Consider the following 114,129-nt stretch of genomic DNA (forward strand, 5'->3'; position numbering starts at 1 on the left):
GGTACGCACCGTGATCGAGCATGTACTCGTGCGCGATCCGGTCGATCTCGTCTGTCGTGACACCCGGCGCCACAGCGGCTCCGGCCGCGACCAGTGCGTCAGCAGCGATGGTGCAGGACTCACGCATGGCCTCGATCACCTCGGCGGGCTGCACCCACGCCTCGCCGTTGGCCTCGTTCACCGTGTCGCGCCAGGCGTATTCGGGGCGCGGGATCGTCTCGGGGACGGTCCGGATAGGGGTGGGTTCACCGGGAACGAGTGGCGGACGTGTCGACGGGGTCATACTGCCCAGGATAGGCGTCGTGACGACTCGTGGGTCGACTGCCTCTCCCCCCGCGCGGGGTTCACCAGATGACGAAGCAGGCCGACCCTATGACGACCATCAGCGCGAACAGCACCAGCGAGAGAGCCTCGCCCTTGGTGCTCCCGAACGGTTGGTCCTCGGTGTCCACGGGTGCGGTTCCGGTCTCCGGTGCACCCTCGGCCCCGGGTTCCGTGCCGGGGTTCTGCGTCGAATCCATGCTCACACGCCCATCTGTCGGAGTTCGGCCACCATGGCCACGGCGAGTACCGCGAACACGATCGCCATGAAACCGGTGTACATCCAGCGACGCGGATGGTCCGCGACCCAGAACCGACGGATACTGATCACCCCGTTGACCACGGCGACGACACACAGGGCGAATCCGATCGGCGCCGCCACCCAGCCCGCGAGGCTGAGCAGCGGGATCAGGATCGGGATCGCCAGGTAGGTGATCAGACACCTCACCGCAGAGACCAGCACGGACACCCTGAACGCGCGGTGCGCGCCGGCATCGGCGGACCTGTCGAGCCCGTCCACCCTCAGCAGGGTGCGCATCAGCCGATCTGGGGCGGCGTCGGAACGGAATGTCCGTGGGGCCGGAACTCCGGGGCCTGAAAGTACGGCATCGCCCTGCGACATCGTGGCGTCAGGGGCGACCGAGGATGTCATGGCGGAACCAGCACCTTCCGACGGGGAAACCGGATAATGACGGCTTCACTCTCCCACACGGTCACGACCGGTCCTAAGTCGCGGGTCGCCTGTCGGGGGTGGAGCACGGACGGAGCTCGACGAACAAAGAGCTAGGAACGGAGAGCCAGGAACGGACCGCCACGAGCAGAGATCTACATGAGGATCGTCGCGTAGTCCACGGCGTCGACCAGACCGACGCGTCGGTACGCAGCGCGGGCCGGGGTATTGGATCCGTTGACGACCAGCGACGGCGTGAGGCCCCTGTCCTGGAGAACTGCACACACGGCTGCGGTCCCACCGGCCCCCAGGCCGGTGCCTCTGAGATCTGGCCGCACCCAGATGCCCTGGATCTGGGCGATTTCATGCGTGATCGCCGCGACATCGGCCTTGAAGAACACCGCATCGTCCTCACGCGCCACGAACGTCCGACCCCGTGCCACCGACCGCGCCACCCGGCGGCGAAAGGGCACGCCTGCCCCGACGGCGAAGGGATCCGCGTGGAGTTCCTCGGCATACATTGACGCGGCAGCCGCGAGGACCATGTCGAATTCCTGCAGCGAAGCGGGGCGGACCCCGTCCAGAACCGCGGACCGGTCCACCGGCCGATCGAGGACCATGAGGAACTGGCCGCACCGGCGCTCACGGGCGGGACCCCACCGGCGTTCCAGAGCCGGCCACACGCCGTTCACCAGATCTCGTCGACCGTGGACGGACATCGGGCCGAATCCCGCGCCTGCGACCGCCGCGCCCAGCATCTCGAGGTCGTCGCGCTCTCCTCTGATGGGGAGCACAGAATTGCCCACGAACACCAGCGATCGATCAGGGCCGCCCCGCGTGAAGAACCGACCGTCCGCACCCCCGCCGACGCCCGACTGGAGGAGCTTCTCCGAGGCGGGTGCGGCGACCAGCCGGTCCGCCCCGAGCGCACGCGATACCGCGGCGGTCTCACCGGGGCCGACCTCCCGGCAGCCGCCGAGCCCGGAAGGCGGGGCCACCGTATCGGTCACGGCCTAACGCGTGACCTTGACCTGGGGCCCCTGCCCCTCGACGGCCTCGCCGATCGGCTCGCCCATCTCCTCGGCGATGCGCATGGCCTCCTCGATTAGGGTCTCGACGATCTGGGACTCGGGAACGGTCTTGATGACCTCGCCCTTGACGAAGATCTGTCCCTTCCCGTTACCCGACGCGACGCCGAGATCAGCCTCCCGGGCCTCACCCGGACCGTTGACGACGCAGCCCATCACCGCGACTCGGAGCGGAACACTCATCCCGTCCAGTCCCGCGGTGACCTCTTCCGCCAGCTTGTACACGTCGACCTGGGCACGGCCACACGACGGGCACGAGACGATCTCGAGCTTGCGGGGCCGGAGATTGAGCGACTGCAGGATCTGCGTGCCGACCTTGATCTCCTCAGCCGGAGGCGCCGACAGGGACACCCGGATGGTGTCGCCGATGCCCTCGGACAGCAGCGCACCGAACGCCACCGACGACTTGATGGTCCCCTGGAACGCCGGACCGGCCTCGGTCACACCGAGGTGCAGCGGGTAGTCGCTCTGGTCGGCGAGCTGACGATACGCCTCGACCATGACGACCGGGTCGTTGTGCTTCACCGAGATCTTGATGTCGCCGAAGCCGTGCTCCTCGAACAGGCCGGCCTCCCACATCGCCGATTCCACTAGGGCCTCGGGGGTGGCCTTGCCGTACTTGGCCAACAGGCGCGGATCCAGCGAGCCGGCGTTGACGCCGATGCGGATGGGGATCCCCGCGTCCCCGGCCGCTTTGGCGACCTCCTTGACGCGACCGTCGAACTCCTTGATGTTGCCCGGGTTGACGCGCACCGCGGCGCACCCGGCATCGATCGCCGCGAAGATGTACTTGGGCTGGAAGTGGATGTCCGCGATGACCGGGATCGGCGACTTCGCCGCGATCGCCGACAGCGCGTCCGCATCCTCCTGCCGAGGGCAGGCCACACGCACGATGTCGCAACCACCCGCGGTGAGCTCGGCGATCTGCTGGAGCGTCGAGTTGATGTCGTGCGTCTTGGTGGTGGTCATGGACTGGACCGAGATCGGATGATCGCTGCCCACACCGACCGGCCCCACGAAGAGCTGGCGGGTCTTCCGGCGCTCTGCCAGAGCTGACAGCGGAGCCTCGGGCATTCCCAGACCGATGGGGATGGAGGAGGAGTCGTTCACGTCAAGGGCCTTCCGTAGGGTCTGCGAGCCGGGTGCTGGCGAGTCCCGCCCGCCATTATCCGGGTAATTGACATGGTGTGCGAGTAGGTGTCGACGATCTCACCCGGTCAACAGGATCGGATTGACGAAATCGGCGGTGATGACGATCGCGGAGACGCCGATCAGCAGCACGAACACCGTCATGGTGAGCGGAGCGAGCTTCTCGTAGTCCGCCGGACCACCGGGTGCCAGACCGCGTAGCCTCCGCAGGGCGTCTCGGATCTTCTCGTAGAACACCACAGCGATGTGACCGCCGTCGAACGGGGTCAGGGGAACCAGGTTGAACGCGCCGAGGAACAGGTTGAGTCCGGCGAGGAAGAGCAGGAACAACCACCACGCACCCTGCTCGGCGGCCTGACCGCCGATATAGCTCGCCCCCACCACGGAGACCGGGGAGTCATCTGCCCGATCCGCACCGAAGATCGACGCCGCGACCGCCGGGATCTTGCTCGGGAACGCGATCAGCCCCTCGATGGTCGCCTCGACCATGTCGCCGGTGAAGACCAGAGTCGCGGGAACCGCGCTCCACACGTCATAGGTGTGCACCCGTTGATACGCGGGATCGTCGAGGATCTCCTGCGGGATCCCGGCATCGGAGAGTCGGACACCGAGGGCACCGCGGGACTGCCCGTCGACGGTCGACGAGCCGAGCGTCGTCGTCGTCGACACCTCTTCTCCCCCGCGATCCACGACCACCGGGACGGTCTCGCCCGGGCGCTCCGACACCACGTCGGACAGTCCCGCCCAACTCGTCACCGTGACGCCGTCCACCGACGTGATCCGGTCGCCGGGTTCGATACCCGCCGCGCCGGCCGGTCCCTCCCCCGGACCACATTCCGGCTCACCCGCGGTACCGGTCGCACACGTGTCGCCGACGACCGCCGCCACCCGGTCCGTCGGGATCGGCTGGACGTCCTGGTTCACCAACCCCCACCCGAGCGCCACCGAATAGAACAGGGCGATCGCCAGCACGATGTTCATCGCCGGACCCGCCAGCAGCACCGCGACGCGCTTCCACCAGGCCTGGCGCCACATCGCCCGGGGCTCGTCCTCGGCCGACAGCTCGTCGTACGCGGTCATCCCCGCGATATCGCAGAACCCGCCCAGCGGAACGGCCTTGAGCCCGTACTCGATCCCGCCGCGATGCGTGGACCACACCGTCGGACCGAAGCCCACGAAGAACCGGCGGACCTTCATCCCCGACATCTGGGCGACCTTCATGTGGCCGTACTCGTGCAGGACGATCGACAGCATGATCCCGACCGCGAACAGGATGATCCCCACGATCAGCACGGCTCAGCCCTCCAGACGGGAGACGATGCCCGCCGCATGACGCCGCGCCCACGACTCCGCCGAGAGCACATCATCCAGATCCCGCGGATCAGCGGACCACTCACCTGCCGCCCCCACGGTCTCGGCGACCACGTCGACGATCTCGGTGAACCGGATCCGACCGTCCAGGAACGCCGGCGCGGCCTCCTCGTTTGCCGCGTTGAACACGGCCGTGCGCAGCCCACCCGCCCGACCCGCCTCGCGGGCCACCGAGATGGCCGGGAACGTCTCCTCGTCCACCGGCTCGAACGTCCAGGTGTGGGCCTGCGAGAAATCCAAGGGCGTCGACGCACCCGGGATCCGGGACGGCCACCCGAGGGCGAGCGCGATCGGGAGCTTCATCGACGGGGGCGAGGCCTTGGCCACCGTCGCACCGTCGACGAACGTGACGGCCGAATGCACCACCGACTGCGGGTGAACGGTTACGTCGATGCGGTCATACGGCACGCCGAACAGCAGGTGTGCCTCGATCAACTCCAATGACTTGTTGACCAACGTGGCCGAGTTGAGAGTGATCATCCGACCCATCGCCCACGTCGGGTGCTTGAGGGCGTCCGCCGCGGTGACATCGGCCAGATCGGCACGCACCCGCCCACGGAACGGCCCGCCCGATGCGGTGAGCACGAGCGACGCGACCTCATCGGCCGTTCCCGCCCGCAGACACTGCGCCATGGCCGAGTGCTCCGAATCGACGGGGATCAACTGACCGTCGGCCGCCGCCCCGGTCACGAGAGCACCGCCGGCGACCAGAGATTCCTTGTTCGCGAGCGCCAGCCGCGCGCCCGTGGCCAGAGCGGCGAGCGTCGGCGCCAGTCCGATCGACCCGTCGATGCCGTTCAGGACGACATCCGCCTCGACCTCGGTCACCAGTCGCGTCGCGGCCTCCGGACCCTCCAGAACCGTGAGGTCGGGGAACGACGAGCGGATCTGCTCGGCCGCCCTGGGATCGGCGACGGCGACGACCCGCACCCCGGTCTCCCGGATCTGCTCCGCGAGCGCCTTCGCCCGGCCCCCGCCAGCCGCCAGACCCACCACCCGGAAGCGATCGGGGCCCGACTCCGAGGTCACCTCGAGAGCCTGGGTGCCGATCGAGCCGGTACTTCCGAGAACGAGAACACGCGTGGTCACCCTGCCATTGTCCACACCGACAGGGCACTTCACCGCATCGACCGACCCCCGGGTGGACCAACACGGGCGGGTTACCCGTTCTCCGCCGGAGGCCGTGTGACAAACTGATGAGGATGTCGGCGGCCCGCGGGGCTGCCAGCGAGCCGTGAGGAGAACCGGGGAGCATGAGCGCGGACGGGCACACCACCAAGGAAATCGTCGTGGACGGGATCAGTTCCCTCGACGAGCCGTCGATCGAGTGGGGATGGCACCAGCACAGCGTCAAGGTCGGCGCGGCCGTGGGCGGGTTCTTCGTCCTGTTCCTGCTCGCGATGCTGATCGGCAATCACGTGGGCAACGTCGAGAACATCTGGCTCGTCGCCATCGCGCTGTTGCTCGTGACCTGGATGGTCCGCTCGCTGCGCCCCCGCAAGCCCGCATCGGACAAGGTCCTCGAGCTCCCCTCGGACCACTACTCCGTGGCCGGGAACGTCGCCACCGGAACGGTCGCCTCCCGCACGGCATGACCCCGGTCAGCTCCTGACCACGTCAGAAAAGGACCGCCCCGCTACCTAGCTGGGCGGTCCTTTTCTACTGTCTGTTCAGGAGCGATACGAGACGACTCCCCTGACGTGGCGTCACTCCTCGGCGGCCAACTGACCACACGCCGCCGCGATCTCCTGGCCGCGGGTGTCGCGGACCGTGCACGAGACCCCGGCTGCACGGACGGCCTCGACGAAGGCATCCTGCTGGGACTTCGGGCTCGCGTCCCACTTGCTCCCCGGCGTCGGGTTGAGCGGGATCAGGTTGACGTGCGCCATCCGGCCGAGTCGCTGAGCGAGCAACCTGCCGAGCATCTCTCCACGCCAGGTCTGGTCGTTCACATCGCGGATCAGTGCGTACTCGATCGAGACGCGCCGCCCCGTCGCATCGGCATAGTGGCGCGCGGCGTCCATCACCTCGGTCACCGGCCACCTGTTGTTGACCGGCACCAGCGAGTCCCGCAGTTCGTCGTCAGGGGTATGGAGGGAGACGGCGAGGGTGACCTGGAGGCCCTCCTCCGCGAGGCGGTGGATGGCCGGGACGACACCGACCGTCGACACCGTCACCGAACGCTGGGCGAGCCCGAACCCGTTGGGTGGCGGTGACACTATCCCCCGTACTGCGGCGAGGACCCTCTTGTAGTTGGCCAGCGGCTCTCCCATTCCCATGAAGACGACGTTCGACAGCCTTCCGGGGCCACCGGGGATCTCACCGTCGCGCATCGCCCTGGCGGCCACCCGCACCTGCTCGAGGATCTCCGCGGTGGAGAGATTCCGCTGCAGGCCACCCTGCCCTGTCGCACAGAACGGACACGCCATTCCGCAGCCCGCCTGGCTGGAGATGCACACGGTCGCGCGGTCCGTGTAGCGCATGAGCACGCTCTCCACGAGCGAACCGTCGTGAAGCTTCCACAGCGTCTTCCGCGTGGTCCCCTCGTCCGTCGTGATGTGCTTGAGCGACGACGCGAGCGACGGGAAGAGCTCCTCCCCGACCCTGTCGCGCAGATCGGCGGGGAGATCGCTCATCTCCCCGGGATCCGCCTCGAGCCGCCCGAAATACTGATTGGCCATCTGCTTGCCGCGGAATGCCGGAACCTCCAGCTCGGCCATCGCGTCCGCGCGGCCCTGCGCATCGAGGTCCGCGAAGTGACGTGGAGGCAGCCCGCGGCGGGGTGCCTCGAAGACGAGGGGAAGTGGTTCAGCCATGATGCGGCCATTGTGTCAGAACTGAGGCCGGACGACACACCGAGTGAGACCGCACACTGACGCGGTGGGCGCTTACAGTTCATACATGACCACGCGATCCCATGAGACCGGCGACGCCGACCGTACCGAGTCCACGCCCGAGACGGCGCTCGCCCTCACCGACGATTCGTCCCCCCACGCGGCAACCCCCGCGAGGGTGGATCCGGCCGAGCACCGGCCGGGCAGAAACGGCTCCGTGCCCGACAGCTCCGCCGGCCGGCTCGGTTCGGCGTGGATCGGCCTGGTGCTCGGTTCGCTCGTGACGATTCTGCTGCTCATCTTCATCGCGCAGAACACCGTGTCGACCGAGGTGCAGTTCCTCGGCCTCGAGTTCGCTCTGCCGCTGGGCGTCCTGATCCTGTTCGCCGCCATCGCCGGTGCGCTGATCATGGCCTTGTTCGCGGGGTTCCGCATCCTGCAGCTGCGCATGCGCGCCCGCAAGGCCCGGAAGTCCTCTCACTAGAAGAACGACCTGTAGTCGACGGGGTCGGGTTCTGTCGAACCCGGCCCCGTCGACCAATCCCGTGTGTCGCGCGCCCCGCGATCAGGTCGGGACGACGAACGTGAAGATGATCCAGACGACGACGGCACTGGGCAGCACCGAATCGAGACGGTCCATGAACCCACCGTGGCCCGGGAGAAGTGTCCCCATGTCCTTGATGCCGAGGTCACGCTTGACCTGAGATTCGACGAGATCACCCAGCGTGGCCGTGAACACCGTCAGGATCCCCAGCAGGATGCCCTTCCAGATGTCGTCGTGGAACAGCAGCGACACGACCAGTGCCCCGCCGACAATCGCGAACAGCAGGGACCCGGCGAATCCTTCCCAAGACTTCTTGGGACTGATCGCGGGAACCATCGGGTGCTTGCCGAACAGCACGCCGGCAACGTACCCACCGATGTCCGAGCACACCACCAGGACGATGAGCGCCACCACGCGTTGCGCCCCGAAATCCCCGTCCGACAGCATGGCGCCGAGAGACCCTGGTACAGCGATCCACACCAGCATGAACAACGACACCGACACGTCGCGGAGGTAGTTCTTCGGCGCCACCGTCAGGCCGTGCATCACCAACCGCCAGACGAGGACCACCACGCTCGTCGCGGCGAACGCCGCGAACGCGCCCTTCGCACCGAGGGCGAATCCCGCCCATACGGTAGCTTGGCCGCCGACGAACAGTGGGATCAACGGCAGTGTGAACCGGGCCTGCCGCAGGCGCTTGAACACTTCCCAGGTACCGATGGCCACAGCGGCCGCGGCGACGAGGTACCAGTACCGCGGCTCGAAAGCGATGCTCGCGACCACGAGCGCGCCCAGGCCGATTCCGACCGGAATCGCCCGGGTCAGGTCACGGCCGGCGCGAGAAGGGGGCGCCGCGGCCGCGGCGGTGGGCCCCGGCGGACCGGAGGGGGCCTTGTCCACGGCGTACTCCTTGGCTATGAATCTTGTCAGGTCAGTAATGATCGGCGCGATGGGAGGAGGACGAAAGGAGGATCAGACCTCCATCAATTCGGCTTCCTTACCCTTTACCATCTCATCCACCTCGGCGACGTAGCGCTGCGTGACCTTGTCGAGTTCCTTCTCCGCGGCGTTGACCTCGTCCTCACCGGCCTCGCCGTCCTTCTGGATGCGCTTGAGCTCGTCCATCGCCTTACGGCGGACGCCACGCACCGAGATCCGGCCGTCCTCGGCCTTGCCCTTCGCCTGCTTCACCAGGTCGCGACGCCGCTCCTCGGTGAGCTGGGGGACGGTCACCCGGAGGACCTGTCCGTCGTTCGTCGGGTTGACTCCCAGGTCAGAGTTACGGATCGCGTTCTCGATCGGCCCCATCTGCGACATCTCGTACGGCTTGATGATGAGCATGCGCGGCTCGGGAACCGTGATGGTGGCCATCTGGGTGATCGGAGTCATCGTGCCGTAGTACTCGCACGAGACCCGGCTGAACATCCCCGGATTCGCCCGGCCGGTGCGGATGGCTGCGAGCTCGTCGCGGACGTGCTCGATCGCCTTCTCCATCTTCTCCTCGGCCTCGAGCAGGGTGTCGTCGATCATCTTCGTCTCTTTTCGTCTCGTGTGTGCGGGTCTCGGTCCGTGACCTGATCGGTCAGGCGCCGCTGCTCACCAGGGTCCCGATCTGCTCCCCCGCGACCGCGCGGGCGATGTTGCCCTCGGTGAGCATGTTGAAGACCAGGATGGGCATATTGTTGTCCATGCAGAGGCTGAATGCCGTGGCGTCCGCGACCTTGAGGTCCTTCTCGAGGCACTCCCGGTGCTCGATGGTGGTGAACAGCGCCGCATCCGGGTTCGACCGCGGGTCGTCGGAGTACACCCCGTCCACGGCCTTGGCCATGAGGAGGACTTCCGCTCCGATCTCCAGCGCACGCTGCGCGGCCGTGGTGTCGGTGGAGAAGTACGGCATGCCCATACCGGCACCGAAGATCACCACGCGCCCCTTCTCGAGGTGCCGTTCGGCACGCAGGGGGATGTACGGCTCGGCGACCTGTCCCATGTGGATGGCGGTCTGCACGCGGGTGGAGATCCCCTCCTGCTCGAGAAAGTCCTGGAGCGCCAGGCAGTTCATCACCGTTCCGAGCATGCCCATGTAGTCGCTACGGGCCCGGTCCAGTCCACGCTGCTGGAGCTGAGCTCCGCGGAAGAAGTTGCCACCGCCGATCACAATGGCGATCTGGGCCCCGGTACGCGACACCTCGGCTATCTGGCGCGCGACGGACTGCACCACGTCGGGGTCGATACCGACCCCTCCGCCGCCGAACATCTCGCCGCCCAGCTTGAGCATCACACGCTTGTACCCGTGCCGCGGGTCCGTCATCGTTCTCCTCGTCCCGGGCGGTTCCGCCCGTGTCGCGCAGTGTCGCTCCTGACTCACCGATCGTCGAGGAGCTGTGTGGCTCGTGGTGGAGCCGGATTCATTCTGCCCTATACGCACCTCCGCCACACCGCAGCCCGCCGAGCGCGGGCACACCCGCCCGCACACGACAGCGGCGGCGGCCCCCGTCACCGGGGACCGCCGCCGCGTACCGACCGCCTCGAGCGGTTAGTTCAGGAGTCAGGCCTGGCCGACCTCGAAGCGCAGGAAGGACGACACCTTCGCGCCGGCCTCCTCCAGCACCGCACCGACGGTCTTCTTGCTGTCGGTGACGGACGCCTGGTCGAGAAGGACGACGTCCTTGTAGTAGCCGTTGAGGCGGCCCTCGATGATCTTGGGCAGAGCCTGCTCGGGCTTGCCCTCCTCGCGGGCGGTGGCCTCGGCGATCTCGCGCTCCTTGGCGACGACGTCGGCGGGGACCGCGTCACGGGTGACGTACTGGGCCTTGAGCGCGGCGATCTGCATCGCGGCCGCGCGAGCGGCGCTCTCCGCGACGTCGCCCTCGCCCGTGTAGGCGACCATCACGCCGACGGCCGGCGGGAGGTCCGAGGAACGCTTGTGGAGGTAGACGGCGACGGGGCCGTCGAGCTTGCCCACGCGGCGGAGAACGAGCTTCTCGCCCGACTTGGCCGAGAACGCGACGACCGCATCGGCGACCGAGGTGCCGTCGAGGTCGGCAGCATTGAGGGCGTCCAGGTCGGAGATGCCCTGAGCGGCGGCAACGGCGACGATCTTGTCCGCGAGCTCGATGAACTCGGCGCTCTTGGCCACGAAGTCGGTCTCGGAGTTGAGCTCGATCATCACGCCGTCCTTGACGGCGACGAGGCCCTCCGCAGTGGTGCGCTCAGCGCGCTTGCCCACGTCCTTGGCGCCCTTGATGCGCAGGAACTCGACGGCCTTGTCGAAGTCGCCGTCGTTCTCCTCGAGAGCCTTCTTGCAGTCCATCATCCCGGAGCCGGTGAGCTCACGCAGACGCTTGACGTCGGCAGCGGTGTAGTTCGCCATTGTGGGGCGACCCTCCTTTTAGGGGTTCGATGTGTCGTGGAATGTGTGCACGTCGGTCGTCGGGCGCGTTCGTCACCACACTAGACGGCCTCGCGTCGTTGGTGACAAGCCCGGCGATCTGACAGCTCGGGCCCGGCCCCCGGTCGACCCCGGTACGGGGTCATGGGCGGCCGGGCCCGACATGTTCTCGAGCTGGTGGTACCGATCAGGCCTCGGTCGAGGGAGCCTCGGTGGCCTCCGCGGCGGGAGCCTCGGCGGTCTCGGCAGCGGCGGTCTCGCCGGTCACCTGGTCGAGCTGCTCGGTCTCCCACTCGGCGAGCGGCTCGGCGGCCTCTCCGGTGGCCTTGCCGGCCTGGCTGCGGGCCTTGAGGCCCTCGGCCACGGCGGAGGCGATGACGCGGGTCAGCACGGCGACCGAGCGGATCGCGTCGTCGTTCGCCGGGATCGGGTAGTCGACGACATCCGGATCACAGTTGGTGTCGAGGATCGCGACGACCGGGATGTTGAGCTTGCGCGCCTCGCCGACGGCGATGTGCTCCTTGTTGGTGTCGACGACCCACACGACGGAAGGAACCTTGGTCATGTCACGCATACCGCCGAGCGTGCGCTCGAGCTTGTTCTTCTCACGCGTGAGCATGAGGATTTCCTTCTTGGTGCGACCCTCGAAGCCACCGGTCTGCTCCATCGACTCGAGCTCCTTGAGTCGCAGGAGCCGCTGGTGCACGGTCTGGAAGTTGGTGAGCATGCCGCCCAGCCAGCGCTGGTTGACGTACGGCATCCCGACCTTGGCGGCCTCTTCGGCGATGGCCTCCTGGGCCTGCTTCTTGGTGCCGACGAACAGGACGGTGCCGCCGTGGGCGACGGTCTCCTTGACGAACTCGTACGCCTGGTCGATGTACGTCAGGGACTGCTGCAGGTCGATGATGTAGATGCCGTTGCGGTCGGTGAAGATGAACCGACGCATCTTCGGGTTCCAGCGACGGGTCTGGTGGCCGAAGTGGGCACCTGCGTCGAGCAGCTGCTTCATGGAGATGACTGCCATGATGGGTTGAGGGCTCGTCCGGCTTGGAAGCAGCCGGACCGCGAGGCCCTCGTCCTCGCTTTCTGATGTGCGTATCGGGTTATGCCCTTGGATCAGATCGGTTGACCTGAGGGCCCTGGTGTCAGCGCCGGACCTCACCCCTCCACAGGGAAGGGCACCTACTGGTCCGCCGTCCGGGTGGTCCGTGAGCCCGGGTCTCCCCGTGCATCCCGGGTCCGGATACCCCTCCCTTGAGGGAAGAGCAGGACACGCGAAGTCGATCGACGGACAGTCGACCGCATCGGGAATCATAACCTGTCGACCGCCTACCGCCAAGACGGTGTCGCCGCCCGCGAGCAATCGGCCTGTGGATTGTCGTCCGGGCATTCCACAGCTGTCTCGGGGCCCTCGCAATCGGGGTTCCGATCACGTGGACTGCAGCCATGTCGTCAACCAGTTCTGCAGGGCACGGCCAACGAAGTCGGAAGGCCATGGCCCCCTCCCCCGCTGCCGTCCCGCTCGTTCTCATCGCACTCGTGATGTCCATCGCGAGCCCGCAGTTTCCGGTGGCGAGCGGCAGCCCGAACGTCTCCCGGCCTCTCATGGTCTCGCCCGTGCCCGGCCCTGTGCGCGTGATGACGCCGTTCGATCTGCCGGAGCAGCGGTGGAGGCCGGGGCACCGGGGTGTGGATCTCGCCGCGACACCTCTCGTCGAGGTCCGGGCACCCGGCGACGGGACCACCGTGTTCGCGGGTGTGATCGCGGGGCGACCCGTACTGTCGATCGATCACGGGGCCGGGCTACGCACCACGTACGAACCCGTCAGTGCGATCGTGCGCGAGGGCCAGACGGTTCGAGGCGGCGAGGTGATCGGGCACCTGGTGGCGGGCCACCCGGGGTGCCCCGTGGAGGCGTGCCTGCACTGGGGCGCACGGGTGGACGCGGGAGGACCTTCCGGTGGCGACGACGACTACGTCGACCCGCTGTCTCTCCTCGTGGACACCGAACTCCCGATCACTCTCAAGCCGACTCGTCCCGGGGACGGACAGCTCTGAGCGCGGGCAGCAGGACCACGGTGTCAGGCCCGGGGATGGGCTCCGCGATAGGCGGCGCGGAGTCGGTCCGCGGAGACGTGTGTGTAGATCTGGGTGGTGGCCGGCGTCGTATGCCCCAGCAGTTCCTGGACGTGCCGGAGGTCCGCACCTCCCTCGAGCAGGTGCGTGGCCGAACTGTGGCGCAGGGCGTGCGGCGACAGCCGGGGTGAGCCGGGCGTGGCGGCGGTGATCTCATTGACCACCCGTCGGGCCGTCCGCGGGTCGAGTCGGCCGCCGCGCGCTCCGAGCAGTAGCGCTGGCCCGGAGGATGCGGTCGCCAGCGCCGGTCGGGCACTGCCGAGCCACGAGTTCAGCACCTTGTCCGCGGGGGGGCCGTAGGGGACGGCGCGTTCTCGGTTGCCCTTGCCGATCACCCGCAGCAGGCGCCGCTCCCGGTCGACATCGTCCACGTCGAGCCCGCACAGTTCCGAGACCCGGATCCCGCACGCGTACAGCAGTTCGACCACCAGCTGGTCGCGGGTCGCGATCGGATCGCCGCCCTCGGCTCCCAGCTCGGTGGTTCGGATGACCTCGGTCGCCTGCTCCGCGTGGAGAACCTCCGGAAGATGCCTGTGTGGTCGCGGTGCCTCGAGCCGTGCCGCGACATCGACCGGGAGGAGTCCGGCTCGCACCGCCCAGCTGCTGAAGGAGCGGACAGCCGCGACCCGGCGGGCCACGGTCGACCGGGCGGCACCTGCCTGGACCTGCTCGGCCAACCAGCCCCGGAGCGCGGGGAGCGTGAACGCCGAGGCGAGGTCACCGGCTTCAGCAGGCCCTTCCGGCGCTTCCGCGAGCCGACCGAGCAATAGGGCGACGTCCGAGCGGTATGCCCTCACCGTCGCCTCCGAACGCGACCGGCCGGTGCGGAGATGATCGGAGTAGTCGTCCAGGACGGGGTCGAGCGCAGCCGGAACCGCACGCGAAGGCTGTCCCGTTCTTCCCGTACGTCCCGCGTTTCCCGCTCGTCCCATGAGTACCCATCATCATCGGCTCGCGCGGTCCACGCAAGGCCCCCTCGTCCCTGACGACCTCGGGTTCAGTCCACCGGAAGACTCATCTGCACCCCTCCAGTGCCGGACCGTCGCCACCCCTGCGGTCCGCGGATGACCACTCCGGTCGACATGAGCCGGCCCAGTACCGCCCGTGCGGTGTTCGGCGGGATCCCCGCCGATGCGGCGACCTCGCCCGGTGCGAGTCCACCTCTCGTCGGCAGCGCCTCGAGGACCCTGCGGGTGATGTCATCGAGCCCGTCCCACGAGGAGGCGTCTCCCCTGATCGGGTCCGCCGTCTCGCCCATGCCGCCGGCGAGCTCGACCACCTCCGCGGCACGGCCGACGAGAACAGCCCCACGATCCCGGATGAGCAGATGGCTTCCCACCGATGCGACCGACGTGACCGGCCCGGGTACCGCCCCGACAGGTCGGTCGAGCGCGGCAGCCCACGCCGCTGTGCTCAGGGCTCCACTCCTCGCCGCCGCTTCGACGACGACAGTCGCAGAGCCCAACGCGGCGATGATCCGGTTGCGATCGAGGAACCGGTATCTGGTGACGCCCGTCCCCGGAGGCTGTTCGGAGATCACCGCACCTGTCCGGGCGACCTCGCGCAGTAGCCCATCGTTACCTCGCGGATAGAGCCGATCGACACCTCCGGCCAGCACCGCGATCGTCGTGCCGCCCACTCCCAGGACCGCGCGGTGCGCTGCGGCGTCGATACCGAACGCGCCTCCCGAGACCACGGTGAAGTCCTCTACGGCCACACCCGCACTGAGGTCGGCGGTCACCGCCCGTCCGTAGGCGGTCGGTGCGCGGGTCCCGACCACGGCCACGGCACGGGACAACGCCCGTTCGGGTTCGACCGGCCCACGCCACCACAACCCGAGTGGCCTGAGTGCGGTCGGCACTCCGCCGGAGGTGTCCCGTCGGCGTCCCCTCGGACGGTCCAGCGGTAGGAGTGCCCAGTCCGGCCAGCCGGGGTCGCCCGGCACCAGAAGCCGGGCGTCGACCTCGTGGGCAGCGTCCATCAGCTGATCGCCGTCGACCTGGAGGTGCCGGGCCTCGGTCTGGTCGATCAACGCATCCCCGACCTGCCGTCGCCGGATCCGGTCCGTCGCCTCGACCGGGCCTACGGCGTCGACGAGGTCCCACAGTTGCGCTGTCGGGCGCTCGGTCACAGCGCTGAGATAGGCGTACGCCGACCGCTGCTCGGGTGTGACCGGCTGCGGTCCGACGACCTGATCCGGGTACCGCCCGGTCATCACTGGTCTCCTCGTAGGACCATCGCCTCGGCGACGTGGGATTCGTCCGGAGCGTTCGCCCCGTCGAGGTCGGCGACTGTCCACGCGAGTCGCAGGCACCGGTCGACTCCCCGCGCCGAGAGGACGCCGTGGGCCAGTGCGCGGTCCAGTGGTCGAAGCGCACGTCTGTCCAGCGCCTTCAGCGATCTGAGGACCCGGCCGGGAACGCCTGCGTTGGATGCCGCGCCGTTCGCCTCCGGGCACGAGGCCCACCGGTGGGCGGCCGCAGCCCTCGCCGTCGTCACCCGGTCCCGCACCGACCTCGTGTCCTCGGCCTCACCGACCGACAACAGACCCGTGCCGACGGGGAGGGTCCGCGCGGAGATGTCGATCCGGTCGCGCAGCGGTCCCGACAATGCCCTGCCATACCGCCGTCGCGCGTCCGGGGTGCATGTACAGGAATCCGGCCGTGCGGCCCCGCACGGGCAGTCATTCGCCGCCAACACGAGTTGGAACCTGGCGGGGAACACGAAGACGCCCTCGCTGCGGGCGATGCGCACCTCCCCCTCCTCCAGCGGGGTCCGCAGACTGTCCAGAGTGGTCGCGGACATCTCGGCGCACTCGTCGAGGAACAAGACGCCCCGGTGAGCCAGAGACACCGCTCCCGGGCGAGGCGACGCCGGACCCCCGCCGACCAGCGCCACGGACGAGGCCCCGGGATGCGGGGCGACGAACGGTGGTCGACGCAGCAACGGATCGCCGGGCGGCAGCGCGCCCATGATCGAGTGGATGGCGGTCGCCTCCAGTGCCGCCTGCTCCCCGAGATCCGGCAGGAGGCCGGGCAGGCGGCGGGCGAGCATGGTCTTGCCCGTACCGGGGGCTCCGCGCAGAAGGAGAGCATGGTCGCCAGCTGCGGCAACTTCTACGGCTCGACGGCAATCGTCCTGACCGATGACCTCTCCGAGATCGGTCAGGTCATCCCCATCAGCTCGGTCCACCTCGGGTGCACGGCAGATCAGGTCACCGGAACCCCGACTCCACAGTGCAAGGCGGGCCAACGAATCCACCCCGGCGGAGTCGATACCGTGGACGAGCCGCGCCTCGGCGAGGTTCGCCTCCGGAACGATGGCGCGATCCAGCCCGGCGGCACGGGCCGCGAGAACCGCAGGCAGGACGCCGCGCACGGGCCTGACCCGTCCGTCCAGGGCGAGTTCACCGAGCAGGAGCGTGCCGTCGAACGCCATGGCCGGGAGTTCTCCCGACGCGGTGAGCACCCCCACCGCGAGCGCGAGGTCCAGACCGGAACCCCGCTTCGGCACCGCGGCGGGCGACAGCGAGAGCACGACTTTCCCGGGAGGCCAGGCCAGCCCGGAGTTGCTCACCGCCGCACGGACCCGATGTCTGGCCTGGAGTACCGCGTTGTCCCCGAGCCCGACAATGCTGACCCCGGGAAGGCCGCGCCCCACGTCGGCCTCGACCTCGACCAGCTGCCCTCCGACTCCCTGGAGGGTCACGGCCCACGTCCGTCCGAGCGCCACCGTCAGATCACGTCCTCGAGCAGTTCGAGACGCGGATACCCCGCATCCGACAGGTCCACACCCACCACGTCGAAGCAGACCTGACGCCATCCGCCGGGGTTGGCGGCGAGCCAGTGACGTGCGGCTACACGGAGTCGCCGCAGCTTTTCCTCGGTGACCGCCTCCGCCGGCGAACCGAATCCGGACCCGGTGCGGGTCTTGACCTCCACGAACCTCACCCGCCCGGAACTGTCGAGCACCACGAGGTCGAGCTCTGCTTCGCGGCACCGCCAGTTCCTGGCGAGGACACGTGCGCCCCTGGCCGTCAGCAACTGCTCGGCGAGGCGCTCGCCCTCCCGTCCGAGCGCAACCCGTTGATCGGTCCTGCCACGGTCGTCACCCGCAGGCCACTTGTCCGCCACCATCCCCAGCCCCTCCCCTCGTGCCCCGGCCACTCCGGGTCCACCGGAGGACACACTGCCGGACGGGAGGGGCCCGACCTGCCGGAGAGCAGGTCGGGCCCGGGCCGCCTGTGGAGCGGTGGACGAGCTGGGGAATTCTCCCCTAGGGGATTACTCCGGTAGCCGGAGCTCGGGCTTGTCCAGCTCCTCGATGTTGACGTCCTTGAAGGTCAGGACACGGACGTACTTCACGAAACGTGCAGGTCGGTACATGTCCCACACCCAGGCGTCAGACATTCGAACGTCGAAGTACACCTCGCCGTCGGCCGATCTCGGGATGAGCTCGACGGCGTTGGCGAGATAGAAACGGCGCTCAGTCTCGACGACATAGGTGAACTGCCCGACGATGTCGCGGTACTCGCGATAAAGCGAGAGCTCCATCTCGGTCTCGTAGTTCTCCAGATCCTCGGCGCTCATCTCGTGCTCCTCGAATGCGCCTGCGCGGCGCGACGGACGTTGGCGTACGACATGCGATGAATGTCGCTGGGACCGAGTTCCTCGATCGCCCTGGCGTGACGTGCGGTGCCGTAACCCTTGTGGGAGGCGAATCCGTACCCCGGATACCGCTCGTCGAGGTCCACCATAATGCGATCGCGTGTCACCTTCGCGAGGACACTCGCGGCGGCGATGGATGCGACCACGGCATCGCCTCCGATCACCGACGTGGACTGGCAGCCCAGTCCGTCGACACTGAACCCGTCGGTCAGTACGAATCCTGGGGCGTTGTCGAGTCCGGCCACCGCGCGCCGCATCCCCTCGAGATTGCAGCGGTGGATTCCACGCTCGTCGATGCGCCCGGCGTCGATCAGCACGACCGACGTCGCGACCGCCCGCTTCATCACCACGTCGAAGAGTCGCTCACGAGTGCTGGCGCTCAACCGCTTGGAGTCGTCGAGGTCGGCGAGATCGGGATGGAGTCTGTCCCCGAGGACGCACGCGGCCACCACGAGTGGGCCGGCGCAGCACCCCCGTCCCGCCTCGTCGACACCCGCGACAGGACCTAGACCCCGCCTGGACAGCGCCGCTTCCAGTGCCAACCTGCCTGCCCGCCGGCTCACCCGGACCCGGCCTGGCAGCATGGGCCCGGCGTGCCCCGTGCTCAACCGACGCTGATGTCCGGGGAGTCGACGGTGCCGATCCGACTGAACGGGAGAATGACCGCCTGCACCTTGCCGATGACGTTCTCCTCCGGAATAGTGCCCTGGAACTCATCACCCATGTGGAAACGCGAATCCGCGGAGTTGTTGCGGTTGTCCCCCATCACCCAATAGTTTCCCTCGGGCACGGTGACCGGTCCGAACGCACAGTTCAGTGGATTGCGCACGACGGTGGGTTCCTCGTTGACATACGGCTCGTCGAGCGGTTGACCGTCGACGAGAAGCCTGCCGTCCGGAGCACAACCGCCGACAGTCTGCCCGCCCACGGCGATGATCCGCTTCACGAGATCGTTCTCGTCCGGTGGGACGATGCCGATCACGCCACCGATGTTCTGCAGAGTGCGGATGACGGGATTGTCGGACCGGATGGACTGGTACCCCTCGTTCCACGAGTCCGGACCCTTGAACACCACCACGTCCCCGGGCTCGGGATCGCCCAGACGGTAGCTGATCTTGTCGACGAAGATGCGGTCCCCCGTGCACCCCGCACAACCGTGGAGTGTGGGTTCCATCGACTCGGACGGGATCTGGTAGACGCGCCCGACGAAGGTCTGGAAGACGAAGACCAGGACCAGGGCGATCACCACGAGCATGGGGATCTCGATGTACCAGGGCTGGCCCTTCTTCTCGGCCTTCCCGACGCCGCGAGCCGGGACCCCGTCGTGGGGCCCCGGCTCGGTGGAGGAATGCCCGGGCATATCGGTGTTGCTCACCCGGACGAGCGTAGTCGATCCCGGTCCGTCATCGACGACCGGTCACGAGACGCCTCATACGATCAGCGCTTCTCCTTGATCTTCGCGGCCTTGCCACGGAGATCACGCAGGTAGTACAGCTTGGCGCGACGGACGTCACCGCGGACCAGGACGTCGATCTTGTCGATGTTCGGCGAGTGGACCGGGAAGGTGCGCTCGACGCCGACACCGAAGGAGACCTTGCGGACGGTGAAGGTCTCGCGGACGCCACCACCCTGGCGACGGATCACGACACCCTTGAAGACCTGGATACGCTCCTTGGAGCCCTCGATGACCTTGACGTGGACGTCGAGGGTGTCACCGGCCCGGAACTCGGGGATGTCGTCCCGCAGGGACTTGTTGTCGATGAAGTCGAGAGTGTTCATTGAAGTTCCTCATATGTGGGAAGAAGGACAGAGGACCCTGGCGCCCGCAGATGCGGATCGGCCGGTTCGTGCCCCGGATCAGCGCGACCGTGTACGGGCGCCTGGGACGCCCGGAAGGTCAACCCCGCTAGTGTGCCACCCCGCACACATCCACCTCAAATCACGGTCCCGATTCCCAGAGATCCATGACCGGCATGCCCTGTGAGCATCGACGGTCCGAGCGCCCCTGGTGACCTGATCGTCATGGCGGGGACTGTCGGCCCCGGCGCCGCGTGCGGCATTGTCAGCGCGGTCACGGCTGTCAGCACGATCAGCGCTGCGGCGCTACCCACCCGGCGTCAGCGAGAGTCGCCAGGTCGTGTGCGTCCAGTTCGACGTCCGCGAGCAACTCGGGCCGCCGGGCCAGAGTCCGTCTGAGCGATTCGTCGCGGCGCCACCGATCGATCTTCGCGTGGTTGCCGGATTTGAGGACCTCGGGAACCGCGCGATCCCGCCACACCTCGGGACGGGTGTAGGAGGGCCCCTCCAGCAGGCCGTCGGAGAAGGAGTCCTCCTCGTGACTGCGCCTGTTCCCTAGTACACCGGGCAGGAGCCGAACGACAGCTTCGGCTATGACGAGCACGGCGACCTCGCCGCCGATGAGTACGTAGTCACCGATGCTGACCTCTTCGACGTCCATGCGTTCCGAGGCCTCGTCCACGACGCGCTGGTCGATCCCCTCGTAGCGGCCACAGGCGAACAGGAGGTGTCGGCGTCGCGCATAGCGGTGGGCGTCGGCCTGGGTGAACGGCCGTCCGGCCGGGGTCGGGACGATCAGCAACGGCCGGTCGTCGACGTCGGCCTCCGGGGTTGGCGTCGTGGTCTCGACGCCCGCGGGTACGAGCTCGTCGAGAGCCTCACCCCAGACCGTGGGCCGCATGACCATCCCGGGCCCTCCGCCGAAGGGCGTGTCGTCGACGGAACGATGGACGTCGTGCGTCCACTCGCGGAGATCGTGGATCCCGATGTCCACGATGCCCCGATCCACCGCACGACCGAGGAGCGCGAGGTTCAGCGGAGCGAGGTACTCGGGAAAGACGGTGACCACATCGAGGCGGAGGCGCGGATCTGGGCCCGTGTCGTTCGCGGGCTCGGTCACGAGGCACCCAGGTCGAGGAGTCCCTCCGGAGGGTCGATCACGCAGTACCCGGCGTCGAGATCGACGGTGGGGACCATCTCGGTCACGAACGGCACGAGCGCGTCGCCACCGACTGCCAGTGTGATGGCGAGGAGTTCTCCTCCGGGCGTGTGGACGATCTCGGCCACCTCGCCAAGTTCCTCGCCGGCGGTGTCCCGCACCCGCAGGCCCACGAGCTGGTGATCGTGGAACTCGTCGGGGTCGTCGGGATCGGTCAGCGATTCCGAGTCGACGAGGAGGATCATGCCGCGGAGTCCGTCGGCCGCGTCGCGGTCCGCGATTCCGGCGAGACGCACGAGAAGCCGCCCGGAATGATTCCGGGCGGCTTCTATCGTGACTTCGCGGTCCGTAGCGGTGCGTCCACGGCCGGTGCGACCCACCAGGACGGTGCCGGGTGCGAACCGCTCTTCAGGAGAGTCGGTCCGTACCTCGACGACGAGCTCGCCGCGGATACCGTGTGACTTGACCACACGTCCGACGACGAGCTCCATGGTGATTTCCTACCTTCGGATACCGGTGTCGGTGCGGCGTCAGCGGTCGGTGTCGACCACGTCGACGCGGATACCGGGTCCTCCGACGGCGGTGACAACGGTCCGGATGGCCGAGGCGGTGCGTCCACCACGGCCGATCACGCGACCGAGATCGGTCGGTGCGACCGTCACCCTGACCACGGTGCCGCGCCGCCCACCACTCGCCCGCACGGACACGGCGTCGGGTTCCGACACGATGCCCCGGACGAGATGGTCGACGGCGTCGACAACCATGTCGTTCATCGAACTCAGGCCTCGGCGGACTCGGCCTCGGCGGCCTCGCCCTCGGTGGACTCAGAAGCCGCGGCGGCCTCCTCGGCAGCCTTGGCCTCCTCGGCCTTCTTGGCCTTCTCCGCCTTGCGCTTGGAGGTGATGGCCTCGGCGGACGGGGCGCCCTGGGCCTCCTCGAGCGCCTTGTTGAACAGGTCCAGCTTGGACGGCTTGGGCTCGGCGACCTTGAGGGTACCCTCGGCGCCCTCGATGCCCTTGAACTTCTGCCAGTCGCCGGTGATCTTGAGGAGCTGCTCGACGGCCTCGGTCGGCTGCGCGCCGACACCCAGCCAGTACTGCGCACGGTCGGAGTCGATCTGGATGAAGCTCGGCTCCTCCTTCGGACGGTAGAGACCAATGGTCTCGATCGAACGACCGTCGCGGCGGGTGCGGGCATCGGCCACGACGACCCGGTACTGCGGGTTGCGGATCTTACCGAGGCGGGTGAGCTTGATCTTGACGGCCATGGTGGCGTCTCACTTTCTGTTGCAGGTCACGTGGTGATTCAGCGACACCCGCACCATTTGCGGGGCCCGGTTTCACCTTCCGGGTGACCGCCGTTCGGCACGGACCCGACGCGTTCACGTACGGGTCCACCGGTGACGGCGTCCAGCGCACCAGTCTAGACAGTTCCCGGCATCGGACACCAATCCCGCGCCGGAGCGTCCGACTGTCGGGGGTCAGCGCTTCGGGAACTTCAGGTCGTTGAGATCCAGTCCTTCCAGACCGGGCGGGAGCTGGTCGAGTCCCGCCGGCATCTGCGACAGGTCCGGCATCCCGGCGGGCATCCCCGGCGGCATCCCGGGCATTCCACCGGGCATCATGCCGCGGTTCTTGGGCGGGGTCGGCCCCCGTCCACCCTTCTTGCCCTTCTTGCCCTTGCGCTGGTTCTTACGGTTGCCACCGGGCATGCCCATCTGGCCGGCCATCCGGCTCATCATCTTGCGCGCCTCGAAGAAGCGGTCCACGAGCTGGTTGACGTCCGTGACGGTGACGCCAGAGCCCTTGGCGATGCGCTGGCGACGCGAACCGTTGATGATCTTCGGGTTGGACCGCTCCTCCGGGGTCATGCCGCGAATGATGGCCTGGATCCGGTCGAGGTACTTCTCGTCGATGTCACCGACGGCGGCCTTCATCTCCTTGCCGCCGGGCAGCATCCCGAGGAGGTTCCCGATGGGCCCCATCTTGCGGATCATGAGCATCTGGTCGAGGAAGTCTTCGAGAGTGAGCTCGCCGGAGCCGATCCTGGCAGCGGTCTTCTCGGCCTCCTTGGCGTCGAAGACGGTCTCGGCCTGCTCGATCAGGGAGAGCACGTCACCCATGCCGAGGATGCGGCTGGACATGCGCTCCGGGTGGAAGACGTCGAAGTCCTCGAGCTTCTCACCGTCGGAGGCGAACATGATCGGCGTGCCGGTCAGCTCGCGCACGCTGAGCGCGGCGCCACCGCGGGCGTCGCCGTCGAGCTTGGTCAGGACGACACCGGTGAACCCGACGCCCTCGCGGAACGCCTCGGCGGTCACCACGGCGTCCTGACCGATCATGGCGTCGAGGACGAAGAAGGTCTCGTGCGGATCGACGGCGTCGCGAATCCCGCGGGCCTGCGCCATCATCTCCTCGTCGATGCCGAGGCGACCGGCGGTGTCGACGATCACCACGTCGTGCATCTTGGCGCGGGCGTGCGCGAGGCCCCGCTGGGCGACCATGACGGGCTCGGCGACGCCGATCGCCTCCCCGTCCCCGCCGACGGAAGTGCCGGGGTGGGGCGCGAACACCTGGACGCCGGCGCGCTCGCCGACGATCTGGAGCTGGTCGACGGCGCCGGGGCGCTGGAGGTCACAGGCGACGAGCAGCGGTGTGTGGCCCTGGCCCTTGAGCCAGTGCGCGAGCTTGCCGGCGAGCGTCGTCTTACCGGCACCCTGGAGGCCGGCGAGCATGATCACGGTCGGCGGCTGCTTGGCGAACTCGATGCGCCGCGCCTCGCCGCCGAGGATGGCGGTGAGCTCCGCGTCGACGATCTTGACGACCTGCTGCGCCGGGTTGAGCGCCTCGGAGACCTCGGCGCCCTTGGCACGCTCCTTAACACGCGCGATGAAGGTGCGCACGACCGGCAGGGCGACGTCGGCATCGAGTAGCGCCAGTCGGATCTCGCGCGCCGTCGCGTCGATGTCGGCGTCGCTCAGTCGGCCTTTCCCGCGCAGGTCCTTGAGCGCACCTGTGAGGCGATCGGACAAGGAATCGAACACGGCAACAGCTCCCTGGTTCGCGGCACGGGGTCGTCGTGGCCCCGGTGTCGTCGGCGACGACTCCCCACAGGGTATCGGGATACGCCGCCCCGGCACACGGTCAGGTCGCCGCCGCGGGAGGTGTCCGGGTGAGCGCGGCGGCGACGGCCTCGGCCGTGGCGGGCGCCGCCCCGGCCCCGGAGAGGGCGAAGACGTCCTCGACGAGCGCCCCGCGGGTGCGTACCCGCGCCCAGTCGATCCGCGCGTCCGCCTCCAGTATCGCGGAGATGCTGCGGGCGAGCAGAGCCGGACCGTCGTGTGTGCGGACCTCGAGGATCACCCCGGGAGCGTCGGTCCGTGGGCTGACCGTCGCCGCGACGCGTCCGGGCGCGTGCGCGGTGCGGCGTCGGACTGCTCGACCGAGTGCAGCGCGCATCGGCGCGGGGAGTCCGGAGTCAACCGCGCGACGGAGGTCCTGGGCGAGCAGCCGCGGGTCGACGGGATCACCGAACCCGGTGGAGACGGTCAACGCCGCGCGCATGCCGCCGGGAGGACGGAGGTCGATCCGGGCGTCGATCACATCCAGTCCGTGGAAGGCCAGGACCTGCGCGGTGACCTCGAGTGTCCGGCCGCCTCCGGGGACAACGAGGTCGAGGTGGTGCCGCGCGCCGGTGGCGAACGGGGTGAGGACGACGACGACGTCGGGCCGCCCGTGCGGCCGGCGAACGTCGACCACCGGTGCGTCGTAGGCGCTCGGCCGGCTGGCCTGCAACTCCCGGCAGGCGGCCGCCAGGTCTGCGTGAGCCGAGGCCCGTCCCGGAGTCCACACGGATGGTCCGGTGGCCTTCGAGTCCGCCTCGGTGAGCGCGGCCAGGACGTCCAGCGCCACCAGGTCCGAGTCCAGCGCCTCGGCGAGTGAAGCGGCCGTGGCCGGATCGCGGGGATCCTTACCTACGGACGCGCGGGCGAACTCGAGGTGGTGCCTGACCAAGCGCACGAGAGTCTCGACGTCGTCGTCGTCCACTCCCAGTCGCACGGCGATCGGGCGCACCATCTCCGCCCCGGTCTCACAGTGGTCCCCCGGGCGGGCCTTGCCGATGTCGTGAAACAGGGCGGCGAGCAGGAGGAGATCCGGCCGGACGACAGAGGTCGTCAGCGGTGCGGCCTCGACCGCGGTCTGCACGAGATGCCGGTCCACAGGGAAGACATGGGACCGGTCGCGGGCGGGGAGGTCGCGGATCTCCGACCACTCGGGCAGGATCCGTTCCCACAGACCGCTCCGGTCGAGGGCCTCGAACGCCGACGGCAGCGCCGGGCCCGAGCCGAGCAGAACCAACAGGTCCGACAGCGCCTCCGCCGGCCAAGTCCCCTCCGTCCGCGGAGACCGCTCGGCGAGCACACCCAGCGTCGCCGAGGCGATCGGCAGGTCCGCCCTCGCCGCAGCGGCGGCGACCCGCAGTGGCAGCCACGGGTCGTCAGTGGCCCGCGTGCCCCTGGCGAGGGCGACCTCCCCGGAGTGTTCGACCACACCGTCCGCCAGCGGACGGCGGACCGGTGAGCGGTGCAGGAGCCCGACGAGTCCCCGCGTGGACAGTGCACTGCACGAGTCGCGGAGGGCCTGGTCGGCGGTGAAGGCGATCGTCCGCGAGGCGTCACCGATCACCCGGGCGAGGTCGAACCGGTCCCCCACGCCGAGCGCCTCCGCCACGTCGTCGCCGTACTGCGCGTGCAGCACTTCTCGGGCGCGTCCACTACTTCTGTGGAGTTCGGTGCGCGCGTCCAACACCCGGCGGTGAGCCGCGGCCAGCTCGCCCGGCATGGTCGACCTGCCGTCACTGAGCTGCGCGAGCGCCAGCGCCGAGATGAGCTGGACGTCGCGGAGGCCACCGGCGCCGTTCTTCAGATCGGGTTCGGTGAGATGCGCGATCACCCCGGCACGCCTGCGGCGGGCCGCGACCGACTCGACCAGGTCGTCGTAGCGGGCGGCGATCTGCTCGCGCCACTGGCGACGCGCCCCGTCTACGACGAGGGCACCCAGGTCGGCATCCCCGGCGATCACCCTGGCGTCCACCAGGCTGACACCCGCGAGGACGTCCGACGCGGCGACGGCCAGGGACTGGTCGACGGTCCGGACACTGTGGTCCAGGGCGATGCCGGAGTCCCACAGCGGGTACCAGAGGGCATCCGCCACGGAGTCGATCGCCCGGCCCGGGTGCCGCTCGTGGACGAGCAGCAGGTCGAGGTCCGAGTGCGGGAGGACCTCTCGACGGCCGAGGCCGCCCAGAGCGAGTAGGGCGAACCCGCTCCCCGGCCGGATCCCCGCCGTCCGCGCCAGCCCCTCGAGCTCCGTCTCGTAGAGCTCACACAGTGCGGCGCGGACGGCGGCAGCGGGAAGGTCTACATATGTAGCGGTCAGGATCTTGTCCCGGCCCTCGCGGAGCGCTCTGCCGAACCTACTGCCCGATGTCGCCTCCATGTGGCTCCCCTCCCCGTTGTCGGACCTGCCGCTCAGAGCGCGGCCGGGCCCTCCTCGCCGGTACGGACGCGGACGATGGACTCTACGGAGGTCACCCAGACCTTGCCGTCACCGATCTTCCCGGTCCGGGCGGCCTCGACGATGAGCGGGACGACGGTGTCCACGGCGTCATCGTCGACCACCACCTCCACCCGGATCTTCGGCACGAAGTCGACGGTGTACTCCGCCCCCCGGTAGACCTCGGTGTGTCCCTTCTGGCGGCCGTAGCCCTGGACCTCGCTGATGGTGAGGCCGTGGATTCCGGCCTGCTCCAGTGCTGCTTTGACGTCGTCGAGCGTGAACGGCTTGACGATCGCAGTGACGAGTTTCATGGTTCTGCTTCCTCTTCTCGGTGGTGTCGGCGACCGTGGACGGGTCAGCGGATGAGCGCGGTGGTGGAGGCCTCGTATGCCGACTCAGCGTGCTGGGCACCGTCGATCCCGGAGTTCTCGTCGGAGGTCTCGACGCGCCAGCCGAGCGGCCGGCAGATCGCCCAGGCGATCACCGTCATGACCGAGGTGAACACCAGCGCCGCCAGAGCGATCACGATCTGGATCACCAGGAGCTTCCACCCGTCACCGGAGTAGAACAGACCGGCCGCGGTATCGAAGGTGCCGGTGGCGAACAGTCCGATCGCGACCGTGCCCCAGAGCCCGGACACCAGGTGCACGCCCACCACGTCGAGCGAGTCGTCGTATCCGAACCGGTACTTCAGGCCCACCGCGAGGGCGGAGAGCATTCCGGCGACCGCGCCGATCGCGACGGCTCCGAGCGGACTCACCGAGCCTGCCGCCGGGGTGATGGCCACCAGGCCCGCGACGATGCCGGAGGCGGCACCGAGACTCGTGGCGTGTCCGTCGCGAAGTCGCTCGGCCAGAAGCCATCCGAGCATTGCCGCAGCGGTGGCGGCGGTGGTGTTGACCCAGGCCAGGCCGGCGGCGCCGTTGGCGCCGAACGCGGATCCCGCGTTGAAACCGAACCATCCGAACCACAGCAGGGCGGCACCGAGCATCACCACGGGCAGGTTGTGCGGACGGTAGGCGGTACGGCCGAACTCGAGACGCCTGCCGATGAGCAGGACCAGGACGAGCGCGGCGATGCCGGAGTTGATGTGGACCACCGTGCCACCGGCGAAGTCGATCGGGGCGACAGCGGCGGTCAGTCCGCCCTCACCGTCGTCGACGGTGCCGAAGATCATGGCGGCGAGGCTGTTCTCCGAGTGGGACAGCAGTCCCCCACCCCACACCATGTGGGCGAGCGGGAAGTACGCCAACGTCACCCAGACCCCGGCAAAGGCGAGCCAGGTGCCGAACTTCACTCGCTCGGCCAGCGCTCCCGAGATGATCGCCACGGTGATGATCGCGAACGTGACCTGGAAGGCGACGTCGACGACCTGCGGATAGGCACCGGAGCCCGACGCTACCCACTCGGACGCGTCACCGATCACCCCGGACAGACCGAACATCTCGAAGGGGTTGGCGAACACGCCCAGGACCGACTGCCCGCCGTAAGACATCGACCATCCCCAGAGGAGGTAGACGATACCGACGACGCCCATCGCCCCGAACGACATCATCATCATGTTAAGCACGGACTTCTGGCGGGTCATCCCGCCGTAGAACAGTGCGAGAGCCGGGGTCATGAGCAGCACCAGCGATGCCGCCATGAGCATCCAGGCAGTGTCCCCCGTGTCGAATTGACCTGTCACGATAGCGGTCCTTCTCGTCGGTGGAGGGGCGTCTTGTCGCACCCTCGTCTCGAGAGAAGAGATTTCCGTCAGCGTGTTGCGCTCGATGCGCGCTTTCGTTTCCTACTGGTTACGCAGCGCTCGCTCTGGTTCCGATCCTGTATCCGGAAACGCACCGCAGGCGCCTGGATGGGCGGGGTCGCTGCCCCGACGCTGCACCATCGCGACGCTGTGCCGTCGCGGCGCCTGTGGCGCCGCGCCGTACCGAGGCGATCAGCTCCCGAGCAGGGCGTCCACGAACGCCTCCGGGGTGAACGGCGCGAGGTCATCGGCGCCCTCGCCCAGTCCGACGAGCTTTACCGGAACGCCGAGTTCGTGCTGGACCTGGAACACGATCCCGCCCTTGGCGGTTCCGTCGAGCTTGGTCAGCACGACGCCGGTGATGTCCACGACGTCCTTGAACACGCGGGCCTGCATGAGTCCGTTCTGGCCGGTGGTGGCGTCGATGACGAGCAGGACCTCGTCCACGTCTGTCTTCTTCTCCACCACGCGCTTGACCTTGCCGAGCTCGTCCATCAGGCCGGCCTTGGTGTGAAGTCGGCCGGCGGTGTCGACGAGGACGGCGTCCACACCGGTGTCCACGCCCCGGGCGACGGCGTCGAAGGCCACGGACGCGGGATCGGCGCCCTCCTTGCCCCGGACGATCTCGGCGCCCACCCGTTCGCCCCAGGTCTGGAGCTGGTCTGCGGCTGCGGCCCTGAACGTGTCCGCCGCACCGAGCAGGATGGTGCGGCCGTCGGCCACGAGGACCCGGGCGAGCTTGCCGGTCGTCGTGGTCTTACCCGTGCCGTTCACGCCCACCACGAGGAGGACGGCCGGAGTGCCGTTGTTGGGCAGGGCCTTGAGCGACCTGTCGTACTCGGGATGGAGGTTGTCGACAAGAGTCTGACGCAACAGTTCCCGGACCTCGGCCTCGGTCCGGACACCGCGGGTCGCGATCTGCTCGCGGAGGGTGTCCACCACTCGCTCGGTCATGGCGGCACCGAGGTCCGCCATGATCAGGGTGTCCTCGATCTCCTCCCACGCGTCCTCGTCGAGGTCACCGGCTCCGAGGAGGCCCAGCAGGCCCTGACCCACGGTGTTCTGCGACCGCGAGAGCCGGCCGCGCAGTCGGTCGAGTCGGCCCGTGGACGGATCGATGCGTTCGACGGGAGCGACCGGCTCCGGGGTGCCCGTGATGCCGTCGGTAGAAGGTGCGGGCAGCTCCTCGTCCGGCACGTCCGACGGTGCGACGACCGGCTCGACGGGAGCGGGCTCGACGACCTCGGTCGCCGTGCTGGGGCCGGGCTCGACGTCCGGTGCCGGCTCGACGGTCGGCGCGGTGGCAGCCGGTGTCGCAGGCGTCGGCTCAGGTTCCGGTCGGGGCGTCGGCTCCGCCTTCGGTTCCGACTTCGGTTCCGGCGTCGGCTCCACCCGGGGCTCGGCCGGCGGTGACACCGTAGCGGCGCCACCGGTGGCCGGGGTGTCCGGCGTGTCGGGGCGCGGCGCCTTCTCGCGGGGCAACGGCTCCTCGCGTCGCAGCGGCTCCTTCTCCGGGGCGGCTGTCGCCGTGGATCCGGCGGGAGCGAACGAGAAGCCCGTCCCTGCCTGATAGTTGCCGGAGCGCTCCTGCTGGGTGAGCTCCTTGTGCTCCTCCGGCTTGCTGAGGGAGATCTGCCGCTTCTTGCGCAGCTGCAGTCCCACGACGAGCGCGATGACGGCGAGCAGCAGCACTACGGCGACGGCCACGATGATCCAGGTGGTGGTATTCACGGTGCCCAGTATGGCCGAACCCCTCGAGTGGGTTCACGGGTGCGGGGTCCTGCACCGGCGTCGAGGCCGGTCAGCGCATCCGCTTGGAGATCACCTTCGAGATGCCATCGCCCTGCATGGACACGCCGTAGAGCACGTCGGCCACGTCCATGGTGGGCTTCTGGTGCGTGATCACGATGAGCTGACTGGTCTCGCGCAGTTGCTCGAACAGGCCGATCAGCCGGCGGAGATTGGTGTCGTCGAGTGCCGCCTCGACCTCGTCCATGACGTAGAACGGGCTGGGTCGGGCCTTGAAGATCGCGACCAGCATCGCCACCGCGGTCAGGGATTTCTCGCCACCGGACAGCAGGGAGAGGCGCTTGACCTTCTTCCCCGGTGGGCGCGCCTCCACCTCGATGCCCGTGGCGAGCATGTCCTCGGGCTCGGTGAGTACGAGCCGGCCCTCGCCGCCGGGGAACAGCGTCGAGAAGACACCACGGAACTCGCGCTCGACGTCAATCCACGCCTCGGTGAAGATCTGCTCGATCCGCTGGTCGACGTCGTCGATCACGCCCTCCAGATCGGACCGCGCCTTCTTCACGTCGTCGAGTTGCGTGGACAGGAACGCGTAGCGTTCCTCCAGGGCAGCGAATTCCTCCAGTGCCAGCGGGTTGACTTTGCCGAGGGTGGCCAGGTCCTTCTCGGCACGCTTGAGCCGACGCTCCTGCTCGGCGCGCACGAACGGCATGGGTGGCGGCGGGGTCACGTCCTCGCCACGCTCGCGGGCCGCCTCGTACTCCTCGATTTCGAGCGCTGACGGCGGGAGGTCCACGTCTGGGCCGTAGTCCGTCACGAGTGTCTCGGGCTCGATGCCGTGGCGCTCGAGGACGGAGGCCTCGAGCTCGGACACCTTGACCTCGAGCTGCGCGCGCACGATCTCGTCCCGGTGCGCGGCGTCACCGAGCCTGGTCACCTCAGACTCCGCTGCGGCGAGGTCGGTCCGGAGCGCCGCGAGGGCGGTGGTCGCCTCAGCACGCCCGGCGGCCAGGCGGTCACGCTCGGCCCCGGTGGTGCCGATCACCTCGTCGAGTCTGGCGAGCAGTCGCTGGCTGAGCTCGTCCACGACCCCCGCCACCTCGGCGCCGCGACGCCTCGCGGCAGCGGCCCGGGCAGCCCGGGCCCGCGCCTCGCGCTCCGCCTGGGCCGCGCGGCGGAGTGACGCGGACTTTCCGCGCACCCCGGAGGCCCGCTCCTCGGCGGAGCGGTGGGCGAGCCTGGCTTCGATCTCCGCGGCACGGGCGGAGGAGACCTCCGCCTGCGCGGCGATGCGCCCGTCGTCGGCGGGCAGCTGCTCGTCGTCGGATTCGTCCCCGGCGCGGGCGAGCCGATCGACGAGCTCGGCGTGCTCCACGCGCGCGGCGTGGAGCTTGTCCACCGCGATGCGGCGCGTCTGCTCCAGGCGTCGCACGTCGGCCTCGGCGCGACGACGACGCTGACCGATTCGCGCCAGCTCGGCATAGATCTCCTCGATCGCCGCGTCGGACTCGGTGATCGCGGCCATCGACTCCGAGTAGCGGTCGGTCCGCTCGGCGTCCTCCGCCTCGGCGCCGGCGAGTTCGGCGCGGGTCGTCTCGAGCTCGGCTCGCACGGCGTCACGCTCGGCCACGGCGGCGTCGATGGCGGACTGGATCTCGATGCCGGTCCGTCCCGACGCCGAACCGCCCACAGCCCAGCCGGGTCCGGCGAGCTCCCCGTCGCGCGTGACCGCGCGGACACGTCGATCGGCGTCGACCTGGGCGAGCGCCGTCGCGAGATCATCGACCAGGACCACGTCCACGAGCAGGGCCGTGACGGGGGCGACGAGATCCCCGGGGATGTCCATCACGTCCAGCGCCCAGCATGCCCCGCTGACCAGGTCCACCTCGAGTCGATAGTCACCGCCGGCGGCTCCTCGCCCGACGAGTCCGGCGCGACCGGCGTCGGCGTCGCGCAGTGCCGCCAGGACCGCGGAACGGTCCACGTCGGGGTCGACGACGACGGCGTCCACGGCCGGCCCCAGAGCGACACCCACCGCACGTTCCCAGCCGTCCCGGACGGCGAGCATCTCCCCCACCGTCCCGGCGACCGAGTCCGGGCCGAGATGGCGGATCACCCAGTCGGCCCCGTCACCGGCGCCCTTGTTCTGCTCGAGGGTCTCGATACGCGCGGCGAGGCGGGCGATCTCCTGATCCGCCTCCCTGTCGATCTGGCGGAGTTCGGCGAGCCGGGCACGGGCGGACAGGTGGGCCCGTTCGGCCCGTCCCAGGTGTTCGTCGAGGGTCTGCTCGCCCTCACCGTGCAGACCGACCCGGGCGTAGACCTCGTCGAACTCCGCCTCGGCAGCGGTGACCGCGTCGCGCGCGGACACGGTCTCCGCGTCGACGCGGGCGATCTCGGCTTCGGTGGATTCGACGTGCGCAGCCAGTGTCTCGACCTTGCCGGCGAGTCGGGCGACGCCCTCGCGACGGTCGGCGATCGCCCGGACCGCCTTGAGGTGCTCGGCCTCGAGCGCGGCCAGCGCCGACTCCGCCGCCGAGAGCGCCTCCGTGGCCTGCCGTGCCCGGTCCGCGGCCTGCTCGACGTCCGCGAGGAGTTCCTTCTCGTGCGCCTCCGCCCGCTCGGCCTGGCGCTCGAGTTCCTCCGGATCCGTGCCGTGGTGCACGGCCACCTCCGCGGCGAGGGAACGCGCACGGTCGGCGGCGATGCGGGCGGTGGCGCGGGCGCGCTCCGCCAGGGTCGACAACGCGAACCAGCGTTGCTGTGCGGCCTCGGCGTCGGGGGTCAACCGGTCGAGTTCGGCCTGGGTCCGGGCGACCCGCTGCGCGAGTTCGTCCCGGCGGTCGACTGCCTCGGCGACCCGGTCCTCCAGGCGCTTGCGCACACTCTCGGCGTCCGCGAGTTCGCGGCGTCGGGTCACCAGGTCGTCGGCCGCCAGCCGGAAGGTCGCGTCGCGCAGGTCCGCCTGGATGGTCTGGGCACGGCGGGCCACCTCGGCCTGGCGTCCGAGCGGTTTAAGTTGGCGGCGAAGTTCGGAGGTGAGATCGGTGAGTCGGTCGAGGTTGCCCTGCATGCCGGCGAGCTTGCGCTGGGCCTTTTCCTTGCGACGGCGGTGCTTGAGGATGCCCGCGGCCTCCTCGATGAAGGCGCGGCGTTCCTCGGGCTTGGACTCCAGGATCTCGGACAGCTTGCCCTGCCCGACGATCACGTGCATCTCGCGCCCGATCCCCGAATCGGACAGGAGTTCCTGCACGTCCATGAGCCGGGCGCGGTCACCGTTGATCTCGTACTCGGCCGCGCCGTCGCGGAACATCCGGCGCGTCAGCGAGACCTCGGCGTAGTCGATCGGCAGTGCGCCGTCGGAGTTGTCCAGGGTGAGCGTGACCTCAGCACGGCCGAGTGGCTGCTTGCCGGCAGTACCGGCGAAGATGACGTCCTGCATCTTGCCGCCGCGCAGGGTCTTGGCACTGTGCTCACCCATCACCCACGTCAGCGCGTCGACCACGTTGGACTTGCCGGAGCCGTTGGGGCCCACAACGCAGCAGATGCCGGGTTCGAATCTCAGGGTCGTGGGCGCCGCGAAGGACTTGAAGCCCTTGAGCGTCAGCGACTTGAGATACACGGGTACTGATCCTAGGTCAGCGCTCGACGAATCCCGTGAGGCCACCGCGTGCCGGTTCAATGGTGTCCACGACGAGATCCACCCGGCCCGGCGTCGATCCCCCGCGCAGCGCCTCGAGCAGGGCGGTGCAGGCGGCCGAGCTGCCCTCCGCCACGACGTGGACGCGGCCGTCCGGCTTGTTGGCCGCGTACCCCGTCAGGCCCAGCTCGAGTGCTCGGCTACGGGTCCACCACCGGAACCCGACGCCCTGGACGTGGCCGTGCACCCACGCCACCAGCCGGACATTGCCCGAGCCCTGTTCCGACCCCGTCACCGCGCGGTGTCCCCGGCCTCGAAACCCGTCTCGATCGCGAGGTCGATCTCCGTTCCCGCCTGGAGGGTCCGGCCCACGGTGCAGGCCTTGTCCACGGAGCGCCGGATCATATCGACCAACCGCGCAGCCGCCTCGGGATCGAGCTCCGACATGTCGAGCTCGTAGCGCTCCTCCAGCAGTGGGTAGCGCTCGTTGGAACGGTCGGCGTCGCCGGAGATGCGCACGGTCGCCTCGTAGTCGTCCCCGAGCCGTCGCGACACCGTGAAGTCCGACGCCATCGCAGAACACGCGCCCAACGCGATCTTGAGCAGCTCACCGGGGGTGAACACGCCCTCCACGTCCGCGGATCCGATCTCCACCCGGGCCCCACGCGTGGACATGCCCACGTACCGGCGCGTGCCGGTCCGCTCCACACGGAGTTCGGTGTGTCCGGGCGCGATCGGATCGGTGGAGGTCTGCGGGGTCTGTGACGTCATGCCGATTATCGTACGGTCGGAGCGACCCGAGCTCACCTGGCGCGGGGTCCCGTCGGCCGCCGCACGGAGCGCCGTGGCGCGGGCTGACACGACGGACAAAAATGCGAGCCACGGTTCATGAAGTCCTCGCGCACCACCGGTGTGCCACAGCGGCCGCAGGGCTCACCCGCCCGGCCGTAGACGTCCAGGGACCGGTCGAAGTACCCCGACGCCCCGTTGACGTTGACGTACAGAGCGTCGAACGAGGTTCCGCCCGCCGCCAGCGCATCAGCCATCACATCGCGGGCGTGGCCGAGGATCTCAGTGACGGTCCGCAGCGTGAGCGCCCCGGCACGGCGGCGGCCGTGCACCCCGGCCCGCCACAGGGACTCGTCGGCGTATATGTTGCCGATCCCGGCCACCACGGTCTGGTCCAGCAGAAGCCGCTTGACCTCGGTGTCGCGCGACCGGATCCGACGAGCGGTCGCGATCAGGTCGAAGCCGTCCTCGAACGGATCGGCCGCGATATGGGCGGCCGGCGCCGGCAGGAGTACTCCGGTGCCGTCGCGGGCCTCGGTCAGTGGCACGACGGTCCACCCGCCGAATGTCCGCTGGTCGACGAAGCGAAGCTCGGTGTCGTCGTCCAATATCGCCCGGGCGTGCAAGTGCCGCACCGGAGGCGCACCGGCACCGGTCACCAACATCTGCCCGCTCATACCCAGATGGACCAGGAGGCAGTCGGCGCCCGCCGCGTCGCCGGCGTCCAGGGTCAGCCACAGGTACTTGCCGCGTCTTCGCGCTCCGGTGACCGTCCGGCCGCGCAGTCTGTCCTCGATCTCGGTGGCACCCCCGGGCTGCCGTCGAGCGGTCCGGAGGCCGGTCACGGACACCTCGACGATACGGCGGCCCACCACGTGGTCGGCGAGGCCGCGGCGGACGACCTCCACCTCGGGTAGTTCAGGCACCGTGGATCAGCCGGACTTGCTGTCCAGGGCTGCCCAGGCCTGCTCGGCGGCCTTCTGCTCGGCCTCCTTCTTGGTGCGACCGACGCCCTCGCCGAGACGGTCCTCCCCCACGAGCGCGATCGCGGTGAAGGTCTTGTCGTGATCCGGGCCCGTCGAGGTGATCTCGTACAGTGCCTTGGGCCGTCCGAGCGAGGCGACCTTCTCCTGCAGGCTGGTCTTCCAGTCGAGCGCCGCGCCCAGGGTCGGCACGACGGTCAGTCGCTCGCCGATGATCCGCTCGATCAACTCGCGTGCCGGCTCCAGTCCGTGGGTGAGATAGACGGCGCCGAACACCGCCTCCATCGTGTCGGCGAGGATCGAGTGCTTGTCGCGTCCTCCCGTGAGCTCCTCGCCCTTGCCCAGCCGCAGATGCGCTCCCAGGCCGTCCGGCCCGAGCTCGCGGGCGATGTCCGCCAGCGCGTAGGTGTTGACCAGGCTCGCCCGGATCTTCGCCAGGTCGCCCTCGGGTCGATCGGGGTAGGCCCCGTAGAGGTACTCGGTCACCACCAGTTCGAGCACCGCGTCGCCGAGGAACTCGAGTCGCTCGTTGTGCGGCAGCCCACCGTGCTCGTAGGCGTACGACCGATGCGTCACCGCCTGAGTCGCCAGTTCCGTGGGCAGGTCGACGCCCAACACCCCGGTCAGCCCGGAGACATCGGTCGTCACTTCCCCTCCTCGTCGGAGCCGAGGGAACCGAACTTGTCGGCCAGACCGGCCCACCGTGGGTCGATCCGGCCCTCCTCGTCGCCCGAGACGCCGTCCGGCGCGGGGATGTCCGGATTGATGCAGGTTTCGTGGCCGTAGTCGGTGCAGGTCGGCGAGAGCGGGAACTCCAGGCCGAACGCGTCGATGAGCGCGGGCTCCAGATCCAGCATGTCACCGTCCAGGAGTCGAACCTCGTCCTCCTCGGCGTCCGCGGCCGCCTTGCCCTCGATCGCGTACATCTCGGTGAGGTCCACGCCGACGTCGGTGCGGAACTCCCCCAGGCACCGCGCGCACTCGACACGGGCGGAGCCGGTGACCGAGCCGGTGACGAGGATCCCCTCGTCCACGAAGGTGAGGGTCAGGTCCAGGTCGAGTTCGGATCCTTCAGGGATCGCGATCATCTCCACGCCGATGGTCGTCGGCACAGCGGCACCGCGCCGGACCTCCATGGTGGCGCTGGGGTTCCGCCCGAGACTGCGGGTGTCGAGGACGAGCGGTCCGGACGGGAATCGATGGGTGCGAGGCTTGGTGGACACGCCCAGCAGAGTACCCGCCGGACTCAGTAGTCCCGGTAGCCGTCGCTGTAGGACTCCTCATCGTGACCGAGGCGACGCCCGGACGCCTCGCGCCGTCCGCCCGGGCCCACCCCGTGCAGCTCCTCGCGGCCGCGCGTGACCGTCCGGATGGTGGCGCCGAGGAACTCCTCGAAGTGCGCCATTTTCTCGTCGATGTAGGCGTCGCATTCCTCGCGCCGACGGTCGCTCTCGGAGTGCGCGGCGTCGCGGACCCGGGCGGCCTCCTCGTCGGCGATCCGGACGACCTCGGACTCGGACAGCATCCGCTGCTGCTCCTGGCGGGCCTCGGTGATGGTCCGGTCGTAGATGATGTTGGCCTGCTCGGTGAGTCGGTCGGCCTCGGCGCGGGCGCGGGCGGTCGTGGACTCGGCGTCGCGGCGGGACCGCTCCAGCAGGTCCGAGGACTCCGCACGCGCATCGGCGACCACGCCGTCGGCATGGATGGTCGCCTCGGCGACCATGCGATCGGCGCGAGCTTTGGCGTCGGCGAGCATGGCGTCGGCGTCCTCGCGGGCCTCGCGCAGCGTGCGCTCGGCCTCGGCGTCGGCGGACGAGAGGGTGTCGCGCGCGGCGGCGTCTGCGTCGGCCAGGACGCGGTCGCGCTGATCGAGCACGTCCTGGGCGTCGTCGAGCTCGCCAGGGAAGGAGTCGCGGATGTCGTCGAGCAGTAACAGGGATTCGTGTCGGGGAACGACGCAGTTCGCCGTCATGGGCAGACTGCGGGCGTCCTCGATCATCGCGTTCAGTTCGTCGAGGGCCTGGAACACTCGGTACACGCTCGTCCCTTCACCAGTTCGTCACTCTTGCCACAACAGTGTGCCCGCAACACAGGCGTCTCGGCTGCTACGCCAGCGGTGTGTCCGCGTCTCCGAGACCGGAGGATCAGATCAGCTGAGTCGTTCCCGCAGTGCCACCGCGACGGGCTCGGGCAGCAGATGGGAGACGTCACCGCCCAGTCGCGTCACTTCCCGGCACAGCGACGAGGAGACGAACGACAGGTCCGAGCGCGTGGGCAGGAACACGGTGTCCACGCCGGCGATCGACCGGTTCATGTGCGCCATCGGCAGCTCGTAGTCGTAGTCCGTCGAGTCACGCAGTCCCTTGATCACGGCGGTGGCACCCTGCTCCCGGCAGTAGTCCACGAGTAGTCCGTAGAAACTGTCGACCCGGACGCCGGGGATGTCCACGCAGACCTGGTCGATGAGGGCCTTGCGCTCGTCGATGGTGAAGGTGCCCTGCTTGTTCGGGTTGGCCACCACGCAGACGATCACGTCGTCGAACAGCGTCGCAGCCCGCTCGATGACGTCGAGGTGCCCGAGGGTCACCGGATCGAAAGAGCCTGGGCACACGACTGTGGTCATGATCAGACCGTATCAACCGGGCGGGCCATCTCGACGGCGGTCGCACCGTAGGTGCGTTCGAACTCGACCTCGAACCCCTCCGGCCACCGGACGGCCGGGTCCCGCTTGGACCGTTCCCAGACCACCAGCGCGTCCGGCGCGAGCCAACCGCCGTCGAGCAGTGCCTGCAGGACCGGCTCGTCGAGGGCGCCGGAACGGTCGTACGGCGGGTCCGCCAGGACGACGTGGAAGCCGCCGGGGACGGGGCACGGTCCCCCGACCGCGCCGGGCAGTGCGGCACGCTTGATTGTCGCCCGGACCGGTGACGACGACGACAACGACCCCAACCCGGCCGTGTTCGACTTCAGACACGCCACGGCCCTGGCGTTCTTTTCGACGAACCAGGCGATGTCGGCACCGCGGGAGACGGCTTCCAGCCCCAGTGCGCCGGAACCCGCGAACAGGTCGAGCACCGCCGCTCCCTCGAGATCGACCCGGCTGACGATCGCACTGAACAAAGCCTCTCGCACCCGGTCGGTGGTCGGGCGGGTGCCCGCCGGGGGCACGGCGATCGACAGACCGCGGAGGCGGCCGGAGATGATGCGGGTCATGTCAGTCCTCCTCGATGTCGTGTCGGGTCGGCGATCTGGGTGGGTCGGTGGCTGGGTGGGTCGGTGGCTGGGCGGGATCGGTGGCAAGGTGGGTCGGTGGCTGGGCGGGATCGGTGGCAAGGTGGGTCGGTGCCGATGGCGCCTGGTCAGTACTTGAACAGATACTCCGACTCCTCGGATCCCACCAGTCGGCGCACTCGTTCGGCGAGGGCCGGGTGCGCGTCCAGGCCGGGATCGGACTCGAGGATCTCCTCGGCGTGCCGACGCGCGATCTCGATCACCTCGCCATCCTCCACGATGGACAGCAGTCGAAGGGCCGACAGCGCGCCGGACTGCGCGTCCCCGAGCACGTCGCCCTCCCGCCGTTGTTGCAGATCCAACTGGGCCAGGACGAAGCCGTCTGTGGTTCCGGCGACGGCCGACAGTCGTTCCATTGCCTTTCCGCCACTGTGCGCGGTGGTGACGAGCAGGCACAGTCCCGGCAGGCCACCTCGGCCGACGCGGCCCCTGAGCTGGTGGAGCTGACTCACGCCGAAACGATCGGCGTCCATGACCGCCATGACCGTCGCCTCGGGGACGTCCACGCCCACCTCGATGACGGTCGTGGACACGAGTACGTCGAGCCGCCCGGAGGCGAAGTCCGCCATCGCGGCGTCCTTCTCCTCCGGAGGGAGCCTGCCGTGCATCAGTCCGATCCGGAGTCCCTCCAGTGGCCCCTCCGTGAGGAACTTGTACAGCTCGACCGCCGCCACCGGATCGGGCCGGGACCCGTCGTTGTCGACCCTTTTTCCCCCGGGCTCGTCCTCCCCGGCCGCATCGATCCGCGAACACACCACGTAGGAACGGTGTCCCTCGTCGGCTTCCTCACGGATACGTTTCCACACGCGCGTCAACCACTCAGGGCGCTCCCGCGCAGGGACCACCGACGTGGCGATCGGGCGACGTCCCCCGGGCAGCTCGCCCAGCTCGGAGACTTCCAGATCACCGAACACGGTCATCGCGATTGTCCGAGGGATCGGGGTGGCGGTCATCGCCAGCAGATGCGGCACCATCCGGTCCCGCCCCTTGGTACGGAGTCGGTCGCGCTGCCGCACGCCGAAGCGGTGCTGTTCGTCCACCACAACCATCCCGAGGTCGAAGAAGTCGACCGAGTCCTGGATGAGCGCGTGGGTGCCCACGATGATCCCGGCCTCGCCCGTGACGATCTGGAGCAGGGCGTCCCGCCGCTCCGCCGTCGACATGGACCCGGTGAGGAGGACGACCCTGGTCGCGCAGTCGGGGGCACCGAGCTGGCCGCCCTCGCCCAGGTCGCCGAGCATTCCACGGAGCGATCGGTGGTGCTGGACGGCCAGCACCTCAGTGGGCGCGAGCAGGACGCACTGCCGTTCGGCGTCGACGACCTGGAGCATTGCCAGCAGCGCCACCACCGTCTTGCCCGAACCGACCTCACCCTGCAGGAGTCGGTTCATCGGCTCGTCCCGCGCGAGGTCGGTCGAGATGTCCGAAAGAACCGATTTCTGCCCGTCGGTGAGCTCGAACGGCATCCGCTGCAACATCGCCGCCCGGATCCCGTCGGATCGAACCGGGCTCGGCGGGGCCGGATCGCGCGCGAGGAAGCGCCTGCGGGCACCCAGCAGCAGCTGCAGGGCGAGCGCCTCGTCGAACCTCAGCCTGTAGCCGGCAGCCTTGTACTCGCCCGCCGCCACCGGCAGGTGCGCTTTCCGCAATGCCTCGTCCAGGCCCATCAGTCCGGCCGCCGCCCGGACCGCGGGGTCGAGCGGGTCCACGACCGGGACGAGCGCGCGCAACGCGGTGTAGACCGCACCGAACAGGTCCCAGGACGTCACTCCGTCCTTGGCTGCGTAGACCGGGAGGTAGGTGCGATCGAACAGGCTCTCACCGCCCTCTGCCTCGACCTTTGCCGAGAGCTTGGCCAGTTGGGCGAGATCCCCGGATCCCCGGAGTGCCCCCGTCGGTCCGGAGACCGCCCGGAGTACGAGGAACTCGGGATGCTTGAGATCGAGTTTCGATCCGAAGGTCGACAGCGTGCCGTCGAACATCGCGAGCGTGCCCACGGGAAGCATGTGCTTGATCCGGGATCCCGCGAAGAACACGACGGTGAACACGGTGCCGCCGTCGTCGACGGTGAGGGTGACCATCTCCCGTCGACCCTTGCCGTTCTTCGTCTGGTACATCCGCGACCGGGAACTCTGGACAGTCCCGATGACCGTCACCCGTTCGCCCACGACGAGAGACTTCTTGTCGAAGCGCTGACCGTGCTCGCGGTACCGCCGCGGCAGGGTGTGGAGGAGATCCCCGATAGTCCGGTGGTCGAAGGCCTTCTCGATCCGCGCCGCGAGTTCTGTGTCCAGCACCTCGCCGAGCGGGGTGTCCGTGGTGGCGAGCGAGGTCATTCGACCCCGACGTGCGCCAGGACGGTCCCGGGTCCCGCTCCGTACCCGACCACTTCCACACCTGGGTGACGGTGCCGCAGGTTCTCCAGAACCTTCTCGGTCGCCGCCTCGTCGTAGTCGGCGCCGAAGAGGACCGTGACCAGTTCGCCACCGGCCGAGAGCATCATGTCGACCATCGCGCAGACGGACCCGACCAGATCCTGGTCAATAAGGGCGACGTCGTGCCCGATCACCCCGAGGAGGTCTCCTTCGGTGCACCGGCCCACGAGGGTCAACGCGTCCTGTTCTGCTCGGACGAGGTAGCCGTGGCGCGTGGCCGCCGCCGCGTCGGCCATGCCGAAACCATCCAACGACAGGGTCGTGGATTCGTCGTGCACCGCCAGCGCGGACAGCCCCTGGACCACCGACGCGGTCGGCAGGATCAACGCATGCCTACCGAGATCCCGCAGGCCGGCGTCGAGCGAGGAGATCTGGTTCCGGGACAGGAACCCGTTGGGCAGGACGACGACCTCGTCGGCGTCCACCGCGAGCACCGCGTCGATCACGCCGTCTCCATTCGTACCCGGGTCCACCGAGACCGCACCCGAGTCGGTGAACAGCTCCCCCAGCAGGCCGGAGCCGACGATCGACACGACCTTGCGTGTGGGCGTGCCGGACGGATGGTCGGGGTCCCCTCCTCGCTCGATCTCGCCGGGGCTCCCCACCCTCGTCGTGCGCCCCTCACCGACCGGGTCGAGCATGTCCGTCACCCGGATCTCAGCGATCCTGCCCAGGGGCAGCGCGGATTCGATGGCCGGGCCGATCTCGTCGGTGTGGACGTGGACAGACCATCGCGCCTGATCTCCCACGCCACCGTCGCCGACCACCGCGACGCTGTCCCCGAGTGTCCGCAACACGGACCTGAGTTCGTCGGCCCGCGCGTCGTCCGAATGGGTCAGGGCGTACATGACCTCATACCGTGTCTCCGCGAGCGACCTCCCGGAGCCGCACCCGCCGGTCCCGTCGGGACCGCCGGGAGTGCTGGTTCCACCGAGTGCATCGGTGCCGTCGACAGGGCGGGCGGACCCCGACGATCCGGTCGGTGCGAGGTACACGCGTCGTTCGGGGATCTCTCCGCTCAGCACCTCGACCATCGTGTCGAGCAGGATCAACAGGCCACGAGCCCCGGCATCCACCACACCGGCATTCCGGAGAACTGCCAATTGCGCCGTCGTCTTCTCGAGTGCCTCGGCAGCCGCATCGGCGGCGACGCGGGCGATCTCGACCAGAGTGGCCGCCGTGGACCTGCTGGCGGCCCCGGCCGCCTCACGGAGCACGGTGATGATCGTTCCCTCGACCGGGTCACTGATCGCGTGGTCCACGAGAGTGACGGCTGTGCGCAGTGCCCGGCGGTAGGTCGCCGCGTCCACGACGGTGAACGTGGCGGCTTCGCCCACCGCTCTCAATACCTGGGAGAGGATCACGCCCGAGTTGCCACGTGCACCGTGGACCGCACCACGGCCCAGCGCCAGAGCGATCTCACGGGCACCGGCGATGCCTCCCCCCTCGGAGATCCAGGCGTCCTCCCCTTCCGCACGGTCCAATGCGGCTCTCATCGTGTAGAGGAGGTTGGTGCCGGTGTCGGAGTCGGGAACTGGGAAGACGTTGAGGGAGTTGATCTCGTCGCGCCGTTCCGCGAGCCGTTCGACGCACCGGCGGGCCCACGTCAGCACACCTTGCGCGTCGAGGGTTCCCGGACGTTCGCCGACGCGAGTGGTCTCCTGCGTCATCACCCCTCCTCGACGGCCCCGTCACCCCTTGCGACCCGAATAGCGGGGTCGGCGCGAACAAGCCTAGTACCCTCTCCCCTCGACAGCCGTCGAACAGTCACAGCCGGATGAGACTTACGGGAGCCCACACCATGACCTATGACTTCGAAGCCACGCCTCTGATCTCTCTCGCAGATGGTGTGCTGACGCTGCCGATCTCGCTGGAGAGCGCCGGCAACTCCCTCGATTCCGACGCGATCGACCAGGCGGCTGCCGCCGTGGCCGCTCTCCGGGCGGGAGAACTCGAGGCCCGGGCCGTCCTCGTGGTCGGCCTGGGGAAGAACTTCTGCGCCGGTGGCAACGTCGCCGGATTCGCCGCCGCCGATGACCGGGCCGAGCACATCCGCGAACTCGCGGACCGCCTGCACAATCTGATGCGCGACCTCAACGAGGTCACCGTGCCGGTCGTCACGGCCGTCGCCGGGTGGGCCGCCGGTGCCGGGCTGTCCATCGCCCTCGCGGCCGATTTCTCCGTCGGCGGACCGGACACCCGGCTGTTGGCGGCGTACCCGGGGATCGGGTTGTCCCCCGACGGTGGCATGTCGTGGCGCCTGCCGCGGGCGATCGGCCCGGCGGCCGCGCGCGCGTTCATCATCGGTAACGAGCCGATGTCGGGTGAGCGCGCCTACGCCCTGGGCATGCTCACCACCTTCACCGACGGTGACGTGAAGGAGACTGCTCGTGCGCTCGCCGTGCGCCTCGCCTCGGGGCCGAGCGAGTCCTATGCCGCGGTCAAGTCGTTGATCCGCTCCGCCGAGACCGCGTCGTTCTCGGATCATCTCGACGCCGAGCGAGACTCCATCGCGCGCCTGAGCACGACGCCGGACGGGATCGAGGGCGTGGACGCCTTCGTCGCCAAGCGGGCGCCCCGCTTCGGGCAGAACTAGTCCGGCCCCTCGGTCGAACCACTTCCGGCCACTCGGTCGAGCCGATTCTCGGGCGAACGATCTACGCAGCGCGTGGGTCGTCGCCCGAGTCGTCTCACAGCGCGAGGTGAAGCTGTCCGCCTTCATCGTCCGTCGGCAGTCGCCAGTCGACGGGCTCGGCGCCGAGGCATTCGAGTTCGCCGTTGGCCCGGCTGAACGGCTTCGAACCGAAGAACCCCCGGGACGCGGACAGCGGAGACGGGTGGGCGGAGGCGATCACCGGTGTGTCGCCGAGCACAGGCTGCAGCGACTGCGCGTCGCGGCCCCACAGGATCGCCACCAGGGGCGAATCTCGTTCCACCAGAGCTTCGATCGCCCGTTGGGTGATCTCTTCCCAGCCCTTGCGGCGGTGGGACCCGGCCTGTCCGGGCGCGACGGTGAGTACGCGGTTGAGCAGGAGCACCCCCTGCCGGGTCCACGCGCTCAGATCCCCGTGCACCGGCGCGCTGTGCCCGAGATCGTCGGTGTACTCGCGGTAGATGTTGGCCAGGCTCCGGGGCAGGGGACGGACGTCCTTCTCGACCGAGAAGCTCAGCCCCACGGCGTGCCCGGGCGTCGGGTACGGGTCCTGTCCCACCACGAGGACGCGCACGTCGGCGAGAGGCTGGTCGAACGCGCGGAGCACGGAGTCCGGGGCCGGCAGGAAACCGCGTCCGGCGGCCTCCTCCGCGAGCAGGAACTCCCCCATCTCCCGGATCCGTCCGGCCACCGGCTCGAGGGCGCTCGACCATCCCGGATCGCGAACCTCGAACAGCGTCGAGGCGGACCCGGAGGTCTGCGCGGCGGGACCCGGCCCGTCTCCGTCAGGCGCCATCAGTCGAGTCGGCGCAGTTCATCGCGGTAGCGCATGGCGTTGCCGTGGTACTTCTCGGTGTTCCCGGACAGCATGGCCGGATCCACCTCGTAGCCCTCACGGATCTTCGCGGGTGCGCCCATCGCCATCCGGCGCGCCGGGAGCTCGAACCGCGGCGGGATGAGGCACCCGGCAGCGACTACCGCGCCCTCGCCGATGACCGAGCCGTTGAGCACGATGGAGCCCGAAGAGATAAGCGCACCGTCACCGATCGTCGCGCCTTCGATGTGCGCGTTGTGCCCCACGATGCAGTGGCGGCCGATGATGGTCGGCTCGGCTTCCGTGCAGTGGATGATCGTGCCGTCCTGGACGTTGCTCATCTCACCCACCTCGATGCGGCCGTAGTCCCCGCGCAGGACGGCGGTGGGCCACACCGAGACGCCCGGGCCGAGCGTGACACGTCCGATCACCACGGCGTCGGGGTGCACCCAGGCGTCGGGGGCAATGTCGGGTTCGAGGTCTCGCAGAGCGTAGATGGCCATGGGGCCAGATTAGTTCGCCCCGCGTGCGGAGTCCCAGCCCCCGGGGATCCTGGGCACGCCGTCCAGAGTCACCAGACCGGGTTCGCCCGCGCGGACCCGACCGATGATCGTGAACTCGGGCGGCACGTCGACACCGGGCGGGAACGTACCCAGCAGCCCGTGGTCCTCGCCGCCGTCGAGCATCCAGTCCAGGACGCGGGCGTCGATGTCGGTGGCGCCGAGGTCCGCCGCCGCCTGCCGGAGGTCAGGGTGGACAGGAAGGGCGCCGCCGTCGAGATCCGCTGCCACGCCGGACGCGCGGGCGAGCGCGGCGAGATCTCGTAGGAGCCCGTCGCTCACGTCGGTGAGCGAGGTCGCCCCCGCCCGCCGCGCGGCCGCGCCGGATCCGATCGGGGTGGTGGGGACGCGGTGGGCCTGTTGGAGCGGACCGTCCCCCCGTCCGTCGAGGAGGAGTGCGAGCCCTGCCGCGGAGCACCCCGGTAGTCCTGTGAGGCCGATGCGGTCGCCGGGCCTCGCCCCGTCGAGGCGCACCGGGGCGTGTCCGTACGGGAGGGTGCCGATGGCGGTGATCCCGACGACGACGACGTCTGCTCGGGTGAGATCGCCGCCCACCACCAACGCCCCGGATCGGGCGGCCTCTCCGTGTATCCCCTCCGACAGGTCCGCGATGTCCGCCATCGTCGTATGGCCGGGAACCGCGAGGGCGACGAGGATCCGGGTGCAGTCCGCGCCCATCGCCAGGACATCCGAGACGTTCTGGGCCACGGCACGGCGGCCGAGGTCGGACCAGTTCGTCACGTCGAGTCGGAAATGGGTGCCCTCGACGAGCATGTCGGTGGTCACGACGGTGGCCGCCGCCGGCCCCAGTACCGCCGCGTCGTCACCGTTCCCCACCGGGTCGTCGCCCACATCGGCGGGTTCACCGCTGAGTACGTCGAGGACCGCGGACTCCCCTGCTTCGGCCACGGTGACGGTCCGATCGGTCACTGTCGATGCTCCTCACGCCGGTGTCGGACCTCGCGCGTCGGTCGCCCGGCCGAGGTTGGGTAGCGTTGCGTGAAGGTTAGCGGTCGCCCGGACGGTGGTCGCCCGTGGGAGGAAGGACTGCACCAGTGGAGTCGAGCGAGTCGGATGCCGGTACGCATCCGGTCCCCACAATCGCCGTGGTCGCGGGGGTCCTCATCCCCCTCGTCGTGCTCGCCGTGGCGTTGGTACTGGTGCGCAACATGGGCGACGAGGCCACTCAGTCCGCGGTGAGCGAGCCGTATTCGGCCGTGCCGCTCCCCGCACCCGGAGCGGAGTCGGACGTGTGCACCGCCGTCGTCGAGGCACTTCCCGCTGACCTCGGGGACGCGACCCGGGTCGACCTGGCCGAGCCCGCTCCGGCAGGCGTCGCCGCCTACCGACTGCCGGACGGCGAGCCGGTCGTCGTACGGTGCGGTCTCGATGCGCCGCCCACGTTCGTGGTGGGCGTGGGACTCCAGGTGGTCGACGAGGTCGAGTGGTTCCAGCAGGACGATCCGAATCCGGCAGTCACCGCGTCGACCTGGGTGGCTGTCGACCGACCCGAGTTCATCACCGTCACCCTGCCCGACGGCAGCGGCACCGGTCCGATCCAGGACCTCTCCGCCGCGATCTCGGCGTCGACCAACAAGGTCGAGCCGTCACCCGCCCCCGCCGGCTGATCGCTTCCGTTGACGCCGTCAGCGGAACCGACAGGCGGTCGCCGTCAGCGGAACCGACAGGCGGTCGCCGTCAGCGGATCCGACGGTCGGTCACTGTCAGCCCCGCGCCAGTGCTGTCTGGATGAGAGTGTCGAGCAGCGTCTCGTACTCGACGCCGGTGGCGGCCCACATCTGCGGGTACATCGAGATCGGCGTGAAGCCGGGCATCGTGTTGACCTCGTTGATCACCGGACCGTTCTCGGTCACGAAGAAGTCGACTCTGCTCAGCCCCGTGGCGTCGAGCGCGTGGAAGGCCTCCACGGCGAGTTCCCTCAGACGGTCGAGGTCGACGTCCGGCATGTGCGCGGGCAGGTCGAACGTCGTGACGTTATCCAGGTATTTGGTGTCGAAGTCGTAGAACGCCTCGCCCTCACTTCCCGGAGCGGTCGGCTCGCCGGGGATGTGCAGCTCGGCGGGCAGACTTGCCTCGACGCGCCCGTCCGGGTACTCCAGCACACCGCACTCGACCTCGCGACCGACGACGGTGGCTTCGATGATCACCTTGGGGTCAAACCGACGGGCCTCGGCGATCGCGGCGGCGAGGTCCTCGTGCCGGGAGACCTTGGTGATCCCGATGGATGATCCGCCTCGGGCGGGCTTGACGAAGAGCGGCAGTCCGAGTCGATCCCGTTGCTCGACGGTCAGCGACACCGTCCCCGGGCGGAGGACCACCTGGTCACCGATCGGCAGTCCGGCCGCACCGAGGACGACCTTGGTGAACTCCTTGTCCATACCGGCCGCACTGGCGAAGACGCCTGGGCCGACGTACGGGACACCCGAGAGTTCGAGCATCCCCTGAACGGTCCCGTCCTCGGCGTGGGTGCCGTGCATGACGGGAAACACCACGTCGATGCGGGCGATCTCCTCGCCGGCCCGCGGTCCGTCCACGAATCTCAGGACACCACGATCCTCCGTGGACAACCCGATCGCGACACGGGGGCGATTCGGGTCGACGACCGGCATCGAGCGATCGATGATGCGCAGGTCCGAGACATCATTCGGACCGAGAATCCACGTACCCGACGAGGTGATCCCCACCGGGATCACGTCGTACACGGTCCGATCGAGGTGCGACATGACAGCGCCGGCGGACACACAGCTCACGGAATGCTCCGAGCTGCGCCCGCCGTAGAGGACGGCAACGGTGGTGCGTTTCACCGGGCCGAGGCTACTCGGGCTTGGTGCTCCGCTTCATGAGGCGCACCGCCACCTCGACAGCGTCGCCGCCTTCGTGGCAGATCTCGTGGACCGCTTCGGTCAACGGCATCTCCACACCGGCCCGCCGACTGAGCTCGCGGATCGACGTGCAGGACTTGACGCCCTCGGCCACCTGGCCGTTGGTGGCGGCCTGCGCCTGCTCGAGGTTCTCGCCCATTCCGAGCCGCTCGCCGAAGGTCCGGTTGCGCGACAGCGGCGAGGTGCAGGTGGCGACGAGATCGCCGAGTCCGGCCAGTCCCGCGAACGTCGCTTGGTTGGCACCGAGTGCCACGCCGAGTCGTGTCGACTCCGCCAGCCCCCGGGTGACCAGTGTGGCCGCGGTGTTGTCTCCGAGTCCCATGCCCGAGGCGATGCCACAGACGAGGGCGATCACGTTCTTGGTGGCGCCACCGATCTCACAACCCACGACGTCGGTGTTGGTGTAGGGCCGGAAGTACCTAGTGGTGAACGCGTCCTGCAGGCGGGTGGCCCGGGCCTCGTCGCTGCACGCGATGACGGTCGCGGCGGGCTGCCCCTCTGCCACCTCGCGCGCGAGATTCGGTCCGGACAACACGGCGATCCGGCCGTCCTCGAATCCTGTCACCTCGGCGACGATCTCGCTCACGCGCTTGAGAGTCCCGGTCTCGATGCCCTTGGCCAGGGAGATCACCCCGGCGCCTGGCGCGAAGTGGTCGACCCAGGTCTCGAGATTTCCGCGCAGGCTCTGGGATGGAACGGCGAGAACCACCTCCTCCGCGCCGTCGAGCACCTCTGCCGGATCCGTCGATGCGGAGAGCGAGGTTGGCATCACGATGCCCGGCAGGTACTTGTCGTTGCAGTGGTTCTCGTTGATGCCGGCGGCGACCTCGTCCCGCCGTGCCCACATGATCACCTCGGAGCCGGCATCCGCCAGCACCTTGCCCACCGCGGACCCCCAGGACCCCGCGCCCATCACTGCGATCCGCGCCATCTCGCCTCCCGGCACTCATCCCTTGTACGACCCCCGACCGTGGCCGGCTACGGCTAGACGCTACCCGCCCCGGGGCATTCCTGAGTCTTGGCTGGCAATATGGCGTTCGATGAGCAACTCGGGTGATCACGGCGACGGGGCTGACGGGTGGACGATCGTCGTCCCCGTCAAGGCACTCGATCGCGCGAAGAGCCGCTTGGGCCCCTCACTGTCACCCGACGCCCGCCGCGCACTCGTCATGGCCATGGCGGCCGACGTCGTGAGCACTTGTGTCGCGACCCCGGGGGTCTCCGCAGTCCGCGTGGTGTCGCCTGATTCCGAGGTGGCGTCGCTGGCGAGCCGGCTCGGCGCCGAGTTCGTGGTCGAGGGCCCCGGTGACGGGCGATCGGACCCGCTCAACTCCGCGCTCTCCGCGGCACTCGACGGCGTCCATGGACCGGTCGCAGTTGTCACCGCGGATCTCCCCGAACTCGATTCCACGCTCCTGGGGCGTGTGCTGCTCTCGGCGGCACGCCATCCCCACTCGATAGTCGCCGATCATCAGGGATACGGGACCACGATGGCGTTCTGGACCTCTGACGGCAGCGGTGACCGCGTCTGCCGCTTCGGCGTCGACTCCGCCAGGCGGTTCCGCGACGAGGGTGGGGCCGTGGAGATCCAGGTGTCGGACCCCTCGTCGGACGCCGCGTCCCATGACGTCGACGTGCCGGGTGATCTCTCGCGGCTCCGCGGCCGTCGGGTCGGCGCGGCCACGTCGATCGCGCTGCACCACGAAGACTCTGCCCTGCCTTCGTGCCCAGACCGACCGGAATCGGCCACAATGGTCTGGTGACAGTCGACGACCACGCTCCCCAGGCTCTTCCCCGACCCCGCGACCGCTACCTCAACCGTGAGCTCAGCTGGTTGGATTTCAACGCCCGTGTGCTCGCCCTCGCCGGCGAGAAGGAGATCCCGCTGCTGGAGAGGGCGAAGTTCCTGGCGATCTTCGCCTCGAACCTCGACGAGTTCTACATGGTCCGCGTCGCGGGCCTCAAACGTCGGGACAAGACCGGGCTCTCGGTCCGGTCGGCGGACGGCCGCACCCCGGCGGAGCAGCTCGGGCACATCAGTCATCGCACGCGCGAACTCTGTGACGAGCAGTCCCGACTGTTCCACGACGAGATCCGGCCCGAGCTGGAGTCGAACGGCATCCAGATCCTGCCGTGGTCGGAGCTCACCGCCGACGAGCAGTTCGATATGTCAGAGGTCTTCCGGAACCAGATCTTCCCGGTCCTCACCCCCCTCGCCGTGGATCCGGCGCACCCGTTCCCCTACATCTCGGGCCTGAGCCTCAACCTCGGGGTGATCATCCGCAACATCGACTCGGGCCAGGAGCATTTCGCCCGCGTCAAGATCCCCCACACCGTTCCGCGTTTCATCCGTCTGGTGCGGGGTGACCGCGGCCCCTTCGCTTTTGTCCCCGCCGAGGACATCATCGCCGCACATCTGGGTGAGCTGTTCCAGGGCATGGAGATCGTCGAACACCACGTGTTCCGCGTGACACGGAATGCCGACATGGACGTCGAGGAGGACCGCGACGAGGACCTGCTCCAGGCTCTCGAGCGTGAGCTCGCGCGCCGTCGCTTCGGCTCCGCGGTGCGGCTGGAGATCGCGGAGGACACCACGGATCGGATGTTGCGGATCCTGCGCCGCGAACTCGACGTCCCGTCCGAGGACGTGATCCGGTTCGGCGGGCTGCTCGACCTGACCGGACTGTGGCAACTCCACGGTCTCGACCTGCCGGACCTCAAGGACCCCGCGATGGTCCCCGCCACCCCACCGGCGTTCGGCGAGCGCGAGACCGCCCGGAACATCTTCGACTCGCTCCAGGAATCGGACGTCCTGGTGGAGCATCCCTACGATTCCTTCGCCACCACTGTCCAACGGTTCATCGAGCAGGCCGCCGCCGACGACAGCGTCCTGGCCATCAAGCAGACCCTGTACCGCACCTCCGGCGACTCGCCGATCGTCAATGCCCTCGTCGACGCGGTCGCCGCCGGGAAGCAGGTCGTGGCGCTGGTCGAGATCAAGGCCCGGTTCGACGAGCAGAACAACATCCGGTGGGCCCGCGAGCTCGAGCAGGCCGGTGTCCACGTTGTCTACGGACTCCTGGGGCTCAAGACCCACTGCAAGACCTGCCTGGTGGTCCGCAAGGAGGGAGACGTCCTCAAGCGGTACGCACACATCGGCACCGGGAACTACAACCCCAAGACCGCGCGCCTGTACGAGGACGTGGGGCTGTTCACCTCCGACGAGGAGGTCGTGTCGGATCTGACGGACCTGTTCAACCACCTCACCGGCTTCTCCAACGTCACCAAGTACCGCCGACTGCTCGTCGCACCGGAGGGGATCCGGTCCGGGATCATCGAGCGCATCGAGAACGAGATCGCGCTCGCCTCCGAGGGCAGGGAATGCGGGATCCGCCTCAAGGCCAATGCCCTGGTCGACGAGCAGGTCATCGACGCGCTCTACCGGGCCTCGCAGGCCGGGGTCCCGGTCGACATCGTGGTCCGGGGGATCTGCTCCCTCCGGGCCGGGGTCCCCGGGCTCAGTGAGAACATTCACGTCCGGTCGATTCTGGGCCGGTTTCTCGAGCACTCCCGACTCCTGCACTTCCGTGGTGCCGACGAGGTACTGCTCGGGAGCGCGGACATGATGCACCGGAACCTCGACCGTCGGGTCGAGGTGATGGTGACGGTGACCGATCCGCGACTCAAGGACCAGGTCCGACGGATCTTCGACTCGGCGCTCGACCCGCTCAGCCGGAGCTTCCACCTCCAGCCGGACGCGACCTGGAAGCGCATGCCCGCCGTCGAGGACTGGGCTGAGTCGGTCGATCACCAGGAACGGATGGCGAACGTCCACGCGGGGTTCCGCAGCTGATGAGCAGAGCAGCCACCACATCAAAGGTCCGCATCGTGCACGCCGCAGGAGCGATCGTGTACCGGATGCAGGACGGTGAACCCCGGTGCGCCGTCGTCCACCGCGCGCGATACGACGACTGGTCGCTCCCCAAGGGGAAGGTCGATCCGGGTGAGTCCCTGCCGACGACCGCCGTGCGGGAGATCGCCGAGGAAACCGGGGTCACGTGTTCACTCGAGTCCCTGATCGGCACGACCGCCTACCCGCTGAAAGAGAACACCCGCAAGGAGGTCACCTATTGGTCAGCGCGCGCGCACGACGGCGAGTTCGCCCCGAACTCTGAGGTCGACCGACTGAAGTGGCTTCCCGTGAACGAGGCGAAGGACCTGGTCTCCTACGCTCTTGACCGCAAGATCCTCACCCGGTTCGCCGACGCTCCGATGCCCGACTCCGTCCTCCTCCTCGTCCGCCACGCCAAGGCTGGCAGCAGACGTGAATGGAGCGGCGACGACGCGCTCCGTCCGTTGGACAAATCTGGGCGTGCGCAGGCCGAGATGCTCGTGCCGATGTTGCGGTCGTTCGGTGCCACACGACTGCACAGCGCCCCCCGGGCCCGGTGCGAGCAGACCCTGTCGCCACTCGCGGACGAACTCGGAACCGAGATCACGATCGAACCCGCCCTCAGCGACGAGGCGTTTCTGGACTCCCCCGATGCCGCAGTCGCCAGGCTGGTCGAGATCGCGAGATCCGGTGACGGTGTGGCTGCCGTCAGCTCACAGGGGACCGCCATCCCGGGAATGGTGCAGCGACTGGCCGCATCGTCCAGCATCCGGATCGACGAGACCCACACCAAGAAGGCGGGCGCCTGGGGCCTCGGATTCGCCGGCGACACCCTGCTCTTCGCCGACTACTACCGCAGCCCGCTGCCGGTCCTGTGACGGACCGACAGCGGGCTGCGTAACTGCCGCGCATGTGTCGGGTTCAACTCACCATGTCCCGGTGACCGGCCCCGTTCTTGACGAGTCCACCGAAGGACTGGTGAGAGCTCGACCTCTTGGCCGCCAAACGGCCTTCAGGCAGCTTCTCCAGCCCCTGGATGACCGACTTGAAGTACTGGCCGGGCCGGAAGACCGGCGAGTAGGTGGGTGGCACGGGGATCGCCTCACCAGTGTGCGGGTTACGCGCGACACGGGCAGCACGCGCCTTCTTCTCGAAGATGCCGAAGCCCATGATGGTGATCGACTCTCCGGAGGCGACGGTGCGGACGATGATGTCGAGGGTGTTCTCCAGCGCCTCGGTGGCCAGCTGGTGGTCACCGCCCAGCCGCTCAGCCAATTCGTCGATCAGATCGGCCTTGTTCACGTGGGAACCCCCTTCGAGTGAGTAACGCTGAGGCGGAACGTGTCCGACCCCAGTAGAGATAAGTTTACTCACACAAAGGGCAATGTGGGAAACATGCGCCGTCATCGTCCCGTGATGGTTCCGCCCCCTCGAGGTCATATCTCGAGGGGGCGGGTTCTGGTCGGCTACGGCCGAATACTGCCTAGTCCGGAGTTGTCACGGGCTTGAATGACGGGCGCCGTCCCTCATACTCCTCGATCTGGTCAGCACTGCGCAGGGTGAGACCGATGTCGTCGAGTCCCTCCATCAGACGCCACCGCGTGTAGTCGTCGATGTCGAACGGCACGGTCACGTCGCCAGCGGTGACGGTCCTCGACGCCAGGTCGACCGTCAGCTCGATACCAGGACGCTCGTCCATGATCTTCCAGAGAAGCTCCACGTCCTGCTGCTCGACCTGCGCCGCGACGAGCCCGGACTTGCCCGAGTTGCCTCGGAAGATGTCGGCGAAGCGCGAGGAGATCACCACGCGGAAGCCGAAGTCCATGAGCGCCCACACCGCGTGCTCGCGAGAAGATCCGGTGCCGAAATCGGGGCCGGCGACGAGGACCGAGGCCTGGTCATACGGGGCGCGGTTGAGAACGAAGTCGGGCTCGTTCGCACGCCACGACGAGAACAGTCCGTCCTCGAATCCCGTGCGGGTGACCCGCTTGAGGTAGACGGCGGGGATGATCTGGTCGGTGTCCACGTTGGAGCGGCGCAGCGGGGCGCCGATGCCGGTGTGGGTGGTGATCGGCTCCATGAGGTGTCAGGCCCCCTTCGCGGGCTCGAGGTCGGCGGGAGAGGCGAAGCGGCCGAGGACGGCCGTCGCCGCCGCGACCGAGGGGCTGACCAGGTGGGTGCGCGCACCCTTGCCCTGCCGTCCCTCGAAGTTTCGGTTGGAGGTCGAGGCGCAGCGCTGGCCGGGCTGGAGCGAGTCCGGGTTCATCCCGAGGCACATCGAGCAGCCCGGCTGCCGCCACTCGGCGCCGAACTCGGTGAAGATCTCCCCCAGTCCCTCAGCCTCGGCCTGCTCGCGGACGCGGGCGGAGCCCGGAACGATGAGCATCCGGACGTCGTCGGCGATCGTCCGGCCCTCGACCACCTCGGCGACGGCACGCAGGTCCTCGATGCGGCCGTTGGTGCACGAGCCCACGAACACCACGTCGACGGGGATGTCTCGGATCGGGGTGTCGGCCTGCAGATCCATGTACTCCAGAGCGTTCTCCGCCGCGATGCGGTCGGACTCGTCGGTGAAGGACTCGGGGTTCGGCACGGTGGCACCGAGCGGCACGCCCTGGCCGGGGTTGGTGCCCCAGGTGACGAACGGGGTCAGCGCCGAACCGTCGATCACCACTTCGGTGTCGAACACCGCGTCGTCGTCGGTCCTCAGGCTCTTCCAGTACTCGACGGCGGCGTCCCACTCGTCGCCCTTCGGCGCGTGCGGGCGCCCCTCGAGGTAGTCGAAGGTGGTCTGGTCGGGCGCGATCATGCCGGCCCGGGCGCCGGCCTCGATGCTCATGTTGCACACGGTCATCCGCGCCTCCATCGAGAGCTTCTCGATGGCCTCGCCGCGGTACTCGATGATGTGGCCCTGGCCGCCGCCGGTGCCGATCTGGGCGATCACGGCGAGGATGAGGTCCTTGCCGGTGACACCGGGCTGCAGTTCTCCGGTCACGGTGACGGCCATCGTCTTGAACGGGCGCAGCGACAGCGTCTGGGTGGCCATGACGTGCTCGACCTCGGACGTGCCGATCCCCATGGCGATCGCCCCGAACGCACCGTGGGTCGAGGTGTGCGAGTCGCCGCACACGACGGTCATGCCGGGCTGGGTCAGACCGAGCTGCGGGCCCACGACGTGGACGATCCCCTGCTCGCGGTCGCCCATCGGGTACAGCCGGACGCCGAACTCCTCGCAGTTCCGGCGCAGCGTCTCGATCTGCGTCCGCGAGGTCTGGTCGGCGATGAGGTTCACCGCGCCGCCCACGATGTCGGTGGGGACGTTGTGGTCCTCGGTGGCGAGGGTGAGGTCGGGTCGGCGGAGCTCCCGCCCGGCCATCCGCAGGCCGTCGAACGCCTGCGGGCTGGTCACCTCGTGGACCAGATGGAGGTCGATAAAGATCAGGTCGGGCTGCTGGGCCTCGCCGGCACCGTCACCACTGACCACCACATGGTCATCCCAGACCTTTTCTGCCAGGGTCCGCGGTCGTCCGCCGGACACCGTCTCGCTCATCACGCCTCCAAGTCCCTGCACGTCCCCGAACTCCGCGAAATAGCTATGGATTCTCACCATGTAGGACGCTATAGTCGCACTGTGAGACAGTATAGCGGGATCGGGGTCCTCGACAAAGCAATGGCGGTACTCCACACCGTCGCCGAGCAGCCCTGCGTCTTGTCGGATCTCTGCGAGCGCACCGGGCTCCCCCGTGCGACAGCTCACCGACTCGCCGTGGGTCTCGAGGTGCACCAGCTCCTCGCCCGCGACGACTCCGGGGTCTGGACCCTCGGCCCCGGGCTGGCGAAACTCGCCGCCACGATGCCGGACCCGCTGGCCGAGGCCGCCTCCAGCGTACTCCCCCGCCTCCGCGAACTGACTGACGAGAGCATCCAGGTGTACCGCCGCGACGGCGACCGCCGCGTGTGCGTGGCCTCTGCCGAGCCCCTCACCGGCCTGAGAGACACCGTCCCGGTCGGCGCGCACATGCCCATGAGCGGCGGATCGGCCGCCAAGGTGTTGGCCGCGTGGGCGGACAGCGCCACCCAGCGCTCCCTCCTGGCCGACGCGGTGTACACCGAGCGGCACCTGGCCGAGATCCGCCGACGCGGCTGGGCGCAGTCGGTGGCCGAGCGCGAACCGGGGGTGGCGTCGATCGCCGCCCCGATCCGCGACGCCAACGGCGCGGTGATCGCCGCGATCTCCGTGTCCGGCCCGGTCGACCGCATCGGCCGGCGTCCCGGTGTCCGGTGGGCGAGTGATCTGCTCTCCGCGGCCGAGGCGATCAGTAGACGCCTCTGACCCGGGACCGGGCCAGCGCTACCGGGACCGGGACCGGGCCCGGGGCCTGGGCCTCGGCGCCAGGCGCCCCAACGCCCACGGCAGGCTGGTGACGCTCGGCTGGCGCACCGCGGCGACGACGTCCCCGTCCCGTGGGTCCACCCGTACGACCGTGACCCCACGCCGGCGCAACTGGCGGAACGGGATCGGTTCGGGATGTGAGATCACCTCGAATCCCAGCGCGGTCACCTCCTCCCCGAACGGGGACCCGGCGTCGAGTGTTGCCACCGGGGTGTCGGGGCCCGCCCCGGGACCGATGACGACGACGACACCGTCCACCCCTGATCGACGCTGCTCCTCGGCCCACGTCTCCAACTCGTTCGTCGCGGCACGCACCACCTCACGGGGGTCGGCATCCACCGCGTCCGCGATCAGGTCCACATGGTCCCGCCACCCGGGCCGGCCGTCGAGACCGACGATGACGGCGGCCAACTGCTCATAGGCTCGAAGCTGCGACCGGGAGACGTCGGCCGCAGCCAGGGCGAACGCATCCACCCCGAAACGCAGGAGAGACTTCAGGCTCGGTGGACCGGCTCCATCCCACTCGGGCGCGGGCGGTGCCGCCTGCCGCCGCCAGGGTCGGGGCCCGGTACCGTCGGCCGCCCATGCCGCCGTGGGCGTGTGACCGAGCGCCGTCAGGACGTCAAGGTCGGCCGATGACAGCGTGAGGACCCGCTTCGCGGGTGCATCGGGAGTGACAGTCCTGATCGGACCCGGAGTCTCGAGCTGACCTGTCGGGGGCGCGGTCGTGCTCGTCGTCGCGGATTCGTCCGGACCCGCACACGCGGACACCCCCACCAACGCCAGTCCCCCGCCCAGCGCCAGACCCAGGACGTCACGTCGAGTGGGCATCTCGTGTCGGGCCTGCACCTCACGCCGGCTCGGCATCGGCGGACACCTCCTCGCGAACTAACGACCGCAGTGGTTCCAGGTCTGCCACAAACAGCGATGTCCCGGCTCATCATGACCGATGAACCGGGACATCTCCCTGGTACCCCCGATGGGATTCGAACCCACGCTACCGCCGTGAGAGGGCGGCGTCCTAGGCCGCTAGACGACGGGGGCTTAGGTGCCTATAAACCATAACCAACGCGGACGCCTCTGGCCAAATCGGATGGCCCGCTCCCCCGGCCTCGCCCCCGCGCCTCGGACGAAAGCGCAGTTCAGCATCGTAGATCAGGTGCAACTATGCACTCAGTGCACCAACTGGCTAGTATTCTCGGCATGTCATCTGCCCACCCTCCCGGCTCACTCCGGGAACGCAAACGCCTCGCCACGATGGTGGCCATCGAGGACTCCGCCACCGCGCTGGTCCTCGAGCACGGCTACGACGCCGTCACGGTCGAACAGATCTGTGCCGCCGCCGACATCTCCAAGCGCACGTTCTTCAACTACGTCCCGTCGAAGGACGCCGCTGTCATCGGCACCACTCCTGAGGACGTCTCCGACGAGGCCCGGGAGGAGTTCCTCTCGAGCGACGACGCGGACGTGCCCCTGTCCGTCCTCCGGATGTTCATGGGTGCGTTCGCCGCCACCCGTGTCGCCGACGACGCACAGACCGTCACCCTCGCCCAGAGACGGCGTGAGATCTTCCGCGCGGAGCCCGATCTCGGGCTCCTCAGGATGACCGCGTCCGCGCGCTTCCATCTCCGCCTCACTGCCCTCGTCACCGAGTTCCTCGAAAGCAGACCCGACCTCCGGCGCCTACCGGAGGTCCCGGTCGAGGCCGAATCACGCGCCTGCGTGGCCCTCGTCGCCGCCTCCGGCCAGCTCGGCCTGTCCACCTGGCTCACCCGTGAATCCGGGACCTTCGCCGACCTGGACGAAGACTGCATCGCCGCGCTCCGAATGATCGCCCGACTCGTCACCCCCACCGGGAGCACCTCATGACCAAGACCCCCACCGCGCCGGCCGGACCGCCCGCGCCCACCGAGGCCTCCGGGGAACAGACCCACAACGTCCCGCTGGTGTTCACCTCCCTCCTGCTGGGGATGCTCATCGTGTCCCTGGGGCAGATGATCTTCTCGACCGCGCTGCCGACGATCGTCGCCGACCTGGGCGGCGTCGACAAGATGAGCTGGGTCATCACCGTCTACCTGCTCACCATGACCATCGGCCTGCCCGTCTACGGCAAACTCGGGGACCAGATCGGTCGCAAGCCGCTGTTCATCGTGGCGATCCTCCTGTTCTCCGTCGGCTCGCTCGTCGGCGCACTGGCGTGGAACATCGACGTCCTCATCGCCTCGCGCGCGATCCAGGGACTCGGCGGCGGCGGCCTGATGGTCCTCTCGCAGGCGATCGTCGCCGACGTCGTCCCCGCCCGTCAGCGTGGCCGGTACATGGGCGTCATGGGCGCAGTGTTCGGACTCTCGTCGGTACTCGGTCCGCTGCTCGGCGGCTTCTTCACCGAGGGACCCGGCTGGCGTTGGGGACTCTGGTTCAACCTCCCCGTGTGCGCGCTCGCACTGGTGGTCGCCATCGTCTTCCTCAAGCTGCCGCGACGCGGTGGCGGGCGCCGAACCGACTGGGTCGGCACGCTGTTCATGGCGACCGGTACCACCGCACTCATCCTGGTCTCCTCGTGGGGCGGACACCGGTACGAGTGGACCGATCCGATCATCCTCGGCCTCGCGGCGCTGTTCGTCGTGTGTGCCGTGGTGCTCGTCCTCGTCGAGCTACGGGTCGAGGACCCGCTCATCCCCATGACACTGTTCGCCGAACGGAACTTCGCCCTCACCACCGGCGCCGGCCTGCTCATCGGCGTCGCGATGTTCGGCACCATCACGTATCTCCCCACGTACATCCAGATGGTGCACGGCCTGGGCCCCACAGCCGCCGGGCTGATGATGACCCCGATGATGGCCGGGATGATGGGCACCTCGATCGTGGTGGGCAACATCGTCAGCCGGACCGGCCGCTACAAGTGGTATCCCGTCGCGGGCACCATCGTCATGGCGATCGGCATGTGGTTGATCGGGTCGCTGAACGCGGACGACACCCTCGTGCACCTCGGGGTGGTCCTGTTCGTGTTCGGATTCGGGCTCGGGCTGTGCATGCAGCTGCTGGTCCTCATCGTCCAGAACTCGTTCCCCGTGACGATGGTCGGAACGGCCACCGCGTCGAACAACTTCTTCCGCCAGATCGGCGGGACGCTGGGCTCGGCGGTCGTCGGCACCGTGTTCGTCAGCCGCCTCGGCGACCTCATGGGCGAGCGCATCCCCGCGGCGGCCGCCTCCATGGGTCCGGCCGGCGCCGATGCCGCGGCGGGGTTCGCGGAAGGCTCGGGCGCCGCCAACTCGATGAGTCCGGAGATCCTGGCCCACCTGCCGGGACCGATCCACGACGCGATCGTCAGCTCGTACAACGATGCGCTGGTGCCGATCTTCCACCTCATCGTCCCGCTGATCCTGGTGGGCACGGTCATGCTGCTGTTCCTGCGTGAGGACGCCCTCAAGGAGACGATCGACTGAGTCGGTGCGGCGGCGGCCCTGACCGCCGCCGCGCCTGAACCCGGAACGCAGGAAGCAAGAACGCAGAAACGCAGAAACGCCCGGAGCATCTGCTCCGGGCGTTTCTCGCTTGTGTACCCCCGATGGGATTCGAACCCACGCTACCGCCGTGAGAGGGCGGCGTCCTAGGCCGCTAGACGACGGGGGCCTAAGCAACAGATCCGCTGGCGGATCTGCGCACTCGAGCACTCCGTCAGGAGCGCTCAGCTGGCCTACCAGGACTCGAACCTAGAACGACTGAACCAGAATCAGCTGTGTTGCCAATTACACCATAGGCCATTGCAATTCACTTGTCCGCCGCCTTTCGGCGACCTCGAAGAGATTACAAAACTTCGGAAGTGAATAGCAAATCGGCAGTTCAGTCCGCGATTGGAGCGGCCTTCAGACGAGCGATGGCGGCGTCGCGGCCGAGGAGCTCGAGCGACTCGAACAACGGCGGCGAGATGTGCGAACCGGTCACCGCGACGCGGACCGGTCCGTAGGCCTTCCGCGGCTTGATACCCAACTCGTCCACGAGCGCGCCGGACAGCGCGGCCTCGATGGCCGGCGTGGTCCACTCCCCGACCCCCTCCAGCGCCGCGACGGCGGCATCCACGACCTCGCGGGACTCCGCCTTGAGGTTCTTGGCCGCAGACTGCGGGTCGACGGAGAAGTCCGCCTCGTCCACCAGGAGGAAGCGGATGAGCTTCCACGCGTCCGACAGGACGACGATGCGGGTCTGCAGAAGCTCGGCGATCATCGCCCAGCGGTCACCGTCGAGGCTCTCCGGGAAGGTGAGCCCGTCCTCCGCAGGGTAGGCCACGAGGTACTCGCGGAGGCGGCGGGCGAACTCGTCCGCGGGCAGCATGCGGATGTGCTCCGCATTGATGGCGTCGGCCTTCTTCTGGTCGAAGCGGGCCGGGTTCGCGTTGACCTGGCGTACGTCGAACGCGTCCACCATCTCCCGGAGTGAGAACACGTCACGGTCCTCGGACAGCCCCCAGCCGAGCAGCGCGAGGTAGTTGAGCAGCCCCTCGGGCAGCATCCCGCGGTCACGATGCAGGAACAGGTCGGACTGCGGATCGCGCTTGGAGAGCTTCTTGTTGCCCTCTCCCATGACGAACGGCAGGTGCCCGAACTCGGGCACCCCGTCGGCCACACCAATGCGCTCGAGCGCCTTGTACAGGGCGATCTGTCGCGGGGTGGAGCTGAGCAGGTCCTCGCCACGGAGGACGTGCGTGATCTTCATGAGCGCGTCGTCGACGGGGTTGACGAGCGTGTACAGCGGGATGCCGTTACCACGGGTCAGGGCGAAGTCCGGCACGCTGCCGGCCTTGAACACGGTCTCCCCGCGGACCAGGTCGTTCCACGCCAGGTCCTCGTCGGGCATCCGCAGGCGGATCACCGCACCGCGCCCCTCGTCACGGTAGGCCTGCTTCTGCTCCTCGGTGAGGTCCCGGTCGAACCCGTCGTACCCCAGCTTGGCGTCACGCCCCGCTGCCTTGTGACGGGCCTCGACCTCCTCGGGTGTGGAGAACGACTCGTACGCCTCGCCTGCCTCGAGCAGCTTGCGGACCACGTCGAGATGGAGATCGCGACGCTCGGACTGGCGGTACGGCGCGTAGGGGCCACCGACCTCGGGGCCCTCGTCCCAGTCCATACCCAGCCAGCGCAGGGCATCCAGGATCGCGGCATACGACTCCTCCGAGTCACGGGCCGCATCGGTGTCCTCGATACGGAAGACGAAGGTGCCCCCGGTGTGGCGCGCGTGCGCCCAGTTGAACAGGGCGGTACGGACGAGCCCCACGTGAGGGGTTCCGGTGGGTGACGGGCAGAATCGGACACGGACGTTCGAGGCGGTCATGCCGACCATCCTAGTGACGAGCCCGGCTCGCACCCCCGCCGAGCACCGGCCTAGGATCGACCGGGTATCCGTGGGTGCCGCGAACGGCGTGGATCCACGGGCCCAGCTACACGAGGGAGGCGGACCGTGACGCCTGGCATGCAGCCCGACGTCGGCCGTCCCGTCACCGCACCGGATTTCCTCCTGTCCCGACCCACCGGGTCGCTGCGCACCCAGGGATCGACCCGGACCTTCACCGACCCGGCTGATGCCGCACTCGCCCTCCGATCAGGAACGAGCGACCTCGTGGTGGGGGCGATCGGCTTCGAACCCGACGCGCCCGCCGCACTGGTCGAACCCGAGGTCGTCGTCCGCACCGACGGACCACTGGAACCTCCCGCGTACTTCCGCGGGATCCGGACGAGAACACGGGTGGCCGAGGAGATCCCCTCCCCCGACGAGCACCGCAGGCGGGTCTCCACCGCCTTGTCCTGCATCCGCGCCGGGGGCGTCGGGAAGGTGGTCCTGGCCCGCGCCGTCCGACTCGTCGCCGACGAGCCGATCGATCCACACGCCGTGTGCGCGACCCTCATCGACTCGAGCCCGTACGCCGACGGCTTCCTGGTGGACCTGTCACCGGCCGGGGGTTACCACACCGGCCGCACACTCGTCGGCTCGAGCCCGGAGATCCTCGTCCGCCGGCGCGGCGAGGTCGTGGAATGCCACCCCCTCGCCGGTTCGGCGCCGCGCGAGACGGACCCCGCCGCCGACCAGGCGTCCGCTCGTGCACTGCGGGAGTCGGGCAAGGACGCGTTCGAGCACGCCTTCGTGGTGGACTCGCTCGCCACCGCGCTGCGCCCACTGTGTGTCGACCTGGAGATCCCGGAGCGCCCGTCCCTGACCTCCACGCGGGAGATGTGGCACCTGGGAACCCGCATCCGAGGTCGGATCGCCGATCCCCGGACGACCGCGCTCGACCTGGCGCTCGCGGTTCACCCCACTCCGGCGGTCTGCGGGACCCCGACCGACGAGGCGCGGCGGATCATCGCGGGCATCGAGGGGCCCCGCGGGTTCTACGCCGGCGCGGTCGGATGGTCCGACGCCGGAGGTGACGGAGACTGGATGGTGACCATCCGCTGCGCCGAGATCGACGCGGACCGGAACGGGGCGATCGCGTGGGCTGGCGGCGGACTGGTGGAAGGCTCCGATCCCGACGACGAGGTCGCCGAGACCGGAGCCAAACTGCGGACGGTACTCAGGGCCTTCGGCGCAGTGTGATCAGCGGTCCACGACGGGGTTGCTCAACGAGCCGATCCCCTCGATCTCCACGGTGACACGGTCGCCGGGCAGCATGGAGCCGACCCCGGCGGGCGTACCGGTGAGGATCACGTCACCCGGCAGCATGGTCATCACCCTCGTCACGTACTCGACGATCTCGCCCACGGTGTGTATGAACTGCGACGTGTTGCCGTCCTGGCGCAGCTCCGCGGTCCCGTCCTCATGGGTGAGCCTGGTGCGCACGTCGAGACCGTTCGGGTCGAGGTCCGTGACGATCCAGGGTCCGAGCGGGCAGAACGTGTCGTACCCCTTCCCGCGCGTCCACTGCCCGTCCGCCATCTGCTGATCGCGGGCGGTCACGTCGTTGGCGCAGGTGTATCCGAGGATGACCTCGTGGGCCCGGGCCGCGGCGACGTCGCGACACGGCTGACCGATCACGACCGCCAACTCTCCCTCGTGGTCCACCCGCTCCGAGCTCGGCGGATAGGCGATCGCGGCCTCGGGTCCGATCACGGACGTGTTGGGCTTGAGGAAGATCAGCGGTTCCTCCGGTGCCTCCGACCCCATCTCCGCCGCGTGCTCGGCGTAGTTCTTGCCGACGCACACCACCTTGGAGGCGAGGATCGGTGCCAGGAGGCGGACATCGGCGAGCGGCCACTCGCGTCCGGTGAACTCGGGGGTACCAAAGGGGTGCTCGGCGATCTCCGCGCAGACCAGCGACGAGGGATCGGTGACGTCCCCCCGGATCTCGACGAAGGCGAACCCCTGGGGATGGGCGATACGGGCTAGACGCATACCGCGATCCTAGGCGGTCCGCAGGTCCCTCAGCGTCCGCGGCCCACGGGCCTCGAGCTCGGACACCTGCGCCAGGTACAGCTCCGCGCAGGCCATGGCGTCGACGAGTGCGTCGTGGGCGCGGTACCGCGGCAGCCCGTACCGCTCCCGCGCCCCCCACAGTCGGAGGTCCTCGACGGAAATGTCGGAGGGGAAACCCATGTCGATCCGGGTGGCCGTGACCCGTCGCTGGAGCTCGAGGGTGTCGACGGCGACGAGCGGGGGCCTCACCCCGAAGGCACGCCGACACATGGCGCCCAGGAACCCCGTCTCGATGCGGCTGTAGTGGGCGAGCAGCACCCTCCCGGTCAGAGCGTCGAAGAGCAGGTCCAGCGCCTCGGCCACCGGGACGCCCCCGGCGACGAGGTCATCGGTGAGTCCGTGCACCGTGGCGCTCTGCCCGACGCCGTCGTCGTCGTCATATTCCGACCGCACCACCGCCGACCCGGCGCCACCCAGTACGATCCGGCGCCCGTCCACCGGAACGAACCCGATCGCCAGGACACGGTCACGCCTGGGATCCAGCCCGGTCGTCTCGACATCCACGGCCAGCAGAGGCAGCTCGTCCACCGGTGTCGAACTCCCGGGCGCCGGGGTCTCCAGGTAGCGCTTCAGGCCACCCTCGGGGGCCTTCGCGGCGGCACGGCGTCGACCACGGTCCGTCAGTCCCGACCAGAGCGCCATCACATCTGCCCCACCCGGTAGCGCAGCTCCAACGCGTCCTGCGCGGCGGCGATGATCCGGAAGGCCGCCCGCAGACGGTGACGGTCCTTGCCGCTCAACGTCGACGGATCCACATTGTTGTCCTGCGGGAGTCCCCGGGCGATCTGCGCGGCATGATGTCGGTACGCCAGACCGCGGAGGAACCGGAAGGCCTCGACGAGGTTCGCGGCATCGCTGTGCCCGATCACCCCCTCCTCCGCCGCGGCCAGCAGACGGTCCAACGTACCCACCTGCCGTGATCCCGCGGCCAGGGCGTGCACCCGGGCGATCTGCACGACCGGGGCGGTCCCGCCCGCCTTGATCTCCAGGGTGTTGCGGTACTCGCCACGCCGCGCCACGACGAGTCCTCTGAAGAACCCGAGCGGAGGCTGCCACTCACACGCGATCCGCGCGAGATGCGCCAGGAACCGCGAACTGCCCCGGGCACGCTCGATCATGTCGGCGCGGAGCGGATCGAGCAGTGACTCCGGGCCGTGCACAGCCCGCATGTCGAAGAACACCTGCGCGTGGAGCATCGCATCGGGCTCCGGAGCCCCCACCCAGTCGGCGACCTGCCCGGCCCAGTCCGACACCGTCCGCCGCCATGCGGAGTTCGACGCCATCACGTCCCCCGGGCACAACGGATACCCGGCGCGGTCCAGCCCCTGGCACACACGCTCGGCGAGGGCGTGGAAGTACTCGTCCGCGCCGGGGATCCCGGCTGCGGCGTCCGACAGGACGAGTGCGTTGTCCTGGTCGCTCGCCACACCCAACTCACCACGGGCCTGGGAACCGAGTCCGACCCAGCAGTACTCCACCGGAGCCGGACCGAGATCCTCCTCGGCCAGCGCGATGAGCCGGCGTGTTGCGGCGTCGGCGGTGGCCGTGACCACCCGACCGATGTCCTGGGGCGCTGTCCCCCGTCGGACGAACTCGCCCACGATCCCGGGCACCTGCCCGGTCAGCTCGGCGACCGAGTCCACGTCCACGGCGCGGGCGATACGCGCCGCGAGATATACGGGGTTCGCCTGGGCCAGGCGGAACAGGTCGCCGGTCGTCACCACGCCCGCCGGAACCCCGTTCTCGATCACCGGCAGGTGGTGCACGCCGCGTTGCATCTGCAGCAAGGTCGCGTCGAAGGCACGGGTGGACGCGTCCACGGAGACGGGCGCCGGGCTCATGATGGTCGCCACCGGCGCGTGGGTGTCGCCGTCCACCGCCACCACCTTGGCACGCAGGTCCCGGTCGGTGAAGATCCCCACCACCTGACCGTCCTCCACCACCAGGAGCGACGAGACCCTGCTGTCGGTCATCAACCGCGCGGCGTCCCGGATCGACGCCTCCGGCTCGATGGTCACCGCGTCTCTGGTCAGGAGTTGCCCGACCGGTGTGCTCAGAGCGTCGCCCGCGGCGGCGGCCACCCTCGCCGAGGCGAGATCCTCGCGGACACGATCGCTCCGGCGCCCGAAGTACTGGCGAAGCGACGGATGCTCGGCTGCGACCGAGTCGAACACCTCGCGGGACATCTCCAGCACGAGCGTGTCGGCGGCGGCCTCCATCCGGTACCTGGACGGGGTGGACCGGACCAACGTCGAATAGCCGAAACAGTCGCCCTCGTCGCGCGTATCCAGGAGGGTGCCCTCGGGATCACAGATCTCGACCGCGCCGGAGCGGATGAGGTGGAGTGAGTCGTTGCTCTCCCCCACTCCGACGATCACGCTGCCCCGTCGGTGGTACCGCTGGGTCAGGCGTGCGGGCAGCCGGTCGAGGACCTCGTTGGGGAGGTCATCGAACGGTGCACATCGCGCGAGGAAGTCCCGTACCTCCACGAGTTCGACGTCCATCACATCACTGTGGACGTCAGTCGGCCCGCGAGGTGACCATTTGTCATGAATCACACCCGCGGGCCGTGAGGGCTCGCATCGTTCTGACCTGCCGAGCGTCTACTGACGCATACGGAGCCGTGAGTTGCCGGTGTCAGCTGCTGACGGCCGCCACGATCCGGTCGCCGACCTCCGAGGTGACGACGGGCGCGTCGCCGCGCGATCCGAGGTCTGCCTCGACGGCGGCCTCGATCTTCTCTGCCTCGGCGGTCTTGCCCACGTGGCGCAGGAGCAGCGCGACGGACAGGATAGCCGCGGTCGGGTCGGCCTTGCCCTGGCCGGCGATGTCCGGAGCCGAGCCGTGGACCGGCTCGAACATCGACGGGTTGGTGCCGGAGGCGTCGATGTTGCCGGATGCCGCGGTACCGATACCGCCGGTGACGGCCGCCGCCAGGTCGGTGATGATGTCGCCGAACAGGTTGTCGGTGACGATCACGTCGAAGCGCGACGGGTCGGTGACCATGTAGATGGTCGCGGCGTCGATGTGGCAGTAGTCCACCTCGACGTCCGGGAACTCCGGGGCCACCTCGTCGACCGTGCGCTGCCACAGGCCGCCGGCGTTGACCAGAACGTTGGTCTTGTGGACCAGTGTGAGCTTGCCGCGGCGCGCGGTGGCACGCGCGAACGCGTCGCGCACGACTCGCTCCACCCCGTAGCGGGTGTTGACCGACGTCTCGGTGCCCATCTCGTGGGGGGTGCCCACACGGATGGCCCCGCCGTTACCGGTGTAGAGGCCCTCGGTGCCCTCGCGGACCACGACGAAGTCGATCTCGCCCGGGTCCTTGAGCGGGCTGGCCGACCCCGGGTAGAGCTTCGACGGTCGGAGGTTCACGTGGTGATCGAGCGCGAACCGGAGCGGGAGCAGCATGCCGCGCTCGAGGACGCCGGCCGGCACGGAACGGGGGTCACCGATCGCGCCGAGCAGGATCACGTCGTGCTCCTTGAGACTCGCGATGTCGGCATCGGTGAGGGTCTCACCGTTGCGGAGGTAGCGACGTGCACCGAGGTCGTACTCGGTCGTGGAGACGCCGGGGACGAGCGCGTTCAAGACCTTCAGTGCCTCGGCCGTGACCTCGACACCGATGCCGTCTCCGGGGATGACTGCCAGCTTCATGTGGTTCGTCGGTTCCTTCTCGCTACTAGTCCAGGTTGATCTGGGTCGCGGTGGCGCTCAGCTCGGACACGATCCGGTCGACGGTCGGCTCGGCCACCGCGCGGTCCACGCGGAGGATGAGCGAGGCGCCCTCGCCGGTCGCGTCCTGGCTCAGGGCCGCGGCCTGGATGTCGATCCCCTCGCTGCCGAGGATCGAGCCCACCTTGCCGAGGACGCCGGGACGGTCCGCGTAGTGGACGAAGAGGTTCTGTCCCTGGGCGCGCATGTCGAAGCCACGCTCGTTGATCCGCACAATCTTCTGGACCTGCTCGAGGCCGGAGAGCGTGCCCGTGACGCTGGCGTTGGCACCGTCGGCGGCGACAGCGGTCACGGTGATGGTGCTGCGGTACGCCTTGGACTCGCTGACCGTCTCCACGGAGTGCGTGACACCGCGCTGCTCTGCCATCTGCCCGACGTTGACGAATGTCGCGGGCTCGTCGGTGATGGCGGAGAACATGCCGCGCAGGGCAGCGAGGCCCAGGACGTCGACCTGCTCGGCGGCGAGCTCGCCGGCGACCTCGACCTTGACGGTGGTGGGCACGCCGGGGCACAGGTGCCCGGAGACGAGACCGACCTTGCGGACCAGGTCGAGCCAGGGTGCGACCTCGTCGCCGACCGGTCCGCCGGAGACGTTGACGGCGTCGGGAACGAACTCGCCGCGGAGGGCGAGCAGGACACTGCGGGCGACGTCGGTGCCGGCGCGGTCCTGGGCCTCGGAGGTGGAGGCACCGAGGTGCGGGGTGACGACCGTGTTCTCCAGCTCGAACAGCGGCGAGTCGGTGCACGGCTCGGTGTCGAACACGTCGAGCGCGGCGGCGCGGACCTTGCCGGACTGCAGGGCGTCGACGAGTGCTGACTCGACGATGAGGCCGCCACGGGCGGCATTGACGATTACGACGCCGTCCTTGGCGCGGGCGAGCCGCTCGGCGTCGAACAGACCGGCGGTCTCCTTGGTCTTGGGCAGGTGCATCGTGATGATGTCGGCGCGCGCGACCAACTCGTCGATGTCCACGAGCTCGATGCCGAGCTGCGCGGCGCGGGCGGCCGGCAGGTACGGGTCGTAGGCGATGAGGTTGGTCTCGAATGCGGCGAGACGCTGGGCGACCAGCTGACCGATGCGGCCGAGTCCCACCACGCCGACGGTCTTGCCGAGCAGCTCGACCCCGTTGAAGGAGCTGCGCTTCCAGGTGTGCTCACGCAGAGTGCGGTCGGCGGCGGGCACCTGGCGGCAGGCCGACATGAGCAGCGCGACGGCGTGCTCGGCGGCCGAGTGGATGTTGGAGGTGGGCGCGTTGACCACCATGACACCGCGCTCGGTGGCGGCGGGGATCTCGACGTTGTCCAGTCCGACGCCTGCGCGACCGATGATCTTCAGGTTCGGCGCGGCGGCGAGCACTTCGGCGTCGATGGTCGTGGCCGAGCGCACGAGCACCGCGTCCGCGTCCTTGATCGCCTCGAGGAGCTTCGGGCGATCCGGGCCGTCGACCCATCGGACCTCGACGGCGTCGCCGAGCGCATCGACGGTCGACTGGGCGAGTTTGTCGGCGATGAGGACGACGGGACGTCCGGATGCTGTCACAGTGAGATCTCCTCGGTGTCAATTCGGGCACTGTCAGTCTAGGCCAACCATCCCCGCCGCTCACCAGTGGCCGCCGGTGGCCTCCGGAGGCCTCGACGGCCTACCGTGACGAATGCCTCACCCGTAGCCTCGGTGTTCTCCTGATGATTGGAAGGTCGCCCCCATGGCCCGCTCACACCGTTCGATGTCCGGACCCGACCAGTTCCCCGGGTCGCGGGCCGCCGCCCTCCGCCCCACACGCGGTCGGTCGGCGACGGCGATGTATCTCCGTGCGCACCTCTACGGCGCCGCGGTGGGCCGCACGATCCTCGACCGGTGCATCAGCGCGGTCGATCCCGCGGACAGGAAGCGGCTCGCGCCACTCCGCGCCCAGTTCGAGGGGGAGATAGCCACGACGGGGCGCCTGCTGACGGGGATCTCGCCGGTGGGAGCGCCGGGCCGCCGCATTGTCCGGGCGTCGGCGACGATCGCCCTCGCCTCGCTCCCGGCGGGGCCGATCGTGCGCGATCCGCTGACCAGACTCGGCCTGCTCGAGAGCCTGCGCACCCTCGTCGTGGCGAAGAGGTCGATGTGGGAGTTGCTCGCCGAGTCGTGGGTGGCTGACGCCGCTGACGCCGCCGTCGTCGACGCCCGCGCCCCCGGGCCCGACGACAACGACGACAACACAATGCTCCCCGGCGACGTCCGGAGCCTACTGCTCGCGCTCGCGGACCAGGCCCGGTCACAGGAAAGCCTCCTGGAGGAGCTACGCCGTGGCTACGGCCTGGAACTGTTCGGGTGAGCGCGGCCGGCCGGATACGCGCGGACGTCGCCGTGGTGGGCTCCGGCCCGAACGGTCTCGCCGCGGCGCTGCTGTGCGCGCGATCCGGTCGCCGGGTCGTCGTGCTGGAGGAGCAGGAGAGCCTCGGCGGCGGTTGTCGCACCATTCCTCTGCCCGACCTGCTCTCCGGCGCCGACAAGGAACGGGCGCTGTCGTCAGGTCACTGGGACGGGCTGGTCGTCGATCCGTGCTCGGCAGTCCATCCGATGGCCGGGGCCTCGCCGTTCTTCCTCGAGTTCGACCTCGCCGCCCACGGTGTCGACATGGTCACTCCCCCGGTGCAGCTGGCGCACGCGCTGCCCGGCCGGGATGCGATCGTCGTGCCGACCGACCCCGCTCCGGATACCCTCGCCGACGGGTTCGGCTCAGTGCAGGAAGCAGCCGCGTGGTGGTCTCTGATGGGCGCGCTCGCCCGTCGGCCCGTCGAGGTGGCCGCCGCAGCGCTGTCGGACCAGCGTTCCGTCCCGCCCCCGGCCGCCACCGCAGCCCTCGCCGGCGCCTTTGTCCGCGCACACCCCCGGGGCGCGCTGCCGGACTCACTGGGCATCGACGGGCGGACGCTGATGTCCGGGATCGCCGCCCACGCCATCACCCCGCTCGGCTCCCCGGCCGCCACGGCGGCCGGCCTCGTTCTCGGATCACTCCTCCACGCCCCCCTGGGCTGGGCCCTGCCGGCGGGTGGGAGCGGCGCGCTCACGGCCGCACTCGCCGACGCACTGTGCGCTGCCGGCGGGGAGATCCGGACAGGCGTCCGCATCGGCGGCCTGGCAGAACTCGACGCCCCGGACGTCGTGTTCACCACCTCGCCGCGCGGACTGGGGTCGATTCTGCTGGCGTCCTCGCCCTCGCCTGCCACGGCCCGACGCGCCCGCCGTCTCAACCGTGTCCCCATGGGTGGCGCGGCGGCCAAGGTGGATCTCGTTCTCTCCGGGCCGGTGCCGTGGCGAGATGCCCGGCTCCGCGAGGCGGGCACAATTCATCTCGGTGGCGATACCGACGCCATCCGGCTCGCCGAACGTGAGGTGTCGGCCGGCCGCCATGCCGACAAGCCAATGATCCTGATCTCCCAGCCCTGGGTCACGGACCCCGGCCGCATCGCCGACGACGGGCGCCGGCCGCTCTGGTCCTACGCCCACGTCCCGGCGTTCTCGGAGCAGGATCAGACCGAGCAGGTGCTCGACGCGCTGGAGGCCGTCGCCCCGGGCGTGCGCGACGTGCTGGTGGCAACGCACTGCACTCCGGCCTCCCGGATGTCCGAGCACAATGCGAACCAGCTCGGCGGGGACATCGCCGGTGGTCGGGTGGACCTACGCGGGCTGATCGCCCGCCCCGTCCCCCGCGTGGATCCGTTCGCCACCGGGATCCCCGGCGTCTGGCACGCCTCCGGTTCGACCCCGCCCGGCCCCGGCGTCCACGGGATGGCCGGTCAGCACGTGGCGCGGCGGATCCTCCGCGCCTGACCCACCCGGCTCAGCCGGTCACTGGTAGGAGACGAACCACGGTCTGGGCTCGACAGCCATCGTCTGCTCCGGCGTGAAGGTGGGGGTGTCCTCGTCGTAGAAGTTCTTCCAGGCCAACCAGATGTCGGGCGACAGGCCTGAACGCAGGGCATCCCACGTCCCCAGTTTGAGGTCCGGGGTGCCGTGGCCGTCGGCGTGCAGCGCGATGGCCAGCTCGGGCCGCGAGGTGTCGATCTGTTCACGGTTCGAGATCATCGCCGTGCTGAACTGATGGAGGATCAGGAGCTTCTGGGGTCCGCCCGACTCCCTGGTCAGATCAGCCAGCCAGTCGACAACGCGATTGATCTCCTCGGCATCCACCGACCCGATCTGGGCCCCGGGCTGCTGCCCCGGCTCCAGCTTCCACTCCGGATCCAGCGCGAGCCCCACGCCCGGCCGCTTCAGCAGGTCCTCGAAGATCCTGGCCTGGTCGACCATGTCGGCCATTCCGGGCTGCAGGTCGATCACCGCGTAGCCGCCGGCGTCCGTGATCGCGTCGACCAACGGTCCGAACTCTTCCGGGCCCCACTCATTGGTGAAGTTCCCGTCGTCACCCGGCGCGCCGGAAGCGACGGTGCCGATGATCTCGAAGGCGGGAACCACCTGCTCCGCTGAGTACGGCTGGTATTGCTCGACCAACCTCTGCACCCGGGCCACGCTCTCCTCCGGTCCCTGCTCACCGAGGATCCCGAGGGCCGGGGTGATCGGCGAACCGTATGCCGCGACGAAGCGCCGGCCCGGGAACACCAGCTGCCCACCGCCGGGGAGCTCGGGGACGGTCCGCGCCTTCTCGACCCGGTCCGCGACCTCGTCTTCACTCCCCCAGTCCGGCCCCAGCGCATAGACGATGTCCGCGTCCCGCACGGCCTCCACCGATCCCCCGTCGACCCGCGGGTCCGGCGCACGCAGATGCGACACGGCGCCACCGATCGCCACCGCGGTGGCGATCGCGGCGACGGGGGTTCCGTCGTGCACGAGAACCGTCGGTGCCCGGTCGCCTTCCCAGGCCGGCGCGTCGGTCTCGAACGGTTCGGAATCAGCCGGCTCGGCCGCGCCCGCGCCCGTGTCCCGCGACGTGGGTCCGCCCGACGTCATCAGCGCCGGCGCACCGGGACTCAGATGGACGGTGGTGTCGTCTATCCGGGACGCGGGGACGTCCACCTCGGTCTCGAACGAGACCCCGGTCAGTTCCTCGAGCCCGGAGCGATCCTCGGGGGCGTCGACCACGTCGGCGTCGTCGGGGTCGAACGAGACCGCCCCGACCCTGAGAACCCGCTCTGCGCCGAGTCGTGTCACCTCCCCGGCCAGTTCCGCGTCCCCGCCCGGCACGGAGGTCAACATGGGCGCCCGTAGTCCCACCGCCACCGACGCGGCACGCGCCTGTGCGGCCGCGTCCGGGGCGGCCACGACGACCACGGGAGCGGTCTCCAACAGGAGCGCGGAGGCCTCCACGCCCGAGCCGTCCGCGTCCACGGCCACGCGCGTGCCCCGGTCATCGGCCGCCCGGGCGCCTGACCCCTCACCTGACGGGCCGGAGGTGCAGGCAACCGTGGACGAGGCCAGGGAAATGGCGAGGACCGCCGCACCCACACCTCGTTTGATGTGACGCACGACGGTCCTCCAAGCACTCGGGATCAGATCCCGGTGGACGCTACAGGCATCTCACCGTGATCGCCCCCGCAACACTCAGGCGGTCTCCGTGATCGGCCGGTCGACCCAGCTCATGAGATCGCGGAGCTTCTGGCCGGTGACCTCGATCGGGTGCTCGGCGTTCTGCTTGCGCAGGCCCTCGAGCTCGGTGTTGCCACCCTCGACGTTGGCCACGAGACGACGGGTGAACTCGCCGCTCTGGATGTCGGCGAGGATGGCCTTCATGCGCTCCTTGGTCCCGGCGTCGATGACGCGCGGGCCCGAGAGGTAGCCACCGAACTCGGCGGTGTCGGAGACCGAGTAGTTCATGCGGGCGATGCCGCCCTCGTACATCAGGTCGACGATGAGCTTGAGCTCGTGGAGGACCTCGAAGTACGCCATCTCCGGCGCGTAACCGGCCTCGACCATGACCTCGAAGCCCGTCTTGACGAGCTCCTCGGTACCACCACAGAGGACGGCCTGCTCACCGAACAGGTCGGTCTCGGTCTCCTCCTTGAAGGTGGTCTTGATGACGCCGGCGCGGGTGCCACCGATGGCCTTTGCATACGAGAGCGCGAGCGCCTCGCCCTCGCCCTTCGGGTCCTGCTCCACGGCGATGAGGGCCGGGACGCCCTTGCCGTCGACGAACTGACGACGCACCAGGTGACCGGGGCCCTTGGGGGCGACCATCGCGATAGTGATGTTCTCGGCCGGCTTGATGAGTTCGAAGTGGATGTTCAGGCCGTGGCCGAAGAACAGCGCGTCGCCGTCCTTGAGGTTGGGCTCGATGTCCTCGGTGAAGATCTGGGCCTGCGAGGTGTCGGGGGCCAGGAGCATGATGACGTCGGCCCAGGCGGACGCCTCTGCCGCGGTCATGACCTTGAGGCCGGCCTCCTCGGCCTTCGCGCGGGACTTGGAACCCTCGCGCAGACCGATGACGACCTCGACACCGGAATCACGCAGGCTCAGCGAATGCGCGTGGCCCTGCGAGCCGTAGCCGATAACGGCGACCTTGCGGCCCTGGATGAGCGACAGGTCGGCCGCGTCGTCGTAGAACATCTCCACTGCCATGGTGGATTCCCTTCTCAGTTGGTGTGTACTCGAGACTATCGAGTGGTGTTGATGGACTTGGGGCCGCGTCCCAGCGCGACCATGCCGGACTGCACGATCTCGCGGATACCGTAGCCGTCGAGCATCCGCAGGAGCGCGTCGAGCTTGTCGGGGGTACCGGTCGCCTCGAGGATGACCGACTCCGGGGCCACGTCCACGACGTGGGCGCGGAACAGGCTCGCGATCTCGACGATCTGACCGCGGTTCGTCGCGTCGGCGCGGACCTTGATCAGGGTGAGCTCGCGCGAGACCGACCCGGCCGGGTCCTGCTCGACGATCTTGATGACGTTGACCAGCTTGTTGAGCTGCTTGGTCACCTGCTCGAGCGGGAAGTCCTCGACGTTGACGACGATGGTCATGCGGGACAGTCCGTCGGTCTCGGTGGGTCCCACCGCGAGCGACTCGATGTTGAACCCGCGCCGGGAGAAGAGCGAGGCCACGCGCGCAAGCACGCCCGGCTTGTCCTCCACCAGCACGCTCAGGGTGTGGGAGCGAGCGGTCACTGGTCCTCCTCCTGGGCGGCGACCACCGCGGCGTCGATGCGCGCGGTCGCCTCGTGGATGTCCGCGGGCTCGTCCGCCGCGGAGTCTTCGTCGTCGAACAGCGGCCGGATGTCCCGGGCCGCCATGATCTCGTCGTTGGACGTGCCGGCGGCGACCATCGGCCACACCTGGGCGTCCTTGCCCACGATGAAGTCGATGAGGACCGGACGGTCATTGATCTCCCGCGCCTGGGCGATCACGGCGTCGACGTCCTCGGCCCGCTCACAGCGCAGTGCCACGCAGCCGAGGGCCTCACCGAGCTTGACGAAATCCGGGATGTGCTTGGTGTGCGTCGACAGGTCGGTCTGCGAGTAGCGCTCATCGTAGAACAGCGTCTGCCACTGCCGGACCATACCCAGGTTCCCGTTGTTGATCAGGGCGACCTTGATGGGGGCACCCTCGATCGCGCAGGTGGCGAGCTCCTGGTTGGTCATCTGGAAGCAGCCGTCGCCGTCGATCGACCAGACCTCGGCCTCGGGACGTCCGAACTTGGCGCCCATCGCGGCGGGAACCGAGTAGCCCATCGTGCCGAGACCACCCGAGTTCAGCCAGGTGCGCGGCTTCTCGTACTTGACGAACTGGGCCGCCCACATCTGGTGCTGGCCGACGCCCGCGCAGTAGATCGCATCGGGTCCGGCGGCCGCGCTGAGCCGCTCGATCACGTACTCCGGGGACAGCGAGTCGTCGGACTGCGGAGCGTAACCCAACGGGTACTCGTCGCGGATCTCGTCGAGCTGGGCGACCCACTCGGCGGGAGCCTTGAGGGAACCGGACTCGCCCTGCTCACGGAGAGTCTGGACGAGCTCGACCAGCACCTCCTTGATGTCGCCGACGATCGGCACGTCCACGGCGCGGTTCTTGCCGATCTCGGCCGGATCGATGTCCGCGTGAATGACCTTGGCATCCGGCGCGAAGGTGTCCAGGCGACCGGTCACCCGGTCGTCGAACCGCGCACCCAGAGTGACGAGCAGGTCCGAGCGCTGCAGTGCGGCCACCGCGGCCACGGCACCGTGCATCCCGGGCATGCCGTAGTGCAGGGTGTGCGAATCCGGGAACGCGCCGCGCGCCATCAGCGTGGTGACGACCGGGATCCCCGTGAGCTCGGCCAGTTCGAGGAGCTCGGCCGACGCGTCGGCCTTGATGGTGCCACCACCGACGTAGAGCACCGGGCGCTCGGCCTTCGTGATCATCCGGGCGGCCTCACGGATCTGCTTCCCGTGGGGCTTGGTCACCGGGCGGTATCCGGGCAGCTTCATCTCCGGCGGCCACGAGAACGTCATCTCGGCCTGCAGGACGTCCTTGGGGATGTCCACCAGCACGGCGCCCGGTCGACCGGACTGCGCGATGTGGAACGCCTCGGCGATCGTGCGGGGGATGTCGTCACCGTGCGAGACGAGGAAATTGTGCTTGGTGATCGGCATCGTGATGCCGGAGATGTCGGCCTCCTGGAAGCCGTCGGTCCCGATGAGGGCCGTGCCGACCTGACCGGTGATGGCCACCACGGGGACGGAGTCCATCTGCGCGTCGGCCAGCGGGGTGACCAGGTTGGTCGCCCCGGGGCCCGAGGTGGCCATGCACACGCCGACCCTGCCGGTGGCCTGCGCGTAACCCGTCGCGGCGTGGCCCGCACCCTGCTCGTGACGCACGAGAACGTGCCGGACCTTGGCCGAGTCGTAGAGAGGGTCGTAGACCGGCAGGATGGCCCCGCCGGGGATCCCGAAGACCACGTCTGTACCGATCTCCTCGAGAGACCGGACGACCGCCTGGGCGCCCGTCATCTTCTCAGGGGCCGAGGACCGGGCCTTCTGCTCTGTGCCCGGACGAGGTCCGGGTTGTGCCGTTGGTGCGCTCACTTCAACTATCCTTCATGCTGGTCGTGGAGCAATGGATTGTCGCCCTCCGCGGCCCGGTCGGCCCGCGGGTACCCGGCAACAAAAAACCCCCGACGGCCACGGGGCCGGCGAGGGTGCGCGTCGTCGAGAAGCCAGGTAACGGCTCAGGCGCCGACGCGCCGGCCGAGTACGAGACCGTTCCAAGAGTTCATGCGGACCAGACTATGTGGCGGCGGTCAGCAGCGTCAATTCGCGGTGGAGCGATCCCACCATGTGGACCGTGCGAGACTCGTAGGCATCATGAGCGCCCCATTTAAAGCCCCCGTGCCCGAGTCCACCCCTCGCGACCGTGCACTGTTCCGGGTCAATCCCATGTCGTACATCGTGATCGCGATCTTCCTCCTCGCGATCCTGTGGCCGGTCGCCGTCTATCCCGCGGCACTGGGCTGGCTCGTGCTCCTCCCTCTCGCCTTCGGCTGGTGGGTCGCCCGTACCTCGACCCGTCTGGACGACGACGGCGTGCACCTCAGCAGCTGGCGCAGGCGTCGCGTCGTCCCGTGGGACGAGGTGAAGGGCGTCATGTTTCCCAAGCGTGGCTTCGCCAAGCTCGTCACGACCGGTGACGAGTCACTGGCGATGGGTGGCGTCTCCTTCCACGACCTCCCCCGGCTCTCGGCCGCCAGCCGGGGACGGATCCGCGACCCGTACAGCGCGCCCGCCCCCGGCGACAGCTGACCCCTCTTGACCCACGCCGCGGCCACTGTCCTCAACGGAGGCCTCGGCGGCGGTGCGCTCAACCGCACCTCGCCGCGGACCGCCGAGCGGCGCGAGAACCTGGCCGACCCCCGCGTTGGCGGGCACACGGTCAGCGACCATCTGTCGACGCAGACCCAACCGCTCGTACCAGTTGGTCACCACGAGACCGAGGATGACACCGGCGACTCCCCATCCAACGAGCACCCAGACCGCGTGCCCCAGTCCACTAATCCAGTTCGAGTCGAAGAACATGATCGACCGCAGCCCAAGGTACGCCTGGTGCATCGGTTGCAGTGCGCCGATCTGGACGAAGACCGACGGCAGCATCTGCGTGGGAGTGGCACCCCCGGAGGTCGGGATGCCCAGCACGACGAACACGACCAGGTTGACGAGCAGCCCCGCGTTACCGATGGCCGCGATGATCGAGTGCGCACAGACCCCCACTGCGATGATCACCAGGCACGAGAACCAGAACATGTCCCACGTGTCGTAGCCGGTGATTCCGACGATCCGGGCCACCAGCAGACTCAGACCCGACACCAACGGTGCGGTGATCGCGGTGATCGCCCACTTCCGCAGCAGGGTCTGGACGCGACCGAACGGGGCCACGTGGACGTGTAGAACGAGCGGTCCGATCTCCAGGGGCATGAACCCGAGCCGGGCGTCCAGCAGGTTCGAGATGATCATCGCCCCGGTGAATCCCGCGAGCACCATGATGAGGGAGTAGAACATCGGCAACGAGGCGTTGGACACGCCCTCCGGCAGGTCGTTCCACGTACTCAGGTCAACATGGACCGGGTACTCCAGTGCCAGTGCCGACCCGCCGCTGATCGTCCTCCCCTCCGCCTCCGCCAGTAGCGAGGCGTCCGAGAGCAGGGTCGAGCCCATCTTCTCGTGGAGGGACTCACCCAAACGGTCGGCGACGGTGCCCATCACCTGACTCGAGGTGATGGACACGCGGGGCGAGGACTGCAACTCGATCACCGCACGGTCCGGCGCCTCACCGCTCTCTCCCGCCTCCGTCGCGGTGGCCTCCACCAGGTCCACGACCCGCTGGCTCAGCTCCGGTGGCATCCGCACCGTGCCGAAGTACTCGCCCTCGCGCAGCCCGCGGTCCGCCTCCGCCATGTCGACGAACTGGAGATCGACCTTTCTCCAGTCATTGTTCTGGAGCAGGCCGGCGCTCACCTGACCGCCGATGTCGAGGGTGCGCGGTCCGACGGGGGTCTGCAGAGTCGCCCCGTCGTCCTCGTTCACCACCGCCACGGGGATGGACCGCGCGTGCGACTGGGGATCGGCGGTACCACCGAGATACATGAACGACAGGAGGAAGAACAGCCCACAGACGAGTGCCACGGCCCCGGCTGAATGCGAGGCGAACTCGCGAAAACCCCCGCGGTGTCCCGAGTCGGTCATGTGGGCCCCCATTTCCTTCTTGTGTAGCGACAGCGACTGCCGACCGTGAGAAGGGTAGCTGCGCCACGGAGCGTATTGTGTGGGGGACGAGATGCGCGCGACCTATCTCACGGTCGGCGCCGCGTCTCTTTCCCCGTGCGCAGTTCCTGCATTCACCGAATCGGATCGAGGTCCCATGCCGCCCTTGAGGTCACGAACCAGTACCGCCGGACGCAATGCCGCGGGGGCGAGAGCCCTCTGGCGTGCGACCGGCATGACGGACTCTGACTTCGGGAAGCCGATCATCGCGATCGCGAACTCCTACACCCAGTTCGTCCCCGGCCACGTGCACCTGAAGAACGTGGGCGAGATCGTCGCCGAGCAGATCGCCGCCGCCGGCGGAGTGGCACGCGAGTTTCACACCATCGCGGTCGACGACGGCATCGCGATGGGCCACGCCGGAATGCTGTACTCCCTGCCGAGCCGCGAGATCATCGCCGACTCCGTGGAATACATGGTCAACGCCCACACCGCCGACGCGCTGGTCTGCATCTCGAACTGCGACAAGATCACGCCGGGCATGCTCAACGCCGCGATGCGCCTGAACATCCCGACGGTCTTCGTCTCCGGAGGCCCGATGGAGTCCGGGTTCTCGGTGGTCGTGGACGGTGTGGTCAAGGCCGGGTCGGACCTCATCACCGCGATCTCAGCGTCCGCCAACTCGGCGATCGGCGACAAGGATCTGGATCAGATCGAGCGCTCCGCCTGCCCCACGTGCGGATCCTGCTCTGGCATGTTCACCGCCAACTCGATGAACTGCCTCACCGAGGCGCTGGGTCTGTCGCTTCCGGGCAACGGCTCGACTCTGGCCACCCACAGTGCGCGCCGCGAACTCTTCGCCGAGGCCGGCCGGACGATCGTCGACCTGGCCACGCGCTACTACAAGGACGACGACGAGTCCGTCCTGCCGCGGTCGATCGCCACCAAGTCCGCGTTCACCAACGCCATGACCCTCGACGTGGCGATGGGCGGGTCCACCAACACGGTGCTGCACATCCTCGCCGCCGCCCAGGAGGGCGAGGTCGATTTCGATCTCCACGACATCGAGGAGATCTCCCGCCGCGTTCCGTGCCTGGCCAAGGTCGCGCCCAACTCGGACTACTACATGGAGCACGTCCACCGCGCCGGCGGGATCCCGGCGATCCTGGGCGAGCTGTACCGCGGCGGTCTCTTGGAGTCCGACGTGCATTCGGTCCACTCACCCAGCCTCGAGCAGTACATCGCGGACTGGGACATCCGGAGCGGCACCGCCACGGAGACTGCAATCGAGCTCTTCCACGCGGCACCCGGTGGTGTCCGCACCACGGAGCCGTTCTCGACGGATAACCGCTGGGAGTCGCTCGACACCGACGCGGTCAACGGCTGCATCCATTCCGTCGAGCATCCCGCGACCGCCGAGGGCGGACTGGCCGTCCTGCGCGGCAACATCGCCCCGAACGGCTCGGTGTTCAAGACCGCCGGTGTCTCCGAGGACAGCTTCCACTTCAGCGGCCCGGCCCGCGTGGTGGAGTCCCAGGAGGAGGCCGTGTCGGTGATCCTCGACAAGACGCTGCAGCCCGGTGAGGTCCTGGTGGTGCTCTACGAGGGCCCGGCGGGTGGTCCGGGCATGCAGGAGATGCTGCACCCGACGGCGTTCATCAAGGGCGCCGGGCTGGGCAAGAAGTGCGCGCTCATCACCGATGGCCGCTTCTCCGGTGGTTCCTCGGGCCTGTCGATCGGCCACATCGCGCCGGAGGCCGCCTCAGGCGGCCCCATCGGCCTGATCCGGGACGGCGACGTGGTGACGATCGACGTGGCCACGCGGTCCATCTCGGTGGATGTCGACGACGACGAGCTGGCGCGCCGTCGCGAGGAGAAGGGCCCTCTCCCGTGGCGCCCCGAGAAGCGCGACCGGAAGGTCTCCGGAGCGCTCCGCGCCTACGCCTCGATGGCCTCGTCGGCCGACAAGGGCGCGGTCCGGATCCTGCCCGACTAGACGTCCCGCGTCCGACCGCGGGCCGATCAGCCCGCGGTCACCGGGGCACTGTCGCCGGTACCCATCAGCGGATTGGTGCCGTTGAGGAAGTACCAGACGGCTCCCGCCACCACGGCGGCGATCACGAGCCACACGATGCCGCTGAAACGGGGACGGTGCGACCAGCCCCACTTGCGATCGACGGACCAGCGACCGGGTCCGGTGAACAGGAGCGAGAACAAGGCGGCCGCGTAGAGGACGGACGGCTCCAGTCCGCGGGTCTCCTCCCCCAACAGCGGCACTGTCGAGTCGCCGGTCAGCGTGATGGCGATGTTCAGTCCGACCAAGCCGAGGAGTGCGGACACCGCGATCGGCGTCGCGAGGCCGATGATGAGCATCACCCCGGTCACGAGCTCGATCGCTCCGCCGGCCACGGCGAGGACCCGGGCCTGGTCGAAGCCGGCCTCCGTGAGCAGCTGCGTCGTCCCGTCGATTCCGGGACCGTTGAACAGCCCGAACAGCTTCTGTAGTCCACGCAGCGTCAGGAGGACGCCCACGGTGACGCGGAGGAGGAACAGCCCGAAATCCGTGGTTCCACGAGGCCCGACGGTCTGTCGCGACTCGGGTTCGATGGTGGTGGGCTGGTCGCCGAACGGGAGCGGCGCCGACATGTCGTAGCCTCCGGCTTCGGAGAACTGCGAATAGTCGGTGGATCCGGCAGGCGGGAACGCGGTGGTGGCCGTGTCACCACTGTTCGTCCCGGATGCGGCGGGGACGTCCAACGGGTAGTCGACGTCGTGGATGATCTCGGTACGGGCGTCGTCTCCGGGCTTTGAGGAAGTCACTCATCGACTGTAAGCCGCCGCCGCCCGGCGCGCCCGGGGACACGGCGGGCCGTACGCTAGTCGTCATGAGATCGATCACCGTGCTCCTGGCGCTGGCTCTGGCTGTGTCCGGATGTGCGCGGTTCGATGACAGGTTGGACGACCCGTTCACGCCCGCGCCGGGACCGGGCATGGCCGGCGCTCCCCCGTCCGCCCCACCCTCGTCGCCCGCTCCCCCGCCCACCTCTTCTTCTGGAGCCCCCGAACCCGAGGAGGAGACGGGTCCGTGTGTCGATCCCGACCCGGCGGTCATCGCTACCTGCCTCGAACCGGCGGTCTCGGTGGCGGGCCTCGGCGACAAGGCACTTCTCGCGGAGTCCTCCGGTGGCATCAAACTCGTCTCCCCGGATGCACCTCCGGAGGATTTCGGCCGGATCGATCCCCGCGGTGGCCGGGTCGTCTCCGTCGCCCCGTCCCCTGATTTCGCCGAGGACCGTCTCGTCTACGCCCTCGTCGTGGGTGACGGGCCGACACGCGTCGAGCGGCTCGCGCGTGGTGACTCACCGCGAACCGTCGCCGAGCTCCCGCCGGCCGAATCCGGTGGTCTCGCCTTTGTCGACGAGGTCCTCACCGTCGGCGCGGGCGAGCGTCTGGTCCGCTTCCCCGGGTTCAACGGAATCGGCCGGGCGGCCGATCCCGAGGTCGTCGCCGAGGGACTCGGCCGCATCCGCGGGCTGTGCACTCATGACGACGACGTCTTCCTGTCGACGGTGTCCGACCGCGGCGCGTCACTGCGCACTCCTGATCGCGTCGTCTGGACCTGGCCCGACCAGCAGGCGGCCGGTGGCTGCGCCGCCGGACCGGACAGTCTGGCGATCGCCCTCCCCGATGCCGAGCGGGTCGACACCGTCCAGACCGCGGACGGCGCCGCACTCGGGCAGCCGGACCAACTCGCTCAGGGCGAATACGGTCGCCTCACCGGTCTCACCATGATCGCCGACGGGCTCCTGCTCGCCGGCACCACCAACAAGGACGGTGGCGCACCTGTGGCCACTGACGACCGTGCCGTCATCCTGCCCGAGTCGGCGGGTGGCGGCGGCGACGCACGGACCTGAGGTGTCCCGCGGGCCGGTCGCGTGGGAAGGACTCGCAGGCCGGTCGCACGGTCCGACGATCTGGTCGAGGCGCCCTAACTGCAGGCGGCGATCACCAGTTCCTTGACGCGTGCCGGATCGGCCTGGCCTCGGGTGGCCTTCATGACCGCACCGACGATCGCGCCGGCGGCCTGGACCTTGCCCGAACGGATCTTGTCGGCGATGTCGGGCTGCGCGGCGAGCGCCTCGTCCACCGCGGTCTGGAGCGCCGAATCATCACGGACCACCTCGAGGCCCTTGTCCACGACGATCTGGTCCGGCTCACCCTCACCGTCGAGCACCGCGTCGACCACCTGGCGGCCCAGCTTGTTGGTGAGCTTGCCCTCGGAGACCAGCTCGATCACGCGGCTGACCTGGGCAGGGGTGATCGCGAGCGCGGACAGGTCCACGCCGCGTTTGTTGGCCTGCTGGGACAGGTACGACACCCACCAGGACCGCGCCTCGGCCGGCGCCGCGCCCGCGTCCACGGTGGCCAGGATCAGATCCAGCGCACCTGCGTTGACGAGATCGCGCATCTCCTCATCCGAGACGCCCCACTCGGCCTGGACCCGCGCACGACGAACCCACGGCAGCTCGGGCAGCGTCGCCCGGATCTGCTCGACGAGCTCCTCGGACGGTTCGACGGGAGCCAGGTCCGGCTCGGGGAAGTAGCGGTAGTCCTCTGCGGACTCCTTTGGCCGGCCGGCGGTCGTGGTGCCGTCGCCCTCCTGGAAGTGGCGGGTCTCCAGCACCACCTCGCCGCCCTCGGTGAGGACGTCGGCCTGGCGGCACATCTCGTAGCGGACCGCCACCTCGACACTGCGCAGTGAGTTGACGTTCTTCGTCTCGGTGCGCGTACCGAACTCGGTGCTGCCCTTGGGCATGAGCGAGACGTTGGCGTCGCAGCGCATCGACCCCTGGTCCATACGGACGTCGGACACGTCCAGGCTCTTGAGCAGATCCCGTAGGGCGGAGACGTAGGCGCGCGCGATCTCCGGCGCACGCTCCCCCGCCCCGACGATCGGCTTGGACACGATCTCGATCAACGGGACGCCGGCACGGTTGAAGTCCAGGAGCGAGTGCGTGGCACCGTGGATGCGGCCAGACGCCGACCCCACGTGGGTGGATTTACCGGTGTCCTCTTCCATGTGCGCGCGCTCGATGTCCACGCGCCAGGTGGTGCCGTCCTCCAGCTCGACGTCCAGGAACCCGTCGTGTGCGATCGGCTCGTCATACTGCGAGATCTGGTAGTTCTTCGGCTGGTCCGGGTAGTAGTAGTTCTTCCGCGCGAACCGGCTCGACGGCGCGATCGAGCAGTTCAGGGCCAGGCCGATCTTCATGGCCCACTCCACCGCCTGACGGTTAACCACCGGCAACGCGCCCGGCAGGCCGATGCACACCGGACACACCTGGGTGTTGGGCTCGGCACCGAACGTGGTGGGGCAGCCACAGAACATCTTGGTGGCGGTGTGCAGCTCGACGTGCACCTCCATGCCCATGACGGGATCGAAACGTGACACGACCTCGGAGAACTCCATGCCGAACAATCTAGCCGAAGAGGCAGGCGGCCTCGCGATAGCGGTCGGTGGGAACGGTCTTGAGCACCGACACCGCGTCCTCTACCGGCACCATCTCGATCGACTCACCGCGCAGCGCGACGATCTGACCGAAATCGCCCCGGTGGACTGCGTGCGCCGCGTGCACGCCGAAGCGGGTCGCCAGCACCCGGTCGTACGCGGTGGGGGTGCCGCCCCGTTGGATGTGCCCCAGCACTGTCGTCCGCACGTCCCGGTCCATCCGCTCGGCAATCGCGGTGGCCATCTGATCCGCCACCCCCGTGAAGACCTCGTGGCCGAACTGGTCCGTCCCGCCCTGCCGCAGCGTCATCCCCGTCCCCGCCGCGGGGGTGGCGCCCTCGGCGACCACGCAGATCCCGTACGCCTCCCCCATCTGGAAGCGACGCTTCATGACCTTGCAGACGTAGTCGATGTCGAACGGCTGCTCCGGGATCACGATCATGTGCGCACCCGACGCGAGTCCTGCGTGCAGTGCGATCCATCCGGCGTGCCTGCCCATGACCTCCACCAGCATCACGCGTTCGTGCGACTCTGCGGTGGTGTGCAGACGGTCGATCGCGTCGGCGGCGATGGAGACCGCGGTGTCGAAACCGAAGGTGAAATCGGTCCCGTTCACGTCGTTGTCGATGGTCTTGGGCACCCCCACGACAGGAATACCGTTCTCGGTCAGCCACCGGGCGGCCTTGAGCGTCCCGTCGCCGCCGATCGCCACGAGCGCGTCCAGCGAATGCCGCTCCAGCGTCGCGCGGATCTGCGGCAGGCTCGCCCGCAAGATCTCCGGGTTGAGTCGGCCCGTACCGAGGATCGTGCCACCGCGTAACAGGATGCGGTCGATCTCCTCGTCGTCGTACAACGGCACCGCACGGTCGTCCACCAACCCGGACCACCCGTCCTGGAAACCCAGGACCGGCGAGTCGTACTCGGCCCGGGCCGTACGGACCAGCGCACGGATGACCGCGTTGAGGCCGGGGCAGTCGCCACCGGCGGTGAGAACGCCAATGCGCACGTTGCAGCTCCTCTCGGTCTCCCCCAGGGCAGTCTAGGGCGACCCCGGGGTCAGCGTGCCGGGCTCACCGAGTGTTCACCGGTACGGAAGAACATCGTGGCCAGACCGCCGAGCAACACCACCACGGCCGGAAGGAACATCGCGTCGGCGACGGCCTGGCCCACGTCCCCGTGGGCGACCAGCCGTGCCTGCATCAACGCCCCGATCGCGGCGGAGCCGAACACCGCGCCGACCTGACGGGTCGTGTTGTAGACACCCGAGCCCGCGCCCGCCGACGCCAGGTCCAGCTGCCGCATCGCAGTGGAAGACGTGGGTGCCCACACGCAGCCGTTCGCCACGCCCGTCAGGATGATCGGCCCCGTCAGGACGAGCAGCGAGGTCTCCGAGTCCATTACCAGGGCGAGCCAGAAGAGCGCCACGGCGTACGAGAAGTATCCGATGCTGGTGAAGATCCGGGGATCGAGGCGATCGGCGAGCCGGCCGACCACCGGCGCCAGCACCCCGGCGACCAGGGCCATCGGGAGCAGCATCAGGCCCGCGGCGGTGGGGCTGAGCCCCTTGACGCCCTGGAGATAGAACATCAGCGGGACCATCGTGCCGGCGGTGACGAACCCCACCGTCGACACACTGAAGTTGCCGATAGAGAAGTTGCGGTCCCGGAACAGTCGCAGCGGGACCAGGGGCTCGGTCCGGACCCGGGACTGCCACCACAGGAACGCGACGAGCGAGAGGGCGCCGGCCATGATCAGCGCGATCGTGGTCCCGCCCCACCCGTGCGACTCGCCCTGTTGGATGCCGTACACGAGGCCGAACATTCCCACGGCGGACAGCAGGATCCCCGGCACGTCGTATGAGTGGCCACGCGTGTCCATCTGCGGCACCCACAGCCAGACCAGCACCACCGCGAGGATCCCGAACGGGATGTTGACGAAGAAGATCCATCGCCAGTCGAGAGTGTCGATGAGCACTCCTCCGGCGACCGGCCCCACGACCGACGCGATACCCGCGACGGCACCCCACGCGCCCATCGCCGCGCCACGGCGCTCGGGAGCGAACACCCGGGTGATGACGCTGAGGGACTGCGGAGTGAGCAGAGCGGCGCCGAAACCCTGGAACACCCTCGCCACGATGAGGGTCTCGACGTTCGGCGCGAGCCCACACCACAGCGATGCGGCGGTGAACACGACCAGTCCGGCGATCGCCACGGTCCGGGGACCGATCTGGTCCCCGAGCCGCCCGGTGAACAGCAGGGGCACCACGTAGGCGAGCAGGTACGCACTCGTCACCCAGATGACCTGGTTGGTGGTGGCGCCCAGCTGGGTGACGAACGCCTCGGTGGCCACGGCGACGATCGTCTGGTCGACCAGGATCATGAAGAACCCGATGACCAGAGCCGCCATCGCCTTCCACGCGTCCCGCTCGGGGACAGTGGTCACGCGATCGCGCCCCTCGCGGCCTCATAGGCGGCACCGACGCGGTACAGGCGGTCGTCAGCCAGCGCCGGCGCCATGATCTGGAGGCCAGCGGGCAGGCCGTCGACCAGGCCGGAAGGCACGGACATGCCGCAGTGACCGGCCAGGTTCAACGGGAGCGTGCACAGGTCGAACTGGTACATCGCGACCGGGTCCTCCACCTTGTCCCCCAGCGGGAACGCGGTGGTGGGCGTCGTGGGTGACACCAACACGTCGACCTTCTCGTATGCGGCGTCGAAGTCGCGGGCGATGAGCGTGCGGACCTTCTGCGCCTGGCCGTAGAAGGCGTCGTAGTAGCCGGCCGACAGGGCGTAGGTCCCCAGGATGATGCGGCGCTTGACCTCGGGGCCCAGCCCCGCCTCACGGCTCGCGGCCATGACCTGGTCGGCCGATCCGTCGCCCGTCCGCAGTCCGTACCGCATGGCGTCGAAGCGGGCGAGGTTGCTGGAGACCTCGGACGGGAGGATGAGGTAGTACGCGGGCAGTGCGTAGACGAAGTTCGGGCACGAGACCTCGACCACCTCGGCGCCGAGACCCTGAAGCGTCTCCACGGCGGTGCGGAACGATTCCTCCACCCCGGACTGGTAGCCGTCCCCGGCGAACTCCCGCACGACCCCCACCCGGACTCCCTTGAGGTCTCCGGTGGCGCCGGCACGCGATGCGGCGACAATGTCAGGGATCTGCACGTCCAGGCTGGTCGAGTCGCGCGGATCGTGCCCGGCGATCACCTGGTGCAGCAGCGCAGTGTCCTCGACGGTGCGTCCACAGGGACCGCCCTGGTCGAGCGACGAGGCGCAGGCCACGAGCCCGTAGCGCGAGACCGTGCCATAGGTGGGCTTGACGCCGACGGTGGCGGTGAGTGCGGCGGGCTGACGGATGGATCCGCCGGTGTCGGTTCCGATGGCCAGCGGCGCCTGGTGCGAGGCGAGCGCCGCGGCGGAGCCACCGCCAGAGCCGCCCGCGGTCCGCGACCGGTCCCACGGGTTCCGTGTCGGGCCGTACGCGGAGTTCTCCGTGGAGGACCCCATCGCGAACTCGTCCATGTTCGTCTTGCCCAGGATCGGGATCCCGGCCTCGCGGAGCCTTGCCGTCACCGTCGCGTCGTAGGGCGACATGTAGCCTTCGAGCATCTTCGATCCGCACGTGGTGGGCGCGTCGGTGGTGGTGAAGACGTCTTTGAGGGCGAGCGGAACGCCGGCCAGCGGGCCGAGTTCCTCGCCGGCCGCGAGGCGCGCGTCAACGGCACGGGCCGCGTCCAGCGCGGCGTCGGCGCCGACGTGGAGGAAGGCGTTGATCTCGCCGTCGACCTTCTCGATCTGGTCGAGGTGCGCACGGGTGACCTCCTCCGAGGACACCTCCCGCGCGGCGATCCGGCCCGCCAGGTCGGCGGCGGTGGCGGTGGTGAGCTCGGTCATGCGTCCTCTCCCAGGATCTGCGGAACCTCGAAGCGTTGCTGGTCGGCGGCCGGCGCCTGGTCGAGCGCCTGGTCCGGCGTCAGCCCGGGGGTGACGACGTCCTCCCGGTACACGTTGGCGATCGCGGTGGGATGGCTCATCGCCGGGACGTCGTCCGCGGCGACCTCGGAGACGGCCTGCACGTGGCCGAGGATGTCGGTGAGCTGCTGCGCGAAGGAATCCAACTCGGATTCGCTGAGCTCCAGACGTGACAACCTGGCGAGATGCGCGACATCACCGCGTGAGATCGAGGTCACGTGCCTGCCCCTTTCCGTGACGTGGTCGGTACCGGGCCAGCCTAGTCAGCCCGGATCGGTGCGGCACAATGGGTATATGTCTTATCTGCTTCGCGTCCTGCTCCCCGACCGACCGGGAAGCCTGGGATCCCTCGCGGTGGCCCTGGGTTCGGTGGGCGCGGACATCATCAGCCTCGACGTGGTGGACCGGTTCGACGGTGTCGCGGTGGACGACATCGTGGTGGACGTGCCACACGCGACGTTCCCGGACACCCTCATCACCGCGGCCGAGAACCTCGACGGGGTGATGGTGGATTCCCTGCGCCCGTTCAGCGGGATCCTCGACGCTCACCGCGAGCTCGAGTTGGTCGACGCGGTGGCGGGCGCCGGCGCGGGTGCCGCGCAGCTGATCGCCGACGAACTGCCCAATGCCCTGCGTGTCGGATGGGCGCTGGTCGTCGACGTCTCCGGCGACGCCTCTCACCTGGTGGCGCGCGGCGAGGCCGCTCCCCAGTGGGAGAGCGGCCGGGTCGACGCCCTGCGCGGGTTGGAGCGTGCGGTCGCGCTCGTTGACGACGACGACACGGTGCCGGCGGAATGGTCCGCCATGGACACCGCCCTCGCGGCGGCGCCGCTGCCGGCTGGCCACGTTCTCGTCGTGGGCAGACCGGGTGGGCCGTCTTTCCGGGCGTCGGAGATCGCCAGGCTCGGCTACCTCACCGGGATCCTGCGGACTCTCCGGACGGGCTGACGATGCGCACCGCGGCGATGGTCACGACGACAGCGATCGCTGCTGGCACTGTCCCGCACGTGCTGGTGCTCACCCGCCGGATCCCCTTCACCTCACTGGCAGGTGGCCGCGTGGCGGACGAGCATCGTGCACAGACTGCATCGGCGGCGAGTATCCCCCTGCTCGCCGCGGAGGCCTGCCTCGCCCTGTGGGCCGGACGCCACCCGACGCACGCGCGACAGGTGGGCACCGATTTCGAGCGCAGGTACGCGGCACCGCTGTGCGCTCTGTGGCTCGCCGGCGCTGCCGGACTGGCCGCCGGGTACTAGGCCCCGGACTCGGCGCGGACCGTCAGTCCCGTCGCCACAACCACGCAGCGATCGCTCCGAAGAACAGCGAGACCAGCGGAAGGATCCATGCCAGATCAGTCATCACGACGATCTGTCGAAGCTGCTCGGTGGACAGGAACTGCTGGCTGTCGAACGAAAAGAGACCGCCCACCGGCCGCGACATCGGACCAACCCAGAGCCACACCAACGCCAGGAAGGCTCCCACCGACATGCCCGTCAGCGCCGCGGCGACCAGCGCGACGACTTTCAGCGGTCCTCTGCCCACGAGCCCCCGGACGCTGACGGCCACCGCGAGCACCAGTCCCACGAGTGCGCCGACGACCAACGGCCAGGGGAACTGCGCCAGAGGCGCCGCAGCCGTCACTCGTCGGGACCGTCGGCGTCCGCGGCCGCGTCCGCGACGTCACCGCCGGAGACGTCGTCCTCCGCGGCCGCTGCGGGTCCGTTCTCCAGAAGGTCGACGAAGCCCGCCTCGTCGAGGATCGTCAGGGCGAGTTCCTCTGCCTTGGCGGCCTTGGATCCGGGGTTGTCCCCCACCACCACGTAATCGGTCTTCTTGGAGACCGATCCGGAGGCCTTCCCTCCGCGGGAGATGATCGCCTCTTTGATGCCGTCGCGGGTGAAGCCCTCGAGTGAGCCCGTCGCGACGATCGTCAGTCCCTCGAGGGTCCGCCGCACGGTCTCGTCCCGCTCGTCCTCCATCGACACGCCCGAGCGGGTCCACCGGTCCACGATCTCGCGATGCCAGTCGACCGAGAACCACTCGACCACCGAGGCCGCGATCGTGGCGCCGACTCCGTCGGTCTCCGCGAGTTCCTCTTCGGTCGCCGCCCGGATCGCTTCCATGGAGCCGAAACGGGTCGCGAGGGCACGCGCGGCCGTGGGGCCCACGTGCCTGATCGACAGCGCCACGAGGACCCGCCACAGGGGACGCTGCTTGGCGGTGTCGAGATTGCCGAGCAGCTTGCGGCCGTTCTCGGTCAGGACCACGCGTTCGGCGGGCGCGCCGGCCTCGATCTGCTTCTTCGTGGCCTTGGCAATACGGGTGTAGAGCGACGTGCGGAGCAGGTCGCCCTCGGTCAGGTCGAACAAGCCCGCCTCGTTCTCCAGTACGCCACTGACAAGGAGGTCGGACGCCCCCTCGTACCCGAGAGCCTCGATGTCCAGCGAGTTGCGCGAGGCGAGGTAGAACAGCCTCTCCCTCAGCTGAGCCGGGCACGACCGCTGGTTGGGGCACCGCCAGTCGGCGTCGCCCTCCTTGGCGGGTGCCAGGACCGTGTCGCATTCCGGGCACCGTTCGGGAAACACGAACTCGCGCTCGCTACCGTCCCGGCGTTCGACGACCGGGCCCAGCACCTCAGGGATCACGTCGCCGGCCTTGCGGATCACCACGGTGTCCCCGATGAGGATCCCCTTGCGGATCACCTCGGTCTGGTTGTGCAGCGTGGCGAGGGAGACGGTGGATCCCGCGACGAGGACGGGCTCCATGTAGGCGAAGGGGGTCACCCGTCCGGTCCGTCCGACGGACACGCGGATGTCGTGCAAGGTCGTCATGACCTCTTCGGGCGGGTACTTGTAGGCGATCGCCCAGCGTGGAGCGCGGGACGTCTGTCCGAGGCGCCGCTGTACCGCACGGTCGTCGATCTTGACGACCAGCCCGTCGATCTCGTGGACGGGGTCGCTGCGGTGCTCGCCCCAGTAGCGCACCCGCTCGAGCACGGCATCGGTACCGGTCGCGGGTGCGGTGTACGGCGACACCGGCAGTCCCCAGTCACCGAGAGCGAGATACACGTCGTGCAGGCTGTCGAAGGTTGCACCCTCGACCGCGCCGAGGCCGTGGCAGTACATCCGCAGACGTCGCTGGGCGGTCACGGCCGGGTTCTTCTGACGCAGCGATCCCGCCGCACTGTTGCGCGGGTTGGCGAACGGGGCCTTGCCCTCGGCCACGAGCCCGGCGTTGAGCTCGGTGAAGTCCTCGAGACGGAAGAAGACCTCACCCCGGACCTCGAGCAGCGACGGGACCGGTCGGTCGCCGGATGCCGTGAGGGTCACCGGGATGTCCTCGATCGTGCGTGCGTTGAGGGTGACGTCCTCCCCGGTACGACCGTCTCCCCGGGTGGCCGCACTGACCAGCTTCCCGTCCCGGTAGACGAGGTCGAGCGCGACGCCGTCGATCTTGACCTCACAGAGGAACGGCAACTGCTCCTCCGAAACGTTGGCCTGCTCGACCGCGGAGACGATCCAGTCCCGCAGCTCGTCCTCGGAGAAGACGTTGTCCAGACTCGTCATCCGCTCGAGGTGCTCGACCGGCGCGAAATCCGTGGAGAACCCGCCGCCGACGAGCTGGGTCGGCGAATCGGGACTCTGCAGCCCCGGGTACTGGGCCTCGAGCTCGGAGAGCTCGGCGAAGAGACGATCGAACTCGGCGTCCGAGACGATCGGTGCGTCCTTGACGTAGTACCGAAACTGGTGGTCGCGGACGGTCTCGGCAAGCTCGGCCCAGGAGTGTCGGGCCCGGGGCGGGATGTCCCCGTCGGTACCGGGGACGTTGCTGTCGATGGGATCGCTCACGGTGTCAGGGTAGTCCCGCCCACCGCGTTGATGTCGCAGTGCTGGCATACGGTGTGACAATGACAACCACCACACAGTCCCCCGTCACCATCGACCGGAATCGTCTGCTCGCATTCGATCTGGAGACCACCGGCCAGGACCCCCGAACCGCACACGTCGTCACTTCGGCCCTCGTGGCGATCGACGGACCCGAGAAACAAGAGTTCACCTGGCTTGCCGATCCGGGGGTCGAGATCCCGGAAGGGGCGACCGCGGTCCACGGGATCAGTACCGAATACGCGCGCGCGAACGGACGGCCGCATGCGGAGGTGATCGCCGAGACCGTGGCGGGGATCCGCCGGGGATGGAACGAGGGCCGGGCGTTGGTGGTGTTCAATGCGGCGTTCGACCTGACGATCCTTCGCAGATGGGACCCCTCGTTCGAGATCCTCGGACCGGTGGTCGACCCGTTCGTGGTGGACCGGGCGGTCGATCCCTACCGCAAGGGGAAGCGGACCCTCGGTGCGGTGTGCGAGCACCATGGTGTCACTCTCGACTCCGCCCACGAGGCGAGTGCGGACGCGCTCGCTGCTGCGAGACTGGCATGGAAGCTGTTCGGTGGACACAACGAGCTCGCCGGAGCCGACTGGCGAGAGGTCAACAACCTGCAGGCGAAATGGCACGAGGCTCGCCAGCGGGACTTCGTGGCGTATCTCGAACGAACGGGCAAGGACGCCTCGGACGTCAATACCGCCTGGCCCATGGCCACGGACTGACCGAATCGATCTGATCCGGCTGGTCCGCGTGCACCGCTCGGCACCGTCCGGAACGCGTGAGTTGCTCTCCCGACCTATTCGGCGACGCGCGGCGCGGTCTCCGCGACCGACCTGGCACCGGCCAGGGCACGGGTGGCGGCGGCCGCGCTGCCGGTCATCTGCTCCTCGGTAGGCGTCAACGTCAGTTGGTGCAAGCTCTCGTAGCGGGGGGCCGACAACCGATCCATCAGATGCAGAAGTTCTCGGGCGGCATGCTCTGCCCCGGAGGACGCGTCGGGCCAACCTCGTCCGTCGGGCGAGCCCTCCAGTTGCAGGATCCGCCCCGCGCCGAGCACCATTCCCGCGGCATCCAGGGCGTCGTGCGAGCTCGCTCGGCGGAGGGGCTCTGCCGCGAGGCAGAGGCCGTCGAGTGCGGCCTCGTCCGCAGGCGGCTCGGCGAACGCCGTGTACAGCGCCGGAGCATCAGGTCCGGACGCGGTGGGCACGCGGAGAAGGATCTCGTCGACACCGCCCGCCCGCAGTGAGTCGGCGAACCGGCACAACGCCAGCCCGATCTGGTCCACGGAGACGGCGGGTACCGGGTCGAAGGTGCTCGGAGCCGGAACGGTACCGGCAGCGACCCGCCAGAGCAGGGGTTCGTCGAGGATGATCCTCGACCCGGTCCGGAGCCGGCCGGCGAGTCCGGTGGCGAACCGCGATACGCCCTCGGCGAGCGATGCGGCCACGTCCCGACGGGCTCCGCGGTCCGACGAGACCGGCATACCGGAGGCGAGTTCAAGTCCGGCGGTGAGCGACCACGGTCCCCGGATCCGTACCTGCAGTAGCCGCGCGTCGTCCACCGGGTCCGCTTCGGGATCACGGACCAGTTCGTCGGCCTCCTCGAGCGCGTCGCTGTCGCGGTCCAGGAGGTCTGCGGCCACCCTGGCCAACCTGCCCGGTGAACTCGCCAGACGCCAGCCGCGGGGCGACACGTCGACGGGGAGGTCGACGAGCATCGCCGCGGTCCGGCCCATGAGGTCAGTACCGGGGCCCCGGTCCGTGAGCTCGGGGAGGTACGGCAGCGCGTGGCATTCACCCATCACTATCCGGGCCGCCTCCCGGGGGTCGGTCCCCGGCATCGGGCCCGGCCCGGTGCTCGACGGTGCCCGCCGCGTCACCGTTCCCTGGCTTCCGGCCGTGCGGACGAGATCGTCCCGCTCCCCAGAACCCGATCCCCGCCGGGATCGGGCTGGTAGAGCACGGCGGCCTGTCCCGGCGCGACACCACGGACCGGGGTGTCGAGCGTGATCTCCAGCCGGGCGTCGGCGCCCTCGCCGACCCTGCGTACGTGGCCGGGCGTCGCCTCACCGTGCGCGCGGATCTGGACCCGGCAGTCCGCCTCGCGGATCTCCTCGTCGACCAGCCAGTAAGGCGAGGTCGCGGTCATCCGGGACGACAGCAGATGATCCGCGCCCCCGACCGTGACCGTCCCGGTCTCGGCGTCGATGGCGGTGACGTAGCGGGGCTGCCCGTCTGCCGCCGGCGCTTCCAGTCCGAGGCCCTTACGTTGACCGATCGTGAACCCGTGGACGCCCTCGTGCCTTCCGAGTTCGTCTCCGCTGTCGGCGTCGATCATCGCGCCGGGGCGCAGGCCGATTCGCGCGCCGAGAAAGGCTCGGGTGTCGCCCGACGGGATGAAGCAGATGTCGTGGCTGTCCGGCTTCGAAGCGACGGAGAACCCCGCCGCCTCGGCCTCGGCGCGGATCTCCGGCTTCGTCGTGTCCCCCAGGGGGAACATCGAATGGGCCAGCTGGCGGGGCGTGAGCACGCCCAGGACATAGGACTGGTCCTTGGCCTCGTCGACCGCTCGCCGCAGAACAGGACGAGTGGTGCCGTCGGGCAGTTCCTCGTGGGACAGGCGAGCGTAGTGCCCGGTCGCTACGGCGTCGAACCCCAGGGCCATCCCGCGGTCGAGGAGCGCCTCGAACTTGATGCGCTCATTGCAGCGCAGGCACGGATTGGGGGTTTCTCCCCGGGCGTAGGAGTCGACGAAGTCGTCGATCACGTCGGCACGGAACCGTTCGGCGAAGTCCCACACGTAGAACGGGATGCCGAGCATGTCGGCGACGCGACGCGCGTCTCCGGCGTCCTCCCGGGAGCAGCAGCCGCGTGATCCGGTCCGCAGTGTCGCCGGGTCGGCGCTGAGCGCGAGATGCACACCCACGACATCGTGTCCCGCGGCCACGGCGCGCGCGGCGGCGACAGCGGAATCCACGCCACCACTCATCGCGGCGAGAACTCTCATGACGCCTCCACTCCTGCACTCGACAGCCCGAGACCTGCCACCCTCGCGCGCTCGACCGCGGGGCCGAGGGCGGCGATGGTCGCGTCCACGTCGGCGTCCGTGCTGGTGTGTCCCAGGCTCAATCTCAGGCTGCTCCGCGCGGCGGCGTCGTCGGCACCGGTCGCGAGCAGCACGTGACTCGGTTCGGCCACGCCAGCGGTGCACGCCGACCCCGTCGAGCACTCGATCCCGGCGGCGTCCAGCAAGAGGATGAGCGACTCCCCGGAGCAGCCGGGGAAGGTCAGGTTGGCGATACCGGGCAGCCGGTCTCCCCCGCCGTTCGGGATCACGTCGGGCACGGCGTGACGGATCCCGTCCACGAGACGGTCACGGAGCGCCGACAGACGCCGGGCTTCCCCCTCCATATCGGCGACGGCCGCGTCGAGGGCGGCGGCCAGTGCCACCACACCGGGCACGTTCACCGAGCCCGAGCGGAGGTCACGCTCCTGGCCGCCGCCGAATCCGATGGGCTCGCACGTCGCACTCCGGTCCAGCAGGAGCGCACCCACTCCCAATGGGCCACCGAACTTGTGCGCGGACAGGCTCAACGACGTGACACCCAGCGCGGAGAAATCCACGGGGACGTGGCCGACCACCTGAACCGCGTCGGTGTGCACCGCCGCACCGGCGGACCGGGCCTCGGCGGCGATCGCCGCCACGTCGCTGAGAGTGCCGATCTCGTTGTTGCCGAGCATGGTCGCGATCAGGGCCAAGCGCTCGCCCACCTCGTCGGCCAACTCGGCGACCGTCTCGGGTCTCACCTCGCCCCGACCGTCGACGGGCAGGACCCGCACGTCCCGGCTCCCACCGCGGTCGGTCGACAGGTGTTCCGCCGCGTCGAGCACCGAATGGTGCTCGGTAGCGCCGACGGCGATCACGTCACCGGTCGCGCCTGCGGCGAGTCCGAGCACGGCGATGTTGTCCGCCTCCGTCCCGCCGGAGGTGAACACGACCTCGGAGGGACGGCAGCCCAGGTGGTGCGCCACCGCCTCGCGTGACTCCTCGACGCGGCGTCTCGCGAGGCGTCCGGAGCCGTGGAGTGACGACGCGTTCCCCACGAACGAGGCGGCCTCGGCGTAGGCGGCGATGGCCGCGGGACGCATCGGCGTGGTGGCGGCATGGTCCAGATAGTGGACATCTCGGGTGGTGCGCATATCGCAGGCAAGGATACGCCGGAAAGACCGGAACCCCGGCACCGCAGGGGTGCCGGGGTTCCGGACCGGGCGAGCAGGCGCGAAGGCGCCGCTCGTCAACAGCGACTCACTTGCGGGCGTTGACGGCCTCGGTGAGCTGCGGGGCGACGTTGAACAGGTCGCCCACGATGCCGTAGTCCGCGATCTCGAAGATCGGGGCTTCTTCGTCCTTGTTGACCGCGACGATCGTCTTGGACGTCTGCATGCCGGCGCGGTGCTGGATGGCGCCGGAGATGCCCAGGGCGATGTACAGCTGCGGCGAGACCGTCTTACCGGTCTGACCGACCTGGAACTGGCCCGGGTAGTAGCCGGAGTCGACTGCGGCACGCGACGCACCGACGGCGGCCTTGAGCGAGTCGGCGAGCGGCTCGACGACCTCGGTGAACTTCTCGGCCGAGCCGACGCCACGACCACCGGAGACCACGATGGTGGCCTCGGTGAGCTCGGGACGGTCGCCGCCCACGATCGGGTTGCGCGAGGTGATCTTGGCGGCGTTCTCGGGCTCGGGGACCTGGACCTCGACGATCTCGCCGGCACCGGCGGTCGCCTCGGCCTCGACGGCGCCGGGGCGCACGACGTAGACGGGGGTGTCGCCGGAGACCGTCGCGTCGACGGTGAAGGCACCACCGAAGATCGAGTGGACGGCCGAGCCGTCCTGGCGGATCTCGATGACGTCGCAAAGCACGCCCGAGCCGGTCCGGGCCGCCAGACGGCCGGCGAGCTCCTTGCCCTCGGCGGTGGCGGCGAGCAGGACCGCGGCCGCGCCCTGCTCGGCCAGGCCGGCGAGGACGTCGACCTTGGGTGCGACGACGTAGTTCTGGACGTTGTCCCCCTCGGCGGCGTAGATCTTCTCGGCGCCCCCGGCCTTGAGCTCCTCGGCGAGCGAGGTGGCGACGCCGCTGTCGCCGAAGACGACGGCGGCCGGCTCACCGAGCGCACGCGCGGCGGTCAGCAGCTCCAGGGTCGCCTTCTTGAGTTCGCCGTCGACGTGCTCGACCGCGACGAGTACTTCAGCCATTGTGGATTCTCCTTGGAATGTCTTGGGCAGTCGGTCCGGGACCGGAGATCAGATGATCTTCTGGGCGACGAGGTACTTGGCGATGTCGTTGCCGCCCTCGCCCTCGTCCGTGACCTTCTCGCCCGCGGCGCGCGGCGGCTTGGGGGTGACGGAGGTGACCTTGGAGGCGGAGTTCTCCCCGCCCACCTGCGCGGCCTCGACATTGGTGTCGGCCAGGGTCATGGTCTCGACCGGCTTCTTTTTGGCCGCCATGATCCCCTTGAACGACGGGAAGCGCGGCTCGTTGATCTTCTCCGAGACCGACACGATGCACGGCAGCGACGCCTCGACGCCGAAGATGCCCTCATCGGTCTCGCGCTCGCCCTTGGCCACACCGTCGGCGATCTCGAGCTTGCTCATGTGGGTGAGCTGCGGGAGGCCGAGGTACTCGGCGAGAATAGCCGGCAGCGCGCCCATCCGTCCGTCGGAGGCCTCGTTGCCACAGATGACCAGCTCGGTGCCCTCGATGGTTCCGAGCACGTTGGCCAGCGCCCACGCGGTCTGGACCACGTCGGATCCGTGCAGGGCCTCGTCATTCAGGTGGATGGCCTTGTCCGCACCCATAGAGAGGGCCTTGCGGATCGCCTCGGTGGCGCGCTCGGGACCGGCGCACAGCACGGTCACCTCGCCCTCGCCGGCCTCCTTGATCTGGAGCGCCTGCTCGACGGCACGCTCGTTGATCTCGTCCAGAATCGCGTCCGCGGCTTCACGGTCCAGCGTGTGGTCCGAGTCGTTGAGCTTCTTGTCGGACTCGTAGTCCGGAACCTGCTTGATCAATACGACGATATTCGTCATCGGCCTGCGTCGACCTCCTGCGAGTCGGGGCTGGGTTTGATCCGCCGGACATGACGGATCGCACCGGGTTGTGGTCCTGAGTCACACAATAACGCGCCCGGGGCCGTGGACGCAGTGTCGGGTCCGTCAATTGATCCGCTTCTCCCAGCCCGCCCAGGCCGAATCACGCAGTTCGTTCTTGCGGACTTTGCCCGTCGAGGTCCTCGGCAGGGCAGGCGTGATCTCCACCGCGCCGGGCACTTTGTAGCGGGCGATCCTGGTCCGGCAGTGCTCGATCACCCCGGCCTCGTCAAGCTCCGAGCCGGGGCACACCACGACGTACGCCTTGGGCCGCTCGCCCCACTTCTCGTCCGGCATCGACACGACCGCGCAGTCCATGACCTCGGGGTGCGAGGCGATGGCCTGCTCGACCTCGATGGTCGAGATGTTCTCGCCTCCGGAGACAACGACGTCCTTGGCCCGGTCGAGGAGCTGGACGTAGCCGTCCGGATGCATCACGCCGAGGTCACCGGAGTGGAACCACCCGCCGGCGAACGCTGCCTCCGTGGCTTCGGGGTCCCGGAAGTAGCCCTTCATGACCCCGTTTCCGCGCATGACGACCTCGCCCATGGTCACGCCGTCGGCCGGCACGTCGACGAGCCTGCGCTCCCCCGGCGAGGTCCGCTCGACGACACGCACCGTGTCTGCGTGGATCATCGCCACACCCTGGCGGGACTTGAGGGCGGCGCGCTCGTCCGGGTCGAGCTGCGCCCAGCCCGGCTGCGGGATGCACTCGGTGAACGGACCATAGGTCTCGGTAAGCCCGTACACCTGCGTCACGTCGATGCCCAGGTCCTCGAATCGCCGCAGGATCGTCGGAGACGGCGGAGCGCCGGCGGTGACCATGCTGATCCCCTCGACCGGGCGGGCTGCGGGATCGTCCGCGATGGCGGAGAGAACGGCCGGGGCTCCGGCGAGCCGGTTGATCTGCTCGGAGTCGAACGCCCGCCAGATCTGGTCACCGCGGACCGCACGGAGACAGACGTGGGTACCCCGGGCGCCGGTCAACGCCCAGGTGGTGCACCATCCGTTGCAGTGGAACATCGGCAGGGTCCACAGGTACCGGGAGTCCGCGTCGAACTTCTGCGTGACGATCTCGCCGAGCGCGTTGAGGTACGCACCACGGTGGGTGTACATGACGCCCTTGGGGCGACCCGTGGTCCCCGAGGTGTAGTTGACGGCGATGATCGAGTCCTCGTCCTCGACACCCCACGGCACGGGCTGCGGGGACGCCTGGGCGAGCGCGTCCTCGAACGCCTCGGCTCGCGGCCCGAACCGCGCGGGGTCCGGCTGGGTGCCGTCAGCGTCGGGCGTCACCAGCACCAGCCGGATCGACTCAGGTAACTCGTCCCCGAGCCCCGCGAGCAGTTCGGCGTCGGCGATGAGCACCTCGATGCCGGCGTGGTCGACGATGTAGGCGATCTCGGCCGGGGCCAGTCGCGTGTTGAGCGCCACCACGGCGGCACCGGCGAGTGGCACACCGAACTGGGCGAGCAACGCCTCTGCGGAGTTGGGCGCGAGTACGCCGACGCGGTCTTCACGCGTCACCCCGCGCATCGTCAGGAGCGAGGCGAGTCGGGTGGCCCGTTCGGCGAACTCGGCATAGGTCTGGCGGCGCGGGCCGTCCACCACGGCGGTCGCGTCGGGAGACACACGCGCCGCCTTCTCGAGGAAGGTCAGCGGGGTCAGTGCCGTGTCGAGTCCGGAGGTGGCGGTCATCGCAGGTATTCACCTTTCGTGGAAAGTGCCGTGATGCCAGTCACAGTAGCGCCGCGCATGCCGGTCCACCGCGCCGTTCGCTCCGAGATCCCCCGCCGCCGGGTGTGCCGCTGATCCCTGCGACACGGTGCGCCCGACGTCGGGCCATGCGCGGTGCGGACTAGTCTCAGGCGGTGACTCTCGCCACGGGGGTCGGCAACGAGGGAGGAACTGTGGGACCGGCATCGACTCCGCGCGCCACGCGGACCCTGGCCGCCGCACTCGCGGTGGGGCTGCTCGCCGGCTGTGTCTCGCACACCGAGAGCGGCGGCGCGCGGATGAGCCAGGCGGCGAGTTGGTCCTCGGTCACAGGCGGACCATCCAATTCGGGCCGCGCGCATTCGGAGCTCGCCGATGCCCCGGAGTTGCTGTGGTCGCGGACGCTGGGCGCGCCGGCGATCGGTGTGGCCAGCTCGGATGGTCTCGGGTCGCTCTTCCAGGCGACGGTGTCCGAGCGCGGGTGCAACGTGTGGTCGCTGTCGATGGACGACGGCCGTAAGAACTGGTGCATGCGGATGCCCACCGACGGCCCGCGCATCACCGCGACCGTCGACGGGCGCGGAACCCTGTTTGTCCCGATGTACGGCGGTGTCAGCTCGGTGGCCGCCGAGGGCGAGAACCGGTGGTTCGCCCCGATCCGCGGCATCCCCACGACCGTGACGCTGCTGGACGAGCGTCACCTGCTGCTCATCAGCCACCAGGGCGCGGCACGCGTCGTCAACACCCACACCGGACTCGACTCCTCCCCGGAGATGCGGCTCGCCGGGGAGATCACCACGAGCGACCACGGCTACGGGCTGCCGTGGTGCGGGATCGGCGAGTCGGGGTGCCCGGTACCCGGACCCGCAGCGGTCGACACGAACTCCGCCACCGCATATGTGACGGTGTGGACGCCGGGCGCCGACGACCCCGAGTTGGTCGCCGTGCGGTTCGTCGACGGCGAGTACCCGACGCTCGAGGAACTGTGGCGCGTGCCGCTGCCCGGAGGGCGCCTCGGTGTGCCCCCGGTGCTCTCCGACGACGGTGCGACGGTCTACGTCCACGACGCGGACGGCGACCTCCGTGCCTTCGCGACCGCGGACGGGACCGGGACGTGGTCCACCCCGATCGGGTACCGACCCGACCTGCCGCCGGCGCTGCTCCCCGACGGGACGCTGGTCACCGGTGGCCGCACGACGACGGTGTGGAAGGGACCCGACGACGACCACGACGACGACGCCGGCCCGGCACCGGTCGTGGCGCTCTCCGGCGGCGACGGTTCGGGCCGGGAGCTCTGGCGGCGCGATGACCTGCAGCAGTTGACCAACCCGGCCGCGACCGCGGACGGCCGGGTGGTGGTGGCCGTCCGGGCGGCGGACTCTTCCGACGACGACGACTCCGGGCCCGGAATCGCCCTACACCTGCTCGACGGTGCGGACGGGCACACGATCCACCGCATCGAGGTCCCCGCCGCGACCGGTCCGGTCTCCGGTCTGAGCATCGACGACGACGGTCACATCGCTCTCACCACCGGCCTGGGCGCGGTCTACGTCTACGAATAGAGCCTGCGCTCACGAGTAACCCCGCGCGCACAGCACTATCCGCGGCGTCGCGGCCCGCAGACGAACACCACCGCCGAGCGGTCGATGCGGGTCACCACCAGTGCCAGTGGCCGCGAACCCTTGAGCGCCAGAGACTTCCGCAGGACATCGGGATCCACGTCGACACCGCGGACGAGGATCTCCATAGACCCGCAGTCCCTCGCCCGCAGGACCCTGCGGAGTTCTTTTCTGTCGAGCCGGCACCGGTCGAGGACCTCGAATCCCGAGTATCCGGGCGGGATCTCCGGACCCGTCAGGTGGGCAATCCGAGGATCGAGTTGCCGCAGCCCGTGACGGCGGGCCCAGTGCCGTACCAGCCCTGCCCGGACGACCGCCCCGTCCGGATCCACGATGAACGCCTCCGGCTCGGGGTGTGCGTCGACGTCGTCGTCGTCACCGTCGGTCACCTCCTCGACATGCACGGCGACACCATCGGACTCCAGGCGCGGCGGTCCCCACGGGCCGGGTTCCCCGGCGCCGACGGTGCGGACCACAGTGGCGCGGCGACCCACTCCCCCGGACAATCCCTCGGACCACAGACACGCCTCGCGTACCGAGCCGTCGAGTGACACCACCTCCACCTCGCCCCGGTGATCCAGGACCGACGTGTCCAGGCCGGGCGCGCACTTGATCACGTGATCGCGGCCGCCGACCACCTCCAGCAGCGCCGGCAGCGGCGGGCTGAGCTGGGCGGGGTCGTGGATCCGGCGTCCACCGGAGCGTCGCGCCGGATCGGCGACGATCACGGCGTCCCGGCTCGGCGGGGCGAGCGCATCCGCGACACACACCAGCGCCCCGGGGACGTTCCGGGTGGCCATGCGCGCACGCACCGGATCGAGATCGGACCCCACCACACGGTCGGCGGTGCGGACCAGTTCGCCGAGCTCAGCTCCGACCGAACAGGTCACGTCGTGGACAACGCGACTCGACAGACGTAGAGCGCGCAATGCGGCAACCGGCCAGGCGGTCGCCTGCTGCACCGCCTCGTCCGTGAGCACCATCCGATCCGCACCGCGGATCCGGCCGGCCGCCCGCGTCCGCGCCGTCACCACGTCGATCGCCGCGGCGGCGTGCTGCGGGTCGACCCGGCGCACCGCCTCCGTCGACGCGACCACCTGCGTACGCGAGAAATCGAGCCCGTCCGCGACCTCCAGGAGCGCGCGGCCGGCAGCGGTGAGCAGGAAATCCAGATCCTCCGGGGTCACGGGCGCACCCTAGTGCCCACCCGGAGCGATGTCGCGGTGGGCCCCGAGGACCTCGGCGACGTCCGTGGCGGCGGCGAGGTCGGTGAGCACGTGCAGGGTCGGGCGCAACATCCCCAGCCGGCCCAAGGTCCCGGCGTGGGCGGCATCGTCGGCCCTGATCCACTCGGCCGACCTGGCCTCGCTGGTCCCACCGTCCGGCTCCGCGCCGTCGGGAAGGGCGGCGACGAAGAACAGCGTGTCGTACCGACGCGGCGGGCCGACGGGCGTGGTCCACCGGTCCCACGGCCGCAACAGGTGCGCGGACAGGACCAGCCCGTGGTCCCGCAGCAGGCCGTCGAGATCGCCCGCCCCCGCGTCGAGGGCGTCTCGCTCGTCGCGGCCGGGCCAGACGGGAATGACACCCTGCGCGGCGTCGTGGTCCGGCACTGCGTCATGGTCCGACACTGCGTCGAGGTCCGGCACTGCGTCGAGGTCCGGCTCCGCGAGGAGGACCCCCGTCTCCTCGAACAGCTCGCGCACCACGCCCCGCACCGCGGCGCCGGCACGCCTGACCGAGATGTGGAACCGGTCGGCCCACCACGTCGCGTCGGGGCCCCGCCACCGGCGCGTTCCGAGGTGGTCACGACGCTCCACACCTCCCCCGGGAAACACCGACATCCCCGCCGCGAACTGCATCGTCGCCACCCGGTGCTGCAGGAACACCTCGACCCCGGCACCGACACGGGCCTCGCGGATCAGCGCCACTGTCGCGGCCTCGCGCACCGGTACCTCCTCCGGGACATACGCCTCGTCCCGCGGACGCGTCGTCATGCCTGTCGGTGCCGACCCGCACGGCGTGACCGACGCGCGAAGTACCGACCGTCGATCACGGACACGGTGATAGCCTGCGCGAACGCGCGGCTGAGGTTCTCCGAGGTGATCACGTCCTCGATGAGTCCCATCGCCGTGACCTCACCCTCCGCCAACAGCATGGCGTGCGTGAACCCCGGGGGGATCTCCTCGACGTGATGGGTGACGAGCACCGTCGCGGGTGCGTCCGGGTCGAGAGCCATGTCGCCCAACCGCGCGACGAGGTCCTCGCGGCCCCCGAGATCGAGCCCGGCACCCGGTTCGTCCAACAGCAGCAGCTCCGGATCGGTCATCAACGCACGGGCGATGAGGACCCGCTTGCGTTCGCCTTCCGACAGGGTCCCCCACGTCCGCTCGGCCAGATGCTCCGCCCCGATCGCCTCCAACATATCCGCGGCCCGGTCGAAATCAATCTGGTCGTAGCGCTCGCGCCACCGTCCCAGCACCGCGTACCCGGCCGAGACCACCAGGTCCTGCACCACTTCGTCACCCGGGATCCGGCCGGCCACCGCCACCGAGGACATGCCCAGACGACTACGGAGCTCGGTCACCTCGGTGCGCCCGAGCTGCTCGCCGACGATCACCGCCGTGCCCGTGCTCGGGTACTCCAGTGCGGCGGCGATCTTGAGCAGCGACGTCTTGCCTGCGCCGTTCGGCCCCAACACCACCCACCGCTCGTCCAGCTCCACCTGCCAGGACAACGGGCCGACGAGACTCTTGCCCTCACGGCGCAGGGAGACGTCCCTCAAATCCAGGACGAGGTCGGGGTCGATGTCGATGGGGGTACTCACGGCGCCCATCTAACCCCTAATCCGCCACCCGGGTGGCGAGGCACACGGACTCATCCGCCAAACCCCTCGACACGGCACGGCGGAATCGCGAGACGGTGCGACGGCGGCGACAGCTCAGTACAGAGCGCTCGCGAGGTTCCGGCGAGCGGTGAGCACTCGCGGGTCATCCGCCGGAAGTGCCTCGAGCAGTTCGAGCAGACGGGTCCGCAGGGTGGCGCGATCGTCGCCGAAATGCACCCGGATCGCGTCCGTCAGGACGTCGTACGCCGAGTCGTACTCACCCGACACCAGGAGCAGGTCGGCGGACCGCAGGGCGGCCGCGACGGTGCCGTCCCTCGCGTCGGCGCCGTCCACTGCGTCGGCACCGCTGCCGCCGCCGGTCTCGTCCGCCACCCGTCGGGACGCCTGGACATATCGCAGCGCCTCGACGAGTTCGTGATCGCCGGGACGCGCCTCGACCAGGGAACTGAAAAGCTCTTCAGCGGTGGCCAGATCTCCCTCGGACAGGGCCTCTTCCGCCGCGTCCAACTCGGGGTCCGACACCTCCCCAGGGGCCTCGACTGACGGACCGGACTCGGGACCGGTGAGCTTGCCCTCCGTCGCACGCAACACCGCGTCGAGCCATTGCCGCAGAGCCTCCTCGGGCTGCTCGCCCTCGAAATCGGCGAGCGGACGCCCTGCCGCGATCGCGAAGACCGACGGCACCGTACGCGCCTGGAGCGCCTGGGCGATACCCGGCGACACGTCCACGTCCACGGTCGCGTGGACCCACGCGCCGTCCGCCTCGTCGGCCATCGCGCCCAACAGCGCGGTCAGCGTCGTGGGTGCTCGCCGGGAGACCAATTCGATGATCACGGGCACCTGGCCCGATCGAACGAGGACCTCCTGCTCGAACGTCGACTCGTCCACCTGTACCCGGGTGGCGGCGCCACCGGTGGGCCGCGCACCTGCCTGCCCCGGAGCGCGACCGTCTGCGGTCGCGCTGCGCTGGGCTTCGGCACGGTTCTTCAGCCCCGTGAGGTCGACGGCGCCGGCGAGCGACGCCGCGAGCTTCTGCTCGACGGCGGACGGGGGACGGTTACCTGGTCTCGACACGGTCCCGATCCTGCCACGCCGCCGCCGAGGCTGCTGCAGCGGCCGGTGTTCAGCCTGCTGCGGGCACCCGGATGATCAGCGCGTCGCCCTGACCGCCACCACCACAGAGTGCGGCGGCACCGAGTCCGCCACCCCGACGGGCCAGCTCGAGCGCGAGTGTCAGCACGACACGGTTACCGGACACCCCGATCGGGTGGCCCAGGGCGATGGCCCCGCCGTTGACGTTGACCTTCTCCGGATCCACCCCGAGCACCTTCGTGGCGTGGAGTCCGACGGAGGCGAAGGCCTCGTTGAACTCGAAGAGATCAATGTCCTCGACCGCGATCCCGGTCCGCTCGCAGGCGTCCAGGACGGCGTCGGACGGCTGGTGCTGAAGGGTGGAATCCGGCCCGGCGACGGTGCCGTACCCCACGATCTCGGCGAGCACCGGCCATCCCTCCGCCTCGGCCCGCGCTGCACTGGTCACGACGACAGCGGAGGCACCGTCGGAGATCTGCGACGACGAACCGGCGGTGATGGTGCCGTCCTTGGCGAACGCCGGACGCAGCGAGGCCATCGACTCCGCGGTCGAGTCGGCACGCACCCCCTCATCGGTCGACACGACCGTCTCGCCCTTGCGCCCCTTGATGGTCACCGGAACGACCTCATCGGCGAAGAGCCCCTTCTCCCAGGCGGCCGCGGCACGCTGATGGGAGACGGCGGCGAACTCGTCCTGTGCTTCGCGGGTGATACCCAGCTCGGCGTTCCGCTGCTCGGTCAACGCACCCATGGGCTGGTCGGTCGGAACGTCGTGAAGCCCGTCGTAGGCCATGTGGTCCAAGACTTCGATCGACCCGTACTTGTAGCCGGCACGGCTCTTGGGGAGCAGGTGCGGGGCCTGGGACATCGACTCCTGGCCGCCGGCGACGACGACCTCAGAGTAGCCGGACCGGATGGCCTGATCCGCCAGGGCGATCGCCGTGAGCCCGGACAGACACATCTTGTTGATGCTCAATGCGTCGACGGCCCTGGGGAGGCCGCCCGCGATCGAGGCCTGGCGCGCGGGCATCTGCCCGACTCCGGCACCGAGGACCTGGCCCATGATGACCTGGTCGACGGCCTCGGGCGACACTCCGCCGCGCTCGAGGGCGCCCTTGATCGCGACGCCACCGAGTTCGGGCGCGGCGAGGGAGGACAGACCGCCCTGCAGGCGTCCGAAGGGGGTGCGGGCGCCGGAGACGATGACGGTACGGGTGGGATCGGCGGTCATGAGACACCTTCCGAATGTGGGGGGGATGACTATCCACGCCAAACTACCGCGAACCCCGACCCGCTAGCGTGGAAGGTATGACCACTACCCCAGCCGACCAGCCCCTGCTGCCCTCAGACCTCGTCGTGGCGATCGACCATGTCGGTGTCGCCGTGCCGGATTTCGATGCCGCCGTCGCGTGGTACCGGGACAACCTGGGCATGGAGAACCTCCACGAGGAGATCAACGAGGAGCAGGGCGTCCGTGAGGCCATGCTCGGATCGCCCGGTCGGCCCACCGGAAGCGCGCTCCTCCAGGTCCTCGCCCCGCTCAACGAGGAGTCCACGATCGCCAAATACCTCGACCGCAACGGTCCGGGCATCCAGCAGATGGCCGTCCGGGTGACGGACATCGAGGCGATCACCGCCCATCTCACCGCTCGTGGTGTGCGGGTGCTCTACCCGGCCCCAAAGAACGGCACCGCCGGTTCCCGCATCAACTTCATCCACCCCAAGGACGCGGGCGGCGTGCTCCTGGAACTGGTGGAGCCCACGGAGCACTAGATCGACTGATCGACGGCTTCGGCGACAGGCCGGCCCGCGCGGCTAGGGTGGCAACATGTCGAGCATGGAGAGCCCCCGCACGGCCGCGCAGTCTTTTGCCCTGGTACGCAAGGGGTACGACCGTGACCAGGTGAATGCGGCACTCTCCCGCCTCGAGGCGGAGGTCGAACTGCTCCGGGCAGACCGGGACGCGGCGGTTCGTCGAGCCGACCGGGCGGCCGATGATCTGGCGCGGGAGCGGGAACGGACGACCTCGCTCGAAGCCCGGGTCGCCGAACTCGGTACCGCGCCGGTCACGGCCGACCAGATGTCAGACAGACTGTCGACGATGCTCGGCCTCGCCCACTCCGAGGCGAACTCTATCCGGGATGCCGCCCACGCGGACGCGGACCAGATCCTCACCCAGGCGGAGGACGACGCGTGGCGGCTCAGGGAGTCCGCAGAGGCGGAACTGAAGGACATCCGGGACCGGAACGCCGCGATCAGGTCCGAACACGCGGCAGTGCTCGACACCGCCCGTTCCCGGGCCGCAGAGATCATCGCCACCGCCGAACGGTCCGCCCGGGCACTGGACGAGGAGGCCGCTCGACGGCGAACGGGAGTCGACGAGGATCACCGGATCGCCTCTGACGCCCGCCGGCAGGAAGCGCTACGTGAGGACGAGCTCCGCCGGGCGGCGTCGATCGAGGCCGCCGAGGGAATCCGCCTTCGGGCGTCTGATGAAGCCGAGCAGCTCCGCGCAGATGCTCAAGCGAGGGCCACCCAGATGATCTCCGAAGCCACAGCGCACACAGAGCGTCTCCGCGCCCTACGTAGGGACGCTCTGTCGGACCTCGCCGCGATCCGGGCACGACTCGAAATCGTGCCGAGCGACGTTGATGAAGAACCTCTCCCGGCCTCACCGATCGGGCGTGAGGACCAGAGCCTCAGCCCCAGCGACGAGTGAGACCGCGACTCCCGCGTCCGCTCCAGCAGCCTGAATGCCAGTGCCGTCGTTCGTCCTCACCACCCGGCCGGTCAGGCCATGCCGCGATGTGCGGGGTGCCTGAGCGGACGATCTGATCGCAGCCGGGGCAGCGATAGTCCTTCGTCGCCCGCGATGTTGCGATGCGACGGACGTGATACTGATCCGGGTCCCCCGCCGGCCCCGACTCCACCCGCGCGGAGCCGAGCCCGACACGGTCCGGCAACGGGCCGGGTCGTTCCGCCCGTCTATGTCGTCGAGGCATAACGCGCTCCGATCAGATCGACTCTCGCACGCGTCAAAAGAGTCGGAGGTCGTTGGACTCGGTCCCCCGGAGACGGTCGTAGTCCAGTGTCACACACCGAATCCCGCGATCCTCAGCGAGGGTGCGCGCCTGGGGTTTGATGATCTGTGCGGCGAAGATCCCGTTGACCGGGGCCAGCAGCGGATCTCGATTGAGCAGCTCGAGATACCGCGTCAGCTGCTCGACCCCATCGATCTCTCCCCGCCGCTTGATCTCGACGGCGACAGTCGCGCCCGCCGAGTCCCGCCCGAGAATGTCCACGGGGCCGATCGCAGTCATGTACTCACGGCGGATGAGGCTGTACCCCTCGCCCAACGTGTCGATGTGCTCGGCGAGAAGCTCCTGGAGATGGGCTTCGACGCCGTCCTTGACGAGTCCCGGATCGACACCCAGATCATGGTGAGAATCATGGTGGATCTCGGCCACCGTGATGCGCAGCTGCTCTCCTGCCTTGTTCTCCACGACCCAGAGGAGATGCTCTTCGTTCTCCGGATGTTCTTGCTCGGTCAACGAGCACGGCGGGGTCATCCAGTTGAGCGGCTTGTACGCCCGGTCATCGGCGTGCACGCTCACCGAACCGTCGGACTTGACCAGCAGGAGCCTGGGTGCCATCGGCAGATGCGCGGTCAGTCTGCCGACATAATCTACCTGACAGGTGGCGACGACGAGTCGCAACGGTACCTCCTGGAATCGGCTCGGAGAGCAGTGGAGTCGGTGGTCAGCGACGGTGGCGACGGGGACGGACCTGCTCGATCGAGCATGCCTCGACCCACGAGAGCATGGCGGTCAACTCGGCCGGGCCAAGGCAGAGCTCGCCGTCCACGACACCACCACTGCGGTCTTGTCCGGAGAACGGGACGATGATCTCGCCCTCTTCCGCGATGTCCAGCTCGGTACCGGTGGGCTGCCGTCTCTTTCCCAGTTCCAGGGTCCGACGGTCGAGCCGGACATCCGGTCGGAAACGAATGCTGAGCAAACGGTAGAACTCGACCTCCGTGTCCGTGTACCGGACCGCGCCGTAGCGCCAGGCGTCCTCGCCAGCCCGCTTGGACAACAGCGACGTCGAGTTGCGACGGACGAAGACCAACCGATACAACACGGCCGCGACCACCGGCAGGAGTATGAGCAGCGCGACGACACCGAGGATCACCCCGATGGGAGCCGTCACGTAGCTCAACTCCTTCCAGCGGTCGCGGCCGTGATGAACGGTCCAGACCGGATAGTGCTCAGGCGCCGGCCTTCTCGATCGCCCGGAGGCGACCGCGAGCGACAGCGGCGGCCGACGCATCGTCGCCAGCCTCCGCCAGCGACTTCTCGGCGGCGGCGCGATCGATGGAGTCAGACCAGGCCGCGGACTCGCCGAGGATGCTCACCTTGGTCGCGGTGACCGAGATAAAGCCACCCTCGACGGCGGCGACCTTCTTGCCCTCGTCCGTGTAGACCGTCACGGTGCCGCCGGTATCCAGCTCACCGAGTAGCGGCTCGTGACCCGGCTGGATACCGATCTCGCCCTCAGTGGTCTTGGCGACCACCATCGACGCGGAACCGGACCAGAAGCGGCGCTCGACAGTCACGAACTCGACGTGCATGTCAGCCATGGTGAACCGTCACTTCCCGGCGAGCTTCTTGGCGGCAGCCTCGACGTCGTCCAGACCACCGATGCCGTTGAACGCCTGCTCGGGCAGGTGATCGAGCTCGCCCTTGGTGAGCTTGTCGAACGCCTCGATGGTGTCCTTGAGCGGCACGACCGAACCGACCTGGCCGGTGAACTTCTCGGCAACCAGGAAGTTCTGGCCCAGGAAGCGCTCGATACGACGAGCACGCTGGACGGTGACCTTGTCCTCCTCGGACAGCTCGTCCATACCGAGGATGGCGATGATGTCCTGGAGCTCCTTGTACTTCTGGAGGATCCGGATGACTTCCTGCGCGACACGGTAGTGCTCGTCGCCCACGATCCCGGGCTCGAGGATTCGCGACGTCGAGGTCAGCGGATCCACGGCCGGGTAGATGCCCTTCGACGCGATCGAGCGCGAGAGCTCCGTGGTGGCGTCAAGGTGGGCGAAGGTGGTCGCCGGAGCCGGGTCGGTGTAGTCGTCAGCCGGGACGTAGATCGCCTGGAGCGAGGTGATCGAGCGACCGCGGGTCGACGTGATCCGCTCCTGCAGCTGGCCCATCTCGTCCGCGAGGGTCGGCTGGTAACCGACGGCGGACGGCATACGGCCGAGCAGCGTCGAGACCTCGGAACCGGCCTGCGTGAAGCGGAAGATGTTGTCGATGAACAGCAGCACGTCCTGGTTCTGGACGTCGCGGAAGTACTCGGCCATGGTCAGCGCCGAGAGGGCGACGCGCATACGCGTCCCCGGGGGCTCGTCCATCTGACCGAACACGAGTGCCGTGTCCTGGAGAACGCCCATCTCCTCCATCTCGAGGAAGAGGTCGGTGCCCTCACGGGTACGCTCACCGACACCGGCGAACACCGAGGTACCGGAGAACTCACGCGCAATACGGGTGATCATCTCCTGGATGAGCACAGTCTTGCCGACGCCGGCGCCGCCGAACAGACCGATCTTGCCGCCCTTGACGTACGGGGTGAGCAGGTCGATGACCTTCACGCCGGTCTCGAGGATCTCGGTCTTGCCCTCGAGCTGGTCGAAGGCCGGGGGCTCGCGGTGGATGCCCCACTGCTCGCCGTCGCGACCCGTGCCGGGCGCGTCGAGGCAGTCACCCAGTGCGTTGAACACGTGGCCCTTGACGGCATCGCCGACGGGAACCGAGATCGGCTTGCCGGAGTCGACGACCTCGGCTCCGCGGACGAGTCCGTCGGTGGACTGCATCGCGATGCAGCGCACCATGTTGTCGCCAAGGTGCTGGGCGACCTCGAAGGTGACGGTCTTGGCAACGGCCTCGAGGGTAATCTCGGCCGTGAGTGCGTTGAACAGGGCTGGGAGGGCGCCGCGCGGAAACTCCACGTCGACGACCGCACCCAGGACCCGGGAGACGCGACCGGTGAGACCGGCCGTGCCCGTCGCGCTCTGATCGGTAACAGCTGTGGTCATTACTTAGTCACTTCCTGCGCTCGCGGCGAGCGCGCCAGCGCCACCGACAATCTCGCTGATTTCCTGGGTGATTTGTGCCTGACGGGCCTGGTTCGCCTCACGGCTGAGGCCCTCCACCAGCTCGGTGGCGTTGTCAGTAGCCGACTTCATCGCGGTACGGCGGGCAGCCGACTCCGACGCCGCCGACTCGAGCAGAGACGCGAAGGCGCGGGTCGACATGTACCTCGGGAGGAGGTTGTCGAGCAACGTGTCCGCATCGGGTTCGAAAGAGACCTCAGGCTTGAAGTCAGTCTTGGAGGTGTCGAGCATGTCCTCGCCCAGATCCAGCTCCTCGACCTCGACCTTGGTCTCGATCGGGGCCAGACGCCGCGCACGCGGGGTCTGGGTGAGCATGGACACGAACTGGGTGTACACGATGTGGACCTCGTCCACTCCCTTTCGGGTCGTGTCACCGGACTGGTCGACACCGAGGAACTCCGCCGCGTCGAACGATCCCTCTCCTCCGACCGCGAACGCGGTCGACAGGAGCTGGAACGCCGGGCGCGCCTCCGCGTACACGGGCTTCTGGGAGTGTCCGTGCCACGCGCCGGCGATCGCCGTATCGCGGAACGAGTAGTACCCGATGCCCTTGTTGCCGAGCACGTAGATGTCGACCTCGCGACCCTCATCCTCGAGGAAAGCGATGAGCTCCGACGCCTCCTTCAACACGTTGTGGTTGTAGCCACCACACATGCCGCGGTCGGAGGTCACGACGAGCACCGCGGACCGCTTCGGGTTCTCGGGCTCGTTGAGCATCCGGTGCTGAACGGACGACGCGTTGGCCAGATCGGTGAGGATCTGGGTGATCTGATCGGCGAAGGGCTTCGCCTCCTCGACCCGCGCCTGGGCCTTGGAGATCTGCGACGTCGCGATCATCTCCTGGGCCTTGGTGATCTTCTTGGTCGAGTTGACCGACTTGATCCGGTCGCGTAGTTCACGCAGATTCGCCATGGTCTCAGATCACACTCCTCTCGGCCTCGGTTCTGATGACAGTCATCGAGGGGCCTCAGGCCTTCTTCTTGCTGACCGTGAGGGACTCACGATCGATGTCGTCGGCAGCCAGGGGCTCGGCCTCCGGCTCGTTGACGACGCGCGACCCGTCGGAGGCCACGAAGCCCTGCTTGAACTCGTCCGTGCGGGCCTCGAGTGCCGACTTGGACTCGTCGCTCAGTGCGGCGCCGCCCTCGATCTGCGAGTAGACGTCGGCAGCGGTGTGGTGCAGGTTCTCGATGAGCTCACGCTCGAAGCGGCGCACGTCATCGACCGGAACCGTGTCGTAGTAGCCCTCACCGGCGAGGTAGATCGAGACGATCTGGTCCTCGACGGAGACCGGCGAACTCTGGTCCTGCTTGAGGATCTCGACGAGACGCTGACCGCGCTCGAGCTGCGCCTTGGACGCGGCGTCGAGATCGGAGGCGAAGGTGGCGAACGCCTCGAGGTCGCGGAACGCGGCCAGGTCGAGACGCAGAGAGCCGGAGACCTTCTTCATGCCCTTGGTCTGGGCGGCGCCACCGACTCGCGAGACCGAGACACCGACGTTGATGGCCGGGCGCACACCGCGGTTGAACAGGTCGGACTCGAGGAAGACCTGACCGTCGGTGATCGAGATGACGTTGGTCGGGATGAACGCCGAGACGTCGTTCGCCTTGGTCTCGATGATCGGCAGACCGGTCATCGAACCGCCACCCATCTCGTCGGACAGCTTGGCGCACCGCTCCAGCAGGCGGGAGTGGAGGTAGAAGACGTCACCCGGGTAGGCCTCACGACCCGGCGGACGACGCAGCAGCAGCGAGATGGCGCGGTACGCGTCGGCCTGCTTGGAAAGGTCGTCGAACACCACGAGGACGTGGTTGCCGGCGTACATCCAGTGCTGACCGATCGCCGAGCCGGTGAACGGGGCGAGCCACTTGAAGCCGGCGGAGTCGGAGGCCGGGGCCGCGACGATGGTGGTGTACTCCATCGCGCCGTGCTCCTCGAGGGTCGCCTTGACGCCCGCGATGGTGGAGCCCTTCTGGCCGACGGCGACGTAGATGCAGCGGAGCTGCTTCGTCTTGTCGCCCGACTCCCAGTTGGCCTTCTGGTTGAGGATCGCGTCGATGCAGACGGCGGTCTTGCCCGTCTTGCGGTCACCGATGATGAGCTGACGCTGGCCACGGCCGATCGGCGTCATGGCGTCGATCGCCTTGATGCCGGTCTGCATGGGCTCCTCGACCGGCTGACGCTCCAGCACTGTCGGGGCCTGGAGCTCGAGGGCGCGGGTGCTCTCCGAGGCGATCTCGCCGAGGCCGTCGATGGGCTGACCGAGCGGGTTCACCACG

The 114,129-nt window shown here is 69.0% G+C and carries 110 protein-coding genes and 3 tRNA genes (2 of these 113 running past the window's edge); 23 read left to right on the top strand and 90 right to left on the bottom strand.

The genetic code is table 11. The features are described 5' to 3' along the window. From map to dxr, 7 genes are all read right to left on the bottom strand, one after another. Positions 1 to 283, bottom strand: partial view of a type I methionyl aminopeptidase gene (gene map, locus OPF83_RS01325; RefSeq protein WP_264885403.1) — the 5' portion only. 593 nt of this gene lie to the left of the window's left edge; only the first 283 of its 876 coding nucleotides appear in the window; its start codon is at positions 281 to 283; the stop codon falls past the left edge of the window. A gap of 61 nt (positions 284 to 344) precedes the next feature. After that, positions 345 to 521 carry a hypothetical protein gene (locus OPF83_RS01330; RefSeq protein WP_264885404.1) on the bottom strand — a complete coding sequence of 59 codons (177 nt, stop codon included), beginning with the start codon at positions 519 to 521 and terminating at the stop codon, positions 345 to 347. 2 nt (positions 522 to 523) lie between these two features. After that, positions 524 to 973: a hypothetical protein gene (locus OPF83_RS01335; RefSeq protein ID WP_264885405.1), complete on the bottom strand. Its 450-nt coding sequence runs from the start codon at positions 971 to 973 to the stop codon at positions 524 to 526. A 173-nt stretch (positions 974 to 1,146) separates the two neighbouring features. Continuing rightward, on the bottom strand, positions 1,147 to 2,001 hold the full coding sequence (locus tag OPF83_RS01340; protein WP_264885406.1) for a GNAT family N-acetyltransferase: 855 nt from the start codon (positions 1,999 to 2,001) through the stop codon (positions 1,147 to 1,149). A gap of 3 nt (positions 2,002 to 2,004) precedes the next feature. Then, on the bottom strand, positions 2,005 to 3,153 hold the full coding sequence (gene ispG / locus OPF83_RS01345) for a flavodoxin-dependent (E)-4-hydroxy-3-methylbut-2-enyl-diphosphate synthase (RefSeq protein ID WP_264885557.1): 1,149 nt from the start codon (positions 3,151 to 3,153) through the stop codon (positions 2,005 to 2,007). 135 nt (positions 3,154 to 3,288) lie between these two features. Beyond that, positions 3,289 to 4,521 (bottom strand): RIP metalloprotease, encoded by a 1,233-nt coding sequence (locus tag OPF83_RS01350; protein ID WP_264885407.1) that lies wholly within the window; start codon positions 4,519 to 4,521, stop codon positions 3,289 to 3,291. Positions 4,522 to 4,524: 3 nt separating this feature from the next. Then, complete coding sequence (gene dxr, locus OPF83_RS01355; protein ID WP_264885408.1) at positions 4,525 to 5,688, bottom strand: 1-deoxy-D-xylulose-5-phosphate reductoisomerase; 1,164 nt, start codon at positions 5,686 to 5,688, stop codon at positions 4,525 to 4,527. Positions 5,689 to 5,852: 164 nt separating this feature from the next. On the opposite strand from dxr, the gene OPF83_RS01360 reads away from it, so the two are divergent. Then, complete coding sequence (locus tag OPF83_RS01360; RefSeq protein WP_264885409.1) at positions 5,853 to 6,194, top strand: DUF2631 domain-containing protein; 342 nt, start codon at positions 5,853 to 5,855, stop codon at positions 6,192 to 6,194. Between the two features lie 111 nt (positions 6,195 to 6,305). Here the strand turns inward: OPF83_RS01360 and rlmN are convergent, their stop codons facing one another. Then, positions 6,306 to 7,415, bottom strand: a complete 1,110-nt coding sequence (gene rlmN / locus OPF83_RS01365; RefSeq protein ID WP_264885410.1) for a 23S rRNA (adenine(2503)-C(2))-methyltransferase RlmN — start codon at positions 7,413 to 7,415, stop codon at positions 6,306 to 6,308. An 85-nt stretch (positions 7,416 to 7,500) separates the two neighbouring features. Here rlmN and OPF83_RS01370 point away from each other — a divergent pair, with 85 nt between their 5' ends. Continuing rightward, the gene (locus tag OPF83_RS01370; protein ID WP_264885411.1) at positions 7,501 to 7,917 is read left to right on the top strand and encodes a lipopolysaccharide assembly LapA domain-containing protein; all 417 of its coding nucleotides are present in this window, start codon (positions 7,501 to 7,503) and stop codon (positions 7,915 to 7,917) included. An 81-nt stretch (positions 7,918 to 7,998) separates the two neighbouring features. On the opposite strand, the gene OPF83_RS01375 is transcribed toward OPF83_RS01370, so the two are convergent. The 5 genes from OPF83_RS01375 to rpsB all read right to left on the bottom strand — a co-directional run bounded on the left by OPF83_RS01375 (position 7,999) and on the right by rpsB (position 12,389). Then, complete coding sequence (locus OPF83_RS01375; protein WP_264885412.1) at positions 7,999 to 8,877, bottom strand: phosphatidate cytidylyltransferase; 879 nt, start codon at positions 8,875 to 8,877, stop codon at positions 7,999 to 8,001. A 72-nt stretch (positions 8,878 to 8,949) separates the two neighbouring features. Further along, positions 8,950 to 9,507, bottom strand: a complete 558-nt coding sequence (frr, locus tag OPF83_RS01380; protein WP_264885413.1) for a ribosome recycling factor — start codon at positions 9,505 to 9,507, stop codon at positions 8,950 to 8,952. Positions 9,508 to 9,559: 52 nt separating this feature from the next. Beyond that, positions 9,560 to 10,285, bottom strand: coding sequence for a UMP kinase (pyrH, locus tag OPF83_RS01385; protein WP_264885414.1), 726 nt, complete (start codon positions 10,283 to 10,285; stop codon positions 9,560 to 9,562). A gap of 237 nt (positions 10,286 to 10,522) precedes the next feature. Then, the gene (tsf, locus tag OPF83_RS01390; RefSeq protein ID WP_264885415.1) at positions 10,523 to 11,347 is read right to left on the bottom strand and encodes a translation elongation factor Ts; all 825 of its coding nucleotides are present in this window, start codon (positions 11,345 to 11,347) and stop codon (positions 10,523 to 10,525) included. Positions 11,348 to 11,552: 205 nt separating this feature from the next. Continuing rightward, entirely contained in the window at positions 11,553 to 12,389 is an 837-nt protein-coding gene (gene rpsB / locus OPF83_RS01395) for a 30S ribosomal protein S2 (protein ID WP_264885416.1), read from the bottom strand. Between the two features lie 470 nt (positions 12,390 to 12,859). Between rpsB and OPF83_RS01400 the strand changes: the two genes are divergently transcribed. Beyond that, a complete protein-coding gene (locus OPF83_RS01400; RefSeq protein ID WP_375546184.1) occupies positions 12,860 to 13,423 on the top strand; it encodes a M23 family metallopeptidase in 564 nt (187 codons plus the stop codon). A gap of 23 nt (positions 13,424 to 13,446) precedes the next feature. Here OPF83_RS01400 and OPF83_RS01405 read toward each other — a convergent pair whose 3' ends face one another. The 28 genes from OPF83_RS01405 to OPF83_RS01540 all read right to left on the bottom strand — a co-directional run bounded on the left by OPF83_RS01405 (position 13,447) and on the right by OPF83_RS01540 (position 42,983). Next, positions 13,447 to 14,433, bottom strand: coding sequence for a tyrosine recombinase XerC (locus OPF83_RS01405; protein ID WP_264885417.1), 987 nt, complete (start codon positions 14,431 to 14,433; stop codon positions 13,447 to 13,449). Positions 14,434 to 14,498: 65 nt separating this feature from the next. Further along, complete coding sequence (gene dprA / locus OPF83_RS01410) at positions 14,499 to 15,716, bottom strand: DNA-processing protein DprA (RefSeq protein ID WP_264885418.1); 1,218 nt, start codon at positions 15,714 to 15,716, stop codon at positions 14,499 to 14,501. Then, positions 15,716 to 17,233 (bottom strand): YifB family Mg chelatase-like AAA ATPase, encoded by a 1,518-nt coding sequence (locus OPF83_RS01415; protein WP_264885419.1) that lies wholly within the window; start codon positions 17,231 to 17,233, stop codon positions 15,716 to 15,718. Before OPF83_RS01415 ends, dprA begins: the two co-directional genes overlap by 1 nt. A gap of 2 nt (positions 17,234 to 17,235) precedes the next feature. Then, on the bottom strand, positions 17,236 to 17,667 hold the full coding sequence (locus tag OPF83_RS01420) for a YraN family protein (protein ID WP_375546185.1): 432 nt from the start codon (positions 17,665 to 17,667) through the stop codon (positions 17,236 to 17,238). 117 nt (positions 17,668 to 17,784) lie between these two features. Next, positions 17,785 to 18,090, bottom strand: coding sequence for a DUF2469 domain-containing protein (locus OPF83_RS01425; protein WP_007632861.1), 306 nt, complete (start codon positions 18,088 to 18,090; stop codon positions 17,785 to 17,787). Continuing rightward, a complete protein-coding gene (locus OPF83_RS01430) occupies positions 18,087 to 18,752 on the bottom strand; it encodes a ribonuclease HII (protein ID WP_264885420.1) in 666 nt (221 codons plus the stop codon). The genes OPF83_RS01425 and OPF83_RS01430 overlap by 4 nt, the downstream gene beginning before the upstream one ends. A gap of 20 nt (positions 18,753 to 18,772) precedes the next feature. Next, the gene (lepB, locus tag OPF83_RS01435) at positions 18,773 to 19,528 is read right to left on the bottom strand and encodes a signal peptidase I (protein ID WP_264885560.1); all 756 of its coding nucleotides are present in this window, start codon (positions 19,526 to 19,528) and stop codon (positions 18,773 to 18,775) included. A 77-nt stretch (positions 19,529 to 19,605) separates the two neighbouring features. After that, positions 19,606 to 19,947 carry a 50S ribosomal protein L19 gene (gene rplS, locus OPF83_RS01440; protein ID WP_264885421.1) on the bottom strand — a complete coding sequence of 114 codons (342 nt, stop codon included), beginning with the start codon at positions 19,945 to 19,947 and terminating at the stop codon, positions 19,606 to 19,608. Between the two features lie 310 nt (positions 19,948 to 20,257). Next, on the bottom strand, positions 20,258 to 21,085 hold the full coding sequence (gene trmD, locus OPF83_RS01445; protein WP_264885422.1) for a tRNA (guanosine(37)-N1)-methyltransferase TrmD: 828 nt from the start codon (positions 21,083 to 21,085) through the stop codon (positions 20,258 to 20,260). Further along, positions 21,082 to 21,615: a ribosome maturation factor RimM gene (gene rimM / locus OPF83_RS01450; RefSeq protein WP_264885423.1), complete on the bottom strand. Its 534-nt coding sequence runs from the start codon at positions 21,613 to 21,615 to the stop codon at positions 21,082 to 21,084. The genes trmD and rimM overlap by 4 nt, the downstream gene beginning before the upstream one ends. 39 nt (positions 21,616 to 21,654) lie before the next feature. Further along, positions 21,655 to 21,897: an RNA-binding protein gene (locus OPF83_RS01455; RefSeq protein WP_264885424.1), complete on the bottom strand. Its 243-nt coding sequence runs from the start codon at positions 21,895 to 21,897 to the stop codon at positions 21,655 to 21,657. Positions 21,898 to 21,902: 5 nt separating this feature from the next. Beyond that, positions 21,903 to 22,391 (bottom strand): 30S ribosomal protein S16, encoded by a 489-nt coding sequence (gene rpsP / locus OPF83_RS01460; RefSeq protein ID WP_264885425.1) that lies wholly within the window; start codon positions 22,389 to 22,391, stop codon positions 21,903 to 21,905. A gap of 213 nt (positions 22,392 to 22,604) precedes the next feature. Beyond that, positions 22,605 to 24,167, bottom strand: a complete 1,563-nt coding sequence (gene ffh, locus OPF83_RS01465; protein WP_264885426.1) for a signal recognition particle protein — start codon at positions 24,165 to 24,167, stop codon at positions 22,605 to 22,607. Between the two features lie 100 nt (positions 24,168 to 24,267). Next, positions 24,268 to 26,622 (bottom strand): [protein-PII] uridylyltransferase, encoded by a 2,355-nt coding sequence (locus tag OPF83_RS01470; protein WP_264885427.1) that lies wholly within the window; start codon positions 26,620 to 26,622, stop codon positions 24,268 to 24,270. A gap of 32 nt (positions 26,623 to 26,654) precedes the next feature. After that, positions 26,655 to 26,993 carry a P-II family nitrogen regulator gene (locus OPF83_RS01475; protein WP_264885428.1) on the bottom strand — a complete coding sequence of 113 codons (339 nt, stop codon included), beginning with the start codon at positions 26,991 to 26,993 and terminating at the stop codon, positions 26,655 to 26,657. A 44-nt stretch (positions 26,994 to 27,037) separates the two neighbouring features. Next, entirely contained in the window at positions 27,038 to 28,333 is a 1,296-nt protein-coding gene (locus tag OPF83_RS01480; protein WP_264885561.1) for an ammonium transporter, read from the bottom strand. A 288-nt stretch (positions 28,334 to 28,621) separates the two neighbouring features. Continuing rightward, entirely contained in the window at positions 28,622 to 30,160 is a 1,539-nt protein-coding gene (ftsY, locus tag OPF83_RS01485; RefSeq protein ID WP_264885429.1) for a signal recognition particle-docking protein FtsY, read from the bottom strand. Positions 30,161 to 30,230: 70 nt separating this feature from the next. After that, positions 30,231 to 33,797 carry a chromosome segregation protein SMC gene (smc, locus tag OPF83_RS01490; protein ID WP_264885430.1) on the bottom strand — a complete coding sequence of 1,189 codons (3,567 nt, stop codon included), beginning with the start codon at positions 33,795 to 33,797 and terminating at the stop codon, positions 30,231 to 30,233. 16 nt (positions 33,798 to 33,813) lie between these two features. Then, on the bottom strand, positions 33,814 to 34,110 hold the full coding sequence (locus OPF83_RS01495; protein ID WP_264885431.1) for an acylphosphatase: 297 nt from the start codon (positions 34,108 to 34,110) through the stop codon (positions 33,814 to 33,816). Next, entirely contained in the window at positions 34,107 to 34,586 is a 480-nt protein-coding gene (locus OPF83_RS01500) for an OsmC family protein (RefSeq protein WP_264885432.1), read from the bottom strand. The genes OPF83_RS01495 and OPF83_RS01500 overlap by 4 nt, the downstream gene beginning before the upstream one ends. Positions 34,587 to 34,618: 32 nt before the next feature. After that, positions 34,619 to 35,530 carry a bifunctional DNA-formamidopyrimidine glycosylase/DNA-(apurinic or apyrimidinic site) lyase gene (gene mutM / locus OPF83_RS01505; RefSeq protein ID WP_264885433.1) on the bottom strand — a complete coding sequence of 304 codons (912 nt, stop codon included), beginning with the start codon at positions 35,528 to 35,530 and terminating at the stop codon, positions 34,619 to 34,621. A gap of 6 nt (positions 35,531 to 35,536) precedes the next feature. After that, the gene (rnc, locus tag OPF83_RS01510) at positions 35,537 to 36,235 is read right to left on the bottom strand and encodes a ribonuclease III (RefSeq protein WP_264885434.1); all 699 of its coding nucleotides are present in this window, start codon (positions 36,233 to 36,235) and stop codon (positions 35,537 to 35,539) included. Further along, on the bottom strand, positions 36,232 to 36,810 hold the full coding sequence (locus OPF83_RS01515) for a DUF177 domain-containing protein (protein WP_264885435.1): 579 nt from the start codon (positions 36,808 to 36,810) through the stop codon (positions 36,232 to 36,234). The genes rnc and OPF83_RS01515 overlap by 4 nt, the downstream gene beginning before the upstream one ends. Before the next feature lie 23 nt (positions 36,811 to 36,833). After that, entirely contained in the window at positions 36,834 to 37,625 is a 792-nt protein-coding gene (locus tag OPF83_RS01520) for a DivIVA domain-containing protein (RefSeq protein ID WP_264885436.1), read from the bottom strand. 111 nt (positions 37,626 to 37,736) lie between these two features. After that, positions 37,737 to 38,210, bottom strand: a complete 474-nt coding sequence (gene coaD / locus OPF83_RS01525) for a pantetheine-phosphate adenylyltransferase (protein ID WP_264885437.1) — start codon at positions 38,208 to 38,210, stop codon at positions 37,737 to 37,739. A gap of 2 nt (positions 38,211 to 38,212) precedes the next feature. Further along, positions 38,213 to 38,800 carry a 16S rRNA (guanine(966)-N(2))-methyltransferase RsmD gene (rsmD, locus tag OPF83_RS01530; RefSeq protein ID WP_264885438.1) on the bottom strand — a complete coding sequence of 196 codons (588 nt, stop codon included), beginning with the start codon at positions 38,798 to 38,800 and terminating at the stop codon, positions 38,213 to 38,215. 146 nt (positions 38,801 to 38,946) lie between these two features. Further along, complete coding sequence (gene recG, locus OPF83_RS01535) at positions 38,947 to 41,214, bottom strand: ATP-dependent DNA helicase RecG (protein ID WP_264885439.1); 2,268 nt, start codon at positions 41,212 to 41,214, stop codon at positions 38,947 to 38,949. Next, complete coding sequence (locus OPF83_RS01540) at positions 41,211 to 42,983, bottom strand: DAK2 domain-containing protein (RefSeq protein WP_264885440.1); 1,773 nt, start codon at positions 42,981 to 42,983, stop codon at positions 41,211 to 41,213. The genes recG and OPF83_RS01540 overlap by 4 nt, the downstream gene beginning before the upstream one ends. A gap of 131 nt (positions 42,984 to 43,114) precedes the next feature. On the opposite strand from OPF83_RS01540, the gene OPF83_RS01545 reads away from it, so the two are divergent. Then, positions 43,115 to 43,909: an enoyl-CoA hydratase/isomerase family protein gene (locus OPF83_RS01545; protein ID WP_264885441.1), complete on the top strand. Its 795-nt coding sequence runs from the start codon at positions 43,115 to 43,117 to the stop codon at positions 43,907 to 43,909. 94 nt (positions 43,910 to 44,003) lie between these two features. On the opposite strand, the gene OPF83_RS01550 is transcribed toward OPF83_RS01545, so the two are convergent. Genes OPF83_RS01550 through thiL form a run of 3 tightly spaced genes read right to left on the bottom strand, consistent with a single transcriptional unit; the run spans position 44,004 to position 46,270 of the window. After that, on the bottom strand, positions 44,004 to 44,762 hold the full coding sequence (locus tag OPF83_RS01550; protein WP_264885442.1) for a uracil-DNA glycosylase: 759 nt from the start codon (positions 44,760 to 44,762) through the stop codon (positions 44,004 to 44,006). Then, positions 44,762 to 45,283, bottom strand: a complete 522-nt coding sequence (locus OPF83_RS01555) for a gamma carbonic anhydrase family protein (protein WP_264885443.1) — start codon at positions 45,281 to 45,283, stop codon at positions 44,762 to 44,764. Before OPF83_RS01555 ends, OPF83_RS01550 begins: the two co-directional genes overlap by 1 nt. Positions 45,284 to 45,292: 9 nt before the next feature. Further along, complete coding sequence (gene thiL, locus OPF83_RS01560; protein WP_264885444.1) at positions 45,293 to 46,270, bottom strand: thiamine-phosphate kinase; 978 nt, start codon at positions 46,268 to 46,270, stop codon at positions 45,293 to 45,295. A gap of 125 nt (positions 46,271 to 46,395) precedes the next feature. Between thiL and OPF83_RS01565 the strand changes: the two genes are divergently transcribed. Further along, entirely contained in the window at positions 46,396 to 46,968 is a 573-nt protein-coding gene (locus tag OPF83_RS01565) for a DUF3515 domain-containing protein (RefSeq protein WP_264885445.1), read from the top strand. Positions 46,969 to 47,064: 96 nt separating this feature from the next. Here the strand turns inward: OPF83_RS01565 and OPF83_RS01570 are convergent, their stop codons facing one another. Next, positions 47,065 to 48,165, bottom strand: coding sequence for a D-alanine--D-alanine ligase family protein (locus OPF83_RS01570; RefSeq protein ID WP_264885446.1), 1,101 nt, complete (start codon positions 48,163 to 48,165; stop codon positions 47,065 to 47,067). A gap of 10 nt (positions 48,166 to 48,175) precedes the next feature. Next, the gene (locus OPF83_RS01575) at positions 48,176 to 49,174 is read right to left on the bottom strand and encodes an NAD(P)H-dependent glycerol-3-phosphate dehydrogenase (RefSeq protein ID WP_264885447.1); all 999 of its coding nucleotides are present in this window, start codon (positions 49,172 to 49,174) and stop codon (positions 48,176 to 48,178) included. Positions 49,175 to 49,283: 109 nt separating this feature from the next. Between OPF83_RS01575 and cofC the strand changes: the two genes are divergently transcribed. Genes cofC through OPF83_RS01590 form a run of 3 tightly spaced genes read left to right on the top strand, consistent with a single transcriptional unit; the run spans position 49,284 to position 53,013 of the window. Continuing rightward, positions 49,284 to 50,006: a 2-phospho-L-lactate guanylyltransferase gene (gene cofC / locus OPF83_RS01580; RefSeq protein ID WP_264885448.1), complete on the top strand. Its 723-nt coding sequence runs from the start codon at positions 49,284 to 49,286 to the stop codon at positions 50,004 to 50,006. After that, complete coding sequence (locus OPF83_RS01585; RefSeq protein ID WP_264885449.1) at positions 50,003 to 52,096, top strand: RNA degradosome polyphosphate kinase; 2,094 nt, start codon at positions 50,003 to 50,005, stop codon at positions 52,094 to 52,096. Before cofC ends, OPF83_RS01585 begins: the two co-directional genes overlap by 4 nt. Positions 52,097 to 52,131: 35 nt before the next feature. Continuing rightward, positions 52,132 to 53,013, top strand: a complete 882-nt coding sequence (locus OPF83_RS01590; RefSeq protein WP_264885450.1) for an NUDIX hydrolase — start codon at positions 52,132 to 52,134, stop codon at positions 53,011 to 53,013. Positions 53,014 to 53,056: 43 nt separating this feature from the next. Here OPF83_RS01590 and OPF83_RS01595 read toward each other — a convergent pair whose 3' ends face one another. From OPF83_RS01595 to leuC, 3 genes are all read right to left on the bottom strand, one after another. Continuing rightward, the gene (locus OPF83_RS01595; RefSeq protein ID WP_375546186.1) at positions 53,057 to 53,437 is read right to left on the bottom strand and encodes an HU family DNA-binding protein; all 381 of its coding nucleotides are present in this window, start codon (positions 53,435 to 53,437) and stop codon (positions 53,057 to 53,059) included. A 181-nt stretch (positions 53,438 to 53,618) separates the two neighbouring features. Continuing rightward, entirely contained in the window at positions 53,619 to 54,215 is a 597-nt protein-coding gene (gene leuD / locus OPF83_RS01600; protein ID WP_264885451.1) for a 3-isopropylmalate dehydratase small subunit, read from the bottom strand. A 6-nt stretch (positions 54,216 to 54,221) separates the two neighbouring features. Then, complete coding sequence (leuC, locus tag OPF83_RS01605) at positions 54,222 to 55,685, bottom strand: 3-isopropylmalate dehydratase large subunit (protein ID WP_264885562.1); 1,464 nt, start codon at positions 55,683 to 55,685, stop codon at positions 54,222 to 54,224. An 81-nt stretch (positions 55,686 to 55,766) separates the two neighbouring features. On the opposite strand from leuC, the gene OPF83_RS01610 reads away from it, so the two are divergent. Beyond that, entirely contained in the window at positions 55,767 to 56,468 is a 702-nt protein-coding gene (locus tag OPF83_RS01610; protein ID WP_264885452.1) for an IclR family transcriptional regulator, read from the top strand. Positions 56,469 to 56,486: 18 nt separating this feature from the next. Here OPF83_RS01610 and OPF83_RS01615 read toward each other — a convergent pair whose 3' ends face one another. Then, positions 56,487 to 57,395 carry an ABC transporter substrate-binding protein gene (locus OPF83_RS01615; protein ID WP_264885453.1) on the bottom strand — a complete coding sequence of 303 codons (909 nt, stop codon included), beginning with the start codon at positions 57,393 to 57,395 and terminating at the stop codon, positions 56,487 to 56,489. A gap of 101 nt (positions 57,396 to 57,496) precedes the next feature. Then, positions 57,497 to 57,572: transfer RNA gene (locus OPF83_RS01620), tRNA-Glu, on the bottom strand. A gap of 159 nt (positions 57,573 to 57,731) precedes the next feature. Between OPF83_RS01620 and OPF83_RS01625 the strand changes: the two genes are divergently transcribed. Next, complete coding sequence (locus OPF83_RS01625; RefSeq protein WP_264885454.1) at positions 57,732 to 58,397, top strand: TetR/AcrR family transcriptional regulator; 666 nt, start codon at positions 57,732 to 57,734, stop codon at positions 58,395 to 58,397. Next, complete coding sequence (locus OPF83_RS01630) at positions 58,394 to 59,977, top strand: MDR family MFS transporter (RefSeq protein ID WP_264885455.1); 1,584 nt, start codon at positions 58,394 to 58,396, stop codon at positions 59,975 to 59,977. Before OPF83_RS01625 ends, OPF83_RS01630 begins: the two co-directional genes overlap by 4 nt. Positions 59,978 to 60,091: 114 nt before the next feature. Here the strand turns inward: OPF83_RS01630 and OPF83_RS01635 are convergent. The 3 genes from OPF83_RS01635 to gltX all read right to left on the bottom strand — a co-directional run bounded on the left by OPF83_RS01635 (position 60,092) and on the right by gltX (position 61,859). Further along, positions 60,092 to 60,164 (bottom strand) — tRNA-Glu (locus tag OPF83_RS01635). Between the two features lie 59 nt (positions 60,165 to 60,223). Continuing rightward, a tRNA-Gln gene (locus OPF83_RS01640) sits at positions 60,224 to 60,295 on the bottom strand. A gap of 79 nt (positions 60,296 to 60,374) precedes the next feature. Continuing rightward, positions 60,375 to 61,859, bottom strand: coding sequence for a glutamate--tRNA ligase (gltX, locus tag OPF83_RS01645; protein ID WP_264885456.1), 1,485 nt, complete (start codon positions 61,857 to 61,859; stop codon positions 60,375 to 60,377). 138 nt (positions 61,860 to 61,997) lie between these two features. On the opposite strand from gltX, the gene OPF83_RS01650 reads away from it, so the two are divergent. Next, positions 61,998 to 63,116, top strand: a complete 1,119-nt coding sequence (locus tag OPF83_RS01650) for an isochorismate synthase MenF (protein WP_264885563.1) — start codon at positions 61,998 to 62,000, stop codon at positions 63,114 to 63,116. Here the strand turns inward: OPF83_RS01650 and OPF83_RS01655 are convergent, their stop codons facing one another. The 5 genes from OPF83_RS01655 to serA form a co-directional block, all read right to left on the bottom strand. Further along, complete coding sequence (locus OPF83_RS01655) at positions 63,117 to 63,911, bottom strand: fumarylacetoacetate hydrolase family protein (protein WP_264885457.1); 795 nt, start codon at positions 63,909 to 63,911, stop codon at positions 63,117 to 63,119. Positions 63,912 to 63,920: 9 nt separating this feature from the next. Next, the gene (locus OPF83_RS01660; RefSeq protein ID WP_264885458.1) at positions 63,921 to 64,634 is read right to left on the bottom strand and encodes an exonuclease domain-containing protein; all 714 of its coding nucleotides are present in this window, start codon (positions 64,632 to 64,634) and stop codon (positions 63,921 to 63,923) included. Continuing rightward, a complete protein-coding gene (locus OPF83_RS01665; protein WP_264885459.1) occupies positions 64,634 to 66,496 on the bottom strand; it encodes a DUF294 nucleotidyltransferase-like domain-containing protein in 1,863 nt (620 codons plus the stop codon). The genes OPF83_RS01660 and OPF83_RS01665 overlap by 1 nt, the downstream gene beginning before the upstream one ends. 133 nt (positions 66,497 to 66,629) lie before the next feature. Next, positions 66,630 to 67,649 (bottom strand): 3-isopropylmalate dehydrogenase, encoded by a 1,020-nt coding sequence (locus tag OPF83_RS01670; RefSeq protein ID WP_264885460.1) that lies wholly within the window; start codon positions 67,647 to 67,649, stop codon positions 66,630 to 66,632. Between the two features lie 25 nt (positions 67,650 to 67,674). Further along, complete coding sequence (gene serA, locus OPF83_RS01675) at positions 67,675 to 69,267, bottom strand: phosphoglycerate dehydrogenase (RefSeq protein ID WP_264885461.1); 1,593 nt, start codon at positions 69,265 to 69,267, stop codon at positions 67,675 to 67,677. A gap of 163 nt (positions 69,268 to 69,430) precedes the next feature. Between serA and OPF83_RS01680 the strand changes: the two genes are divergently transcribed. Both OPF83_RS01680 and OPF83_RS01685 read left to right on the top strand, forming a co-directional pair. Next, positions 69,431 to 70,048, top strand: a complete 618-nt coding sequence (locus tag OPF83_RS01680) for a hypothetical protein (protein ID WP_264885462.1) — start codon at positions 69,431 to 69,433, stop codon at positions 70,046 to 70,048. Continuing rightward, complete coding sequence (locus tag OPF83_RS01685) at positions 70,045 to 71,547, top strand: NAD(P)/FAD-dependent oxidoreductase (protein WP_264885463.1); 1,503 nt, start codon at positions 70,045 to 70,047, stop codon at positions 71,545 to 71,547. The genes OPF83_RS01680 and OPF83_RS01685 overlap by 4 nt, the downstream gene beginning before the upstream one ends. 18 nt (positions 71,548 to 71,565) lie before the next feature. Here the strand turns inward: OPF83_RS01685 and OPF83_RS01690 are convergent, their stop codons facing one another. The 4 genes from OPF83_RS01690 to OPF83_RS01705 form a co-directional block, all read right to left on the bottom strand. After that, positions 71,566 to 73,197 carry a hypothetical protein gene (locus OPF83_RS01690; RefSeq protein ID WP_264885464.1) on the bottom strand — a complete coding sequence of 544 codons (1,632 nt, stop codon included), beginning with the start codon at positions 73,195 to 73,197 and terminating at the stop codon, positions 71,566 to 71,568. Between the two features lie 75 nt (positions 73,198 to 73,272). Further along, positions 73,273 to 74,286, bottom strand: coding sequence for a ketol-acid reductoisomerase (ilvC, locus tag OPF83_RS01695; RefSeq protein WP_264885465.1), 1,014 nt, complete (start codon positions 74,284 to 74,286; stop codon positions 73,273 to 73,275). A gap of 35 nt (positions 74,287 to 74,321) precedes the next feature. Continuing rightward, a complete protein-coding gene (ilvN, locus tag OPF83_RS01700) occupies positions 74,322 to 74,828 on the bottom strand; it encodes an acetolactate synthase small subunit (protein WP_264885466.1) in 507 nt (168 codons plus the stop codon). Continuing rightward, positions 74,825 to 76,720 carry an acetolactate synthase large subunit gene (locus OPF83_RS01705; RefSeq protein ID WP_264885467.1) on the bottom strand — a complete coding sequence of 632 codons (1,896 nt, stop codon included), beginning with the start codon at positions 76,718 to 76,720 and terminating at the stop codon, positions 74,825 to 74,827. The genes ilvN and OPF83_RS01705 overlap by 4 nt, the downstream gene beginning before the upstream one ends. A gap of 279 nt (positions 76,721 to 76,999) precedes the next feature. On the opposite strand from OPF83_RS01705, the gene OPF83_RS01710 reads away from it, so the two are divergent. Continuing rightward, on the top strand, positions 77,000 to 77,434 hold the full coding sequence (locus tag OPF83_RS01710) for a PH domain-containing protein (RefSeq protein WP_264885468.1): 435 nt from the start codon (positions 77,000 to 77,002) through the stop codon (positions 77,432 to 77,434). On the opposite strand, the gene OPF83_RS01715 is transcribed toward OPF83_RS01710, so the two are convergent. Beyond that, positions 77,327 to 78,871: a YhgE/Pip domain-containing protein gene (locus OPF83_RS01715; protein WP_264885469.1), complete on the bottom strand. Its 1,545-nt coding sequence runs from the start codon at positions 78,869 to 78,871 to the stop codon at positions 77,327 to 77,329. The two genes, OPF83_RS01710 and OPF83_RS01715, sit on opposite strands and share 108 nt — an antisense overlap. Before the next feature lie 175 nt (positions 78,872 to 79,046). Here OPF83_RS01715 and ilvD point away from each other — a divergent pair, with 175 nt between their 5' ends. Continuing rightward, positions 79,047 to 80,885: a dihydroxy-acid dehydratase gene (ilvD, locus tag OPF83_RS01720; RefSeq protein ID WP_264885470.1), complete on the top strand. Its 1,839-nt coding sequence runs from the start codon at positions 79,047 to 79,049 to the stop codon at positions 80,883 to 80,885. A 26-nt stretch (positions 80,886 to 80,911) separates the two neighbouring features. On the opposite strand, the gene OPF83_RS01725 is transcribed toward ilvD, so the two are convergent. Further along, the gene (locus tag OPF83_RS01725) at positions 80,912 to 81,709 is read right to left on the bottom strand and encodes a DoxX family protein (protein ID WP_264885471.1); all 798 of its coding nucleotides are present in this window, start codon (positions 81,707 to 81,709) and stop codon (positions 80,912 to 80,914) included. A gap of 65 nt (positions 81,710 to 81,774) precedes the next feature. Here OPF83_RS01725 and OPF83_RS01730 point away from each other — a divergent pair, with 65 nt between their 5' ends. Further along, positions 81,775 to 82,803: an oxidoreductase gene (locus OPF83_RS01730; RefSeq protein WP_264885472.1), complete on the top strand. Its 1,029-nt coding sequence runs from the start codon at positions 81,775 to 81,777 to the stop codon at positions 82,801 to 82,803. Between the two features lie 74 nt (positions 82,804 to 82,877). Here OPF83_RS01730 and gatB read toward each other — a convergent pair whose 3' ends face one another. Genes gatB through gatC form a run of 5 tightly spaced genes read right to left on the bottom strand, consistent with a single transcriptional unit; the run spans position 82,878 to position 88,587 of the window. Next, positions 82,878 to 84,359 carry an Asp-tRNA(Asn)/Glu-tRNA(Gln) amidotransferase subunit GatB gene (gatB, locus tag OPF83_RS01735; RefSeq protein ID WP_264885473.1) on the bottom strand — a complete coding sequence of 494 codons (1,482 nt, stop codon included), beginning with the start codon at positions 84,357 to 84,359 and terminating at the stop codon, positions 82,878 to 82,880. A 10-nt stretch (positions 84,360 to 84,369) separates the two neighbouring features. Next, a complete protein-coding gene (locus tag OPF83_RS01740; RefSeq protein WP_264885474.1) occupies positions 84,370 to 85,404 on the bottom strand; it encodes an ATP-dependent 6-phosphofructokinase in 1,035 nt (344 codons plus the stop codon). A 50-nt stretch (positions 85,405 to 85,454) separates the two neighbouring features. Further along, positions 85,455 to 86,840, bottom strand: coding sequence for a DHA2 family efflux MFS transporter permease subunit (locus OPF83_RS01745; protein ID WP_264885475.1), 1,386 nt, complete (start codon positions 86,838 to 86,840; stop codon positions 85,455 to 85,457). Continuing rightward, positions 86,837 to 88,291, bottom strand: coding sequence for an Asp-tRNA(Asn)/Glu-tRNA(Gln) amidotransferase subunit GatA (gatA, locus tag OPF83_RS01750; RefSeq protein ID WP_264885476.1), 1,455 nt, complete (start codon positions 88,289 to 88,291; stop codon positions 86,837 to 86,839). The genes OPF83_RS01745 and gatA overlap by 4 nt, the downstream gene beginning before the upstream one ends. Beyond that, positions 88,288 to 88,587, bottom strand: a complete 300-nt coding sequence (gene gatC / locus OPF83_RS01755; RefSeq protein ID WP_264885477.1) for an Asp-tRNA(Asn)/Glu-tRNA(Gln) amidotransferase subunit GatC — start codon at positions 88,585 to 88,587, stop codon at positions 88,288 to 88,290. Before gatC ends, gatA begins: the two co-directional genes overlap by 4 nt. A 76-nt stretch (positions 88,588 to 88,663) precedes the next feature. Between gatC and OPF83_RS01760 the strand changes: the two genes are divergently transcribed. Together OPF83_RS01760 and OPF83_RS01765 are read left to right on the top strand one after the other, a co-directional pair. After that, positions 88,664 to 89,317 carry an amino acid-binding protein gene (locus OPF83_RS01760; RefSeq protein ID WP_264885478.1) on the top strand — a complete coding sequence of 218 codons (654 nt, stop codon included), beginning with the start codon at positions 88,664 to 88,666 and terminating at the stop codon, positions 89,315 to 89,317. A 17-nt stretch (positions 89,318 to 89,334) separates the two neighbouring features. After that, complete coding sequence (locus tag OPF83_RS01765; RefSeq protein WP_264885479.1) at positions 89,335 to 89,625, top strand: hypothetical protein; 291 nt, start codon at positions 89,335 to 89,337, stop codon at positions 89,623 to 89,625. Between the two features lie 22 nt (positions 89,626 to 89,647). Here the strand turns inward: OPF83_RS01765 and OPF83_RS01770 are convergent, their stop codons facing one another. Both OPF83_RS01770 and ligA read right to left on the bottom strand, forming a co-directional pair. Continuing rightward, complete coding sequence (locus OPF83_RS01770; RefSeq protein WP_264885480.1) at positions 89,648 to 90,010, bottom strand: hypothetical protein; 363 nt, start codon at positions 90,008 to 90,010, stop codon at positions 89,648 to 89,650. Further along, positions 90,007 to 92,217: an NAD-dependent DNA ligase LigA gene (gene ligA, locus OPF83_RS01775; RefSeq protein WP_375546187.1), complete on the bottom strand. Its 2,211-nt coding sequence runs from the start codon at positions 92,215 to 92,217 to the stop codon at positions 90,007 to 90,009. The genes OPF83_RS01770 and ligA overlap by 4 nt, the downstream gene beginning before the upstream one ends. Positions 92,218 to 92,276: 59 nt before the next feature. Here ligA and OPF83_RS01780 point away from each other — a divergent pair, with 59 nt between their 5' ends. Beyond that, entirely contained in the window at positions 92,277 to 92,972 is a 696-nt protein-coding gene (locus OPF83_RS01780; RefSeq protein ID WP_264885481.1) for an exonuclease domain-containing protein, read from the top strand. Between the two features lie 74 nt (positions 92,973 to 93,046). On the opposite strand, the gene OPF83_RS01785 is transcribed toward OPF83_RS01780, so the two are convergent. The 6 genes from OPF83_RS01785 to OPF83_RS01810 all read right to left on the bottom strand — a co-directional run bounded on the left by OPF83_RS01785 (position 93,047) and on the right by OPF83_RS01810 (position 100,098). Continuing rightward, entirely contained in the window at positions 93,047 to 94,051 is a 1,005-nt protein-coding gene (locus tag OPF83_RS01785) for a cobalamin-independent methionine synthase (protein ID WP_264885482.1), read from the bottom strand. 74 nt (positions 94,052 to 94,125) lie between these two features. Beyond that, a complete protein-coding gene (mnmA, locus tag OPF83_RS01790; RefSeq protein ID WP_264885483.1) occupies positions 94,126 to 95,256 on the bottom strand; it encodes a tRNA 2-thiouridine(34) synthase MnmA in 1,131 nt (376 codons plus the stop codon). After that, on the bottom strand, positions 95,253 to 96,449 hold the full coding sequence (locus OPF83_RS01795; protein WP_264885484.1) for a cysteine desulfurase family protein: 1,197 nt from the start codon (positions 96,447 to 96,449) through the stop codon (positions 95,253 to 95,255). Before OPF83_RS01795 ends, mnmA begins: the two co-directional genes overlap by 4 nt. A gap of 106 nt (positions 96,450 to 96,555) precedes the next feature. Continuing rightward, positions 96,556 to 97,506: an electron transfer flavoprotein subunit alpha/FixB family protein gene (locus OPF83_RS01800; RefSeq protein WP_264885485.1), complete on the bottom strand. Its 951-nt coding sequence runs from the start codon at positions 97,504 to 97,506 to the stop codon at positions 96,556 to 96,558. 48 nt (positions 97,507 to 97,554) lie between these two features. Beyond that, positions 97,555 to 98,340 (bottom strand): electron transfer flavoprotein subunit beta/FixA family protein, encoded by a 786-nt coding sequence (locus OPF83_RS01805; protein WP_264885486.1) that lies wholly within the window; start codon positions 98,338 to 98,340, stop codon positions 97,555 to 97,557. A 126-nt stretch (positions 98,341 to 98,466) separates the two neighbouring features. After that, positions 98,467 to 100,098: an AMP-binding protein gene (locus OPF83_RS01810; RefSeq protein WP_264885487.1), complete on the bottom strand. Its 1,632-nt coding sequence runs from the start codon at positions 100,096 to 100,098 to the stop codon at positions 98,467 to 98,469. A 173-nt stretch (positions 100,099 to 100,271) separates the two neighbouring features. Here OPF83_RS01810 and OPF83_RS01815 point away from each other — a divergent pair, with 173 nt between their 5' ends. Then, positions 100,272 to 101,678: a PQQ-binding-like beta-propeller repeat protein gene (locus tag OPF83_RS01815; RefSeq protein ID WP_264885488.1), complete on the top strand. Its 1,407-nt coding sequence runs from the start codon at positions 100,272 to 100,274 to the stop codon at positions 101,676 to 101,678. Between the two features lie 35 nt (positions 101,679 to 101,713). Here OPF83_RS01815 and OPF83_RS01820 read toward each other — a convergent pair whose 3' ends face one another. The 5 genes from OPF83_RS01820 to OPF83_RS01840 form a co-directional block, all read right to left on the bottom strand. After that, a complete protein-coding gene (locus OPF83_RS01820) occupies positions 101,714 to 102,922 on the bottom strand; it encodes a class I SAM-dependent methyltransferase (RefSeq protein ID WP_264885489.1) in 1,209 nt (402 codons plus the stop codon). Positions 102,923 to 102,931: 9 nt separating this feature from the next. Continuing rightward, on the bottom strand, positions 102,932 to 103,732 hold the full coding sequence (locus tag OPF83_RS01825) for an NUDIX hydrolase (protein ID WP_264885490.1): 801 nt from the start codon (positions 103,730 to 103,732) through the stop codon (positions 102,932 to 102,934). Continuing rightward, positions 103,729 to 104,571, bottom strand: coding sequence for an ABC transporter ATP-binding protein (locus OPF83_RS01830; protein ID WP_264885491.1), 843 nt, complete (start codon positions 104,569 to 104,571; stop codon positions 103,729 to 103,731). The genes OPF83_RS01825 and OPF83_RS01830 overlap by 4 nt, the downstream gene beginning before the upstream one ends. Before the next feature lie 105 nt (positions 104,572 to 104,676). Further along, positions 104,677 to 105,657, bottom strand: a complete 981-nt coding sequence (locus OPF83_RS01835) for a tetratricopeptide repeat protein (RefSeq protein WP_264885492.1) — start codon at positions 105,655 to 105,657, stop codon at positions 104,677 to 104,679. A gap of 49 nt (positions 105,658 to 105,706) precedes the next feature. Next, a complete protein-coding gene (locus tag OPF83_RS01840) occupies positions 105,707 to 106,906 on the bottom strand; it encodes an acetyl-CoA C-acetyltransferase (RefSeq protein ID WP_264885493.1) in 1,200 nt (399 codons plus the stop codon). A gap of 77 nt (positions 106,907 to 106,983) precedes the next feature. Between OPF83_RS01840 and mce the strand changes: the two genes are divergently transcribed. Continuing rightward, positions 106,984 to 107,448 (top strand): methylmalonyl-CoA epimerase, encoded by a 465-nt coding sequence (gene mce / locus OPF83_RS01845; protein ID WP_264885494.1) that lies wholly within the window; start codon positions 106,984 to 106,986, stop codon positions 107,446 to 107,448. A gap of 55 nt (positions 107,449 to 107,503) precedes the next feature. After that, positions 107,504 to 108,394, top strand: coding sequence for a DivIVA domain-containing protein (locus OPF83_RS01850; RefSeq protein ID WP_264885495.1), 891 nt, complete (start codon positions 107,504 to 107,506; stop codon positions 108,392 to 108,394). Here OPF83_RS01850 and OPF83_RS01855 read toward each other — a convergent pair. The 7 genes in view from OPF83_RS01855 to atpA are tightly spaced (at most 58 nt apart) and all read right to left on the bottom strand, a layout consistent with a single transcriptional unit that may run on beyond the window. After that, positions 108,375 to 108,677 (bottom strand): ATP/GTP-binding protein, encoded by a 303-nt coding sequence (locus OPF83_RS01855; protein WP_264885496.1) that lies wholly within the window; start codon positions 108,675 to 108,677, stop codon positions 108,375 to 108,377. The two genes, OPF83_RS01850 and OPF83_RS01855, sit on opposite strands and share 20 nt — an antisense overlap. Before the next feature lie 33 nt (positions 108,678 to 108,710). After that, on the bottom strand, positions 108,711 to 109,391 hold the full coding sequence (gene nucS / locus OPF83_RS01860; RefSeq protein WP_264885497.1) for an endonuclease NucS: 681 nt from the start codon (positions 109,389 to 109,391) through the stop codon (positions 108,711 to 108,713). A gap of 43 nt (positions 109,392 to 109,434) precedes the next feature. Further along, a complete protein-coding gene (locus tag OPF83_RS01865) occupies positions 109,435 to 109,884 on the bottom strand; it encodes a DUF2550 domain-containing protein (protein ID WP_264885498.1) in 450 nt (149 codons plus the stop codon). 58 nt (positions 109,885 to 109,942) lie between these two features. Then, complete coding sequence (locus OPF83_RS01870) at positions 109,943 to 110,314, bottom strand: F0F1 ATP synthase subunit epsilon (RefSeq protein ID WP_264885499.1); 372 nt, start codon at positions 110,312 to 110,314, stop codon at positions 109,943 to 109,945. A gap of 9 nt (positions 110,315 to 110,323) precedes the next feature. Then, a complete protein-coding gene (gene atpD / locus OPF83_RS01875; protein WP_264885500.1) occupies positions 110,324 to 111,772 on the bottom strand; it encodes a F0F1 ATP synthase subunit beta in 1,449 nt (482 codons plus the stop codon). A 3-nt stretch (positions 111,773 to 111,775) separates the two neighbouring features. Next, on the bottom strand, positions 111,776 to 112,762 hold the full coding sequence (locus OPF83_RS01880) for a F0F1 ATP synthase subunit gamma (protein WP_264885501.1): 987 nt from the start codon (positions 112,760 to 112,762) through the stop codon (positions 111,776 to 111,778). A 55-nt stretch (positions 112,763 to 112,817) separates the two neighbouring features. Then, positions 112,818 to 114,129, bottom strand: partial view of a F0F1 ATP synthase subunit alpha gene (atpA, locus tag OPF83_RS01885; protein WP_264885502.1) — the 3' portion only. Its footprint extends 326 nt past the window's final position; only the last 1,312 of its 1,638 coding nucleotides appear in the window; the start codon falls outside the window, past its right edge; the stop codon is at positions 112,818 to 112,820.

The organism is Dietzia sp. NCCP-2495 (assembly GCF_026011735.1).
In the GTDB taxonomy this organism is placed as follows: domain Bacteria; phylum Actinomycetota; class Actinomycetes; order Mycobacteriales; family Mycobacteriaceae; genus Dietzia.

Bases quoted from the DNA above. Each gene is read 5' to 3' on its own strand.
- OPF83_RS01330 (WP_264885404.1), bottom strand. From the start codon at position 521: ATGGATTCGACGCAGAACCCCGGCACGGAACCCGGGGCCGAGGGTGCA.
- OPF83_RS01335 (WP_264885405.1), bottom strand. From the start codon at position 973: ATGACATCCTCGGTCGCCCCTGACGCCACGATGTCGCAGGGCGATGCC.
- ispG (WP_264885557.1), bottom strand. From the start codon at position 3,153: ATGCCCGAGGCTCCGCTGTCAGCTCTGGCAGAGCGCCGGAAGACCCGC.
- OPF83_RS01360 (WP_264885409.1), top strand. From the start codon at position 5,853: ATGAGCGCGGACGGGCACACCACCAAGGAAATCGTCGTGGACGGGATC.
- rlmN (WP_264885410.1), bottom strand. From the start codon at position 7,415: ATGGCTGAACCACTTCCCCTCGTCTTCGAGGCACCCCGCCGCGGGCTG.
- OPF83_RS01370 (WP_264885411.1), top strand. From the start codon at position 7,501: ATGACCACGCGATCCCATGAGACCGGCGACGCCGACCGTACCGAGTCC.
- frr (WP_264885413.1), bottom strand. From the start codon at position 9,507: ATGATCGACGACACCCTGCTCGAGGCCGAGGAGAAGATGGAGAAGGCG.
- pyrH (WP_264885414.1), bottom strand. From the start codon at position 10,285: ATGACGGACCCGCGGCACGGGTACAAGCGTGTGATGCTCAAGCTGGGC.
- tsf (WP_264885415.1), bottom strand. From the start codon at position 11,347: ATGGCGAACTACACCGCTGCCGACGTCAAGCGTCTGCGTGAGCTCACC.
- rpsB (WP_264885416.1), bottom strand. From the start codon at position 12,389: ATGGCAGTCATCTCCATGAAGCAGCTGCTCGACGCAGGTGCCCACTTC.
- OPF83_RS01400 (WP_375546184.1), top strand. From the start codon at position 12,860: ATGGCCCCCTCCCCCGCTGCCGTCCCGCTCGTTCTCATCGCACTCGTG.
- OPF83_RS01405 (WP_264885417.1), bottom strand. From the start codon at position 14,433: ATGGGACGAGCGGGAAACGCGGGACGTACGGGAAGAACGGGACAGCCT.
- dprA (WP_264885418.1), bottom strand. From the start codon at position 15,716: ATGACCGGGCGGTACCCGGATCAGGTCGTCGGACCGCAGCCGGTCACA.
- OPF83_RS01425 (WP_007632861.1), bottom strand. From the start codon at position 18,090: ATGAGCGCCGAGGATCTGGAGAACTACGAGACCGAGATGGAGCTCTCG.
- OPF83_RS01430 (WP_264885420.1), bottom strand. From the start codon at position 18,752: ATGCTGCCAGGCCGGGTCCGGGTGAGCCGGCGGGCAGGCAGGTTGGCA.
- lepB (WP_264885560.1), bottom strand. From the start codon at position 19,528: ATGCCCGGGCATTCCTCCACCGAGCCGGGGCCCCACGACGGGGTCCCG.
- rplS (WP_264885421.1), bottom strand. From the start codon at position 19,947: ATGAACACTCTCGACTTCATCGACAACAAGTCCCTGCGGGACGACATC.
- rimM (WP_264885423.1), bottom strand. From the start codon at position 21,615: ATGGAGCTCGTCGTCGGACGTGTGGTCAAGTCACACGGTATCCGCGGC.
- OPF83_RS01455 (WP_264885424.1), bottom strand. From the start codon at position 21,897: ATGAACGACATGGTTGTCGACGCCGTCGACCATCTCGTCCGGGGCATC.
- rpsP (WP_264885425.1), bottom strand. From the start codon at position 22,391: ATGGCCGTCAAGATCAAGCTCACCCGCCTCGGTAAGATCCGCAACCCG.
- OPF83_RS01470 (WP_264885427.1), bottom strand. From the start codon at position 26,622: ATGGAGGCGACATCGGGCAGTAGGTTCGGCAGAGCGCTCCGCGAGGGC.
- OPF83_RS01475 (WP_264885428.1), bottom strand. From the start codon at position 26,993: ATGAAACTCGTCACTGCGATCGTCAAGCCGTTCACGCTCGACGACGTC.
- OPF83_RS01480 (WP_264885561.1), bottom strand. From the start codon at position 28,333: ATGCTCATGGCGGCATCGCTGGTGCTGCTCATGACCCCGGCTCTCGCA.
- OPF83_RS01500 (WP_264885432.1), bottom strand. From the start codon at position 34,586: ATGACGTCACAGACCCCGCAGACCTCCACCGATCCGATCGCGCCCGGA.
- coaD (WP_264885437.1), bottom strand. From the start codon at position 38,210: ATGACCACAGTCGTGTGCCCAGGCTCTTTCGATCCGGTGACCCTCGGG.
- rsmD (WP_264885438.1), bottom strand. From the start codon at position 38,800: ATGACCCGCATCATCTCCGGCCGCCTCCGCGGTCTGTCGATCGCCGTG.
- recG (WP_264885439.1), bottom strand. From the start codon at position 41,214: ATGACCTCGCTCGCCACCACGGACACCCCGCTCGGCGAGGTGCTGGAC.
- OPF83_RS01540 (WP_264885440.1), bottom strand. From the start codon at position 42,983: ATGACGCAGGAGACCACTCGCGTCGGCGAACGTCCGGGAACCCTCGAC.
- OPF83_RS01545 (WP_264885441.1), top strand. From the start codon at position 43,115: ATGACCTATGACTTCGAAGCCACGCCTCTGATCTCTCTCGCAGATGGT.
- OPF83_RS01550 (WP_264885442.1), bottom strand. From the start codon at position 44,762: ATGGCGCCTGACGGAGACGGGCCGGGTCCCGCCGCGCAGACCTCCGGG.
- OPF83_RS01555 (WP_264885443.1), bottom strand. From the start codon at position 45,283: ATGGCCATCTACGCTCTGCGAGACCTCGAACCCGACATTGCCCCCGAC.
- OPF83_RS01575 (WP_264885447.1), bottom strand. From the start codon at position 49,174: ATGGCGCGGATCGCAGTGATGGGCGCGGGGTCCTGGGGGTCCGCGGTG.
- cofC (WP_264885448.1), top strand. From the start codon at position 49,284: ATGAGCAACTCGGGTGATCACGGCGACGGGGCTGACGGGTGGACGATC.
- leuD (WP_264885451.1), bottom strand. From the start codon at position 54,215: ATGGAGCCGATCACCACCCACACCGGCATCGGCGCCCCGCTGCGCCGC.
- leuC (WP_264885562.1), bottom strand. From the start codon at position 55,685: ATGAGCGAGACGGTGTCCGGCGGACGACCGCGGACCCTGGCAGAAAAG.
- OPF83_RS01615 (WP_264885453.1), bottom strand. From the start codon at position 57,395: ATGCCGAGCCGGCGTGAGGTGCAGGCCCGACACGAGATGCCCACTCGA.
- OPF83_RS01625 (WP_264885454.1), top strand. From the start codon at position 57,732: ATGTCATCTGCCCACCCTCCCGGCTCACTCCGGGAACGCAAACGCCTC.
- OPF83_RS01630 (WP_264885455.1), top strand. From the start codon at position 58,394: ATGACCAAGACCCCCACCGCGCCGGCCGGACCGCCCGCGCCCACCGAG.
- gltX (WP_264885456.1), bottom strand. From the start codon at position 61,859: ATGACCGCCTCGAACGTCCGTGTCCGATTCTGCCCGTCACCCACCGGA.
- OPF83_RS01650 (WP_264885563.1), top strand. From the start codon at position 61,998: ATGCAGCCCGACGTCGGCCGTCCCGTCACCGCACCGGATTTCCTCCTG.
- OPF83_RS01655 (WP_264885457.1), bottom strand. From the start codon at position 63,911: ATGCGTCTAGCCCGTATCGCCCATCCCCAGGGGTTCGCCTTCGTCGAG.
- OPF83_RS01660 (WP_264885458.1), bottom strand. From the start codon at position 64,634: ATGGCGCTCTGGTCGGGACTGACGGACCGTGGTCGACGCCGTGCCGCC.
- OPF83_RS01665 (WP_264885459.1), bottom strand. From the start codon at position 66,496: ATGGACGTCGAACTCGTGGAGGTACGGGACTTCCTCGCGCGATGTGCA.
- OPF83_RS01670 (WP_264885460.1), bottom strand. From the start codon at position 67,649: ATGAAGCTGGCAGTCATCCCCGGAGACGGCATCGGTGTCGAGGTCACG.
- OPF83_RS01680 (WP_264885462.1), top strand. From the start codon at position 69,431: ATGGCCCGCTCACACCGTTCGATGTCCGGACCCGACCAGTTCCCCGGG.
- ilvC (WP_264885465.1), bottom strand. From the start codon at position 74,286: ATGGCAGTGGAGATGTTCTACGACGACGCGGCCGACCTGTCGCTCATC.
- OPF83_RS01710 (WP_264885468.1), top strand. From the start codon at position 77,000: ATGAGCGCCCCATTTAAAGCCCCCGTGCCCGAGTCCACCCCTCGCGAC.
- OPF83_RS01715 (WP_264885469.1), bottom strand. From the start codon at position 78,871: ATGACCGACTCGGGACACCGCGGGGGTTTTCGCGAGTTCGCCTCGCAT.
- ilvD (WP_264885470.1), top strand. From the start codon at position 79,047: ATGCCGCCCTTGAGGTCACGAACCAGTACCGCCGGACGCAATGCCGCG.
- OPF83_RS01730 (WP_264885472.1), top strand. From the start codon at position 81,775: ATGAGATCGATCACCGTGCTCCTGGCGCTGGCTCTGGCTGTGTCCGGA.
- gatB (WP_264885473.1), bottom strand. From the start codon at position 84,359: ATGGAGTTCTCCGAGGTCGTGTCACGTTTCGATCCCGTCATGGGCATG.
- gatA (WP_264885476.1), bottom strand. From the start codon at position 88,291: ATGACCGAGCTCACCACCGCCACCGCCGCCGACCTGGCGGGCCGGATC.
- OPF83_RS01760 (WP_264885478.1), top strand. From the start codon at position 88,664: ATGTCTTATCTGCTTCGCGTCCTGCTCCCCGACCGACCGGGAAGCCTG.
- OPF83_RS01765 (WP_264885479.1), top strand. From the start codon at position 89,335: ATGGTCACGACGACAGCGATCGCTGCTGGCACTGTCCCGCACGTGCTG.
- OPF83_RS01780 (WP_264885481.1), top strand. From the start codon at position 92,277: ATGACAACCACCACACAGTCCCCCGTCACCATCGACCGGAATCGTCTG.
- OPF83_RS01785 (WP_264885482.1), bottom strand. From the start codon at position 94,051: ATGGGTGAATGCCACGCGCTGCCGTACCTCCCCGAGCTCACGGACCGG.
- mnmA (WP_264885483.1), bottom strand. From the start codon at position 95,256: ATGAGAGTTCTCGCCGCGATGAGTGGTGGCGTGGATTCCGCTGTCGCC.
- OPF83_RS01795 (WP_264885484.1), bottom strand. From the start codon at position 96,449: ATGCGCACCACCCGAGATGTCCACTATCTGGACCATGCCGCCACCACG.
- OPF83_RS01800 (WP_264885485.1), bottom strand. From the start codon at position 97,506: ATGGCTGAAGTACTCGTCGCGGTCGAGCACGTCGACGGCGAACTCAAG.
- OPF83_RS01805 (WP_264885486.1), bottom strand. From the start codon at position 98,340: ATGACGAATATCGTCGTATTGATCAAGCAGGTTCCGGACTACGAGTCC.
- OPF83_RS01810 (WP_264885487.1), bottom strand. From the start codon at position 100,098: ATGACCGCCACCTCCGGACTCGACACGGCACTGACCCCGCTGACCTTC.
- OPF83_RS01825 (WP_264885490.1), bottom strand. From the start codon at position 103,732: ATGACGACGCGTCCGCGGGACGAGGCGTATGTCCCGGAGGAGGTACCG.
- OPF83_RS01830 (WP_264885491.1), bottom strand. From the start codon at position 104,571: ATGGGCGCCGTGAGTACCCCCATCGACATCGACCCCGACCTCGTCCTG.
- OPF83_RS01840 (WP_264885493.1), bottom strand. From the start codon at position 106,906: ATGACCGCCGATCCCACCCGTACCGTCATCGTCTCCGGCGCCCGCACC.
- mce (WP_264885494.1), top strand. From the start codon at position 106,984: ATGACCACTACCCCAGCCGACCAGCCCCTGCTGCCCTCAGACCTCGTC.
- OPF83_RS01850 (WP_264885495.1), top strand. From the start codon at position 107,504: ATGTCGAGCATGGAGAGCCCCCGCACGGCCGCGCAGTCTTTTGCCCTG.
- OPF83_RS01855 (WP_264885496.1), bottom strand. From the start codon at position 108,677: ATGCCTCGACGACATAGACGGGCGGAACGACCCGGCCCGTTGCCGGAC.
- OPF83_RS01870 (WP_264885499.1), bottom strand. From the start codon at position 110,314: ATGGCTGACATGCACGTCGAGTTCGTGACTGTCGAGCGCCGCTTCTGG.
- atpD (WP_264885500.1), bottom strand. From the start codon at position 111,772: ATGACCACAGCTGTTACCGATCAGAGCGCGACGGGCACGGCCGGTCTC.
- OPF83_RS01880 (WP_264885501.1), bottom strand. From the start codon at position 112,762: ATGGCGAATCTGCGTGAACTACGCGACCGGATCAAGTCGGTCAACTCG.